Origin of the sequence: Cystobacter fuscus (assembly GCF_044360685.1) — a bacterium.
Classification (GTDB): Bacteria; Myxococcota; Myxococcia; order Myxococcales; family Myxococcaceae; genus Cystobacter; species Cystobacter fuscus_C.
In genome coordinates this window covers 10,095,887-10,210,122 of the sequence record NZ_CP043491.1, presented here as the reverse complement: position 1 = coordinate 10,210,122, position 114,236 = coordinate 10,095,887, and the positions used below count along the sequence as shown (strand labels likewise).

Below are 114,236 nucleotides of genomic sequence, written 5' to 3'. Positions count from 1 at the left end.
GCAACACGTTCTCCTGACGAGTGGTGACGCGGTAGCTGAAGACACGGCGAAGAACGAGAGCGTTGCTCGCGGGCTGGGTGACATGTCTCGTTATGTGCTCGGCCTTCACGCCTGGGTCGTCCACCGTCATCAACCCGCTGGCGATCAGCCCCGCGAGACCACCCGGTCCCTTCTCCATCCGCAGGCGTTCAAGCTCCTGGCCGAGTTGCTGGGACTTCTTGCGCTCCTCCTGGGTTTCCTTCTGGTAGTCCTCCACGGTGCGTTTGTGGCGGAACACGTTCACCTGCCGTGTCCCGAGTGCGGGGTGTCCCACCAGAATGAAGGTGGCGCTCGTCGGAGCCGACCCGTCCGCGAAGCGCACCACCACGTTGAACTGCTCCCCAGCCTGGAGAGCCGCCGGAGGGTGGAGGGTGAAGCTCCGCGTCCCAGGGGCCACGTCCTCGAAACGCTCGCGTTCTTGCAGCTCCAGCGAGCCCGGCACCAGCGGTGAATCGAAGCGGAAGGTGATGGGCAGTTCCGGGCTGATGCACACCTCCTCCACCTTCCCAGTGGGCTCCGCTGGTAGCTCCACGTGGGACGGGGACGCCTCACAGTCCGGGAGAAGAGGTTCGGCGGTGGCGCTGGCCCCCGCGAGGAGCACCAGCGCCAGGAGGGCGGCGGGGGACGAGGCGAACACGAACGGGAACCTCACGAGGCGGGACGAGACCGGAGACGTGGCCTCTACCACACCTCCCCCCCTGGTAGTGTGGGGGCCGTATCGGGCTTGCGGCCCGCCAATCGCTGTGCCGGTTCACTCGAAGCGATCCACCGCCTCCAGGTCTTCGATCCAGAAAATCAGGACATTGTCCGGCGTACTCCCTGACTCCATCTCAGTACCGGGACCGGGCTTGTAGTACCCACCACCTCGCTTGGCCATACGCTCCCCGGTGAAGATTTGCATGCAGACCTTGTAGGTGTCCCCCGTGGGGGTCTGGGCCTCGGTGAACCGGCCATAGACGCGACCTTCCCCGAAGTAGAGGCGTCCGTGGAGGCTGGTCCCCACCGGCAGTTTTCCCCGCGTTCCGCCGGTCTTCACCGAGGTGAGTCCTTCGCGCACGGAGACGAACTGGCGCTGGGGACCGTCGGGGGCGAATAGACCGTCAACCTTTGCCCCTATGTTGATGCCGAGCGTTTCGGTCATGGTCTCGACGGCACCCGCCGGGCACGCTTCGGCTTCGGGGGCGGGACGCACCTGGGCACCGGGACACGCCGTGTTGGCGGCAGCGGCGGCGCCGACACACCACCTGGCCACGGTTGAGAGGGCCCCTTTCTGCTTCTTGTCCCCCGGGGGGCTGGGGGCCTGCTGCTTCTTCAAGGCGTCGTCCTTGGGTCGCGTCACCAGCGAGGCGACGACCGCAGGGGTTTGCTTCGCCGGGGGCGGAGCTGCGGTCCGCTCAATCTCCGGCGGCGGCCACGAGGGCGCCACTTCCTGACCGGGAAGTGACTTCCACGTTGGGGAGGGGGCGGAGGATGCCACGGATGGGGACTCGGGCTTCCACCGCCGCGCGAGCCACCCCCCAGCAAGGGCCACGCCCACCAGCACCGCCATCCACACCGCCGCACGCCGAAGCGCCTGGAGCGCCATGGCCTGCACGGGCACCTGCGCCACCGAGGCCGGAGTCGGTGTCGCCGGAGTGGGCTCCACGGAGGGCTCGGCCGCCTCGGGCTTCTTCCGCGCCGCGGCCCCCCGGCGGCCCTGCCTCGGTCCACGGGGGCCGTCATGCAGGGGCACCTGCCAGGAAGCATCCGCACGGGCCTGCAGGTGCGACAGCTCCTTCACCAACTCCAGGACGCTCGGGTAGCGCTTCTCCGGCGTCTTCTCCAAGAGCTTCATGCATACGTCACTCACCACCAGCGGCACGTTGGGGTTGACGATGTGCGGCGGCAGGGGCTCCTGGTGGATGACGGCCTGCACCGAGGCCTCGTCATCCCACGCCACCTCGAAGGGAAAACGACGGGTGAGCAGCCGGTAGAGCACCACGCCCAGCGCGTATTGGTCGTCCGCCTTCCCGGGCCGATAGGTGACTCGCCGGTCGTTCCAGTGCTCCAGGCCGAAGCGCCACGCCTCCGGGCTGCGGTAGTGGGGTGTCCCCGGGGGAAACAGGCCCTCGGTGATGGTGGTCTGCCCCTCTCGCCTGGCGGCCCCGAAGTCCAACAGCACCGGCTCCCCATCCTCGTCACGCACGACGATGTTGGCCTCCTTCACGTCCCGGTGGACGACATGCTTGTCATGCGCCACGGCCAGCCCCCGTGACACCCCCACCAGCTTGCCCACCACGGCCCACGTATCGGGGTTGTCTTCCCAGGCCCACACGTCGAGCGGGCGGCCCTCGACGTAAATCATCTTCAAGCAGAAGAACTCGGGCAGCACCGGCGGCCAGTAGCTGAAGCCCATCTGTTGCACGAGGTTCTTGTGCTGGAAGGGCATGGCGAGCACGCCCTCGCGCTCGGCCCACTGTTTGGCCCGGTAGAGCGGGACGAACTTGAGGGCGAACAGGATGCCCGTCAGCTTGTCCCGTGCCCGGTACACGGTGCCGTAGCCCCCTCGCTCCACCAGCTCCTCGATGATCGCGCCGTTGACGTTCGTGCCGGGCGGCAGGTCCGGCGTGTCCCGCTCGTTCATGGCGCCACACGCTAGCAGCTCACCGGGGCGGATACCTACCTGGTGAGACTCCCTCGCGGGGCCAACTTCTCGGACAGGGTGGCGACTCGCCGGGTCAGGGCCACAGTTGGTGTTCCAGGGCCTTCTCCCGGAGTTGCTCGTACTTGCGCAGCAACTCCGGTTGGGTCAACGACTCGTCCCCGAAGAAGAACCCCTGCTCCTCACGCAGCAGGGTGAAGTGCTCCCGGAGGACGCCCAGGGCCCAGTCGGCCCGCTGGAGGGTGGTCGGCGTGCAGGACTGGCCGTGCAGGTCATCGAACAGGTCCAGCACGTGGGAGCGGAAGCCCTCGACGAGGTACAGGCGCCGCAAGTCCTCGTCGCTCCTCAAGGCCCGCTGCCAGCGCTCGTTGATGCCTCGCTGCCAGGACAACACGTGTTCTTCGGCGCCCATGGCCTCCAGCCGCGCCCGCTTGTCCTCGTAGTGCTCGAGCGCGTACGTCTTCTCCTCCCGGTAGGCGCACAGGCGTTGCCGCTCGTCCAGGCCCTGGGGATTGCGCAGGAGGTGGTCGAAGAAGTTGCGCGTCTCGAAGCGCTCGATGCCATGGAACAGGGGCGTCGCGAGCCCGTTGTTGTTGTAGTGCTGGCGCGGCTCGAACCGGTACATGTAGCCGAAGTCGAAGAGGGTCACCCGCTCACCGTCATCCAGGACGTTGCCCGGGCAGAAGTCCCACTCGAAGAAGCCATGCAGCTCCAGGTTCACGATGGCGCCGAAGAGCTGCGCGTAGACCCGGCCGTCGTAGCGCTGGAGCCGCTCCCCCTCGATCCAGGGCGAGAGGATCACCCCATCGAGCAGGGACGCATAGTGCGTCTCGACGATATGGGTGAAGCGTGGCGCGCTTGACGCATCGCGTTTGAGTTCAGTGAAGTCCCTCCGGCGCTGGACCTCGTTGAGGAACGACGTCTGCCCATCCACGTTCTTCACCCGGCTCTCGGGCCGCTTGCGTTTGAGCGTCCAATGACGTCCGCCCGCCTGGAGCCGATAGACGGAGGCGGTCAGTCCGGACTCGATGACTTGCACCACGTGCGCGTCGTGGGCCGTGGTGGCCACCAGGGTGTCCAGGGGCAAGGGCAGGGTGGAGCGATCGCCCACCTCGAGCGGCTGGCCGCTGGCGAGGAAGGAAAGCTGGGCGTGTTGTCTTTCTTCTTCCAGGGTCATTCGAGTGGGTTCCAGGGCAGAATGCCTCGCACGGACCGGCCCCATTCAGGGGAGTCCGTGGGGAGCATGCGACATGGCGGCGCAATACGACACCGTGGGCAACAAGTACGAGCAATTCAAGGACACGGCGCCCCTGCCCATCCCGGAGCGGCATACGTTCTTGAAGCTCGTGGGTGATCTGCACGGCCAGCGTGCCTTGGATCTGGCCTGCGGCGCTGGCTACTACACGCGGTTGTTGAAACAACAGGGGGCCGAGAACGTCATCGGGGTGGACGTCTCCCCGGAGATGGTGGCGATCGCCCGGCAGCGGGAGCAGGAGCATCGGCAAGGCATCCAGTACCAGGTCGCCAATGCCGCCCAGCTCCCCCACCTGGGAGACTTCCACCTGGTGACGGCCATCTACCTGCTCAACTACGCATTCACCCGGGACGAGTTGCTGGGCATGTGCCGCGGGGCCTACTCCAACCTCGTGGAGGGCGGACGCTTCATCGCCTTCACCATTGATCCGCACTTCGTGCTGGAGAAGGGGAACTGGGGGAAGTACGGCTTCGAGGTGCTCGGCGAGCGGCTCGAGGGGGAGCGCCATGTGGCCCGGGCGCGCTTCCACTCGTCTCCCCCCGCGGACGTCGACTACTGCCGGTGGTCCACGTCCACCTATGAGTGGGCCATGACGCAGGCCGGCTTCCGCCAGCTCGAGTGGCGGCACTTCGAGATTCCTCCCGAGGCGGTGGAGAAGTTCGGCGCGGAGTTCTGGAGGGAGTACCGGGAGAATCCGCTGCTCGTGGCCCTGACTGGCCGGAGGTAGACAATCCGGGACACACCCTTGCCAGAATTTTCCCCAGCCGCCTCCTCTTCCCGAGAGGCGGCGCGGGGGCCCGACTCGAAAACTTGTCGTCCCTTCCGGGACGGCGCCAGGATGCCGCTCCTTACCCCCTGAGGAGATCTTCTCCTCTGAAGAAGGACGGATGCACATGCATTCACCGACGTCTCCGATTCGCACCGCCGGAATGCTCGCCGCGCTGTTGCTCCTGGCCCCCGCCTGCAAGCGCGACAACCCCGACGCCAAGGGCGCTCCGGCCACGGCCCAGAAGGAGGGCGGAGCTCCCGCGGCGGCCTCGGGCGGGAAGATCGCCCTGCTGCTGCCCGAGTCGAAGACGGCCCGCTATGAGACCCATGACCGTCCGCACTTCGAGCGCAAGGTGCGCGAGCTGTGTCCGGACTGCGAGATCCTCTATAGCAACGCCGACCAGGACGCCGCCAAGCAGCAGAACCAGGCCGAGGCGGCCCTGACCAACGGGGCGAAGGTGCTCGTGTTGGATCCGGTGGACTCGGCCTCCTCGGCGGCCATCGTCGCACGCGCCCGTCAGTCGAAGGTGGCGGTGCTCAGCTACGAGCGCCTCATCCTCAACGCGGACGTGGACTACTACATCTCCTTCGACAACGAGCAGGTGGGCAAGCTCCAGGGTCAGGCCCTGGCGGACAAGCTGAAGGCGGATGGCAAGGGCTCGGGCACCATCGTGATGATCCACGGCTCGCCCACGGACAACAACGCGACGCTCTACAAGAAGGGCTCGCACAGCGTCATCGACGGCAGCGGCCTGAAGGTCGGCGCCGAGTACGACACCCCGGACTGGAGCCCGGACAAGGCGCAGCAGCAGATGGAGCAGGCCATCACGCGGCTGGGCAAGGAGAACATCGCGGGCGTGTACTGCGCCAACGACGGCACGGCCAGCGGCGCCATCGCGGCGATGAAGGCGGCGGGCCTCAATCCGCTGCCGCCCGTCACCGGCCAGGACGCGGAGCTGGCCGCCATCCAGCGCATCCTCACCGGCGATCAGTACATGACCGTCTACAAGGCCATCAAGACGGAGGGAGAGATCGCCGCCGAGGTCGCCGTGGCGCTGCTGCGCACGGGCCAGCCCCCGGCGGGCCGGGTCAATGGCCAGGTGAACAACGGCATGAAGGACGTGCCGTCCATCCTCCTGCCCGCCCAGGTCGTCACCAAGGACAACGTGAAGAGCACCGTCGTCGCGGACGGCTTCTGGACGCCCGCGCAGATCTGCGAGGGCGCCTACGCGACCGCGTGCGCCTCCGCGCAGCTCCAGCCGTGACTTCAGCCGCCCCGCCCCGGACGTGCCGCGTCCAGGGCGAGGGCGAGGGCGCCCAGCACCCCGGCGCGGTCTCCCAACCCCGGGGGCACGATGTACGAGTCCAGGTGCTCGAGCAGGGCGGGCGCCTGGATGTAGCCGTTGAGCAGGCGGAGCACCTCGGCGCGCACGCGCGGGAAGAGGTGCCCCTGGGCCATCACCCCGCCGCCGAGGATGAGGCGCTGGGGGGAGAGGACGCAGATGTAGTTGGCGAGGGCCTGCGCGATGTAGTGCGCCTCGAGCGCCCAGGCCGGGTGGTCCGGCGACAGGGACTCGGCGGGCTGGCCCCAGCGCTTCTCCAGGGCGGGACCGGACGCGAGCCCCTCGAAGCAGTCTCCATGGTAGGGGCAGCAGCCGGGGAAGGGATCCGCCTTCGCGTCGCGGGGCGGGCGGAAGTGGCCCATCTCCGGATGGAGCAGGCCGTGCAACAACCGGCCGTTGATGAGCGCTCCTCCGCCGATGCCCGTGCCCACCGTGAGGTAGATGAACGTGTCGAGCCCCTGGGCCGCGCCCCACTGTTTCTCGCCCAGGGCCGCGCCATTCACGTCGGTGTCGAAGCCGACGGGGATGTCCAGGGCGCGGCGGAACGGACCCGCCAGGTCGGCGTTCCTCCAGCCCGGCTTGGGCGTGGAGGTGATGAAGCCATACGCCGGCGAGTCCGGATGCAGCTCCACCGGGCCGAAGGACGCGATGCCCAGGGCGGCCAGGGGGCCGTGCTGGCGCGTCTGCTCCTGGAAGAAGGCCAGGGCCTGGCCGATGGTGGCCTCGGGGGTGGTGGTGGGGATGCGCACGAGCGCCCGGATGTCGTCCGGGCCCGTCCCCACGGCGCATACGAACTTGGTGCCTCCCGCCTCGATACCACCCAACAGTGTCTTCACGGCGACCTCCTGGTCACGCCCCCCCTCTACCGCGTGAGGGGGCGGTATTCCACAGGGAGGTGGCCCGGGGCGTTCAGCGCACGCGCGGCGCGCACTCGCCCTCGCCCCGGTAGTGACCCACCGTGCGGACCAGGGCGGTGACGAAGTCGCGCAGGTTGCGCACCTTCGAGGCGCCGCCGGTGCCGTACTGGTCCGGGGGCAGCTGCGTCAGGTCCACCCGCTCCAGCTCCTCGAGGGTGATCTGCCCATCCGCGCCGACGATGCCCGCCTGGTCGGCGGCGGCGAGCGCATCGAAGCGCATCTTCGCGTCCGGCGACTGGAGGTCATCGAAGAACAGGTGGTCCCCGTGGATGGTGAGCTGCAACATCTCCTCACCGCCGTTGGGCACGGTCACGCCCTCGCCGAGGTCCGGGTGCTCGCACTTCTCGTAGAGTGTGTTGGTCGGGAAGCCCCACTCGAAGCGCTTCGTCTCCGTGCCCTTCGTCGCCACGCCTTGCACGAACACGGACCAGCCGCTCGTCTTCATCCGCTCCACGTCCTCGGCGCTCGCGTTGCCCGCCTGTGCGCTCGCCGACGGGGCGATGGCATAGCTCACCGCGTCCCAGTCCGCCGCCGGAAGTCCGGTGAAGCTCCGCACCGTCACGGGGCCGGGCTTGTGCACGTCGAACACCTGGGCCTGCGTGGACTCCGCGGCCACCTTTCCATCGTGGGAGGCCACCTTCACCTCGCCGAGGGTGACCAGGAACTTGGAGAACTTCACCGACCAGCCATCCGCGAACGCCGTCGCGGGGATTTCCTTCTCGATGTAGTCCTCCCCATAGGTGGTGAGGGTCAGGTCCCCCGAGCCCCCACCGCACGACGCCAGCCCCAGCAAGCCCAATCCCAGCAGCAGCTTCTTCATTGCGTTGCTCCTTCCTCCCACGTCACGACGTAGGCACCCGTGTCCTCCACGCCCCGCACCAGGGCGTTCATCGCCTGGCTTCCGGTGGGGAACGTGGACACGCCCTCGGCGTCCGCGGGGGATGCCGTGGCGAAGTCGATCCGGCCCAACCACGTGTTCAAGTCGACGGCGATGCGCACCCGGCCCACCTCCTCGGCCAGCTCCCGCTCGAAGCGGATGCCCTCGATGGGCTTGGGCAGGTCCAGGACCACGTCGAAGCGCACCTGCTGTCCATTCGCGTGCGTCGCCGTGCCACGGACGCGCACCGCGTGGCCTCCCGGGGGGACCGGCAGCGTCAGCTCCATCGAGCCGTAGTCTCCCGTCACCGCGTTGGCCTCGCCGAGCACCGTGGGAGAGGCCGCCAGCAGATCCACCACCGTGGTGCTCAGGACCTCGGCCAGCGCGTCGCCGGGGAGGTAGTGCCCCGGGTGCGCCCACGCCGTGCCGCCCAGCAGCAAGAAGGGATCGAAGCGGGGGGCGCGGTGGGACAGCAGCACGTGCCCTTCGTAGAAGCGCACGGGGCCCACGGAGACATGGAGGGCCTCCGGGGTCACCGCCCAGCCCCGCTCGTTCGGGCCCGTCATCGGTTGGAGCGTCATCTCCACGGGGAAGGTGCGCCGTTGGGCTCCCGTGCCACAGCTCGTCAGGAGCACGAGCAGCAGCAGCGCATGGGAAAGGGACACGCGTTTCACAGATGGACCTCCAGGGTGAGCGAGGCCGTTCGTGGCGGTCCCGCGGTGAAATGCCGGCTGGGGACGAGGCTCGCGGGCGCCTGGGGATCGAAGCGCGAGCCGTACACGAACTCGCCGTCGCGCCACCGCGCATCCAGGACGTTCTGCACCTCGAGCCGCAGGGCCACGCCGCGCAGCCGCGCGCCCAGGAGCACGTCCGCGAGGAACACCGTGCGGCTGTACTCGTCGAAGGGCAGGGGCTTCGGCCCGAGCAGCGTCATGCCGAGCCCCGCGCTGAGCGCCAGGGGCTCTCCCCACACGGACACGGTCCGGTTCCAGCCCACGTCACCCCGGGCCACCAGGGGCGCGAAGTAGGGCAGCAGGGTGTTCGTCGCGAGCACCCGCGCGTGCGCCACCGTCGCGCTCAGCGCGGCGAGCACTCCGGGAAGGGGGCGGGCCTGAAGCGCCGCCGACAGCCCCGCGCGCACCGTCTCGCCGGTGAAGGCCGTGGTGCCCACCGTGTGGTCGAAGAAGACGTCATCCTCCACCTGCGAGCCGAACAGGCTGAGCTGCGCCGCCACCCGCTCGCCCTCCCGCCGGGCGCCCAGCTCCGCGCTGCGGACCGAGACGAAGGGAGTGCGCTCGCCCTCCGACAGGCTCCGGGCCTGCGGCGAGCGGAAGCCGTCCCCGTAGTTGGCGAACAGCCGCCAGTCGTCGGTGAGGGCGTACTCGAGCCCCGCCTTCGCGCCCAGGTGCGTGCCGAAGGCCCCGCGCGAGTAGCCCTGGCCATCGGTGTAGCGGGGATCCTGGAAGGCGAGGGCGTCGAACACCTCCACGCCCAACGCGTCCGCCCGGCCTCCGAGCATCAGGCTCCAGGCGCCCAGGACGAGCCGCGCCTCCGCGTGGCCCCACACGTTCGTCTGCACGAATTGGGCGTCCACCTCGTTGGCGAAGAAGGTGCCGTCCGTCTCCCGGTAGCGGCGCTGGGTCTGGGTGGCGCCATCCCTCCGGGCGCCCAGGCCCAGCTCCAGCGCCACGTCCTCGCCGAGCACCTGGAAGTGCCGCCGGTGCTCCGCTCGCGCGCCCAGCGTCCGCGCGTCATGCGTCTGCTCCAGCCCGTCCCCGCGCGCGTCCACCCGGAAGCCCGTGAAGTTGTTGCGCAGGCGCAGGTCCGTCAGCAGACCGAAGACCTCCAGCCGCGTGCGCTCCGTGCCCCGCCGGGGCAGCTCCATGCCGAGCAGCAGTTGATGCCGGGTCGCCGCGCCGCCCTGCCGGGCGAAGGGGGCGTCGAAGAAGCCGCTGCGCCCCGCGAGCAGGTCGTCCTCGCGCACGACGCCGGGGGAGTCGAAGCGCGTGGTGTAGCTGCCCGCGAGCGCTCGCAGCCGCAGTGTGCCCGCGCCCGTCTCCACGGCCGTCACCGCCTGGGCGAGCAGGGAGGCCCGCCCGAAGGTCCGCCCCGGTCCGAAGCCCTGGCCCTCGCCCAGCTCCACCGCGGCGAAGGTCTCCGCGTCGTCTCCCGGGCGGAAGGCGGCCACCACCCGGTGCTGCCCGTACTGGCCCAGGGTGCCCGACAGCAGGACGCCGGGCTCCTCGAGTCCCAGCTCCAGCCGCACCGTCCCCGCCACCGCGAAGTCGCCCTGGGCGGCCCGGTAGGAGCCCTCCGTCACCCGGAGCTCGCGCACCACCTCGGGGATGATGAAGTTCAGGTCCGCGTAGCCCAGCGCGTGGATGTGGCTCACCTCGTTGACGGGCAGGCCCCCCACGTTCAGCTCCACGTCCTGTCCGTGGAGCGCGTCGAAGCCGCGCAGGAAGAGCTGCTGGGCCTTGCCCTCGCCGCCATGCCGCGAGGCGACGAGCCCCGGCACCAGCCGCAGCACGTCCACCGCGCCCTTCCGGGGCGCCGCGTCCATCACCTCCCGGTCAATCGTGAGCTCGGACGCGCCATGCGCCGGCCGCGCCGCGCGCACCGTGGTGTTCGCGGCGGGCGGGGGCGGGGGCTCCTCGGGGGGAGGCTCTTCACTGGGCGGGACGGGCGCCTCTTCGCGCCGCTCCTCGGACAAGGGGGGGACGTCTTCCATTCCTCCACCGTCCCAGGGGGACAGGGAGGCACAGAGCAACAAACAGAGTGGAATCACGGGGGGCTCGGACAGACCAATGCCTGACGCTCCCGCTTTCGCGGGGCGCACGCTTTTGACTGACTTCAGAAAGGGGAGCCGGGACTAGGGGCCTTGCGGCATCGCCGTGGGGCGGGGCGGCTCACCCGGCAGCGACAAGGGCCCCCGGGAGACTTCCCACCGCAGGGGCGTCCAGCGGACCGCGGGGGCGTGTACCTCCACCCGGGCCACGGCCAGCGCGAGCAGGTGCTCCACGGAGCCGACCGGGTGCTGGTGTCCCACGGCGCCCAGGACCGGTTCCCGCTCGTGGCCGCGCGCTTCCAGGGCCACGGGGGCGTGGCGCCGGGAATGGGAGTGGCCATGGCCCACCACCGCGTGGAGCACCGGCGCCAACGCGAGCCCGTACACCAGGACCACCAGGCCCAGGCATGCCAGGTCTCGGCGGTCTCGGGGGTCCAACACGGGCGGCGGGCTCCGACGGGAAGGGGGGAGCGCCTCCCTATCCCCGTTCCCCGTCAGGTGCAAGACGCGCTTGTGTGGTGCTCAGCGCTGGGCCACGGCGCGCGGGGTATGAAAGGGAATGAGCAGGGTCGCGGTGGTGCCGTGGCCGAGCCCCTCGCTGTCCAGGGTGAGGCGGCCGCCCATGAGCTGCGCGGCGAGCGCGCTGGAGTGCAGGCCGATGCCATGGCCCTCGGCGCGGGTGGTGAAGCCCTGGGTGAAGAGGTGCTCGCGGATGTCCGGGGCGATGCCCACCCCCGTGTCCACCACCTGCAGGCGCACCCAGCCGTCCTCGAGTGTCGCGCGGACGGTGAGGTGGGGGTCGTCCTGGGGGTGGGCCTCCATGGCCTGACGCGCGTTGCTGAGCAGGTTGATCAGGATGGTGAGCACCTTGTGCTTGTCTGTCTTCACGGGCGGCAGCGCTGGCACCTCCCGGGAGACGGTGATGCCCGCCTGGAACAGGGCGCCCTGTTGCAGGCGCAGGGCCTCGTCCACCAACTCGCCCAGGTCGCACTCCTCCATCAACAGGGTGGAGGTGGCATGTGCCTGCTGGCTCTCCACGATGGAGCGCACCCGCGCCACGTTGGAGTCCAGCGCCTCCAGGTTCTTGGAGAGCGAGGTGTGCTCCTGCTCCAGCTCCTCGGACAGGCGGATGAGGTAGTCCACCATGTGGCGGCCACGGGCGTCCTGGGTGAGGAACTCCGCGAGCTGGGCGCGGTTGTCCTCCAGGAGGGAGGTGGCCTGCCGGAAGCGGTTCACGCGGGAAGTGGCCGCGGCGCCGCGCATGAGCGCGGTGTCCACGACGATGCTGGTGAGGGCGTTGCCCACGTCATGCAGGACACTGGAGGCGACTTCCGCCATGCCCACCCGGCGCGCCGTCTCCACCAGCCGGGCCTGGGCCTGCCGCAGCTCGTGGGTGCGCTGCTGGACGCGCGCCTCCAGCTCCTCGTTGGCGTGGCGCAGGGCGGTCTCTGCCTTGCGCACGTCCGCGTAGAGGCGGGCGTTCTCGATGGAGATGGCCGCCTGCGAGGCGAGGTGCTCCAGGAGCGAGAGCCGGCCGTGGGAGAAGGTCTCGGAGGAGAGGGAGTTCTCCAGGTAGAGCAGGCCCTGGAGGGTGTCCTGGCGGCGCACGGGCAGGCACAGCACGGAGCGGGCGGAGGACGAGGAGAAGTAGACGTCGGAGGAGAAGGGGTGGGGCTGGGTGGTGTCGTCGAGCAGGACGTGCTCGCCGCTGCGGCGCACGTAGGCCAACAGGGAGAGGGGCAGCTCGTGGGGCTGGAGGGGCTCGCCCTGGCGCGCGGACGGGGGCTGGAGCGCTACGAGCTGGAGCGCGTCGTCCTGGAGCAGGAGGAAGGCGCCGCGTTGTGCTCCGGCGCTCTCCAGGGCGACGCGCATGAGCGTGGCCACCAGCCGCTCGAGGACGATCTCACTGGAGATGGCCTGCTGGGCCTTGATGACGGCGAGCGCGTCGATGCGCTGCACGCCCGTCCCCGTGGTGGTGGTGTCCTGTTTGGAATCGACGACGAGGAGCTGGGGCCACTGCTCCTCCAGTTGGCGGACCTTTCCATGGGCGCCCCACTGCAGGTAGCCCTCGTGGGCCTGACGGATGTAGGCGGTCGTGAGCGAGGGCAGGCCCAGGTCCTTGCAGAAGCGGGCAGCCAACTCGCAGATGAGGCCCACGAGGTGGTTCGAACCGTGTTCGCGCGCCGCGGACAGGGAGGCTTCGTAGGAGCGCAGGGCCTGCTCGGTGTGGCCGGAGATCCGGGCCAGCTCGGCGGCCACCAGCCGCTTGGCGGCGACGAAGTTCGCCGGGCAGCCGCTGGCCCAACCCGCGAGCTGTTGGCGGTGGGCCTCGATGTCGGCGAGGAACTCCCGTTTCTCCTCGGCGGAGGCGTTGCGGTAGCAGGCGGCGAGGGTGAGCGCTCCATAGAGATGGTAGGCGAACGCCGCGGTATCTCCGGGGACCCGGCGCGCCTCCGGAGTGGCGAGGGCGCGCGCCTGGCGCGCCTGCTCGTAGTCGCCACACATGTAGCGGGACTGGAGCTTGATGAAGAGAAACATGTTGTGGTGCTGCGCCGAGCGGCCGCTGATGATCACCGCCTCGGCGCTCGCTTCATCGAACCCGTCTCCATCTGGAGAAGAGAAGGAGGGCGTGAGCCCTCGCAGTTGCTGCACGAGCCTTTCGTAATAGCGGGTGAGGAGCTCGAAGAGCCGGAAGTTGGACTTGCGCGAGTACTCGACGAACGCCTGGATCTCCTGGTGCGTCTCGGAGAGCTCACGGCCCTCGACCAGGAGGGTGCGGCTGATGGAGAAGCCGTGCACGCAGGCGGCTGGAGAGTCTCCCACCCGGAGCGCATACTCGAAGGCCGCGAGGCAGTACTTGTGGGTCTGGGAGAAGGGCTCGCGAAGGCAGGCGAGGGCGGCGTAGAAGGCGAGGACCCGGCCCCGGTAGATGGACGTGGGATGGCGCTCGCTCAGCTCGTGGGCGAGTTTGCCGAGGGCATGGGCCTTCTCGTATTGCCGGCGGACGATGCAATACCAGGTCGCGCAGAGGACATAGCCGTTCGCCGAGGCTTCCGCGTTGCCATGGTGGATGCTCAGGACCACGGCGCGCAGGGCGGCGATGGTGGCCAGGCTGGGTCTGGTGAACAGCGCCAGGGTGCACAGGCTCGCCAATGCATTCAGGGTCGCCGTCACGTCGGGATCCGTCATGGCGGGCAGATCGAGCAGGCTCTCGACGGAGTGCCGCTCCAGCAAGCCTTCCAGCTCCGCTTCCGCGGCGCTCAGCTCCTCGGCGGAAGGGTCGAGCGGCAGGAGGAGTCCAAACTTCTCCAGACACTCCACGAGGTTGCTCAGACTGGCCTGGGCGTCGCCCATGAGCAGCAGGAGGCGGCTCTTGAGGATGTACGCGGAGACGGTGTCGAGGCGCGTCCGGGCGTGGCGTGTCGCCTCGTCCACCAATTGGAGGGCCTGGGAGGAATGGCCCAGCACCATCTCGCTGGAGGCGTGGGCCAGGCGCAGGTTGAAGGCCAGCTCGGGGTGGGTCTCCCACGGATCTCCGGGCAGCAGGGAGAAGGCCAGGCCGAGATAGTTCACGGCCGATTGATGGGCCGTGGAGCTCCTGGCCCGGAAGCCCGCCCGGGCATTGAGGTGCGCCAGGCGCGTGCGCTCCTCGACGTCGTCCAGCAGCTTCACGCCCGCGTTGAGCTGGGACACCACGTCGAAGAGGCGCTCCTCGAGCTCCTCGGGGGACAGGCCCCGCAGCAGCAGGCGGCCGATGCGCAGGTGCAGGCGCGCGCGTTCCTCCTTGGGGGTGAGGCCATGGGCGGCTTGCTGGATGCGGTCATGCAGGAATCTCAGCTCCAGGGGACCGGCCTGGACCACCAGCCCCTCCATCAGGGCCGGCTCCAGACAGCGCTCCACGTCGGGGGCCTCCCGCTCGGACAGCAGGGCGAGGAGGGAGAGCGGAAAGGAGCTGCCCACGCCCGCGGCCAGTTGGAGCAGGTGCTGCGTGGCCGGGGGCAACTGGCGCAGCCGGTCCGCCATGAAGTCCACCACGTTGTCCGCGTAGCCAAACGCCTTCACGCCCGCTTCGTCCCAGCGCCAGCCGCCCTTGGGCGCGCGGGTCACCAGCTCCTGCTGGTGGAGGGTCTGCAACAACTGCAACAGGAAGAAGGGGTTGCCCGCCGTCTTCTCCCACACCAGCGCGGACAGGGGCCTCACCATGTCCTCCTGGGCCCCGGGCAGGGCATCCGCCACGAGCTGGTGCGTCTGCTCGAGCGACAAGGCTCCCAGGTGGATGTCCGCGAACCGAGTCCCCGCCTTGCGCGCCTTGGCGAGCGTCAACATGAGCGGATGCGTGGGACTCACCTCGTTGTCCCGGTAGGCCCCCACCCACAGCACGGAAGGCGTGTCCGGGTGGGCCATCAGGTATTGGATGAACGCGAGGCAGGCGGCGTCCGCCCACTGCAAGTCGTCCAGGAAGAGCACGAGGGGGTGCTCCCCCGTGGCGAAGACGCTCAGCAGGCGTTGGAAGAGGTGGTGGACGCGGTTCTGGGCCGCCTCGGGCGGCAGGTCCTCCACGGCGGGCTGTCTGCCCAGGATGAGCTCCAGCTGGGGCACCATCTCCAGCAACACCCCGCCCTGACCTTCCAGGGCTTCCAGCAGGCGTTGGCGCCAGGAGGCCAGCTCCGCGTCACTGCCGGCCAGCAGGTGTTGGATGAGGCCCCGCAGGGCCTGCACCAGGGGGGCGTAGGGCTTGTCCCGTTGGTACTGCTCGAACTTGCCCCGGAGGAAGAAGCCCCGGCTGCGCAGGACTGGCTGGTGCAGCTCCTTCACGACGGAGGACTTGCCGATGCCCGAGTAGCCGCGCACCAGCACCCACTCCGGCTGGCCCGTCTGGGCCACGCGCTCGAACGCCTCCAGCAGCGTCGCCACCTCGGCATGCCGGCCATACAACCGCTGTGGCAGCAGGAAGCGCGCGGGCACGTCCTTCTGCCCCAGGGGGAAGTCCCGCTCTCCGTTCTGGATGCGCTCCAGGTCGAAGCGCAGGCCCTCCGCTCCCTGGTAGCGATCCTCGGCGCGCTTGGACAAAAGCTTCATCACCAGCGCGGAGAGGGCCGGTGGCAGGCCAGGCATCACCTGGTGCGGGGGCACGGGGGCCTGGGCCAGGTGGGCGTGGAACCACTCCAGCAAATCCCTCCCCGTGAAAGGCAGCCGCCCCGTGATCAATTGGTAGAAGGTGATGCCCAGGGAATAGAGGTCCGTGCGGTAGTCCAGCGCCCGGTTCATCCGCCCCGTCTGCTCCGGAGACATGTAGGCCGGTGTGCCTTCCACGAGCGCGGCGGGCGCCGCCTCCACGTGCTGCGTTCGCTGGAGGGTGGAGATGCCGAAGTCGATGAGCCAGGGCTGCCCGGACGCGGACAGGAGGATGTTGGCGGGCTTGATGTCCTTGTGGATGACGCCCCGGCGGTGGACCTCGGCCAGGGTGGTGCACAGGTCCAGGGCGATGGGCAGGAAGCGCGCGAGGGGGAAGGGGTGATCCAGGTGCTCGGAGAGCGAGGCGCCGCCCTCGTTGCCGAGGACGAGCACGGGACGCTCCTGGAGCAACTCATAGGCGTGCACCTGGACGACGCCGGGTGCGTCCCGCAGCCGCTGTAGGAGCGTGTACTCGTGCTGGAGGTGGGCGCGCTCGCGGGCACCCGGGAAGTCGGAACGGGGGGTCTTCAGGATGACGGGCTGGCCATCCACCTCGCGCAGTGCACGGTACAGGAGGTTGGAAGAGGTGGACTGCAGGAGTCCAAGCAGGGAGTAGCCAGGGAACTGAAGCATGGGAACGTTCCGAGCATAGAACAACTGAGTGTCTTCTCTTGTCGGCCGAGCCCCCTTGACTCCAATGGATCGACCACCAGGGACCGAGAGCCTGTCCGCTCAAATGCTGAGAGTGTGGAAGGGGCGTGTCCCACCCCGGGGGTCCGCGCTCACTTGCGGGTGGATGCCGAGCGGTCACGGACGCTCTTGAACTCCGAGCCGGGCTTCCACTGGGGCCAGCGATTGGACGTGGCCAGCTCCCGGCCGATGTCATGGAGCAGTTGCACGTCCTGGGCGGTGCCGCGCAGATCCCATTGGGCGCTCCAGGCATCGCAGGGTTGGTGGTAGCAGCGCGCGGTGTAATCCGCGACCCATTTGTCGCCGGCCTCCCGGCCTCCTTCCACCAGATCGTGGCCGCCGCCCAGGCCCATCAGCAGGAGCACCGGCACGCCGCGCCGGGCCAGCGAGAAATGGTCCGCGCGGTAGAACAGGCCCCGCTCGGGTTTCGCATCGGGGGTGATGGTGCGGCCCTGTCTGGCGGCGGCCCGGGCGAGGTCGTCCTCGAGCTCGTTCTGCCCATGGCCGATGAGCACGACGTCGCGCGCGGGCCCGGCGGTCTGCAGCACGTCCATGGTCAGGTTCGCCGCCAGGGTGGCGAGGGGCTGGAGTGGATGCTCGGCGTAGTACTCCGAGCCGAGCAGGCCCCGCTCCTCGGCGGTCCAGGCGGCGAAGAGGATCGTGCGCGCGGGCCTCGGTTCACGCTGGAACGCGCGCGCGATCTCGATCATGCCGGCCAGCCCGATGGCGTCATCCACGGCGCCATGGCGGACCGTGTCGCCGGAGGCATCGGCCGGACCGATGCCGTAGGCGTCCCAGTGGGCGCCGTACATGATGGCCTCGCGGGGGCGCTGCTTGCCGGGCAGTTTGCCCAGCACGTTGTGGCTGTCGGCGCGCGTGTGGGTCACGCGGTAGTCGGTGCTCAGGTGGGCGCCCGCGAGCGGGATGGGCTTGAAGCCCGCGGTGCGGGCCTCGTTCTTGAGTTGCTCCAGGTCCAACCCCGCGCGCGTGAACAGCGCGACGGCGGCATCGCGGTGGAGCCACCCCTGCATCAGCACCTTCTCCCGGGAGGGTTGGGCCCGGACGATGTCGTAGGTCTCGCCGTAGCCCGCCTGGACCGTGGACCAGCCATAGCTCGCGCCCGGAGTCTCGTGGATGATCAGTGCTCCGAGCGCGCCCCGTCGGGCCGCCTCCTCGTACTTGTAGGTCCAGCGGGCGTAGTACGTGGCCGCCCGGCCGCCGAACCTGCCGCTGACGGGTTCTCCCTCGCGCGCCTCGAAGTCGGGATCGTTGATGAGGATGACGGCGATCTTCCCGCGCAAGTCGACGCCCTTGAAGTCATCCCATCCCCGCTCGGGCGCGGAGACGCCGTAGCCCACGAACACCAGCGGGGCCTTGTCGATCTTCACGCGGCTCACCGGGCGCAGCGTGTTGACCACCACCTCCTGGCCCTGGTGCAGTGGTGTGTCCTGGCCCCCGGCGAACAGGTTCACGGTGGCGTCCTGCTGCACCTGGAAGCGCACCAGGGGGACCTTCTGCGTCCAACCGCCCTTCTCGCCGGCGGGCTCCAGGCCCGCCTCCTTGAACTGGCGGATGAGGTACTCGACGGTCTTGGCCTCGCCGGGCCCTCCCGGTGCCCGGCCCGCGAACTCGTCCGAGGCGAGCGTCCTGGTGATCTCCGACAGCCGTGCCGGATCGATCGTCACCGGCTCCTCGGCACGGCCCTCCCTCGCACCCAGCAGCAGGGCGAGCGCGGCGAGGAAGGGGGAGCACGAAACGCGCCTCGGGACTCTCGGGAAGGTCATGGCCGCACTTAAAACACGACCGGGATCCTTTTGAAGCCGCGCAGAGCGGCCCCCATGCTGAGTTCGAGCTGCCCGGCGGGTTCCGCCAGCCGCAGCCGTGGCCATCGGCGGAACAGGGTCTCGAAGGCCAGCTCGGCCTCGAGCCGCGCCAGGGGGGCGCCGATGCAGACGTGGATGCCCTTGCCGAAGGCGATGTGCCGGTGGGCATCGGGCCGCGAGATGTCGAACGCGTCCGGGTGGGCGAAGCGCCGGGGGTCCCGGTTGGCCGAGGCGAGTCCCACCGCCACCTTCGCTCCGCGAGGCACGCGTGTTCCCCCCACGTCGAGGTCCTCCAGGGCGATGCGCGGGCCACCGATGAAGTCGACCGGCCCCCAGTAGCGCAGCGTCTCCTCGACCATGCCCTTGACGCAGGCGGCGGGGTCCTCGAGGAAGCGGGCGTGCTGCTCGGGGTGGCTCAGGAGCGCGACGACGCCGTTGCCGATCAGGTTGACGGTCGTCAGGTGCCCGGCGAAGAAGAGGATGAACACCATCGACAGCAGTTCCTGGGGGGTGAGGATGTCTCCGTCCTCCTGGACCTGGACCATCTGGCTGATCATGTCCTCGGCGGGCGTCCGCCGCTTCCGCTCGAACAGGGACTCGAGGTAGTTCGCGAAGGCGTTCAAGCCGGCGCGCGTCTCCGCATCCATCATGCCCTCGGGCCCCTTGGCCCGCAGGAGCCGCTCCGCCCAGGGATAGACGGTCTCGCGCTCCTCCACGGGAATGCCGAGCATGTCGCTGATGACGGTGATGGACAGGGGGTAGGCGAAGGACTCGACGAGGTCCAACCGCCGGCCGGGGGCCACCTCACCGCGCGTGGCCGCCTCACGCTCGGCCTTGTCGAGCAGGTCCTCCACGATGCGCTGGATGCGGGGCCTGAGTGCCTCCATGGCGCGCGCGGTGAAGTTGGGCTGCACGAGCTTGCGCAGCCGCGTGTGGTCCGGGGGATCCAGCACCAGGATGCTGCGCACGATGGGGCGCAGCTCCTCGGGCAGGGCGGCCTCCATGCGCGCGCGCTGCTCGGGCGGCATGGCCTTGAGGACATCGGACGACAGCCGCTCCTCCATGAGGATGGACACGGCCGCGTCGTACCGGGTGACGAAGTATTGCTCCGGGGCGGACTGCTCCGCTGACGCGCGCTCGGCCTGCGCCCGGTCCACGATGCCGCGCCCGGAGGGAACACGCACGACGGGGCCCTTGTCGCGCAGCTCGGCGTAGACGGCATGGGCCCGGGTCATGAACTCCAGACTCTCCTTGTCCAGGACCGTGGGCCCCCCGAAGGGGGCCTCCGCCGGGGTCTGGGCAGGGGTCTGTTGCTGCGGCTCGTCCAGCGGGTTCGGCGCCATGGTGTCCTCCCTCGTCAGCGGGGAGGAACGATAGCCCAGGCGCCGCCGTGCCCTGGCCTACTTGATCTCCGCCTTGCAGAGGGCGCTGCACCCGTCGCCGCTGGTGGTGTTGCCGTCGTCGCACTGCTCGCCGGCCTCGGGCTGGACGACGTTGTCGCCGCAGCGGGGACCGAACACGCACGCGCGGGTGCACTGACCGGAGCCGTTGCTCGCCCCCTCGTCACACTCCTCGCCCGGGTCCACCGTCCCATTGCCGCAGGTGGGCGTGCACTGGGTGCGGCGGGTGACGAAGTTGGTGAGCGTGAGCCTGTACGAGGAGGCCGAGGTGTGGCGCTCGGCCTGGAACACCACCGCCTCGTAGATGCCGCCCACCCGCAGGCCGAGGTCGGTGGCCTGGTTCTTCAGGGTGATGATGCCCTCCTGCGCTCCGTGGACACCGCCGAGATCCAACGCCAGCCGGCCGTTGATGAACACCCAGACGTCGTCATCCCCCAGGAAGTTGAGCACCTCGGTGCCCTTGTACTCGAACCAATAGCGGGCCTCGCTGGTGAAGCTGAAGTTGTGAGAGACCCCGCCGTTGTCCTTGCGCGTGGGCTCCGTGCCCTGGGCGACCCAGCCCAGGTTGTCGAGCGGGAAGAAGCTCGTGTCCTCGAACACGTATGAGCCGCTGGTGGCGTCCTTGCGCAGCAACTCCAGCGCGCCCACCACCGTCAGGTTCACGCCCTCGACGTCCCGGTACCATTGATCGAACGCCGCCCGGCCATGGGTGGTGGCGCTGGTCACGCCCTCCTTCGCGTACACGGGCTTGCCGTCCGCGGACAGGGGCGAATAGAGCGGCCCACAGATGCCGAGCTCCGCGCCATTGGCGTTCTCGAAGTCGACGTGGCCCTTGGGATTCGTCAGGTCATTGCCGCGGAAGTCGCGGTAGACGACGGGAATGGACACCTTCTCGGGCGTGGACGACTCGACGGCCTGACATTTGAAGCCCGGCTCAAGCGTGCACGTGGGCGAGCAGCCGTCGTTGGCGCGCGTGTTGCCGTCATCGCACTGCTCCTTCGGATCGTTGGGCAGGAAGACGCCATCCCCGCAGCTGCTCTCGCAGGTGCCGCCGGAGCAGCGGGGCTCGGTGGTGCACAGGGGCGAGCAGCCATCGCCCAGGTTGTTGTTGCCGTCGTCGCACTGCTCCGTGCCCTCGACGATGCGATCCCCGCAGACCGTGGGGATGCAGGGCTCGCCGGCCGCCGGGCACTTGTAGCCGGACTCCAGCCGGCAGGTCGCGCCGCAGCCATCGCCGGGCAGGGCGTTGCCGTCCTCGCACTCCTCGTCCCCGGCGATGATGCGATCACCACAGGCCGCGGCGAAGCAGCGATCCCCCTGCGCGGTGCAGCTCCAGCCCTCTTCCACCAGGCAGCGGGTGTCACAGCCGTCCCCCGCGGTGGTGTTGCCATCGTCACAGGCCTCGGTGTTGTCCCGGGTGCCGTTTCCACAGGTCGTGCGGACACAGGCCTGGCCCGGCGTGTCGCACGCCCAGCCCTCCTCTACCGCGCGGCAGCTCGCCGAGCAGCCATCGCCGTCCGCCGTGTTGCCGTCGTCGCAGGACTCCGCCGACTGGCGTGTCCCGTCTCCACATACGCCCTCTCCACCCCCACAGCCGGAGGCCAGCATCGACACGAGAAAAGAGACGAGCACGAGGCCCGTGAATCGCACTCCACCAGGAAGGTCACTCCGCATGGAGACGGATGCTGGAAGTGGGGGAGTGGCGTGTCAACGCATCCGTACTCCCGGCGCGGAGGGTACGCCTTCGGAGCACATGGGAGGTCAGAGCTCGATGTCGTGTTGTTTGCAGTATTTGCGGACGAGGGCCTTCTGTGCGGTGGGCACCCGGTTCCATTGGGCGCGGGCGTTGGTCAGGTCGCCTTGCTGGCAATGGGCGCGCGTGAGCAGCGAGAAGGACGCCCCGGTGATTTGCGTGCGCTGGCTGAGGCGGGCGAGCCGGATGGCCTCGGAAGGCTGGTTCGCCTTCAGCGCCTGCTCCGCCTGCTCCAGCGTCTCGCGCACACCGGCGGGAAGGACCTCGGGGGCCTCGGCCCGAGCCGTGGGACGCGCGGTGGGCTGGGGGGTGGTGGCCGAGGGGGCGGGCTCCGAGGCCTCGGGGGGAGGCGTCTCCTGGATGGGAGGTGTCTCCTGGGCGGGCGGAGGCGCGGGAGGCGGGGGGGCGGTGGTGGTGGCGGCTTGCGGAGGGGACTGCGTCACGGGAGGGGCGGCGGGAGGCGTTCCACGCGACAGGAACGCCACGACGCCCCCGGCTCCCACGAGCAACGCGAGGACGGCACCGATGAGGGCGGTCCGTGAGGACTTCGGCGGCGCCGCGCTCCCTGGGAGCGAGGGCGTGGGCCCCACCATCGAAGGGGGTGGGGCCTCCATCATCGAGGGGGGCGTCTCCATCTCCGAGGGCGCCGCCGCCTGCACCGCCCCGGGGCGGACGGTCGCGACCGCCTCCTGGGCGGAGAGCGCCTTGCGTCCGGGCACGGTCGCGGGCGCGGCGGCGACGGAGGCCGCGGACGGTCCGCCCCGGTCCGCCCCCGTGCTCACGGGCGCCGCAACGGAGTCCTGGGGCTCGGGCCGCGCCGGGGAGAGGCTGGGGGCCGCGCCGGTCAGCTCCTCGATGAAGGCCGCGATGCTCGGCTGGCGGTCGCCGGGCTGCTTCGACAGGGCCTTGTCCACCGCGGCGCAGACGGACGCGGGCAGGTGCGGACAGATGGCGGCGAGCGGGTCCACCGGCTCGTTCACGATGCGGTAGAGGATGCCCACCACGGACTCGTCGGCGAAGGGCGACTTGCCGGAGAGCATCTCGTAGACGATGACGCCGAGCGCGAAGAGGTCCGAGCGCGCGTCCACCTTGGTGTTCTGTCCCCTGGCCTGCTCGGGGGACATGTACCGGGGGGTGCCCATCAGCACGTCGTCCTGCGTGCGCACCGTCTGGGCCGAGACGAGCTTGGAGATGCCGAAGTCGAGCAGCTTCACCTGGTAGGCGGCGACGTCCCAGGACTCGGTGGGCACGAGGAACACGTTGCCGGGCTTCAGGTCCCGGTGGATGACGCCCGCCTGGTGGGCCGCGTGGAGCGCCGAGCCGATCTGCCGCGCGACGAACAGGGCCTCGGGCAGCGGCAGGGGGCCCTTCTTGAGCCGCCGGGACAGCGTCTCCCCGCTCAGGTACTCCAGCACCAGGAAGGGGGCACTGCCCTCGCCCTCGGGCCCATGGAAGTCGAGCACCCCGACGATGTTGGGGTGCCCGAGCCGCGAGGTGATCTCCGCTTCGCGGCGGAAGCGCGCGTACTGATCGGCCGTCACCTCCTCGTCACTGAGGAGGACCTTCACCGCCACCTGTTTGCCGGGCAGCCGCAGGTGCCGGGCGAGGAAGACCTTGCCCATGCCTCCGGTGCCCAGCAGGGACAGGATTTCGTAGGTGTCGCGAAGGATGCTGCCAATGCGGATGTCGTCCGAGGCGGAGGGGCTCATGGGATTCCGCGCGGACCATATCACCCGGAAGTCCCTCTTTCCGGGTGACTCATGCGCCGCTCAGCAGTTGCTGATCAGCTCCCAGACGCCCCAGTCGCTCTGGGTGGGGACCTCGTTCTGGGTCCACCACCGGGCGCGCCACAGCTTGCCGCCCGAGGTGGCCTGGTCTCCCTTGACGTAGACCTTGGCCGCTTCCCACGCGGCCACGCCGGCGCAGGAGCCGTTGCCGGTGCCGCTGGTGACGGTGATGGAGACCGGCGCCGAGGTGGTGGTCGCGCCGCCGTCGTCGGTGGCCACGGCCGTCAGCGTGTAGCTGCCCGCCGCCACGTTGAGCCAGGCGAGGCTGTAGGGCGCGGAGGTGACCGTGCCCAGCTTCTGGGTGCCCGCGTAGAAGACCACCTGGGTGACGCGGCCGTTGGAGTCCGAGGCGTTGGCGCTCACGGTGATGGTGCTGCCGGGCGTGAAGGTCGTGCCGTTGGCGGGGGAGGTGAGGTTCACGGACGGCGCCGGGTTGGTGGTGCCGCCGCCGACGACCTGGGAGATGGCGTTGAGCAGCGACGTCGTGCCCGAGGTGTCCTGGGAGATCTCCCAGATCATGATGCCGCCGCCGCGCTGCAGCGCGAGCTGGGCCTTGGCCTTGATGGTGGGGATGCCGTTGTAATAGATGCCGTTGACCACGTCCTTGTTGGGGGCCTGGGGATCCATGGCGACGAGCTGCGCGTAGGTGTAGGCCCCGTTCCCCGAGTCCTTGCCGTAGAAGGGCACGCCCAGCACCGCCTTGCTCGCGGGCAGACCGCGGCCGAGCCAGTAGTTCATCGACTGGAGGGCGACGTCATACGACGAGTGGGGATAGCCCGCGTCGTAGGCCATGATGTTCAGGAAGTCCACGTCGGCGAAGGACGAGGTGGGGATGCCGTCGCCGCCCGTGGCGAGCACCGCGGCGGTGAGGATCTTGCCCCGCGCGTGCAGCGCCGTGCCCAGCTGGTTCATCAGCGCGCCGAAGTTCTGGGACGAGGCGCCGGGGTCCGGCCACTCCCAGTCGATGTCCACGCCATCCAGTCCGGCCTGCTCCACGAAGGCCAGCACGTTGTTGACGAAGGTGGTGCGCGCCGAGGCGTTCGCGGCCAGCTGCTCGAAGGGCGCGTCATTGCCATCCATCCAGCCGCCCACCGCCACCTGCACCTTGACGCCCTTGGCGTGCGCCGCCTGCACCAGCGAGCGCAGCCGCGCATCCCCGCTGCTCAACCCCGTCAGCCCGCCCTGCGCCGTGGGCAACAGGAAGGAGTAGTTGATGTGGGTGAGCTTGTCGTACTGGATGGCGTTGACGTCCCCCTGCCATGTGGGGAAGTAGCCGACGACCCGGGTGGAGAGCGCTCGGGCCTCCTGCGAACCCAGGGACTCGTCCACGGCCTCCGTGGAATCGGGCTGACCCGTGCAGGCCAACAGGGTGGTGAGAAGGGCTCCGACCGCCAGACTTCTGAGTTCGAATGGTTTGTGCAAGACCGCTCCTTCGAGAACGTCCTGAAAGAGAGCGAATCCCTGTATTTCGGGTCAAAGAATCGGAGGTGGGGGCCTGATTTCGTGACGCCTGGGTGACACTTGTGACACGGGGCCGTGACCCTGTGACACTTTCGCGACGGGCCCCGCCCTTTGTTGTCGGGGTGCATAGGGATTGGGTAGGGGTGCGCCACTCGCGAGCCCGGGGTCCCCCCGCCCGCGTGTCGAGCCCCGCCATGCACCTCACTGCTTCTTCCCGATCCGTCCTCCTGTCGCTGCTGCCTGGTGCCACGCTGTTCCTGTCTCCGCTGGCCCAGGCCCAGCAGACCGGCAGCCCCGAGACCCCCGCGGCTCCCGCGGCGAACTCCGAGCCGGCCTCTCCCAGTGAGACGCCCGCGAATGTCGAGCCGGCCTCGCCCAGCGCGCCGCCCGCCGCCGTGACGCCGCCCGCCGAGGCTCCCAAGAAGGAGAGCCACTGGTACGAGAAGATCCGCGTCCGGGGCTACACGCAGTTCCGCTACAACCGGCTGCCGAGCTTCCGCGTCAACGAGGATCTCATCAACGACCAGGGTGACCGGTTCCTGGGCAAGAACAACGGCTTTGGCATCCGGCGCGCGCGGCTCGTCCTCTCCGGGGACGTGCACGAGCGGGTGTCCATCTACCTGCAGCCCGATTTCGCCTCGGTCATCTCGGACCAGTACAACGTGGCCATCCTGCGCGACTGGTACGCCGACATCTACCTGGACGCGGCCAAGGAGTTCCGGCTGCGCGTGGGCCAGTCGAAGGTGCCGTATGGTTTCGAGAACCTCCAGTCGAGCCAGAACCGTCTGGCCTTCGACCGCAACGACGCCATCAACAGCGCCCTCAAGGACGAGCGCGACCTGGGCATCTTCTTCTATTGGGCGCCGACCGAGATTCGCAAGCGCTTCAAGGACCTGGTCGACAACAACCTGAAGGGCTCGGGCGACTACGGCGTGGTGGGCCTGGGTGTCTACAACGGGCAGACCGCCAACCGCCCCGAGCGCAATGACAACCTTCACGTCGTGGGCCGCGTGACCTGGCCCTTCCTCTTCGGCAAGCAGTACGTCGAGGTGGGCGCGGGAGGCTATTACGGCCGCTTCAATGTCACCGCCTCGCCGAGCACGTCGGCGCCGTATGTGCTGGCCAACGGGGAGAATGATCTCGTGGATGCCCGCGCCAACCTGAGCCTGGTCATCTACCCGCAGCCGATTGGCTTCATGGCCGAGTACAACGTGGGCCGCGGGCCCTCCACGGGCGGCTTCGGGGACTACACCATCGACAGCCGCCCGCTGCGCGGCGGCTACGCGCAGCTCATGTACAAGCTGGACAACGTGGCCGGCGTGTCGATCATCCCCTACGTCCGCGGCACGCTCTACGAGGGTGGCAAGAAGTTCGAGACGAACGCCCCCCGCTACGACGTGCGCGAGCTGGAGATGGGCGTGGAGTGGCAGATCCTCAAGGCGCTCGAGGTGACGGCGGCGTACCTGGTGTCGGATCGCACCTCGTCCCGCGCGCCCTACCAGCAGCAGCGCGGCGACGTGACGCGCATCCAGCTCCAGGTCAACTACTGACCCGGGCGGTGCGCGTGCAGGGGCTCCGGAATCGTCGCAAGATGCGGTGTGCGCGCATGCCCGCCGCGGCGCGACGTCTGGAGCCCCCATGTCCTCGTCCGACCTGTGCCGTCGCTGTGGCTTGTGCTGCGACGGCAACCTCTTCAGCCACGTGCCCCTCGAGCACGCCGAGGTCGACGCGGCCCGGCACCATGGGCTCGAGGTGGTCCGGCTCGCGGGGGGCGCGCCCGCCCTTCGCCAATGCTGTCCGGCCCTCCACGCGCGCCAGTGCTCCGTCTACGGGGCCCGCCCGGAAGGCTGCCGCCGCTACGGCTGCCGGTTGCTCGACGCGCTGACCCGCCGGACGGTCTCCCTCGACGAAGCGCTCGCGGTGGTGGAGCGGGCGCACGCCCTGCTCGCGGAGGTGGAGCGGGGGTTGGAGCCCGAACCGGACCGGTTCTCGTCAGTGCTGGAGCGCGCGCGCTTCGCCTCCTGGGGGGGCGCGGACGGGTCCTCGTCCAGCACGAACGCCGCGCGGGAGCGGGCCGAGGCCTTCCTGGATGAGCACTTCCACGGGGGCCCACGGCGCTTCGAGCTCCTCTCCGGGGGGTGAGGCTCTTACACCCACTCGGCGTCATGGTACGGTGCGTCATGCACTACCGTCCCCCCCCTGGTGCCATGGAACGGAGCGTTGCTGGCGTCGAGCCGCCACCTCCGGGGACCATGGCTGGCGGGTATCACTTCCCCCGCATGGGCTCGCCGACTTCCATCCTCGTGGACGACTCGCTCTGGCCGCTGATGCGGGTGACGTTCCCGAGGGTGATCACGAACGGGCAGCAGGAGGAACTGTTCGAGCACACCTTGTCCTATCTGCGGCGGGGAGAGCGGTTCGTGTCCCTGGTGGACTTCCGCCAGCTCGACTCCCTCACCTCCGAGCAGCGCGAGCGGATGGGGAGATTCCTGCGCCAGCAGACAACCCCGATGCGCCAGTGCGCGATGGGCGTCGTGGCGCTCATCAACTCTCCGGCCCTGGCGCTGATGGCGAGAATCATCATCCACCACATCAAGCCCTCCGTGGTGCCGTACTCCATCCTGGCCTCGTGGCCGGCGGCGGTGTCGTGGGCGGCGGATCGGCTGGACGGCAACGGGTTGAGCGAGCACGCCCGGCGGGTACGGCTCTGCCTCGGCGCGTCTCCAGAGGGCAACGCGGGCTGATCCCCTCGGGGTCCAGCCCGTGCGACAGCGACTTGCCCGCGCGCCAGGTCACCCGCTGGGGCGGGGCTCAGGGCGCGGGTGATGCGCGGCCAGTCGAGTCAGTCCGCCGCGTCGATCGTGCTGTGGTTGGGCTCCGCCTGGAGGGACGGCGGGGGGCTCGCCGCGCTCGCGGCTTGCACGATGATGGACGTCACCACGTCATTCCAGCCGTCATCCACGAGCGAGGCATCATCCGCCGTCTTGGTGAGGCTGGCGCCGGTGAAGTTGTCATCGGCGTAGAGGGTGACCTTGTAGCCGCTGGCGACCTTGAGCGAGGTGATGTCGTCATTGCGCACGCCCCAGGCCTTCAAGGTGGCGAGGTTGTAGCGGCCCACGGGAAGTGCCGCCGCGTAGCCGCCGTGGTTGATGTCCTGGTACAGGGTGGTGGCGTTGGGCCCCGGGGACGCGTAGGTGAAGGGGAAGCTGCGCTGCGCCTGGACGAACTGGGTCTCCCACTCGGTGGGCCAGCCAAAGGCGGAGGTGGCCAGGGTCTTCAGATTCACACCCGCCGCGCCGCTCCAGAAGTGGATGAACTCGCCCCAGTTCAGGCCGCGCGCGTAGTCGTTTCCGTTCTTCGGGTAGTACTGGGCCAACAGGGAGAAGTAACGGTTGAGCACCGTGGCTCCGCCGTAATTCTTGTAGATGGGATAGAACCAATCCCTGAACCAGTGGGTGTTGCTCCGGGGGAAGCCGTCCGTCGTGTTCAGCATCAGGTTGTACCAGCGATTGGCATCACTGGTCCGGCCCAGCCCCACGTAGACGTCATAGACGAAGATCTCCGCCCACTTGCTGTCTCCCCACAGGCCGAAGGCGGGGGAGTTGTGGACGCCCTTGGAGGCACCTTCCACGATGTGCGCGACCTCGTGGGTGACGATGTCCAGGTCGTTGCCGGTCCCGCTCGTCCAGGCGGTGGATGACGAGGAGCCCACGTCGATGACGTTGCGGCTGTCGTGGCTGGTGTCGAAGTACGTGGACGGATGGCCTCCGCTGTACTTGGCCGTGTGGAAGATGGCGTACAGCTGCGCGTCCGTGCCGAACTGCCCGTAGGTCCTCCGGGTGTACCTCCACACGTCGCCCACGAAGCCGTTGGGCCAGGTGATGGACCGGTTCACGGCCGAGTCGAAATACACGGCCACGTCCTTGTCTTGGTAGACACGCGAGACCGTCTGGTTGTGCTCGAACCAGTGCTCCGTCCAGGTGGCGGGCGCGGTCTGCGCCCACGTCGGCGCGGAAGAGAGCAACGGCAGGGCGAAGGCAAGGGCGGGTCCGAGGGTTTTCATGGGTCGATCGCGGCTTTGGGGTTTATCTGGAAAAACCTGATATTCTCCAATCTAATGGCTGTCAAGGCAGGAGTCACGGGGAGAGCCTGCGGTTCCGCGCGGTTGTCAAGATGCCGCGCAAAGCAACAGCGTCACTGAATCCGGGCGGGGGGCGTTCGCGCTGCCCCTGAATGGGGTATCCTCACGGGACCTGATCGCGCACCCATGGTGCGGCCACTGGACAGCTTGCTCTTCGAGAGAGGCTCCGAGCGCCTCGTGTTTGAGTTTTCGGCTCGAATGGATGAAGACAAGCGCGCCTTCCGGCTCGCGGCCCCGCTGTCTTGCCTCGAAACGTGACACACCCTGTCAATTTCCCCCCTGGCTTCCGAGACGTTTGGAGACAAATGATGCGCTGGACCCTATTGGCGGCGTGGTTGACGTTGTGTCTGGTGGTTTCGCCGGGTTGCGGTGGCGGCGATGACCTCGTGCGGCAATCCGCGGGCGGTGTCGGGGACACGGGCAGTGGCAGGGAGACGGGTGTTGTCGGGGATGCCGGCACCGGGGTGGATGCCGGCACAGGGGTGGATGCCGGATCGCCGCTGCCGGTGATCACGCGCTTTGTCGTCACTCCGTCGCAAATCGAGAGGGGGCAGCGCGCGGTGTTGGAGTGGCAGGTCGCGGACGCGACGGAAGTGCGGATTGAACCGGACTTCGGCGTCGGCGCCGTGAAGAGCTCCTCGCTCTCGGTGCTGCCTTCCGTGACGACGACCTATTTCTCGGTGTGGCCTTCCGTGACGACGACCTACCGGCTGACGGCCCTGGGCGAGGGGGGACGCACCACGGCGACGGTGACGGTGGTGGTGACCGAGCCGCCCCAGGCCTGGGATTCCATGAGCTGGGGGAACGAACTGCCGGACGGCTACAACTCGGACGTCTACCGGTGGTTGGATTCCAAGGGCGAGCGGCGGACGGCGGTGCTCACCCGCAACGACGCCAAGGATCCCGGTGGAACCTACGGCGGCATGCTGCGGCAGTTCCGCTACGGCTCGGGAGCGAAGGCGCGTGTCGCCACCGGCACGGGCGCCAGCAGTGGAGTCGTGAAATACAATGGGTGGGGCTACGTGGTGAGCCATTACGGAAGCGGTAACTCCCTGGTGGCCCGTTCCGCGGACGTCACGGGCCAGTACCGTCAGGTCCTCATGGGCCGGCATCACGCCCTCCACGAGTTCTCCTGGAACCTGCTCTTCAACGATGGCACCACGCAGACGCCCAGATGGGTCCCCGTGAAGACCACGGTGCAGTGGTTCTTCGCCACGGGACACGACCATCCGGTCTACGCCATCACCTTCGACAGCAGCGCGGCGCTCCCACAGGGGTTGAGTACCCAGCCGGACTCCCGTACCCCTTACGGGGACATCGCCTGGGATGGGGATGGCACCCTGGCCACGGTGGATGGCGTGAAGTGGGGAGACAAGTATCAGTTCTACACCCGGGACGAGCCCTTCACGTCCGCGAGCCGGTGGGATTACAAGACGCCCAACGTGGTGCCCTACGCCTCGGCGTATTCCCGGAGCGCCGACGCGGAGATGGGCATCGTGCAAACCCTTTCCTGGGTGCAACACAACACGGGAGGGAGCTGGCTCAACAACAACTGGGGCAAGGACTCCGAGACCCAGATCGACGGCGATCCGGCCGACAACTGGGTGATGCCCGCCAACTGGAACTGGCCCTACCAGCTCTGCCAATACGAGATGAAGCTCAACCAGACGACCACCAGCAAGCGTGTCGCCTGGGGGTTGATGTCCGGCGCCGTGGGCCGCGCCTCCTATTGGGGGTATGGCTACGAGAAGCAGTGGTCGAGCCTGCCCTACCACAGCTACTCCGTCTTCACGGTGCTCGGACGGCCCAGTGAGGGGGCGGTCCAGGCGCAGATCTCCGAAGTGGAACGCGCGCTCAAGGCGCTGCCCTCCGCGAGCCGTGGCCAGGTGGTGGCGTATGGGCCGGGTGGCGTGGCCCGCGCCGACAGTGAGAAGTACGCCGTGCCCGGCTACAACGGCGTCTACGGCGTCCACGAGTTCAAGGCGGACACGGATGGAAGCTTCTCCGTGAGTCTGAACGCCGCGGGCGGCGCGCTGCACAACCCCATCTTCCTCATCCGCGACATGTACGCGCCGCTCTCGCGCCTCACGTTGGATGGCGTGGCCTTGAGGGCGGACGTGGACTACTTCGCGTCCTACGATGACGCCTCGAAGCGGGTGTGGATCACGCTCAACCGGGAGTGGAGCGGCGGCCACACCCTGAGCAACCTCCCCATCGGTCCGTGACGGGGTAGGGGACGCTCCGGCATGCTCGCCGGAGCATGCGTCCCCTGGAGGTCCCGTTGGTCGAGATCGAGAGCGTCGTGGCATTCGAGCAGCACCTGGCGGCTGGCAAGAGCCTCGCCAACGTCATCCTCCAGGGGATGGATCTGACGGGCCAGGGCCGCGCGCTGTTGGACGCGGACCTGACCGGCACCGTCTTCCTGGGCTGTCTGCTCGACAAGGACACCCTGGCGGCGGTGGGCGCGCGGGGTGCCATGATCTTCCCGCCCTTCTCGGGGCTGCCCTATTGCCCCTACCGGCCACAGCTCTACACCCCGGAGGAGTTGTACGCGGGGTTCGATCCGGCGCGTCCGGAGAGCTACGCGGACACGCCCGATGCGCGCATCTACGCCCACTGGAACTCGAGGGGAGGCGCCCACCCCCCGTCGATGCTGGAGGCACTGGCGCAGCGGCTCCATGATCAGGCCATCTCCGATGCGCTGGAGGAGGCGCTCGTCCACGAGGGCAAGCCCCGCCGGGTGGTGGCCATCATGGGCGGACACTCCATGCTCCGGGGACAGCCCGACTACCGCGCGGTGGTGGAGCTGGCGCGCGAGCTGGCGCGCCAGGGCTTCTTCCTGGTGAGTGGCGGCGGTCCGGGCGCCATGGAAGCCACGCATCTGGGCGCGTGGTTCTCCGGACGGAGCGACGCGGAGTTGGACGCCGCGCTCGAGGTGCTCGCCCTGGCGCCGGCCTACACCCACCGCGAGTGGCTCTCCCGGGCCTTCGAGGTGTGCGCCACCTGGCCGCTCCGGCACGAGGATCGCCTCCGGGCCGACAGCCTGGGCATTCCCACCTGGCTCTATGGCCATGAGCCCCCCAACCCCTTCGCCACGCGCATCGCCAAGTACTTCGCCAACAGCGTGCGGGAAGAGGGGCTGCTCACCATCGCGCGCTGGGGCGTCGTCTACTCGCCCGGCAGCGCGGGCACCGTCCAGGAGATCTTCCAGGACGCCTGCCAGAACCACTACAACACCGTGGGAGTCATCAGCCCGATGATCTTCCTGGGCCGTGAGTTCTGGACCCGCACCCGGCCCGTCTACCCCCTGCTGGCGCAGCTCGCCGAGGGGCATGAGTACGCGCGCTACCTGCTGCTCACCGACTCCCGGGAGGACATCGTCCGGGCGCTCGTGGACTTCGCGCGGGAGTTCGAGGCCCGCACCCCGCGGGGTTGAGTCATTTCCCAGTCATGACGAGCTTCACGGCCACGCGGGCCCGTTGCGCCTGGTGGGCGGGGCGCCGGGCTCAATTCCGGCGCGTCGCCGCTTCCTGGAGGTTGGACTCGAGCTTCCGGGCCTGCGCGACCATGGGGTCCCCCGGAGGGGCCTCGCGCTGGATGCGGCGCGCCAGCTCGAGCGCGCGCTCCGGGTGGCCGAGCTTCGTGTGGGCGAGCGCCAGGTTGTAGTGGACGAGCCACTCCCCCGGCGGCACCAGCGTGAGCGCCTTCTCCAGCAGCGGAAGGGCCTCGGCGTTCTTGTCCCGCGCGTTCATCTGCAGCAGCAGCCCCGCGAGGTTGGCCAGGGGCTTCCATTGGCTCGGGGCGAGCGCGATGGCCTCGCGATAGGCCTGCTCGGCGTCCTGCTCGAGGGGCACCGCGTCGAAGAGGTTGCCCAGGTGGAACCACGCCTGCCAGTTCTTCGGGTCGCGCCGCAACAGCTCGCGCGCCGCGGACTCGCTCTTCTCGAAGTCCCTCGCCTGGAGCGCCAGGTGGGCCAGATTGAGCCAGCCCTGCGCATGGTCCGGCACGAGCCGCAGCTCGCGCTCCACGTAGGCGATGGCGCCCGGGGTGTCCGAGAGCATCATCGCCGCCGCGAGCGCCTTCTCCAGCAGCGCCGGATGGTCGCCACAGGCGGCGAGTGCCTGATCGAGCACCTCTCGCGCCGGCTTGTACTCCCCGGCCGCGAAGCGCACGTCGGCGAGCGTGGCCCAGGCATCCAGCGAGCGCGGGGCCAGGGTGGTGGCCCGCTCGAGCGCCCGGAGCGCGTTCGCGTACTGGCCCGCCTGTTTGTAGGCGATGCCCAGCGCGGAGAAGCCGTCGGGGTTGCGCGGCTCGAGCTCGGTGGCCTGGAGGAGCGGCGCGAGCGCCTCGGCGGGACGTCCCGACGCGGCGAGCAGCCGCCCGTAGTTGTACTGGCACAGGAAGACCGAGGGCGACAGGGCCACGGCCTCGCGCAGATGGTCCAGCGCCATCTCCTCGTCGCCTTGTGCCTCGTGCACCAGTCCCAGCAGGGCCCAGGCGAGGCCCAGGTTCGGCCCCAGGCGCATGGCCGCGGTGGCGTGCACGCGCGCGCTGTCGAGCTGCCCCGTGAGCAGGCTGATGCGCGCGAGGCCCAGGTAGACATCGGTGAGGCACGGATTGCGCTCGAGCACCTGCTCGTAGCGCTCGGCCGCGTCCTTCAAGTCTCCCGCCGCCAGGCGCGCCTCCGCCTGCCGCAACTGGGTCCTCGTCCCGGCGGCGGTGCCCGCGCGCTCCTCGTGCTCGCGGAACAGCTGCTTCGCCTCCTCGTAGTTGCCCGCCCTCAGTTGCTCATACCCACGTCGCTGGAGATCACTCTGGGTCATGGGGCGGAACTTCCCTCGGGATGGGGCTGAATCAGAAGCCGAAGAAGTCGGCGACCTTGTCCTTCGCGTCGTTCACGGCGTTCTTGGCGCCGTCCACGACGGCCTTGGCGTCATCCATGCCGAGCTTGCCGTCGCCATTGGCATCCGCCACCTTGACGGCCGTGTTCTTGGCCATGTTGCCAATCTGCTTGACGTCGACCTCCACGGTGCCCGAGGCGCCCGCGCCGAGGCCCACCGCCGCGCCCAGACCGCCGCCAATCTTGAGCTTGCCGTCCTCGTAGCCGATGACGCCGGTGGCCTTGGCCTCGGCGCCCGCGCTGGCGTACGCGTCCACCTTCACGGAGAAGGGACCCGCGGAGGCCTTGATCTCCGCCTCGGCCTTGGCGACGGCGGAGGCGCCCGCGCTGCCCTCGGCGATGGCCGTGGGCGGGTTGCGCGTGACCTTGACCGTGCCCTGGGCCTCGGCGGACAGCTCGGCGGAGGCGCGCACCTTGCCCTCGACGGCGGCGTTCACGTCCACGCCCGCCACCTTCACGCTCTTCGTCGCCACCTTGCCGGTGGCGGACGCCTCGACCGAGGCGCTCGCGCCGACGCGCCCCGTGGCCTCCAGGCCATTGAGGTTGAGCTTGGCGTTGCCGTCCACGCCCGCCTTGGCCTCCGCCTTGGCGCCGGCGGTGTAGGACGCCTCGCCGTACTTGCCCTTCGTCTCGCCCTTCGTCTCGGCGTAGACGCCCGCCTTGGCCTCGCGCTTGTAGGAGGCGTTCAGGCCATCGGTGCCGACGCTGAAGCTCTGCGAGCCCGAGGTGCCCACGCGCGAGCCCACGAAGGAGTTGGGATCCTTCGAGGTGTTGTGCTCGGTGACGTTGTTGAACTCGCTCTTCCACTCCTTCTTGGCGCCCGCCTGGGCCAGCAGATCCCCTCCCTGCTGCACCGTGCCCAGCCGGTCCTTCTTGGTGAAGCTGTCGTCCGCGGTGCTCGGCCGGATCTGCCGCTCGCGGGTGACGTTGTGCTGGGTGTTGAAGGGGGTGTTCTTGCGCTCCGTCGTCCGGCCCAGGGAGAACGCATCGGCCGTGAACGACTGGTTGTCGCGCACCGTGCGCTCGGTGCCACCGGAGCGCGTGGTGGACTGGGTGGTGGTCGTATTGCCGGACGTGGTGGCCGTCGAGGTGCCCTGGGTCCAGGCGCGGTTGCCGCGCGAGTCGGTGGTGGTCGAGCGGGACGTCGTCTCGGAGCGCTCGCCCTGGGTCACCTGGCGGCTCTCGGCGCGGGTGTCCTTCTGGTTGCCGCGGGAGTCGACGGTCGTCGTGCGCGACCGGGTCTGCTTCACGTCGCCGCGCTCGAAGGACGACTCGCGCTGGTGGGAGGACTGCGTGCGGCCGAACGCGTCGGTGCGCGCCGAGTACGTGTTCGTGGTCTGCCGGCCGCCCGTCGTCGAGTTCGTGGTGAACTTGAGCTGTGAGCCGCTGAACCGGCCCTGGGCGGTGGTGAGCTCCTGGCTCCGCGTGGTCTGCCCGCGCGTGTTCGACTGCGAGCGCGTCACCGAGCCGTCCCGGTTGGTGGCGATCGTCGCCCGGGGCGAGCGGGCCAGGCGCCGCATGTCGTTGCGCGCCCCCGAGCTGAAGCGGGAGGTGTTCTGCGCCTGCGACTCGAAGCTGTCCCGGCGCTGCGCGGGGGCCTGGGCCGGCCGCGGCTCGGTCCTGGGCGCCGCCGGGGGCGCGGTGTGGGTCGTCGACGGGGAGCGGGAGGACCGGGTGGACCGGGTATTTCCGTTGTCGATGCGCACCGCGGTACTCTCCTTGAGAAGCGTTTTCTAAGTTATCGGGAACTCTCACGCGGTGTTGCGTGGGGGGTGCGTTTTTTCCCGAAACCTGGGAGGACCGGCTCGCTCAGGCGCGGATGTAGCCGAGCGCCAGATCGAAGATCATCATCTCCAGCCGCTCGCGATCCTCCTCGCTCACGTCCTCGAAGGAGAAGGAGACGCGCCGGGGATCCTTCTCGCCGGGCGCCCGGGCGACGATCCGCGCACGCCCCACCACGGGCGCCTCGTTCTCTCCTGGCAGCCACAGCACGAATCCCCCCTGGCCTCCCGCGTCCGGCGGCTGGGTGAGCGTGCAGGAGAAGCCCCCCGAGGAGAGGTCCAGGGTGCGGCTGCGCAGGGGCGCCTCGCGGAAGCACACGTCCACGGGCAGGCCCTTGGGGACCCGGAAGGTGCGCCGGGCGCTGCTCCCCTTCACCGCCGTCTGTCCCTGCGCCTTGAGGAGCGTGCGCGCCAGTTGCTCCCGGTCTTCCAGGTAGCGCGTGTACTCCTCGCTGGTGAGGAGCTTGCGGCGCGCGCGCTCGTGCAGGTTGCGGAAGTTCGCCAGCCAGGCGGAAAAGTCCATGAACCCATTGTACCCGGCTCTTTCCGTCGCGCCTCTCCAGGTCCCGGTTTTCCCGTGAAACGCCCGTCACCGGGAGGCGAACAGATAGCGCTTTTCCGGGATTTATGGGTTGATAGGATAGTCAATCAAAAGTTCTGGGGCTCCCCGTCCCTCTTCCGGGGAGCACGAGGAGACGTGCATGAAGATCGTGGTGGATTGGGATCGCTGTGAGGCCAACGGGGTGTGCGTGCGCGCGGCGCCGACGTCTTTCTCATTGGATGAGAAGGATCAGCTGCACGTGCTCGCGGAGACGGTGACCCCCGAGCGGCGAGCCCAGGTGGAGCAGGCGGTGCGCGAGTGCCCGAAGCAGGCGCTGTCGCTGCTCGAGGACTGAGCCCGGAGCCCCGTCCGCAACCCGCTTTCCGTACCCCAGTGTTTCAGGAGGCAGTTCATGTCGCTCGAGGCAACGAAGCAGAATTCTCAGGCCGTGTCGTTCAATCCCCAGACCCCCGGCTACGACGTCAATCCCTACCCCATGCTCGAGGAGCTGCGCACGAAGACGCCGCTCGTCTATTGGGAGCAGGGCCGCGGCTGGCTGCTGTCGCGGTATGAGGACGCCATCGCCGTGCTGCGCGACGCCAAGCGCTTCACCCCCAACAGGGACCTGTGGGAGTTCGCCTCGGCGCTGGGCAACGCGGCGATGATTCCCGAGCTGGCGGAGCTGAACCGCACGGGGCTGTTCGCGCTCTCCGGCACGGACCATGCCCGGGTTCGCAAGCTCGTCAGCCCGGCGCTCACCCCGCGCGCCATCGAGCGGCTGAAGCCGGAAGTCCAGGCGCTCATCGACGAGGTGATCAACGAGGCGGCGGTCAAGGGCACCATCAACGTGGTCAGCGATATCGCGGACCGCATCCCCGCGCGGGTGATCGGCTCCATGCTGAAGATTCCCAAGGGGCGCGAGACGCTGTTCCAGCGCTTCACGGAGGCGTCGATCAAGAACTTCCTGCCCGGCATGCTGCGCGCGGAGGAGATCGAGGGCCTGCGCACCGACATCCGCGAGGGCATCGACCTGGTGCGCGAGACGATCGAGGACCGGCGCAAGAATCCCCTGCCGGACGACATCCTCACCACGCTCATCCAGACGGAGGAGCAGGGGGACCGGCTGAGCACCAATGAGCTACTGTCGCTGGTGGCCGCGCTCATCGTGGGTGGCTTCGAGACGACGGTGCACCTGATCGGCTTCACGACGTACAACGTGCTCAACCGGCCCGAGCTGCGTGCCCAGCTCAAGACCGAGCCGGAGCTGCTCAAGAACGTCATCGAGGAGGTGCTGCGCTTCGACAACTTCGGCAAGCTCGGTGTCGCGCGCTACGCGCTCGAGGACGTGGAGCTGAGCGGGCAGACCATCAAGAAGGGGCAGATGGTGCTCATCCTGCTCAACAGCGCGCTGCGCGACGAGGCCGTCTTCCCCAAGGCCGACACCTTCGACGTGCGCCGCAACACGAACGCGAGCATCGCCTTCGGCCACGGTGTGCACTACTGCCTCGGCGCGAACCTGGCGCGGCTGGAGGTGCAGCTCGCCGTGGACACGCTCCTGCGGCGCTATCCGGACATGCAGCTCGTGAGCCCTCCCACGTTCGCTCCCCATCCGGTCATCCGCCGGATGGAGAAGCTCGAGGTCGCGCTGCGCGCGCAGTAACGGGGCCTCCTGCCCGCGCCTCCTGGTGACTGTTGTCATCAGGGGGTGGTGACTGTTGTCATCAGGGGGCATGTGTGCTCGGGGTTCGCGCGCTCGGGTGAGCGTGTGAGGTGGGGGTGGGGGTCGTTGGCACGCCAGGCGCAACGGGAGATACTTGGAAGTATTCGTCTCCCGGTTGAAGAGGCAGGCCCCCATGTCGATGAACGTCAGAACGCCTCCGTCGCCCAACTACCCCACGACGCCCAACGCCTCGTCGTCGCCGACGGCGGCCCCCCTGTCCTCGGCCAGTGCCCAGTTGACCGCGCTGGCGGTGGCGATGGAGACGCTCAAGACGGCGCTGGGCGCCCTGCCCCCGGCCGGTGGACAGGGCGCGCCGGTGCCGCAAGGGCCGGCGGGAGAGGCCCAGGCCGGCGTGTCGAGCTTCGCGCCCACGTCCGCTCCGGGCACCGTGTCGGCCGCCCAGGGCGTGCGGGGTGCTTCGGCTCCGGGTGGAGCGGATGCCGCGCTCGCGGCGACTCCGATGGGCCAGGCCCAGGGGGCCCTCGCCCAGGAGCAGCAGCGGCTGCAGAGCGAGAAGTACAACTTCCCTCCCCATATCAAGGAGGGGGCCGCTGAACACAACCAGAAGCTGGGCGAGAAGAACGCCAAGGTCCAGGAGAAGCTGGCCAAGCTGGACGCGGACATCGCCGCGGAGCGCGCGGGCGGAGGCGACAGCAAGAAGCTCAAGAAGATGGAGGAGGAGCGCACGAAGGTCGCGGGCGAGCTCAAGCCCCCGTTGAACCCGGCGAAGATCACCTCCGAGATCGACGCGGTGATGAACGATCCCCAGATTCCCGAGAAGGAGCGCAAGGGAAAGCTGGACGACATCCGCAAGAAGTACGACCTGCCGGAGCACGGCGGCTCGATGTCCATGGACACGATGACCCGCCACGTGTCCAGGAAGACCAGCGAGAGCAAGGATCGTGTGGGGGAGCTCCAGAAGTCCCACATGAAGCAGCTCGATGGGCAGATCAAGCAGGCCAAGGAGGTCTACGGAAAGGACAGTCCCCAGGTCAAGGCGCTGGAGGCGCAGAAGAAGGGCGCCGATGGCCTCTACAACCAGCAGAAGGACATGTTGGGTGCCCAGAGCGACATGCTCTGGAACTCCTTCCGCAAGGTCGGCTTCTTCGAGAAGGTCGGCAACTTCTTCAAGGGCATCGGCAATGCGATCGCGGCGCCCTTCAAGGCCATCGGCAACGTGGTCAAGGGCGTCGCCGAGGGCGTCGGCAAGCTGTTCAAGGGCGACATCGGCGGGGCCTTCAGTTCCGCGTTCGGGGGCGTCAAGAAGGGCATCGGCAACCTGGTGGATGGGGCCAAGGCGACCGTGTCCAACCTCGGCAACCTGGTCTCCTTCGTGAGTCCCAAGCTGGGGGAGAAGATCAACGGGTTCACCACCGGTCTGGTCGATGGCGTGGGCAACCTGGCCAAGGGCGCCTTCGACACCGTGACGTCCATTCCCCAGGGGCTCGCCAACGGCGCCGGGAAGCTGCTCAAGGGCGACGTGGCCGGGGCCTTCGGCGAGGTGGGCAAGGGCGTGAAGAACGCCGCGGAGACGGGCCTCAAGACGGTCAATGACGGTCTGCCCCTCATCGCCACCGCGGCGGCCTTCGTGCCGGGCCTCCAGCCCATCGCCATCCCCCTCGCCGTCGCCTCCTCGGTGAAGGGCGCGGTGGAGGCGGGTCAGCGCGGGGATGCCTTCGGCGTCGTGGCCTCGCTGGCGGGCGGTGTGGCGGGTGGCGCGGGTGCCATGGCGGCCCGAGGCGCCTCGGGCGCGGCCACGGCGGGAAGCGCGGCGGCCCGAAGCGCTCCGGCGGCGGGTGGTGGGGCGGCGGCGGCGGGAGGCGCGGCGGCCCGGACCGCGCCGGCGGCGGGTGGGGCGGCGGCGGGAGGCGCGGCGGCCCGGACCGCGCCGGCGGCGGGTGGCACGGCGGCGGCGGGTAACACGGCGGCGGGTGGTGCCGCGGCCTCGCGCTGGGAGAACGTGGCGCTTGGCGCGGGGCTCGTGGAGGCGGGTGCCAACACGGCCAAGGGCATCCAGGAGGGCGACTATTTCGGAGCCTTGGGCTCGGCGGCGGGAGGCGTGTCCAAGGGCGCGTCGGCCATGGGGGAGCGGCGCACGGCCCGGGCGAACGCGGCTCCGCAGGGCAGCGTCGCGCAGAACCAGGCCAATGCCTCGGCTGGCCGCTACAACAACGTGGCGCTCGGCGCGGACCTCGTGGGGGCCGGTGCCAACACGGCCAAGAGCCTCCAGGAGGGTGACTACTTCGGGGCGGCGGGCGCGGCGGCGGGAGGCGTGTCCAAGGGCGCGTCGGCCATGGGAGAGCGGCGCACGGCCCGGGCGAACGCGGCTCCGCAGGGCAGCGTCGCGCAGAACCAGGCCAACGCCTCGGCCGGCCGCTGGAACAACGTGGCGCTCGGCGCGGACCTCGTGGGGGCCGGTGCCAACACGGCCAAGGGCCTCCAGGACGGGGACTACTTCGGGGCGGCGAGCGCGGCGGCGGGAGGCGTGTCCAAGGGCGTCTCGGCCTTCAACAAGAAGGAGGCCACCACGCCTCCGGCCACCACCACGCCGACTCCGACGAAGCCGTAGCCCGCGGACTCCCGTCAGCCCTCGCCGGTGCGCTTGCCGGTGGGGCTCGACAGCACCCCTCCCGACAGATCTCCCGACAGCACCGCCGTGGGCTCCTCGCTCCTCGCGAAGAGGGTGCCCTCCCGCTCGGTGCCGCGTTCCGAGGGCTCCGCCGGAATCAGCTCCCGCCTGCGCGCCATCGCCTCCTGGACCAGCCGGGCCAGCGCTTCCTGGCCTTGCGGATAGGGGGCGGAGGGCCCGGTCAGCTCACACAGCTGCTCGCGCAATCTCAGCCCCCGGGACGTGCGCCGCGCCACCTTCCAATCGAGCAGCCCCATGATGGCGGCGTCCAACGCGGGGGGGATGTCCGGGCGGAAGCCCGAGGGCGGCAGGAGGAAGATGGGCGGCTCGCTGCGCATCGTGTCGGAGGCATCCTCCCCCGCGAAGACGCGCCGGCCCGTGAGGGCCTCGTGCAGCGTGAGGCCGAGCGCGAAGAGATCCGCGCGCCCATCGAAGGACTCCCCGCGGGCCTGCTCCGGGGCCAGGTAGCCCAGCTTGCCGCGGACGCGATCCGCCCGGGTGAGGCGCACATGGATGGCCGCGCGGGCCACGCCGAAGTCCCCCAGCTTCACCTCGCCGATGCGCGACAGCAGGATGTTGGGCGGATTCACGTCCCGGTGCACGAGGTTGAGCGGGGTGCCGTCGCTCGCGGTGCGCCGGTGCACGTAGTCGAGCGCCTGGCCCATCTCCGCCCCGATGAGGGCCACCGCGGCGGGTGGCAGGGGGCCGCACAGCTTGAGCAACTCGCGCAGGGACACCCCCTCGATGTGCTCCATGGCCATGAAGTAGGTGTCCTCGAAGCGGCCCACGTCGAGCACCTGGACGATGTTGGGGTGGTTGAGCAGCGACACCAGCTCCGCCTCGCGCCGGAACAGCGTCACGAAGTCCTTGTCCTCGGCATAGGCCGGGAGGATGCGCTTGATGGCCACCACCTTCTCGAAGCCGCCCTCGGGGCTGTAGGTGGCGCGGAACACCTCCGCCATGCCGCCCACGCCGATGCGCTCGTGCAGGAAGTACTTGCCCAGCAAGTCCTTGGCGCGGATGGCGCGCAGGGCCTCCTCGGCCTTGCGCATGAGGTGGCTGGCCACGAGCGCCGCCATCCACCCGGTGATGAAGTAGTAGGCGGCGCGCTGCCCCATGAGCGCTGGCGTGAACATCAGCGGAATGGGCTCGCTCAGCCGGGGCAGGGCGACGAAGTAGTAGAGCGCCAGCATCTCCGCGGCCACCAGCCCGCCCGCGAAGAGCGCCAGCTTGAGGTTGGAGCGCAACGCTGCGAGCACGATGATGGCGCTCCACAGCACCGCCGACGGGTTGGACAGGGCCTGCTCGGCGTCCGCGAAGACGATGTCGAAGACGAAGAGCGCCCCGACGGCGGTGTTCTCCAGGCAGACGTTGAACCAGCAGATGGCCGGATGGAACCAGCCTCGCCTGAGCACCCGGTAGAGCAGCGCGTAGTAGCCGGAGTAGCCCGCGCACATGACCACGACGCACATGGCCCGCGGCCAGCCGAGCAGGTTCCCGAGTCCCAGCCCCGAGAGCAGGAAGACCAGGGTCACCACGCTGTTGAACTTCGCCACGGAGGTTTCCCGGGCGGCGGCATCCGTCCGGAAATGCTCGGCGAGCAGCTTGCTGCCGAGGGGCGCGACGTGTCCTGAGCGGTTGGAGGAGAGCATGGACCGCCCCATTGTCTTGCAGCACGCCCGCCAAGGCGAATCCCCGGCCCCACTTCTCCAGTCAGGGACGGCCGCCTACCCTGGACACGAGGGGGTCGGATGACTCGCCCCCACCGCCACGAGCCGGTGGAGGGCCTTCAGTGCGCCGTGGATCACGCTCCGGGTGAAATGTGATGGGCAGCGCGGCGGTACTCCATCGGGTTTTCGCATGTTTTGATAAAAAGCGGTGAGAGCGTTCCCGAACAGAGAGGCGATAGCGGGGTGAAAGTGAGCCTTGGCGCGCCCTTCATGAACGACAGACAGTTGGGAGTGACTCGCCTGCGTGTCTGAACGACATTCACCGCGAGAGCGGTAGGCTTGGCGAACCCTGACGGTATGGCTGTTTTCTTCCTCTGTGCATGGAAGGTCACCAGCCGTCAGCAGACGAGGTACAATTGGTTTGTTGAACTTCCCTCTTCATGCTCGGTCTACCCCATGGTGAATACTCCAATCCGGTCGCGATTCGTGGGTCTTGCCCTCGTCTCGCTTGTGTTGTCTCTCGCGGCCTGTACTCCTCCGATTGACGTGGATCCCCAGGATCCGGACTCTGGCACGCCGCCCACGAACTGTGACGGTGGCACCTGCCCCGTCGACCCGGGCCCTGGTGGCCGGTGTGGAGATGGGCAGAAGACGGGCAACGAGGCCTGTGACGATGGCAATACGGTGAGCGGAGACGGTTGCGTCGCCAACTGCGCGAACATCGAGTCGGGCTACGTGTGCGAGACCCCGGGCGCTCCCTGTGTCCGGGCGGTGGCCTGCGGCGATGGCAGGGTCGAGGGCGGTGAGACGTGCGACGATCGCAATACCGCGAGCGGCGATGGCTGTACTGCCAATTGCACGGTGGAGCCTGGCTGGAACTGCCCGCAGAGCGGCGGGCGCTGCCAGGCGGCCAAGTGCGGTGATGGCATCGTCGCCGGTGACGAGGAGTGCGAGGACGGCAACGCCAAGGCGGGGGATGGATGCAATACCGTCTGCCGCCTGGAGGCTGGGTACAAGTGCGACACCGTCGGTAAGCCTTGCACGAAGACCGTCTGTGGCGACAAGGTTCGCGAGGGCACCGAGCAGTGTGACGATGGCAACAACGACATGGGCGATGGGTGCTCGCCCCTGTGCGTGCGCGAGCCCAATTGCAATCGCGACGGCATCTGCCAGGCGGTGTGTGGCGATGGCGTGATCCTCCCCGGGACGAACGAGAAGTGCGATGACGGCAATACCCGCTCCAACGATGGTTGCTCGGCGGATTGCTCGCATGAGGAGGATGGCTTCGTGTGCGATGTCATCAAGAGCTCGCCCCCGGACAAGGTTGAAATCCCCTTCGTCTTCCGTGACTTCCGCGGCTGGGATCTGGCGGCCAACGCCACCCTCGGTCTGCCGAGGGGCCATGAAGACTTCGAGAACGCCAACGGCGGCGAGACGGGAATCCTGGGCGCCCTGTACACCAGCCAGTTGGGCAGCGATGGCAAGCCCGTGCTCGTCAAGAAGACGGGCAGTTCCACCACGCATGGTGAGACGGCGTTCAATCAGTGGTACCGGGACACGCCGAACGTCAACATCACGGTGGTCAAGACGCTCCCCCTGCCCAAGAAGACGGACGGCTCTGGCGCCTACGAACTCGACGACACGACCTTCTTCGAGCTCGACGGTCTGGGGTGGGTGGCGAAGGGGACCCAGTACGAGCCCGCGCGCAGTGGCGGCCACAACTTCAACTTCACGAGCGAGGCACGCTACTGGTTCGAGTACAAGGGCGGCGAGAAGCTGACCTTCCGTGGTGACGACGACGTGTGGGTGTTCATCAATGGCCGTCTGGCGCTCGACATCGGCGGCGTGCATGGGCCCGAGGAGCAGTCCATCACCCTGGACACCACCATGGCCAACAACCTCAAGCTGGTGAAGGGCCGCATCTACGAGGTCGTGGTGTTCCAGGCCGAGCGCCACACCACGGGCTCCAACTACCGGCTCACGCTCAACGGCTTCACCACGACGCGCACCGAGTGCCGCGCCACCTGTGGCAACAAGGTCGTCGACGCGGGCGAGGAGTGCGACGACGGTATCAACGCCGGTGGCTACAACCAGTGCGCCCGTGGGTGCGTCTGGGGTCCGCGCTGTGGTGACAAGGTCATCCAGAGGGACATGGGCGAGACGTGCGACGATGGCAACAACAAGAGCGGCGACGGCTGCAGCAGCACCTGCAAGTTCGAGAACAATTAGTCCACTGAGTCCGTGAGCGAGGCCGCTCGGGAGCGCTGACTCCCGGGCGGCCTTCGTCTAACCCGCCGCCTCGCTCGTGCGCCGGGAGAGGACCAGGAGGGCCGCGAGCACCAGGGCCGCCGCGACACTCGCCTGGAGTCCCGAGGACAGGCCGGGGTCCGTGAATTCGAAGTCGACCTGGTGGGGGCCCTCGGGCACCTCGATGCCCATGAGCGCGCCATTGACGGTCAGCACGGGCGCCTCGTCCCCATCCACCGTGGCGGTCCACCCCGGGTAGCTCGTGGTCGCGAGGACGAGGAAGGTGCCACCCACGCCCGCCACCACCCGCGCCCGCGCGCTCCGGGGACCGAGCTCCACCGCGTCCACCTGGGCGGGCCCGTACGTCCTCGACGTCCCTCCCTCCACGGCGACGTTCTGGAGTCCGTCGACGCTTCCCGTGCTCAGCGCCCGGAGGGCCTCGCTCTGGTCGGGCACCGCGGTGGTGCGCGAGGCCGTGCGCAGGCGCGGGGGACACCCGCTCAGCCGCTTCACGTCGAGCCGGTCCGGCCCCTGGAGGACGCTCACCAGGCCCTCGCTGGGGTTGGACTGGGGCGCGGACGAGGTCATCCACAAGCACGCCCCATACAGCCGCCCCACCAGCTCGGGGCGCGCGGCGAGCACGTCCATGAAGGCCCGATAGCGCCACAGCTCCACCGCGCCGTAGCTCGTCACCTCCTCCAGGCCGAACACACCGGCCAGGTTGCTCTTGAGCGTCGCCAGCTCGTAGTGGCGCAGGTGGATGAGTCCCTCGAGCGTGCGGCTCGGCGGGGCGTTGGCCTTGAGCGGCTTGTCCTGGCGGAACAGCCGCGTGGGCGGCGAGCCCACCTCCTCGCGCAGCCGTCCGACAATCTCCGGCTCGCGGTAGAGCGAGGTGGGGCCCACGAACACCGTCACCCGCGCCGTCCAGAGCAGATCCCCCGCCACCAGCAGGAGCAGGGCCGCGGGGAGCGCGCGGTGGGTGGGGTGGCGCGCCGCCAGCGCCGCGAGCGCGAGCATGCCGAGCAGGAAGCACAGCGAGGTGCCCAGGGCGCGGGCCGCGAGCCCGGCGATGACCTCATGGTGCGAGCCGTCCCCGGTGGCCAGCCCCATCAGGCCGGTGGCCCAGGACACGGCGGTGGAGGGCAGGGCCCCGGTGAACCCGAGCAGGGCCACGAGCAGCAGGGCCCCCACGCTGAGCCCGGCCAGCCGGCGCCGCGAGACTCCGGTGAGCACGGCCCTCGCCCCGGACGCGGCGAGCCCCGCGCACCCGAGCGCCACCAGGACGACGTACTTCTCCGGGTAGCGGAAGAAGCTCAGCGGGGGCGCGGCGAGCAGGAAGGACAGCGGGGACTTCTGGCCCAGGGCGAGCAGCACGCCCACGGCGCACAGGGTGAGCGCGAAGCCGGAGAAGCGCTCGCGCCGCGTGCCCAGCACGGCGAGCACGAGCACGGTGATGCCCAGGTAGACGCTCAGCGCGAAGGGCACGGAGCTGGGTCCGCGGATCATGCTCCAGGCCCAGAACTGGGGCTGCCCCAGGTACTCCCCGAAAGGGTAGGGGAAGGCGAACTCGAGCAGCCGGGGCGGAGGCAGGTTCCAGCTTCCCAGATAGGTGGGGGCGTCGGTGCCCCGCGTCGACTCCGTGAGCAGCCAGAGCGTGGGGAACACCTGGACGCCAGCGAGCATCAGGCCGAGCGCGCCGGCTCCCGAGAGCGCCACCAGTTGAGGCCGGCGCTCGGCGAACCAGGCGACGTGCGCCGCGGACGCGAGGGCCGAGTAGAGCGCGGACTGGGGATCTCCCGAGAGCAGCTGGAGGGCGATGAGCACCGCGAGCACCGCGAGCTTGCGCAGGGGCACGAGCCCGGACTGGAGCGTGACGAGCACCCACGGCATCCAGGCCAGTCCGAGCATCAGCGGGCCGGCGTTGCACAGGCCGGCGACGTAGCCGGACAGGCCGAAGGCGAGCGCGCCAGTGAGCGCGGCGGGGCGCTCGAAGCCCTTGCCCCGGAGGAAGGTGTACAGCCCGAGCTGACCCACGAAGTGGTGGAGCACGAGCAGCAGCGCGTAGGCGGTGGGGAAGGAGAGGAGGGCGAAGAGGAGGTTGGGCGGGTAGAGCACGCCCGAGTGGATGTCCGCGAGGAAGGGCAGTCCGCCCTGGTGGAAGGGGTTCCACTGGGGCACCACCCCGAGCCGCCAGTGCGTGGCCTGCATGGGCCAGTAGTAGTGCAGCACGTCGCGGAAGAAGAACGCGCGGCCTGGCAGCAGCCCCTCGCCGAAGAGGGTCAGGGAGGCGAGCAGCAACACGCCGGAAGCGGGGACGCGGGCGGAGGCCCGGGGCGGAAGGACGGCCATTGCCGACCGGGTATAGCACCCGAATCAGGGCGGGGTGCCGGGGAGGATCTCCCGGAGGCAGCGCGAGATGTCGCCGCGCCACGTCCACTGCTGCGGGTAGCCGAGCGACACCTCCTCGAAGCGCACGCCATCGCGCCACAGGGTGGCGGGCATGTGCAGGTGGCCGGTGACGACTACCTCGGCGCGGAAGCGCGTGTGCCAGTCCTCCGTCTTCTTCGTGCCGCACCACAGGGAGAAGCGGGGGATGCGCGGCAGGCGCACGTGCTCGTAGCGCAGCGGGAAGTGGTTGATGAGCACCGTGGCGCAGTCTCCCGGCAGTGCCTCCAGGCGGGCGCGGGTGTGCTCCACGCGCGCGGCGCACCAGGCGGCGCGCGACGGGTAGGGATCCGGGTGGAGCAGGGCCTCGTCGGTGCACAGCACGTTGGAGTCCATGGCCCACTGCACGGCGCCCTCCTCGGAGACGTCGTCCGGCCGGAACGAGTAGTCGTAGAGCAGGAAGAGCGGCGCCAGGATGCGGGGAGGCCCCTCTCCTGGCCAGCGCGGGTAGGGGTCCTCCGGGGTGAGCACGCCGTGGGCGCGGCACAGCGCCACCAGTTGCTGGTAGCGCGCCTCGCCCCGGAGGGCGGACGGCTCGCGTGACACCGTCCACAGCTCGTGGTTGCCGGGCACCCACAACACCTGGCGGAAGCGCGCCGTCAGCGTGCGCCAGGCGAAGTCGAGCTCCTCCAGCCGCTCCCCCACGTCACCCGCGACGATGAGCCAGTCCTCGGGATGAGGGGCGAGCGACTCGAGCGCCCGCCGGTTGTGCTCATGGCGAAGATGGAGATCACTGAGGGCGTAGAGCTTCATGGGGGCCGTACCATCCACTGTAACGGACGCTCCGGCCCGGGGTCCGTTTCTCGTGGGGGGTGGAAGCAACCAGCCATGCGCCGGGAAGGACGGGCGAGGTGGCTTTTCCTTCGCGTCTGCTCCAGGCAGCATGAGGCCCCTTCGCGTCTGGCCCGAATGATGGGGAAAGAGTCCGCACAGACCTCGCCGGCCCGCGCTCCGGCGGCCGCTTCCGAATCCGGCGATCTCGTCGTGCGCTCGGTGTTGCCCGAGGAGCTGCTGTCCGCCCTGGAGAGCGAGCGCGCGCAGTACCGGTGGGTGATGCTCAAGGGGGCCGTGGACGTGCGGCTGGAGGACGAGTCGATGCTCGGCCTGACGCCCCTGCCCGCGGCGGACCCGAGCTGGAGCGGTGGTCAGCTCATCGGCTTCCTCCCGGACGAGCGCCGCTTCGTGGGGGAGATCGTCCACCTGGATCCGACCACGGGGCGCGTCTTCCTCTCCACGCGCTCGCTGGGCCACATCAAGCCCGAGGTGCTCTCCGCGGAGCGCTGGGCCTTCCAGCCCTATGACTTCTCCGAGGCGCTGCTGGCCGCCTCGAAGGCCTACGACGCGCGAGGCCCCCGGGTGCGCGAGGCCCTGGAGCGGGTGCGTGGCCTCGTTCCGGATGATGGGACGGGCCCCAGCCAGGGTCCCGAGCACCTGTGGGACAAGCCCTGGGCCCTGCTCTGGGGGCCTCCGGGGACGGGCAAGACGGAGACGATAGCGCGGCTGCTCGCCCAGGCCGTCCAGAAGAACCCCGGCGAGCGCATTCTCGCGGTGGCGCCCACCAACCGCGCCGCCGACACGCTCGCGCTGCGCGTGGCGCGCATGCTGTCCAAGGCCGGGGCCCTGCACGCGCCGGACACCACCTGCCGCGTCTTCCGCGGGGGCCTGGGCGTGGGCCAGGAGCTGACCCGGGCCTTTCCCGCCGTGCTCCATGACTCGAGCTACCAGAAGCACGCGGCGCGCATCGCACACATGGAGGAGCGCGTGCGCGAGGAGTACCTCCAGGGGGCCTCGTCCTCGCGCCTGGCGGTGGTGAAGGCGGAGCTGCGCAAGGTGCGCGACGGGCTCACCGACGAGACGCTCTTCGTCGCGCGCGAGGGCTATGCCACCCTCATGGTGCTCACCGTGCACCGGGCGCTGCGGCTCGTCTCCGAGCTGGAGGGCGCCGAGCGCTTCGACAGGCTGGTGGTGGACGAGGCGGGCATGGTGTCGCGCGCGGCGGTGGGGCTGCTCGCGCCGCTGGCGCGCAAGGTGCTGCTGGGAGGAGACCCGAAGCAGATTGGCCCGGTGAGCCGGGCGCTGGAGGGGGTGGAGCGGCCGGTACAGACGTGGATGCGCAGCTCGCCCCTGTCGCACCTGGAGGACGCGCGCGCGGCGGCGGAGCTGCCCCACGTGCTGCTGCTGCGCACGCAGCACCGCATGCACCCACAGATCGGCGCGGTGGTGAGCCACTTCAGCTACGCGGGGATGCTGGAGGATGGCGAGGGGCCGCGCACCCGGGAGCCCAAGAAGGTGGAGGCCTTTCCGGCGGCGCGCGCGTGCTGGGTGGTGCTGGACGAGGCCACGCGGGACGCGCGCCGGGTGTGCCACGAGCGTGGGGACTCGGGGCATGGCTACCGGCGGCCCTTCTCGGCGGAGCTGGTGATGGCCATCGCCTCGCCGGCGCTCAAGGCGGGCCTCAAGGTGCTGGCGGTGACGCCCTACCGGGCCCAGGCGGCGCTCCTGCGTGCCCTCGCCGAGGAGAAGGGGTGGCACGAGTCGCGCTTCCAGGCGTCCACCATCCACCGGCAGCAGGGCACCGAGTACGACGTGGTGGTGGTGGACACGGTGGCGGCCGGGCGTCCCTTCGCCCCGAGCGAGCTCACGCCCATGCTCAACGTGGCGGCGAGCCGCGCGCGCGAGTACCTCTTCGTCCTGTCCTCGCGCGCCGAGTCCGAGGCGGCCATTCCCGCGCAGCTGCTCGAGCTGCTCACCCCGGTGGCGCCGCGTCTGGAGCCGCGCTTCGCGCTGCAGCCCCTGCTGGTGATGCCGGGCGTGCGCGCGCGCGAGGCGCGGCGGCCCGAGGCGCTGGGCCAGGAGATCGACTCGCTCAAGGAGATGGGCCCCCTGTTCACCCAGGAGCAGGTGTCGCTCTTCGAGCGCCGCTTCGACGAGGGGCACCACCTGGTGCGGGGCGTGGCGGGCAGCGGCAAGACGTACGTGTTGGCGCACTGGGTGGCGCGCTACCTCGCCGAGCACCCCGAGGCGCGCGTGCTGGTGTCCTTCTTCAACAAGGCGCTCACCACGTTGCTCACGCGGCTGGTGGACGCGGCGCTGCGGCGGCGGCTCGGACGGCGCGCCTCGTTCATGCTCCACCGTGTGACGCTCATGCACATGACGGGCACGGGCGGCTATGCCCCGGAGAGCTTCGACGCCGTCTTCGTGGACGAGGCGCAGGACCTGAGCGCCAAGGAGCTCGCCCACCTCTACGGGCTCGCCCGTCCCTTCTCCCGCGAGGGAGGGCCCCCGCTCAAGGCCTTCCTGCTCTTCGCGGACGACTCGCAGAACGTCTACGGCCACAGCCCCGTGGAGGCCCTGCGCCAGGAGCTGCCGGACGGGCTCGACTTCACCGGCCGGGTGCGCGTGCTGCGCGAGACGTTCCGCTCCACGCGCCAGGTGTCCGAGCTGGCCTTCAACGTGGTGTTGGATCCGCTCGGGCTGCACCGGGTGGGCAATCCCGGCATGCGCGAGTTCATGCGCGCCAGCGAGCTGCGCGAGGAGGGCCTGTTGGAGGAGCCGGTGGCGGGGGTGGATGGGCTGTACCGGCTGCGCAGCAGCGAGCGCGAGGGGCTGGTGCCGGTGGTGCGCGCCTTCGACTCGCCCCAGGCGGAGGAGGCGTGGCTGGTGCGCGAGGTGAAGCGGCTGCAAGCCCACGAGGGCGTGCGGCCCGCGGACGTGCTGGTGGTGGCGCCGGTGCGGCCCGCGCGGCTGGCCGAGGCGCTCGAGCGCGAGGGCCTCAAGGCGGTGGCCTTCGGTGGCCGGGGCGGCGAGGACGTGGCGGGCTTCAGCGTGGGAAAGGTGGACTACCTCCGGGTGACGACGGCCTTCTCGTGCAAGGGGCACGAGAGCCCCGTGGTGTTCTTCTGTGGCGTGGACGCGCTGGACGACATGGCGTGGATGGAGGGCCGGCCGGGACGCCAGGAGCGGGAGCTGGAGCGCACGCGCCGTGCCCTCTTCTACGTGGGCGCCACGCGCGCCATGGTGCGCCAGTACGTGACGGGCCTCGGCGGTGCGCGCTTCACCCGCGTGGCCCTGGCGTACTCGCGGGCGCTTTCCCGCGAGTCCCGCCTTCCGACTCCAGAGGTTGTGCCCACCACCTCACGGCGGAGCCCACGTGGCCATTGACCCCCACCGGTCCGGCGGGGTGGAATACGCCGCATGAGCGACACCGAAGACACCACCGTCTACAAGGTCGTGGTCAACCACGAGGAGCAGTACTCCATCTGGCCCGCCGACCGCGAGCTTCCCCTGGGCTGGAAGGAAGGCGGCAAGCAGGGGCAGAAGGCCGAGTGCCTCGAGTACATCAAGGAGGTGTGGACGGACATGCGCCCCTTGAGCCTGCGCAAGAAGATGGAAGAGGCGGCCAAGAAGTCCTGAGGCGGCTCTCCGGGGCCCTTCACTTCGGCGCGTTTCCCGAGCCCGACAACAGGAAGGCCCGCAGGCGCTCCGGAGGACAGGGCTTGAGCAGGACGGTGATGCCGGGCGGGATGATGTCGCGTCCCGGCAGTTGCGTGGTGTGCAGACCGCAGAGCACCCCAGGCGTGCGGCTCCTCAGGGCCGCGATCAATGACAACCCATCCATACCGGGCAGGATGTACGCGGCGATGACGACCGAGGGCGGCTCCTCCTCCGCCATGCGCAGCGCCTCCTCCGCGCTCGTCGCCGAGCGCTTGGTGCCGGGCACGTCCCGCAGGAGCCGGCGCAGCGCGGAGAGCTGGAGCGGATCCTCGTCGACGAAGAGATAGGAGGGCGTGGCGTCCGCGGTCATCCAGGACCTCCCGGGCTGGGTATGTAACGTGATGGGTCCTCGGACGGACATACTACCCCAGTCGTCCTGGGAAACCAACCTCCCGAGTCATATTGCCACCGGTGAACCACTCGGGTCCCGGGACAATGGCAAAAAAGCTGGCAACCAGGCTGGGAGAGTGCGCGCGCGCAGCCCGGCAGCGCCTCAACCTCACACAGGAAGACGTGGCGGAGCGAGTCGGCATCGCCACGGAGGTGTACGGGCGCCTGGAGCGGGGAAACATGCTTCCGAGCGTCCCCACCTTCCGCAAGCTGTGTGCCGTGCTGTCCCTGTCCGCGGACGAGGCCCTGGGATTGTCCACCGCCGAGGGTTCCTCCTCCTGGACACCACCCGCGCCGCCCCCCGAGGCCAGTGAGCCCGCGGAGCTGCGCCGCCTGATGCGGCGTGCCCGCCAGTTGGATCGCAACTCGCTGCGCGTGCTGAGCCTGGTGGCCGCGCACCTGGGGCAGAAGAACGGGTAGGCAGCAGCGTCGTCTCACGGGGAGAGCCTCGCGCGCAGTCTCTTCGCCGATGGAAAACCATGGAAGAGCACCACCTGTGGGTGTGCCTCCAGTGTCTCGCGCTCCTGGGTGCCCTTGGCGAGCGCTCGGTCTACTCCCAGCAACAATCCCTCATCTGGCCGCGAGCGCAACTCCTCCAACCTGCGCGCCAGCGGGCCCGCGTGCCAGGCATGGAAGAGCTCCAGCGCCACCTCGCGCCGCGTCTGGCGGTGGCGGAAGGTGACGTCCGGCACGCACAGGCCCGTGGCCCCCACGTTGCGCGGCAGGGGCAGCAGGTCCAACTCCCACTCCGCGTCCTCGAAGCCCTCGGCGAGCGACGCCACCTCCGGGGGGATGTGTCCGAGCGCGGACCCATGAGGTGACACGAGGGGGTCCTTCTCGTCGAGCACGAGCGTCACCCGGCGCCGGGGCGTCTCGAGGGCGGCGGTGAGCTGCCAGCGGGCGAGCACCGGCACCACCGACAGGAAGCTCGCCAGCTGCAGCCCATACTTCTTCTGCAGCGACAGCATGGCGCCCGGGCCCTCCACCTCCAGCACCCAGTCCTCGCCCTCGCGCCGCACCTCGGCCACGAGCCGGCAGAACTTGAGCCAGCGCAGCACCTTGCGCACCCGCAGCAACTCCGGCGCCCGCGCCCGCAGCGTCAGCCGCCGCGCGTCGAACAGCGGGCCCTGGGCGAGCGCGAGGTTGTAGCGATCCAACAGCTCCGCGGGGCCGAGCGCCTCCCAGTCCAGCAGGGCGCGGTGACCTGGGAGGTCGGCATAGAGGGCCTCGCGCAGCTCGGGCAGGGGTTGGGGCAGCCGCGCGGCGAGCTGCTCCTCGTAGTGCTCCACGGAGGCGCCAGCGGGCAGGGCGAGCCGCACCCGGGCCGCTTCCCGGAAGGCCGCCGCGCGCGCCTCCACGGCCCCTGGCGCGGGCTCGTCGAAGCGCATCCGGTCCACCAGCAGCTTCACGAGCCCCCGCGCCACCTTGGGGCGCGCATGGGCGCCGGCCTGCAGCGCCAGGGCCTCCTCCACCTCGTCGCGCGAGTGGCCCCGCCCCGCCTCCACGCTGGCGATGAGTTCGCCCGCGAGCGCGAGCAGCGCCGGCTCGTCGCGCCGGACGAAGGAGGGCCGCAGCTTCGCGTCGCGCGTGCGGAAGAGGAGCAGCTCGCGCGTCAGCATGCCTCGCCCCCTTCCTCCTGGTAGGCACGGTGCTGGCGCCGCCGCTCGCTGATGGAGGACTCGGCCGTCTGCGCCGAGCAGACTTCGTAGAGGAGGGCGCGCTTGCCGGGGCGCTGGCGCAGGATGCGGCCCAGGCGCTGCACGTGCTCGCGCACGCTGCCACTGCCGCTGAGCACCACCCCCACGCGCGCCTCCGGCACGTCCACGCCCTCGTTGAGCACGCGCGAGGTGAGCAGCACGGGCAGCTCTCCGCTGGAGAACGCGGCGAGCAGCGCCTTGCGCTCGGGCACGGGCGTGTGGTGCGTGAGCGCGGGCAGCAGCAGCCGCCGCGCCAGCGTGTACACGGTCTCGTTGTCGTCGGTGAAGACGAGCGTGCGATCCTCGCGGTGCTCGAGCAGCACGCGCCAGAGCACGTCCAGCTTGGCGCTGGAGGTGAGCGCGATGCGGCGCTGCTCGCGGTAGGCCCGGTAGGCGGCGCGGCCCTCCTCGGTGCGCTGGCTCTCCGCGAGGAAGCGCGCCCAGCCCTCGGGCACGTCGAAGCGGATGCCGCGCTGGCGGATGAAGCCGAGGTAGAGCTTGCGCGCCTCGTCGTGCCGCGTCTGCTCCTCGGGCGTGAGGGGCACTTCAATCCGGCGCACCTCGTAGGGGGCGAGGAAGCGCCCCTGCAACTCGCGGATGTCCGTGCGGTGCACCAGTGGCCCGAGCAGCTCCTCGCACACGCGCTCGCCCCCGTCGGTGCGCTCCAGGGTGGCGGTGAGGCCCAGCCGGTAGGGCGCGAGCGAGCCCTCGGCGATGAAGCGGTAGCTCGGCGCGGGCAGGTGGTGGCACTCGTCGCACACGAGCAGCCCGAAGCGGTTGCCGTGGAACTCCGTCTGCATCGCCGCGGAATCGTACGTCGTCACCGTGAGGGGCTGCCGATCACTCACCCCGCCACCCAGCATGCCCACCGCCTGGCCCAGGTGCCGCGACAGCACTCCCTGCCACTGCGTCATCAAATCCAACGTGGGAACGACCACCAGCGTGGGCCGCTTCACCTGGACGATGGCGAGCACCGCCAGCAGCGTCTTGCCCGCCCCGGTGGGCAGCTCCACGAGTCCGCGCCCTCCGGCCTTGAGCCACGCTTCCAGCGCGGCCTTCTGGTGGGGAAACGGCTCTACCGGGGCCGTCAGGTCCACCTCCAGCGGCTCGAAGCGCCGCGCCCGGTCCTCGTACGCCTCGCCCAGCTCGCGCAGCCGCAACACCACCTGCCGGTAGTGCCGCGCCTCGCTCCGGTACACACCCGTGCGCGCATCCCGCTGGAAGAGGGCGCGCAGGGCGCCATCCTCGGGCAGGGAGGGCGCCACCAGGGTGCCGCAGTCGAAGTGGAGTTCGGTCGCCATCGGCAGAGGGGGGGAAGTTCGGAGTAACCCGATTCACGAACCCACGCCAGCATAGGACCTTCCAAGTCGCCCTGGCCCGCGGGTGCTGGCTGCTCGGAAAGCGCGGACGCTCGCTCCCCTGGCGGATCGGTGTAGGGTGGGGTAGCTCCAGGGCCCACGCGGGCTCGCCCGCTGGACGAGGAGGGGAGTGTACACCGGAGGTCCACGGGAGAACGAAGGCGTCGAGAGTCTCCTCTTCATGCCCGGAAGCCTCTAGCCTGCGCGCCTTCATGCGCCGCCTCGTCATCCTCAGCCCCCATCGGCCTTCCCGGGAGTTGCTGTCCCGCCTCCTGGCGGAGCCCGACCTGCGGGTGACTGCCCTGTCGGACGCGGACGAGGTGCTGGACACCCTCGCCGAGGAGGAGCCGGCCCTGGTGGTGGTGGACGCGCGCCGGCCGGACGAGGACCATCCGCTGATGCTGGGCCTGCTCAAGCGGCGCTACCCGCGTCAGCCTCTCATCACCCTGGTGCCCGGGCGCCTGCGGGTCTTCGACGGCCACGAGGAGCGCGTGCGCGACGTGCAGGACGGCTCGGCCGAGGGACTCCATGTCCTGCTCGGGGAGCTGCAACGCGCCACGCGCGACCTGCTCGCCCAGCACCTGTTGCGTGTCCTCCGCCCTCCCACCGGCGAGGCCTGAGCCCGCCGCCTGGCGCGAGACGGGGAGAAGGCCGCGCTCCGAAGAGGGAAGAAGTTTTCCCTCTCGTGGGCCAACGCGTTCCCTCGTCCTCGAGGCCGTGGCGCCAACCCCTCGAAAAGTCGAGGGTGGGCCCGCCTCGTGGGGCTCGGCACGGCGGCTGCTATGGCTTCCTGCCGCGAGCGGGGGGACGGGGCCGCATGGCAGGGGGACGCGGCCCCGGGAGGGGAGCTCGTGACGGGACGGCCTGGAGGGGGACCAGTCCGTCACGGGGGGAAACGGGGGGTCGGGAGGGGGGGCCCGAGGGGGAGCTCGACCGGTGGGGGCCGGTCGGGCTGCCTCATTTTCGCGCGGACAGGAAGGCCAGCACCTGGGCTTCACCCCAGAAGCGGGGGGTGAGGGCGCCGCCGGCGACGAAGCCGACGTGGCCGCCCTGGGCGGTCACCACGCGGTGCAGGTGGGGGTTGCCGGACACGTCCCTGGGAATCGTCGAGGCGGGGATGATGGGATCATCCTCGGCGCTCAAGAGCAGGGTGGGGCGGCGGATGGCGTGGAGCAGGGGGCCGGAGGATGACACCTCGTAGTAGTGGGCCGCGTCGCGGAAGCCATGCAGCGGCGCGGTGACGGCGTCGTCGAAGGCGCGCAGGGTGCGGGCGCGCTCCAGGGCCTCGCCGTCGAAGGCGCCGGGGAACAGGCGCAGCTTCTCGCGGGCCTTCTGCTTGAGGGTGCGCAGGAAGCGGTCGCGGTAGAGCTTCTGGAAGGGCCCGGGCCCGTCGATGGCCTTCGAGCAGATGCTCAAGTCATAGGGCGCGCTCACGGCGGCGGCGGCATCCACGGGCGCGTCGTCGCCCGTGTCCTCGAGCAGCCGCAGGAGCACGTTGGCGCCGAGCGAGAAGCCCACCGCGTAGAGCGGGCCGGTGTGGCGCTGGCGCAGGTGGCGCATCACCGACAGCGCGTCCTCGATGTCACCTGAGTGGTAGGAGCGCGCGAGCCGGTTGGTCTCCCCGCCGCAGGAGCGGAAGTTGAGGGCGGTGGCGCCCCAGCCGAGCTGCTGGGCGCCGGTGAGGGTGACGTTCATGTAGCCCGAGCGCGAGGAGCCCTCGAGCCCATGCAGGGCCACGAGGTGGGGGGCGCCCGGGGGCCCGTCGAAGGAGTCGAGGTTGACGAAGTCCCCGTCGGGCAGCTCCCAGCGCTCGCGCTTGAGGGGCGGGGCGTGCGTGGGGCGCACGAGCGAGGCGTAGATGGTCTGCGCGTGGGGGGACGCGAGGAAGCGTGCGGGAGCGAAGGGCTCGGTGGGTTGGAAGGACACGGACGGGCAGATATCACCCGCGGCGGGCTTGACGCATCGAGTAACAACCGCGCTGACGCACGTCGTCGGCCTCGGCCGTCAGCTCGAAGAGGGCGAGGTATTTGTGCACGCGCTCCTCGAGCGTGGGGGCCTCGATGAGGCGGCACACCGCGTCGGGCTGGTAGTCGCGGCACACCTGGGGGCGCCGCTCGTAGACGGTGCACAGGTTGTCGGCGCCGAGGTGCGGGCAGCGCAGGCCCAGGGGCTTGTCGAGCGCGGCGATGTCGGGCGCCACGCAGCAGGCGCCACAGCGGGTGCAATCCATGAAGGGGGGAGGATACCCCGGACAAAGAAAAACGCGGCGCCGGGGACAGGGTCCACGGCGCCGCGTTCGGGGAAGACGGTGGGCGGGCGGCTACTCGTGCGAGCGCCGCTCGGGGGCCTCGTTCGTGCCCTTGGTGTTGTAGGGCATGGACTGGCCCGTCTCCACCGGCCAGGCCACCGGCGTGCCGCTGGCGGCCAGCGTGGGCCGGAAGCGCGTGCCGATGTCGAACAGGGTGAAGAGCAGCATCAGCACCACGAACACCATGGACGTGATGAACACGACCCGGTTGGCGCCCTGGTGATCCGCCAGGTGCATGAAGTACAGCGCCACGAGCGCGCCCTTCACCGAGGCGATGATGAGCGCGAGTGCCAGACCCCAGTTGGGCAGGTGGATCTTGCCGGTGACGACGGTGACGACGGTGAGCACCATCAGAGCCACCCAGATGATGGCGTACTTCGCCGCGCCACCGTGGTGCTCCTCATGCATGTTCTGCGCTTCCTTGGATGATTCATTGGCCATCGCGGACATGAGCGGAGGCCTCCCTTAGATGAGGTACAGCATGGGGAAGAGGAAGATCCACACCAGGTCGACGAGGTGCCAGTACATGCTGCCCAGCTCGACGGCGGTGTAGTTCCGGGCGCTGAACTCGTTGCGGTTCGCCTTGAAGCCCACCCACGTCAGCACGATCATGCCGATGATGACGTGGAAGCCGTGCAGACCCGTCGAGAGGAAGTAGATGGTGAAGTACATCGGCACGCCGGGAAGCTGCAGCGACGGCTCCGTGTCCGTGAAGTACGGCCCGGGCAGCTGCCCCACGTGGATCTTGTGCGAGTACTCGAAGTACTTGATGACGAGGAAGCCGAGCGCCATGAGGATGGTGAGGATGAACATCACCACCACCTGCTTGTTCTTCGCCTCCTTGGCGTAGTGCACCGCCATGGCGGCGGTGAACGACGAGGTGATGAGCACCAGGGTGTTGACGGTGCCCAGCGTGAGGTTCAGGTGACGGCTGGCCGCCGCGAACCCGTCGGGGAACATGAAGCGGTAGTTCGCGTAGCACACGAACAGACCGGCGAAGAGCAGGATTTCCGTGGCGAGGAACAGCCACATGCCCAGCCGCGCCGCGTGCTGCTGCACGTCGAGCGAGGCGAAGTGGGCGGCGACGGTCGGCACGGGGGGCACCCCGGGCGCGTGGTGCGCCGGGGTGGCGGAGCTAGACTGCATCGGGCACCTCGGCCTTCTCAGGGTCCACGTAGAAGTGGGGCTCGTCCTTGTAGACGGGCTGCGGACCGATGAAGTTGTGGGTGGGGGGAGGGGACTCGGTCAGCCACTCGTAGCCGCGGCTGTTCCACGGGTTGGCGGAGGACTTCTCACCGTACACCAGAGAGTAGGTGAGGTAGATGGCGGTGATGAGGAAGCCCATCGCCAGCAGCGTGGCGCCCATGGTGGAGGCCACGTTGAGCGTCTGGAAGCGCTCCGGGTACTCGTAGTAGCGCCGCGGCATGCCCGCGTTGCCCAGCAGGAACTGGGGGATGAACGTGGCGTTGAAGCCCAGGATGATGAGCGCCGCGGACACCAGGCCCCACCCCTCGTGGTACGACTTCCCGAACATCTTCGGGAACCAGTAGTGGAGCGCCGCCATGAAGGCCATGATGGTCGCGCCCACCATGATGAAGTGGAAGTGCGCCACCACGAAGTAGGTGTCGTGCCAGGGCACGTCCAGCGACGCCGTGGCGAACGCCACGCCCGTCATGCCGCCGAACACGGTGAAGTAGAGGAAGCCGCAGAAGTAGGCGAAGGGCGTCTTGAAGTCGACCGCGCCCTTGTAGACGGTGCCCACCCAGTTGAAGACCTTGATGGCGGTGAACACGCCCACCAGCATCGTCAGCACCGCGAACACGCCCGCGTTGAACGTGGACTGGCCCGACACGAACATGTGGTGGCCCCAGGCGAAGAAGCCCACGAAGGCGATGCCCAGCGAGGAGAACGCCACCGCGCGGTAGCCGAAGATGTTCTTGCGGCTGAAGGCGGCGACAATCTCGCTCATCACGCCGAAGGCCGGCAGCACCATGATGTACACGGCCGGGTGCGAGTAGAACCAGAACAGGTGCTGGAAGAGCACCGGGTCTCCGCCGCGCGCCGGATCGAAGATGCCGAACTGGAAGAGCTGCTCACCCACCACCAGGAGCAGCACGAGGCCGAGCACCGGCGTCGCCAGCACCTGGATGCACGCGGTGGCGTACATGGCCCACACGAACAGCGGCATGCGGAACCAGGTGATGCCCGGGGCGCGCATGGTGTGCGTGGTGACGATGAAGTTGAGGCCCGTGGCGATGGAGCTGAAGCCGATGATGAACGCGCCGAACAGGATGGGCGCCACCGTCGTCGTCGTGTGCGTGCTGTAGGGCGTGTAGAACGTCCAGCCCGTGTCCATGCCGCCGTTGAGCATGCCCCAGATGGCGATCGCCGCGCCGGAGAGCAGCAGGTAGAGCGACAGCAGGTTGAGCCGCGGGAAGGCCACGTCCTTGGCGCCCAGCATCAAGGGCAGCATGAAGTTGCCGAAGGCGCCGGGGATGGCCGGAATCATGAACAGGAAGATCATCACCACGCCGTGCATGGTGAAGGCGCGGTTGTACGTCATCGCGTCGACGATGGTCGGCCCCGGCGTCAACAGCTCGAAGCGGACCACCAGCGCGTAGATGCCGCCCACGAGGAAGAAGAGCAGGACCCAGATGAGGTACATCACCCCGATGCGCTTGTGGTCGAGCGTCAGCAGCCACGACTTCACCGTGGTGCCATCGACGAGGTAGCTCGGGTGGTGATCGTGATGCTCACCACCCGGCGCGGGCACGGCGCCCGGTTCGGCTGCGATGCTACTGCTGGATGGGCTCATAGACAGGTCCTTGAGAAGCGCCGGTGGTGCGGATGTCCGGAGTGCGCAAAGTCTTGATGTATTCGACGATCGCCGCGGTCTGCGGCCCCGTCAGCTTGCCCTGGAAGGTGGGCATGGCGTTGGCGTAGCCCGTCACCAGGTGGGCTCCCGGGTCCATCATGGACTGGGTGATGTACGCCTCGTCCGCGCGGATGGCGCTGCCGTCCTGCAGCGTCTCCTGCCGCCCGTACAGCCCCAGGAACGTCGGTCCGATGTGCGGCTCGCCATTGACGGTGTGGCACTTGAAGCACCCCACCTCGGCGGCCACCTTCTGGCCCTGCTCGGCCATGCGCGCCGGCTGCGGCGCCAAGCTCAGGTCCGCCAGCGCGTCCTGGCGGTTGGCCAGGTCGCCGCGGCGCTGCTCCTTCAGCCACGCGTCCCACTCCTCGGGCGAGAGAACAACCACCTCGCCGAGCATCTTCGAGTGCGACAGGCCGCAGTACTCGGTGCAGAGGATCTGGTACGTGCCGGGCTTGGTGGCCTCGAACCAGGTCTGCGTGTAGCGCCCCGGCACCGCGTCCATCTTGATGCGGAAGGCCGGCACGAAGAAGGAGTGGAGCACGTCACGCGAGGTGATGAGCAGCCGCACCGGACGGTTGGCCGGCACGTGCAGCACGTTCACCCCGTTGGGGCCCTCCGGGTAGGCGAACTTCCACATCCACTGCTTGCCCATGACGTAGACGTCCATCGCGTCCTTGGGCGGCGTGGTGACGAAGACGAAGTCCCGGAAGCCGATGACGAACCAGGTGAGGAAGAAGATGAGCGGCAGCGAGACGAAGAGGAACTCCGTCTTCACCGACGGGATGACGTACTCCGTCAGCTGCTCCGGTGCGCGGCGCCGGTAGCGGAAGAAGAAGTAGAGCGCCGCCGTGCCCACCGCGAACGAACTGAGCATCGTCACGGTGACGACGAAGATGTGGAGATTGTCCACACGCTCCGCGAAGGTCGAGGCCTGCTCCGGCAGGAACAGGATGTTGTTCAGCAACTCGTTCATGCTGCTGTGCCTTTCTTCAGCTCACGCCTCCAGTAGTAGGCGAGCATGCTCGCGAGCGCGCCGAACACCATGAGCGCGCCTATCCGGAGGAATCCAAAGATGTAGAAGCCGTACCGCCGTGTGGCGGTGTCATACTTGAAGCAGGTCAGGACGATGCGATCAAAACTGGTGCCGACCCGGCCACCCGCGGCCTCGAGCAGGGCGAGCTTCATGTCCTTGGGCTGGAAGGACGTGCCGTAGAGGTAGCGCGAGATGGCTCCCTCGGGGGTGAGCACCATCACCACGGCCGGGTGCACATACTGCCGCGTCGACGCGTCATAGGTGTACTTGAATCCCACCGCGTCCGCGAGCTGCTGGATGTTCTCCTGGGTGCCCGTGAGGAAGTGCCACGGGGCCGTCTCCGGCAGGCCCATGGACTGCAGGTGGCGTCGGCGCCGCTCGAGGCTCTGCGCGGGCGTGTCCTGCGGATCGATGCTCACCGTCACCGCCTCGTAGTCCTTGCCCAGCACCAGGCCCAGCTCGCGCATGGTGCGGATCTGCTCGTTGATGACGAGGTTACAGAGCAGCGGGCAGTTGTAATACACGAGCGTGAGCAGCACCGGGCGCGTGCGCGGCAACACGTCGCGCAGTTGCACCGGCCTGCCCGACGAGTCGGTGAAGGCCGTCTCCAGCGCCGCCAGCTCGCCCAGGTGCTCCTGCACGTCCACGCCTTTGAGTTGCGGCGGGGCGTCGGACTGCGCATCAATGATGCTCTGGGGCGTGCGGCCGCCGCCCGGCAGCGCGGACGCGGGGGCCGCGACGCCGAGCGCCAGGACGAGCGCCGCCATGGCGGCGCTCAAGGGCATGGACGAAGAGGGGGTGTACATCGTGCTTCTTCCTCTACTGCCGCGACACTACGGCTGGGGAGCCGGCGTGGGCTGCGACTCGGGGGTGGGCGCGGGCGCCGCGGGCTGCTGCTGGCGCGCGGCCGCCTGCTGGGCGATGACCTGGTCCATCGCCTGGTTCAACGGGGTGCGGGACACCACGTTACGATCTTCCGCGTAGCCCTTGTCCAGCGCCTCCTGCTGGGAGCGGATCTTCTCCTCGGCGTGCGTGTCCTGCTGGAACAGGCGCTGGTTGACGATGCCGATCTCGTACGCCGTGCGGTGATCCTTGTCCGGGGTGATCAGCGCCGGGATGGGCGCGGGACCCTCGGGGGCGAACTCGTGCGTGGTCGCCACCTGCAGGCGCCAGGCCCAGATTCCGCCCACGATGAAGATGATGATGGAACCCACACCCACCTGCATCACCTTACCGGTGAGGATGTGATCCTCCTCGGACGACACGCCATGCGCACCGTGGATGACGCGCGACTCGACCTCCACCTGGCTCTTGTTGCTCATGGCTGCACGTACCTCAGCGACTCGGAGATGTAGGGGTCCTTCACGGGCACCGTATACCGGCCGCGGGTCTGCCACAGGGCTCCCGCCACCGCGATTCCACCCACGCCGACGAAGGCGGTGATGAGCGTCCAGTGGAACGAGGGGCCCTGGGGCGAGAGGGCCGGCCAGATGAGCCAGTACATGTCCACGGCGTGCATGACCAGGATGTAGACGGCGATGACGGCCAGGCGGCGGGGCTGCAGCTTCAGCTTGCGCGATAGCAGCGTGAAGAAGGGCAGCAGGAACTGGCCGATGAGCAGCGAAAGCGACACGGGCAGCCACGGCCCCGTGATGCGCAGCCGGTACCAGCCCGCCTCTTCCGGCAGGTTGGCGGCCCAGATGAGGAAGAACTGGGAGAAGGCGATGTAGGCCCAGAACGCCGTGAAGGCGAACATGAGCTTGCCCAGGTTGTGGTAGTGCGCCGTCGTCACCAGCGACCCGTATCCGTCCTTGCCCTGCGCGTTCACCGTGGCGATCGTCACCACGCAGAACGCGCTCAGGAAGCTGCCGCAGAAGTAATAGACGCCGAAGATGGTGGACTGCCAGAGCGGCGTGAGCGTCATCAGCCAGTCGAAAGCAGCGAAAGTAATCGTCAGCGCAAGGAAGGGGAGCGAGCCCGGGGCGAACCGGCGCTGCTTGGCCGTCAACTCGAGCTCACCCGACGTGTCCTGCTGCACGCTCCAGCCGCGCAGCCGCGAGGACACGAAGATCCACGTGAAGAAGTAGATGGCCTGGCGGATGTAGAAGAAGGTGAGGTTGAGGTAGGGGTGCTTGTGGTGCAGGTGGTGCAGCTCCACCTCGGTGAACTTCACCCCACCGGTGCCGGGGAACTCCCAGTTGGGCGCGTCCACCCAGGGGAAGAGGTACTTGACCCCGGCGAGGATGGGCAGCACGAGCACGGCGAAGAAGATCACGCTCGAGCCCATGGTCTCCATGGTGCGGCGCAGCACGGTGATCCACTTGACCTTGGCGGTGTGGAAGATGGCCACCATGATGATGGAGGCCACCGCGATGCCCAGCCAGTAGCTGAAGCCGAACAGGTAGCTGAACATCGCCTTCTGGGGCTCGAGCACGAAGCCGACGATGGTCAGCACGAGGCCGAGCACGCCCAGCGCTCCGGCCACCGTCATCGCCTTCGAGCCGCCCGTGAAACGATCCACGGCAATCATCGGTTCTCCTGCGGAAGAGGCTGCTGGCCGCCAGCCTTGGGGGCGCGGGCCGTCTGCAGCGCACGAACGTAGGCCACCACGGCCCAACGCTCCTGGATGTTGAGTTCGCCCGAGAACGACGGCATCACGCCGTAGCCCTCGGTGATGGCGGCGTAGAAGTGGCCGTCAGGCTTGTTGGCGATCTCCTGGAGGGACGGGGGCAGGCGCAGCGCCATGTTCTCGGCGACCACGCTGTTGCCGTCGCCGAGCCGGCCGTGGCACTGGGCGCAGACGATGTTGTACTTCTTGTGGCCCTCTTCCAGCACGGCCCGGTCGAGCTTGAGCGGGTTGGCGCTGACGAACTCGCCATTGACCCGGCCCGTGGTCAGGCCGGGGTCACCCACCAGGCGCTCGCGCGGGATGGTGCCCTCGGGGGGCGTGCGCATGGCCTTGCCATCCGCCCAGAACTCGTTCGTCTCGTAGTACTCGTACTTGGCCTGCGCCTCCATGCGCTGGAGGAACTCGGAGGGCACGTTGCAGGCGGCCAGGGCGAGCCCGGCCAGGGGGATGAGCCGCCTCATTCCTTCTCTCCCGTCACCACGGTCACCTGGGTGGCGCCCAGGGACTTGAGCTGATCCATGATCGCATCCGCCTGGAGCGTCGCGAACTGCGGCACGCTCAGCCAGTAGCCGTGCGTGGTGGCGCTGCGGAACGCTTCGTGCTCGTAGGCCGGGTGATACGGCTGCGGCAGCCGGGCGAGCCCCAGGACTCCGAAGAAGATGCCAAAGGCCGCCAGGAGCACCGTCAACTCGAAGGTGATGGGCACGTAGGCGGGCAGGCTGAAGATGGGACGACCACCCACGTTGAGCGGGTAGTCGAAGCCGTTCATGTACGCCATGAAGGCGATGGCGGTGGCGGTGCCGGTGAGGCCCGCGCACAGGGCGATGAAGGGCACGCGCGAGGGCGGCAGACCCAGCGCCTCGGAGCCGCCATGCAGCGGGTAGGGCGAGTAGGTGTCCATTCCCTCATAGCCCTTCTCCCGCATCTGCCGGGTGGCATCCACCAGGGCCTCGGGAGTGGCGAACTCGGCGAGGACCAGGGTTTCCAGGACCTTGGTTTCGGCGGACATGGTCAGTGCGCTCCGTGGGTGAGAGTCCCGGCGGCGCCCGTGTCGGCACCATGCGCGGCGTGGTGGGCGGCGTGCTTGAGCTCGAGCTGGAGCTCCTTCACCTCGCTGATGGCCACCGCGGGGACGAACTTGAGGAAGAGCAGGAAGAGCGTGCTGAACAGACCCAGCGTGCCGATGTAGAGGCACCAGTCCACCCACGTCGGGCTGTACAGGTCCCACGACGAGGGCAGGAAGTCCTGCGTCAGCGACGTCACGATGATGATGAAGCGCTCGCACCACATGCCGATGTTCACGACGATGGAGGCCACCCACATGATGGGGATGCTCGTGCGGCACTTCTTGAACCAGAAGATGTTCGGCGTGATGACGTTGCAGGCGATCATCAGCCAGTACACCCCGGCGTAGGGACCCCGCGCGCGGTTCACGTAGAAGGTCCAGATCTCGTACTCGTTGCCGGAGTACCAGGCGATGAAGTGCTCCATCATGTACCCGTAGGACACGATGAGGCCCGTCGCGAGGATGACCTTGTTCATGTTCTCCAGGTGGCGATCGGTGATGACGTCCCGGAGCTTGAGGTACTTGCGCGCCGGAACGATGAGGGTGATCACCATCGCGAAGCCGCTGAACACGGCGCCGGCGACGAAGTAGGGCGGGAAGATGGTGGCGTGCCAGCCGGGGATGAGGCCCGTGGCGAAGTCGAAGGACACGATCGTGTGCACGCTGAGCACGAGCGGGGTGGAGAGACCCGCGAGCAGCAGGTAGCCGATCTTGTAGTTGTGCCAGTGACGGCCGGAGCCGCGCCAGCCGAGCGAGAACAGGCCGTAGAGGATGCGCTGCAGCTTGCCCTTGGACGAGTCACGCAGCGCCGCCAGGTCCGGAATCAGACCGATGTACCAGAACAGCAGCGACACGGTGAAGTACGTGGAGATGGCGAACACGTCCCAGTCCAGCGGGGAGCGGAACTGGGGCCAGGCGCCCAGCGTGCTGGGGTAGGGCAGGAGCCAGAAGGCGAACCAGGGACGGCCCGTGTGAAGCAGCGGGAACTGGCCCGCGCAGATGACCGCGAAGATGGTCATCGCCTCGGCGAAGCGGTTGATGCTCGTGCGCCACTTCTGCTGGAAGAGCAGGAGGATGGCGGAGATGAGGGTACCGGCGTGGCCGATACCGACCCACCACACGAAGTTGACGATGTCGAACGCCCAGCCGTTGGGCTGGTTGTTACCCCACACGCCGATGCCGCGCGCGAGCGTCAGCGTCACGGCGACCAGGAACATGCCCAGGCCGACCAGGGCGATTCCGAACAGCAGGAACCAGCCCTTGCCCGGCTTGGCCCAGACGTGGTCGAGGAGGGTCTCGTTGAGCGAGGCGTCGTCGTGGTGCGGCGGGACGAGCATCCGCGGCTCGAGCGGATCGACGCCAGGTGGGTGATGGATTGCGGTCTCGGCCATGACTCAGTGGCCTCCTTCGTGCTTCGCAGCGGCGGGCTTGGCGGACGCGAGGGCGGGATTGGGGTTGCGCAGGCGGATGAGGTGGGCGGTACGCGGCGAGGTGCCCAGTTCCTTGAGCAGCTTGTACGCGCGCTCGTCCTGGTGGTGCTTGGTCACCTGGGCGTTCGGATCGTTCAGGCTTCCGAAGGTGATGGCCTCGGTGGGGCACGTCTGCTGGCAGGCGGTCTGCAGCTCCTTCTCGAAGATGGGCCGCTTCTCCACGCGCGCCTTGATGCGCACGCGCTCGATGCGCTGCACGCAGTAGGTGCACTTCTCCATGACGCCGCGGTTGCGCACCGTGACGTCCGGGTTCATCAGCATCTTCTGCGTGGGCGTCTTGTCCGCGGTGTAGTGCAGGTAGTTGAAGCGGCGGACCTTGTAGGGGCAGTTGTTCGAGCAGTAACGCGTGCCGACGCAGCGGTTGTACACCATGTCGTTGAGGCCCTCGTCCGAGTGGACGGTGGCGTTCACCGGGCACACGTACTCGCACGGCGCCTTCTCGCAGTGCACGCACGCGATGGGCTGCATCACCATCTCCGGGTCGTGCAGGTCATCGCCCGTGAAGTACCGGTCGATGCGCAGCCACTGCATCTCGCGGCTGCGGGCCACCTGCTCCTTGCCCACGACGGGGATGTTGTTCTCCGACTGGCAGGCCACCACGCACGCGGAGCAACCCGTGCACCGCGCCAGGTCGATGGCCATCGCCCACTTGTAGTCCTTGTACTCGTACTCCCCGAGCATGCTGGCCTGCTCGCCACGGACGCGGGCGAACACGGAGCTCTTCTGGTGCTTCTCGTCCTCCTGCTCCTTGCGGAACTGCTCGACGGACATGTCGAGCGCGAGCGGGCGGCCCTCCATGCTCCAGTGCTGCTGGGTGAGGGAGAACTTGTGCGTCCGGGGCGTCTTGTCCAGCCTGGCCCCGCCGTCGAACCAGGGGGCGTTCACGCTGCGCACCCGGTTGGCGTTGAAGCCCACTTCCTTGGCCACCGTCTCGAACAGACCCGTGCGGCCGTAGCCCAGGGGCAGCACCACCACGCCGTCCGCGATGCCCGGGAGGATCCACACCGGCACGTCCAGCGTCTTGCCACCGTAGGTGAGCGTGGCCACGTCGCCCGGCTGGAGATCGTTCTGCTGCTTGGCCGTCTCGGGGCTGATGTAGGCCGCGTTGTCCCACGTCATCTTCGAGATGGGATCCGGCAGCTCCTGCAGCCAGGAGATGTTGGCGAACTGGCCGTCGTAGACCTTGTAGTCCGGGACGAAGTTCACCTCGAGGCCGTCCGCGGAGGGCGGCTGCCAGGCGTCCACCAGCGCGCGGGCCGCGCCCGTGTTGGGGGCCACCGTCAGCTCCTGCGCGGCGGTGCCGGGCACGATGCCCACGGACACCCACGTCTCCCACGCCGTCTCGAAGTCCGCGCCCGCCAGGTTGCTGCGGCTCCAGAAGTCCCGGAGGATCTGGTAGCTGCCGCGGTACGGCTCACCGAGGAACAGCGCGAGCAGCTCCGAGGTGGGCACGCCGTTGAAGAGCGGCTGGATGAGCGGCTGCACGATGGAGACCGTTCCATCGGCCGAGCGGCCATCGCCCCACGCCTCGAGCTCGTGAGCGGCCGGGATGAACCAGTCGCTGAACGCGCTCGTCTCGTCCTCGAAGAGCGAGGTGTAGATGACGGTGAGCTTGGAGCGGTTGGGGTTCTTGGCCGGATCCAGCACCTCCTGGAGGCCCAGGTCCGCCGCCGCGCGGTAGACGGGGTTCCAGGCGGTGATGACCAGCACGTCCACCGCGCCGTTCTTCAGCTCCTCCACGAGCGGACGCAGGCCGGCGTCGCTGGTGGTCTCGTTCACCGCGGAGGCCGCGTAGCGCACCGTCTGGCCCACGTTGCCCAGCGCCGCGTTGATGGCGGCGGCCAGGGCGTGCACCGCGGCGGGCTGACGCTCACCGGCCACCACCAGCGAACGGCCCTTGTGGGCGTTCAGGTCGGCGGCGACGGCGTCCACCCACGTCTGGTGCTTGGCGTCGAGCTGCGCCTTCTGGCTGCCACCGGCGCCCAGCGCCGCCGCGTCACCGCCCACGCGCATGGCGAGCGCGGCGGCGATGCCGAAGATGTCGCGCGACTTCACGCGCAGGCGGTGGTCCGCCATGCCACCGGTGATGGTGTAGCGCGGCTCGGCGACATAGAGGCGGTTGAGCTCGCCCTCGGCCAGATCGCGCCGGCGCGCGAAGGCGCGGGCGTAGGCCAGGTTGGAGGGACGGCTCTCCAGGAAGTCCGCGTCCAGCGACAGGATGACGTCCGCGCGGGAGAAGTCGTACTTCGGGTGGGCCGCCTGGCCGAACACCGCGTTGGTGCCCTCGGCGACCGGATCCTGCGAGATCGCGGTGTAGCTCTGGAAGCGGGCCTTGGGCAGGCGCTCCTGGATGCGCGAGCGCAGGTGGCCGAGCACCGGCGAGGTGTTCGGCTCGGTGAGGAAGCGCACGCGCGCGCCGCCATCCGCCTGGATGGAGCGGGTGAGCGTGTTGCTGATCTCCTCGCCGAAGGTGCGCAGCGAGCGCGGCTCCTTGCGGTAGCGCAGCACGCGGGCGCGCTGCGGGTCATACAAGGACATCAGGAAGGCCTGCTCGAAGACACCGGCGGCGCCCAGGTTCACCGGGTGCTGCGGGTTGCCCTCGATCTTCACCGGGCGGCCCTCGCGCGCGGTGACGAGGATGCCGGAGGTGTGGCCCCCGAACGTCATGCCCGAGGCGTAGTGCAGCGGGTTGCCCGGAACCATCTCGGGCGGCGTGCGGGTGTAGGGCACCATGCGCTCGTCCACCGGACGGGTGGAGCAGGCGGTGGCGCCGGCCATCGCGAGCGACGCGCCGAGCAGCTGCATGAACTGGCGGCGGGCGACGCCCGTGGGGGGCAGGTCCGCGCCCTCGGGGAACTCGGGGCGCACGGACTCGAGGTACTCGGGCTGGCCGAGCTTCTCCTCGAGGCTGCGCCAATACGTCTTGCCGTAGGCGCCCTCGGCGGTCTTGGTGTGGGCGCTCTGCGCGGCGGCGTGCTCGAGAGCCTCGCCGACGGCGTCGTGGTCATGCTCATGCGCCGGGGCGGCCGCGTCCGAGACGACCGGCAGGGCGAAGGAGGCGGGGGTGTCCTTCATAGAATCTCCGTCGAGCTTGGGCTTCAGCGATGGCATGTCGAGCAGCTCGTGCGACCGTGAACGTCGTTCTCTTTCATCAGCGATTCCGCGAGCTTTTCCGCCTCGGCGTGATCCGCGGGCGGCTTCCACGTCATGCTGGTGATGAATTCCTGCGGACGCAGGTTCGGCCCGGGGTTGCGGTGGCAGTCCAGGCACCACTCCATGGTGAGCGGAGCCACCTGCTCGATGGCGCCCATCTCGTCCACCCGCCCGTGGCAGGTCACGCAGCCGACGCCCTTGGAGACGTGGATGGCGTGGTTGAAGTAGACGAAGTCCGGCAGGTTGTGGACGCGGATCCAGGGGATCGGCTGGTCCGTGAAGTACGCCTGACGCACGAGCGCCAGATACGGACTCTGGTTCCACACCTGCGCGTGGCAGGACATGCAGACCGTCGTGGAGGGGATACCGGCCGACGGCGACTTCTCCACGGAGAAGTGGCAGTAGCGGCAGTCGATCTGCTCGTCACCGGCGTGGTGCCGGTGGTCGAATTCAATCGGCTGCTCGATCGGACGGTTCTGATTGGTGACGAACGGAGACCGTACGTACGCCATCAGTCCGCCGAGCGCGAGCGCGGGGAATGCGAGGAGCGCCGCGACCGAAGCGCGCGACACCGTGTTCGTCCAACGTGGGAAGAGAGGACCGCTCATACCAGGACCGAGGGGCTGATCAGTGGATGGCTCCGGAGGTCGCAACCGGGAGCACAGTGCGACCGGACCGGAGACGGGTATGGGGAGATTGGGACAAGAAGCGCATTCACGGCGTTGCTATGGCTACGGCGGCTCCTGCCCAGACAGGAGACTCGCGAAGAAACCCGACCCCGACCGAATGAAGAGATGCCGTGGACGGGGTCGCTCCTCCTCGTCCCAGTCCAACGCGGCGCGTGACCATCGGGCATCATTATCAGACTGTCAACCTTTCTCGTTCCGCACCGGGAATAGGGCTGGCGCGCGGGATAGCACGACTCCGGCGCCGTGGCGCGATCAGAAAGCGCGGGCGATGATGATCTCTTCTGGAAGTTGGTAGGGAGGTTGAAACCGTGCGAGGGTCAGGCATCGTCCGGGTCGCGCCAGCGCTCCCGGCGCCGCGCCAACAGCCGATCCACGATGTCACGCACCCGGGCGTCCCGGCGGAAGTGACGGTCGTGGCGGGTGCCTTTTCCCTGATTGCAGCGCGCGCACGCCAGGCCCAGGTTGCCCAGGTCATCCGTGCCCCCGTGAACCTGGGGGACGATGTGCTCGATGGTGGCGCGGCTGATGGGTTCGCCGTCCAGGCCGATGACGAGGTAGGCGTTGCAGTGCAGGCACTTGCCCAGCCACACCTCCTGGCCCCGGTGCTCGGTCCGCTCGAAGGTGGCGTCCGTGGCCACGATGTCGAGGATGCGGCGGCGCCTGGCGAAGCTCACCCTCCTCTCTATAGAAGTATGTAGCGCTACGTGCCAGCGGGCCCGGGGCGCCCGGTGGCCGGTCGGTTAGAGTGGCGACCCATGAAGGACAAAACGGTGGTCGTCACGGGGGCCTCCTCGGGCATCGGCGAAGAGCTGGCAGTACTTCTGGCGGAAAAAGGAGCACGGGTAGTGCTCGCGGCGCGGGACGAGGTGGCGCTCGCCCGGGTGAAGCAGCGCTGTGAGAAGGCCGGGGGCCAGGCGCTCGCCGTGCCCACCGACGTGAGCGACCCCGAGTCCTGCCGCCGCCTCATGGCGCGCGCCGTGGAGGCCTTCGGCGGAATCGACGCCCTGGTCAACAACGCCGGGCTCACCATGCGCGGGCGCTTCGAGGAGGTGACGGACCTGTCCGTCTTCGAGCGGCTCCTGCGGGTGAACTACCTGGGCGCCGTCTATTGCACCCACCACGCGCTCGCCTCCCTCAAGGAGCGACGGGGCCTCATCGTCGCCGTGTCCTCCCTCACGGGCAAGAGCGGCGTGCCCGGCCGCACCGGCTATGCCGGGAGCAAGCACGCCATGCAGGGCTTCTTCGACTCCCTGCGCATCGAACTGCTCGGCACCGGCGTGGACGTGCTCGTCGCCTCCCCCGGCTTCGTCGCCACCCCCATCCGGGCCCGGGCGCTCGGCCCGGATGGCAAGACGGGGCACCCGGACGCGGCGGAGGAGAAGGGCGCGCGGGTGATGGACGCCCGCACGTGCGCTCGCTTCATCCTGCGCGCCATGGAGCGCCGGGAGCGCGAGTGGGTGATGATGCCCGCCGCGCGGGTGATGCTGGCCCTCAAGGCGCTCGCGCCGGGACTGATCGACCGGCTGGCCGCGTGGAAGATCAAGAACGCCCCGCCCTGAGCCCCGGCCGCGTCTCCCTCAGGCCGCGGCGAGCAGGTCCTCCCGGAGGCGCGTGAGGACCTTGCCCAGCAGGTTCAGGCCCCTCCACTTCGCTGGATCCTGGATGCGGGGATCCTCCGCCGACAGCCCCACGCCCCAGATGCGGTCCAACGGGCTGGCCTCCACCAGCACCGTTCCCCGGGTGGCCAGCAGCGCCGAGCGCAACCCGTCGTTCTGGGTGAACTTGGCGTGGTTGCCCTCATACACGATGCGCTCGCGCTCCCGTTCCCACACCGCGCCCTCGAAGCCACGCACCTCGCGTCCAAGCGCCTTGTGCTCCTTGGGCGTGCGCGCCACGAGGATTCGCGCGGCCGTCTCCCCATCGCCGAAGAGCCGCGCCTTGCCGTACATCATGTACTGCTCGGCGCAGAGGAACCGCTCTCCCTCCACCACGAACTCCGAGGCATGCCACTGCGAGAACGGAGACTCCGACCGCCAGAAGAACGTGAAACCACCGCGCACGGTATCCATCGGCTGCACTCCCAGGTTGGTGTTCATTGAACACCAAGAGGGACGCCGCGGACAACAACACCTGACGGCGTCCGGTGCGTTCAGGAGGTGGGGGGCCGGTAGGATACCTGCGTCACGGTGTACTCGATGGCGCCGCGGGGGCGCTCCACCCGGACGGACTCTCCCTCCTCCTTGCCGAGCAGCGCCCGCGCGAGGGGCGATTCGACGCTGAGCCGCCCCGCCTTCACGTCCGCCTCGTCGGGACCCACGATGCGATACGCCGTCTCCTCCCCCTCCTCGTCCTCGAGCGTCACCCAGGCTCCGAAGAAGACCCGTGCCTCGTCGGGCACCTCGGTCACCACCCGCACCTCCTCCAGGATGGCGGCGAGCTGCCGCGCCCGGCGCGCCCGCTCCCGCGCCTGTCCTTCTCCCGCGAACGCCAGGGCTTCCTTCTCCTCCCGGGGAAGGGGAATCGAGAGCGCCGCCAGCTCCTCCTGCATCGCCCGGTAGCCCTCGGCGGTGATGTAGCGCTCCTCTCCCGCTGCCGCGCGGGGGCGGGGAGGCAGGACGACGTCTTCTCCGCCCGCGTCCTCCTTGGTGAAAGCCTTCGACATGTGCTCCCTCCGGGGTTGGCCGCCTGTCCGGCTCGCCGCTCTGGCTCCCAGGCCGCGGGTGTTCTCCTCCTTACGATAACGACTCGCCCCCTCTCCGAGGACCGGCGTTCCCAACAAGGAGCAACCGGCCGGGCGGGCCCCTCCTTCGAAGGGAGGGCGTGCTCCCCTGCCTCCCCCACGCTCCGGGAAGCATGGGGTGGCGGAGCGGGGAAGGGCGCCGATCTTCCCCGGAGGGAAAAAGACCCGGGAGATACGACATGGCAAGAAAGGTACTGAAGGGCATCCGCGTGGGGGTGCTGGCAACCGACGGCTTCGAGCAGGTGGAGCTCACGATCCCCGTGAAGGCCCTGCGCAAGCGCGGCGCCCAGGTGGACATCGTCTCGCTCCACAAGGGGAAGATTCGCGGCATCAACCTGATGTGGCCGGGCAAGAAGGTCCCCGTGGACGAGACGGTGGACAACGTGCGGCCCAGGGACTTCGACGCCCTGCTCATCCCCGGAGGCTTCCAGAATCCGGACTCGCTCCGCCAGAGCGAGGAGGCGCTCGACTTCGTCCGGGAGATCGATCGGCTCGGCCGGCCCATCGCCACGCTGTGCCATGGCCCCTGGGTGCTCGTGTCGGCGGGCCTCGCCAACGGGCGCAGGCTGTCGTCCTGGCCGGGCATCAAGGATGACATCCGCAACGCGGGCGCCGAGTGGCGCGATGAGTCCGGGGTGCTCGACGGGCGGTGGTTCACCAGCCGTGGACCTCAAGACATGCGCCACTTCATCAAGGGCATGGTGTCGCTCTTCGCCGAGTACGCGCCCCGCAACCACCTGGCGCAGGAGCGCTCGCACTGGGGCCGCTGGGCCATTGCCGCCTTGCTGGGTCTCATCGCCATCCGTCCCGTGCGCGAGGCGCTCGCGCGCTGAGGGGCGGGCTCCCTTCCGGGAAGGGTGATCAACCCCCCCTTTCGCGGATTTCCAGGACGGGAGATAAACTGGGCGGACCCTCGTCATGAGCGGGGGCTCCCTACCCAGAGGCATGTGATGAACGCTCAGGAGCGCAAGGCGGCCTACCGCCAGCGCGCGGAGAAGGGCGAGGCGGTCCCCGTCTCCGTCGTGCTCCCCGCCGACCTCGACACGCCGCTCTCCGCCTACCTCAAGCTCGGTGGCGCACGCGGTTTCATCCTCGAGTCCTGCCAAGGTGGCGAGCGCTTCGGCCGCTACAGCCACGTCGCCACCGCGCCCAGCGGCCGGTTGAGGCTCGACTCCCGCGGCGGCACCCTCTGGCGCGGCGAACAGTCGCAGCGCCTCGAGGGCAAGCCGCTCGACGTCCTGCGCTCCGTCTGGCGCGAGAACGCCGTGGCCAAGCTCCCCGGTGAGCCCCCCTTCGTCGGCGGCCTCGTGGGCTACCTCGGCTACAACTGCATGTCCTGGTTCGAGCGCCATGTGCCCGACCGCCACCCCTCGGACGTCTCCTTCCCCGACTCCGAGTGGCTCGTGTGTGATGACTTCGTCACCCTCGACTCGCGCTCCCAGACGATCCAGGCCACCGCCATCGCCCGGCCCTCGCGCCATGGCAGCGTCTCCCAGTCCCTCCAGGACGCCGAGGCCCGTGCCGAGGCCATTGCCCAGCGCCTGCTGCGGCCCATCTCCGCGGATGCCTACGCCCCCTCTCCTCCCATGCGCGGCGAGCTGGACGTGAAGGTCGGCTGGGATCGCGCCGGCTACGAGGCCGCCGTCGAGCGCGTGAAGGAATACATCCGCGCGGGTGACTGCATGCAGGTGGTGCTCGCCCGCCGCTTCGAGGCCCGCGGCGCCCCGCCGCCCCTCTCCCTCTACCGCGCCCTGCGCCGCATCAACCCCTCGCCCTATCTCTTCCACATCGAGATGGGCGAGGCACGGGCCCTCGTGGGCGCCTCGCCGGAGCTGCTCGTGCAGGTGCGCGACGGGGACGTCGTCGTGCGCCCCATCGCCGGCACCCGCCGCCGCGGCGCCACCGAGGCCGAGGACCTGGCGCTCGAGAAGGAATTGCTCGCCGACGAGAAGGAGCGCGCCGAGCACATGATGCTCGTGGACCTGGGCCGCAACGACGTGGGCCGCGTGGCCGCTCCGGGCTCGGTGCGCGTCGAGGACCTCATGGTCATCGAGCGCTACAGCCACGTCATGCACATCGTCTCGCAGGTGCGCGGCCGGCTCGACGCGAAGTACGACGCGCTCGACGCGCTCGCGTGGACGTTCCCCGCGGGCACCGTGTCCGGTGCGCCGAAGATCCGCGCCATGCAGATCATCGACGAGCTGGAGCCCATGCGCCGCGGCCCCTACGCGGGCGCCGTGGGCTACCTGTCCTTCTGCGGCGCGCTGGACCTGGCCATCGCCCTGCGCACCTTCTACATCGATGGCGATCGCACCATGTGGCAGGCCGGCGCCGGGCTCGTGGCTGACTCGGTGCCCTCGAAGGAAGCGGATGAGACCGAGGCCAAGGCGCGGGTGCTCGCCACGGCCCTGAAGCAGGCCCGTGAGGGAGGTGTGCGGTGATCCTCGTCATCGACAATTACGACTCGTTCACCTTCAACCTCGTGCAGCTGCTCTACACGCTGGGCGCCGAGGTGACGGTGGCTCGCAATGACGAAATCGACGCCGAGGGCGTGGCGGCCTCGGGCGCGTCGCACCTGGTGGTGTCGCCCGGGCCGTGCACGCCCAACGAGGCCGGGGTGAGCATGGCGGCCATCCGCGGCGCCAAGGTGCCCGTGCTCGGCGTCTGTCTGGGACACCAGTCCATCGGGGCCGTCTTCGGCGGCCAGGTGGTGCGCGCCCCCGAGCCCGTGCACGGCAAGACAGTGTCCGTGCGCCACTCGGGCCAGAGCATCTTCACGGGCATGCCCGTGGGCTTCCAGGCGGCGCGCTACCACTCGCTCGTGGTGGATGCGCCGAGCCTGCCCGCGGAGCTGGAGGCCACGGCGTGGTCTCCCGAGGGCCTCATCATGGGGCTGCGCCACCGCGAGCGGCCCGTGGTGGGCGTGCAGTTCCACCCCGAGAGCGTGCTCACGCCCGAGGGGCCCAAGCTCGTGCGCAACTTCCTCGACGGCCGCTTCTAACGGGCTCAGGGGCTCGCGGGGACCGCCACCGGAGCGGGTGGCTCCGCGGGCTCCTCGAAGATGCCTTCCTCGCTCCCGCCGAGCACCCGGAGCACGGGCAGCACACTGCTCCGCTCGTCCGTCCACCGCGTGGGCGGCGGCTTGTCATAGGCGAGCCGCTCCACCCGCTCGCCCGCGCGCAGGAAGGTGTCTCCCCGGGAGAAGTGGGCGTCCGCGCTCAAGAGCATCCAACTGCTGTTGCGCGCCTCGCCCTTCGTCTCGGTACTCACCAGGGTGGCGTGCAGGCCGGTGACCCAGGCGTGCGCCACGGCGATGGGCAACAGGTTCAGGTGCAGGTTGCTGATGTGCATCGCCAGCACGCCTCCCGGCGCCAGGTGCCGCTGGTAGACGGCCACCGCCTCCTCGGTGAGCAGGTGGACCGGGATGGAGTCCGAGCTGAACACGTCCAGCGCGAGCACGTCGAAGCCCTGCGCCTCTCCCCGCGCCAGCTCCTGCTCCAGCATGATGCGCGCGTCCCCCTCCACCACCTCCACCCGGGCCGGTGAGTCGCCCAGGTACGAGAAGTAGCCGCCCAGGCCCCGCGCGAGGGCGATGACCTGGGGATCGATTTCATAGAAGCGCAGCGTGTCCCCGGCCCGCCCCAGCGCGGCCGTCGTTCCCACGCCCAGCCCCAGCACCCCCACGCGCAGCGAGGTGGGCTGGCCCGCGGCTTCCCGCAGCCGCCGCTGCTCGGCGAGCGCCAGTCCCAGCCCGCTGTCGGCGGTGTAGTACGCCGTGGGGCTCCCGCGCCGCTCGGGCCGGGTGTACTGGAAGCCATGGAGGATGCCGCCGTGGTGCAGCATGAAGGCATGGTCCACGTCGCCACGGCTCCTCGCCTCCGACACCTGCACCACCCCGAAGAAGCCCCGCCAGTACTGGAGCGCCTGACGCTCGTCGAGGAATGACCGGGTGACCACGAACGACATGAGCAGCAGGAGCAGGGCCGGGACGTAGCGCGGAGCGGCCCGCGCGAGCGTCTCCTCGGGAGCGCGGCGCAGCAGCAGCATCGCCGCGAGCAGGCAGCACACGCTCAGGGTGAGCGGGTACTCCAGATAGAAGTGGAAGAGGCGGGGCGCCACCAGGTGGACGAAGACCGCGCCGAGCACACCGCCCACGGAGACCCAGAGATAGAAGGCACCCAGGTGGCGCGGACCCGGCCGCAGCCGGTAGAGCTCGCCGTGGCACAGCAGGGCACCGGCCAGCAGCGCCAGACCGCGGAAGAACAGCAGCGAGGACAGCGAGGCGAGCGAGCCCTGATAGGTGACGTAGCCCACCCCCGCCGCGGCGACCAGGAGCGCGATCGCGGTGAGGGGGCGTGAGTAGAGCGCCTCGCGCTCGAAGGCGATGATGAAGGTCAGCAGGTAGAGCGCCAGCGGCAGCACCCAGACGAAGGGGCCCGCCGACACGTCGTGCGACAACTGGTTCGTGGTGGCCAGCAACAACACCGAGGCGCATGCGCTCAACCCCAGCCACGCCAGGGTGCGCGCCACGCCCGGAGCGGCCTCGGGGGCGCTCTCCTCGCGCGGCCGGGCGGGGACGTCCTCGAGGCGCAGCACGCTCCAAGCACACGCCGCGCCACCCGCGCAGAACACCAGGAAGCCTCCGGCCCAGACCCAGGCCTGGACGCCCCGGCCCAGCCAGGGCTCGACGAGCACGGGATAGGCGAGCAGGGCCAGCAGCGAGCCGGTGTTGGACAGGGCGTAGAGCCGGTAGGGCGAGGCCCCCGGACGCACGCGGCTGAACCAGCTCTGCAACAGGGGCGCGGACGTGGACAGGGTGAAGAAGGGCAGGCCCAGTGTGGAGGCGAGCATGGCCAGCAGCCGCGTGCTGGAGATGCCCTCCGCCGTGGGGCGCCACTCGGGCCCGGGGGCCACCGGCGAGCCCCACACCACCGCCCGCACACCCAGCACCGCCACCGTCACACCCAGCAGCGCCAGGTGCACCTGCGCCTGCCGCCGCGACGAGAGCCACCGGGCGCTCGCGTGGGAATAGGCATAGCCGCCCAGCAGCATGACCTGGAAGAACAGCATGCAGGTCGTCCACGCCGCCGGAGTGCCACCAAACCAGGGCAGGGAGTACTTGCCCGCCAGCGGTTGCACGCCAAACAGCAGGAACGAGCTGAGGAAGAGGGTCGCGGCGTAACGGAGCATAGGCGGGAGGGGCGAGCCCCTCGCCGGATGATACCCCTGGTGCGAGCAAACCAACGAATCCGGGGCTCGCTCGTCCGCCCGCTCAGCGCTTCGTGTCGCGCCGCTTCTGCTGACGGGCCTGCTCCGCCCGGAGCGCCCCGCCGATGCGGCGTCCCGCCACCAGCGTCATCTTCGAGACGGGGTTGCCCTGCTTCTTGGGCTTGGCGGGCTGCCAGCCGGCCAGGGAACTCGAACCGTATTTGTTCTTCATCCGTTGCCCTCCTCGTTCTCGCGACACGCCGTGCCTGCCCGGAGAGCCCCCTCGGGGAACTCCCCACCCGTCAGGCTGCTACCAGCGCCCGCGGACTTCAACCCCGGGCCGCTCGGGCCTCGAGCTTCGCCCGGAAGCGCTCGGTGAAGAGGTAGGCGTCCCCGGGCCAGCGCGCGGAGACGTAGTCGCCATCCTCCACCACGAAGGCCGGCCCATGGTCCGTGGCCGTGCCGCGCCGGGAGTACTCGCGCGGTCCCCGCTCGAACCGGCCCGAGGGCGCCAGGGCCTCGCGGACCTCCTCCTCCACGTAGGCGGGGTACGTGCGGTAGTAGCGCCCCAGCTTCCACGCGGTGAGGAAGTACGCCGCGCGCTCCATGTACTTGGGCAGGCACGTGGTGCGCCGGCCCTCCAGCAGGCTCTTGCCGGTGGATGCGTCCTTCGTCCGCGCGAGCACCAGCACCCCGTGGCAGATGGCTCCCACCGGCCGCCCGAGCTTCCAGAACGCCGCCACCTTCGCCTGGAGCGCCTCGCTGCCCAGGTACTGCCGCATGCCGGGCGCGTGTCCCCCGGGCAGCACCAGCCCGTCATATGCCTCGGGCTCGATTGCCTCCCAGGTGATGGGCTTCTGGTAGGCGGGGCTCTGGATCATCTGCTCGTAGAAGCGCTTGGGCTCGGGCTCCGCGCCGAGCTTTCCGAAGATCACTCCCGTGAGCAGCAGCGGATCCGCGGCGGGCGTCTGTCCCCGCTCGGTGGCGAACACCACCTCGTGGCCCGCGTCCACCAGCAGGCGCCAGGGCACGGCCACCTCGGTCACATCGAAGTCTCGATCGGGCAGGGGGATGATGACGCGGCGCGTAGAAGTCATGTCCGGCCCCTTCGCATGAGTTCCCCCGCGTCGGCAATACCCTTGGTGACGCGGCGGGTCATCCGCTCAGGGCGGCTCCACGTCCTGGAAGGGCAGCACCCACGCGCTCACGCTATCCCAGGAGCCCACCCGGGCCAGGTCCACCGTGGGGTCCACGAGCCGCTGCCGGGGCCTGCCATTGAGGCTCGCGAAGGCGTTGACCCGCACCTCCACGCCCGGGTGGCCCCGCTCGGCGAAGTCGCGCGCCAGGTAGTGCGCGAACGTCAGCAGCATGTCCGGCTGCGTGGCCATCATCTTCACCTGGTAGGGCGCGAGGTACTTGCCCGGAGACACCACCCACCACTGGCCCGTGGCGGGCTCGCTGACGCGGAACTCCGCCATGCCGTCCTTCTCCATCAGCATCACGTTCCACGAGAAGCGGAAGCCCTCCTCCGTCCACATCACGTCGCCCGGGTAGAGCAGGTGGCGCAGGGGCAGCAGCACCTGCACGCCGAGGAACGCCGCGGCCAGCACGGGGCCCGTCCATGACGCGCGGAAGGAGGAGCGTGCCGCGGGGGGCGAGAGCGACGCGGGCAGCCTCCGCAGCCAGGCCGCGAGCCGCCGGGGCCAGTCCGGAGGGAAGAAGAGCAGCGCGCCGGAGATCATCACCCACGGGAACATGCCGATGGGGAAGAGCAGCCGGGTGATGACATGGAATGCCACCACCGCCGCGAAGGCGAGCCCGCGCGTGCGCCGCCACAGCAGCGCGGGCACCACGCCCAGGTCGAACACCGCGCCGGCGATGCTGAAGGCATGCGGGGCCCAGGGCAGCTCGAACAACCGCCCGAGCACGGGCAGGTCCGTGCTCGCCGCGAGCCAGATCTTCAACGGCTGGGCATGCACGAGCCAGTCCCGCTTGAGCTTGGCCACCCCGCCAAAGACATACACGAGGCCCACCTGCGCCCGTAGCAGCCACAGCCACCACGCGGGCACGGGGCCCTTCTGGTCCAGGGGCAGCACCACCATCACCAGCCCCACCAGCGAGATGAAATAGTAGTGGTTGAGGTAGTACGTCCGGTCGATGAGGTGCGCGTACGTGAAGGTGAGCACGAACGTGAGCGCGCTCAGCCGGTAGGCGACGCCGAAGGCAATTCCCAGCGCTCCCAGGCCCATCAGCACGAAGTGGACGTACATGCCCACGCCCGGCCAGGGGCGGATCCACTCCAGCCCCGCGAAGGGGAAGAGCACCCGGGGCGCGAGGTAGTGCTCCTCAATCCACCCGTACGCGAAGAAGCGCGCGACGGCGACGGTCATCAACAGCCCGAAGAGGACACGCCACGCCACGAGCGAGGCGCGATCCACGGGCGCGAAGAGCGCCGCGCCGAGCCGCTCTCGCACGCGGGGCGCGGCCTCAATCCCCATCGTTGTCGTTGAACTTGAGCGTCACGCCCAGGTTGGCCACCACCTCGGAGGCGAGCGTGGCGCGCAGGTTGGAGAGGGCGGCGCGGGCGGCCTCCACCGACTCGCGGTTCTGCAGCAGGGCCGTGCGCAGCGGGGGCGGAATGGACTCGAGCGCCGAGCGCACCGCCGCGAGCTCCCCTCGCACCGTCGTGTCCAGGTTCTTGTTGGTGGCGGCCACCACGCGCGCGAGCCCTCCATTGCCCTCCGGTCCAGTCCACAGCCGCTCCATGCCCACGAGCGCGTGCGTCAGGTCCGCGAGCGAGTTGTCGCTGCGCCGTGCCTCCTCCTCCTCGGGCCGCACGGTGCCACCGGTCTCGAACCCGAGCGGCTTGGACAGCTTGAGCTCCGCCACCTCCACCGAGCCGATGAGGCGATTGACGATCTCGTCCACCGCCTCCTTCTGGGTGGCGTACTTGCTGCCGCTGGTGCCCGCGCTCGCGAGCTGCGCGACGTAGTTGCCCTGATCCGGCTCCCACGCGTTGTGCACCTCCACCGCGTTGGTGTGCAGCACGGCCCCGAGCGCCCGCAGGTAGGCCCGGCGGCGCGCTCCGGCGTCTCCCTCGGTGAGCCGCGTGAGCACCGCCGCGTTGCCCGCCTGCGAGTCGAAGAGCACGTACTCCATGGCCATCATGCCCTTGCGGTTGGCACCCAGCTCCCCGACGCTCTGCTCGGTCAGCGGCGTCGTGCCCGCGAGCAGGCTGTCGATGCCGCTCGTCGAGGGCACCTGATCCACCGCGGCGCCCGTGTGCAGCTCCTCCGAGGGGCCGATGTGGAGCGCCTCCTGGATGCCCCAGGGCTCGCGCACGGCGCGCCACGCGGACTGGGCCGTGGCGAGCGTGGCCTCGGTGGGCGTGCGCTCCAGCTCCGTGAGCGCGGTGGCGAGCGTACCCGTGCGCGTGTCGAAGTCCCGGTAGGTGGGCAGGATGCTCTTCTCGCCCAGCTCCCCGAGGAAGGCCGAGCGCAAGGTGGTGCCCTGCGAGTCCCCACACCCCGCGAGGGCGAGCGACAGCAGGAGCGGGACGGACAACAGACGGCGCGAGAGGGGGTTCACAGGGACTCCAGGAAGCGCAGCAGTTGGGCGCGCTCGGTGGCGGAGAGGTTGCGGAAGCGCTCCCGGGCCTTTTCGCCCTCGCCTCCGTGCCAGAGGATGGCCTCCTCCAGCGAGCGGGCGCGGCCATCGTGCAGGAAGCGCGTGTGGCGGTTGACCGTCTTCACGAGCCCGATGCCCCACAGCGGCGGCGTGCGCCACTCGCTGCCCGTGGCCTCGAAGTCGGGACGGTGATCGGAGAGCTGCTCGCCCATGTCGTGCAGCAGCAGGTCCGTGTACGGGAAGATGATCTGCCCGGACAGCTCGGGAGCGTCCTCCACCGTGCCCGTCTCGTGGCGCGGCACGTGGCAGGTCGCGCAGCCCACCTCGCGGAAGAGGCTCCGGCCGCGCAGCACGTCGGGCACGTCCGCGTCCCGGCGCGCGGGCACCGCCAGCATCCGCGAGTAGAACGTCACCTGGTTCAGCTTCTGCTCGTCCACCTCGGGCGTGCCCCCCTTGGGCGCCTGCTGACAGGCCGTCTGCACCGAGGGGCAATCCTCGTCGGGGAACAGCGCCGAGGTGATGCCGATGTCGCCCCGGAAGGCGCTCGTGTTCTGCTGGCTCAGGGAGGGCTGGTTGGCCTTCCAGCCGAAGCGCCCCACGCGCACTGCCCCGGCCCGCACATCCCAGACATGGTTGATCCGGCCCGAGATGCCATCTCCATCCCGGTCCTCGGGATCCGCGAGCTTCTCCAACGCCGCGTCCGGAATGGCCTCGAGCAGGCCCAGGCCGATCATCACCGGCGCCACGCGCGGGCTCACCATGAGCTCGGGGTGGGGCGCGCCGAAGGCCAGGTTCTCCAGCGTGTAGTGGGGCTCCTCCAGCGACCACGGCGTGCCGTCCGCGTACTGGCCCTCGTGGGTGCTGTACGAGAGCGCCATCTGCCCCTCGGCGGGGACACCGAGGATGGAGAGCGGCTGGAGCTGCCCGCCATAGACGGGATCCGCCAGGGGTCCCCCATGCTCGTCCACGCCGGGAATGCTCAGCCGGAAGAGCAGTGACAGGGGCTTCTCCCCCGGCTCGGTCGGGGGCTTGCCCCGGCCATCCTTGAAATGACATGCGGCGCACGACGAGGCGTTGAACGTCGGCCCCAGCCCGTCCAGGCCCTCGGCGGAGGCGGGCGCCGTCACCCAGTTGCGGTTGAACAGGGCGTTGCCCACGAAGAAGGCGTCACGCCGCTCGCCCTGGAGGTTGCGCGCCGCCAGGGCGAAGGCGTTGCGTGTGGTGTCGTGGACCGTTGTCTCTCCGCCCGGCAACGCCTCCTCCGGCGTGGGAGCGTCGTCGTCACCACAGCCGCTGGCGAGCAGGCACAGGAGGGGGATGAGCGCGCGCCGCATGTCGGGTTACTCCAGGTTGAGTTGGATGCCGAGCGCGGTGGCCACGTCGACGAGCGTCTCCGTCTGCGCCCGCAGCGCGTCGATGGCGGCCTTCACCTTCTGCCGCCCCGGGCTGCTGTCATTGCCCATGATAGCCTGATCGAACGGGGCGGGGATCGCCTGGATGGCGTCGATGCTGGCTTGCAGCCGCTGCTTCATCTCGTCGTTCAGCTTCGGGTCCACCGCGGCCACCAGCTCGTCCAGGCCCGCGCCGTCCGTGCCGCCATAGCGCCCGAGGTACACGTTCTGGATGCCCACCGCGTTGGCGTGCAGGTCCGCGAGCGTGTTGTCGCTGAAGCAGGAGTGCTCGTCCTCCTGGTCCTTGTTGTCGTAGGCCACCGTCATGCGCTCGCCCGCCAGCTCGGCGCCGCTCAGGCTGCCCAGGCCGGTGAGGATCTTCAGCACGGCCTCCTTGGGGGCCTCGGCCACGAACGTCTTGCGGTAGTTGTCCTGGCCAGGCGCCCACGCCGCGCGCACGGACTCCAGGTCCTCCACCAACTGCTTCGTCACGAGGCTCAGGTACTGCCGGCGCCGCTCGGCGTTGGTCGGCGTGATCCCGTCGACGAAGTCCGTGTAGGGCCGGTTGCCCGGGCCCGTGTCGCTCTCGTCCTTGCCCCACAGCAGGAACTCGATGGCGTGATAGCCCGAGGAGATGTTCGTCTCTCCATCGCGCTCGTTCATCGAGGTGATCAGCTCCTGGGTCAGCGGCTCCTGGCCGTCGATGATGCCGTCGATGTACGCCTCGTCCAGCGGCCAGGCGTTGATCTGCCCCTCGGGGCCGGTGTCCTCATCGTCGATGGGGCCGCCGTAGAAGCGGAAGGCCTCGCTCTGGCCATAGGAGGCGCGCGCGTCGAGCCACGCATTGCGCGCCCCCGCCAGCTTCGTCTCGGTCGGATCAGCCACGAAGACCTCCACCGCCGTGTGCAGTGCCTCGGTCTTCTTCACCACATCCGTGTAGTTCTCGTACGTCAGCGCCGCGTAGCGCTCCACCACCGGCCGCGCGCGCGACTCCTCCAGCGCATTCGTGCCACAGCCCGCGGTGAACAGCGTGCCCGCCGCCATCAATGCCAGCCAACCCTGCTTCGTCATGACCAATCCCCTCGTCGAGTGTGCTTTCGTAATGAATTTGCTAATCATTGTCAAAATGTGGGTCCCCAAGGATTCCGGGACGCGCGGTGGCAGAGCCATTCAGAGCGAGTCGAGGAAGGCGAGGAGGGCGTCGCGCTCGGCGCGGGACAGGCGGAGCACCGTGTCGCGGGCGGCCTGGGCCTCGCCACCGTGCCAGAGGATGGCCTCAAGCACCGTGCGGGCCCGGCCATCGTGGAGCAGGCGCGTGTGGCCGCTGACGGTGCGCGTCAGGCCGAGGCCCCACAGCGGGGGCGTGCGCCATTCGTTGCCGGTGGCGAGGAAGTCGTCGTAGCCGTCGGCGAGCGCCTCCCCCAGGTCATGCAGGAGCAGGTCCGAGTAGGGCCACACCCGCTGGTGGGACAGCTCGGGGCGGCCCTCCACCTCTCCCGTCTCGAGCGAGGGCCGGTGGCAGCGGGCGCAGCCCACGCGGTGGAAGACGTCCTTGCCCTGGAGCACCTGGGGTTGGTCATGCCCGCGGCGGGCGGGGACGGCGAGCGCGGCGGTGTAGGCGGTGAGAGCGGCCAGCTTGCCCTCGTCCAACTCGGGGGCTCCTCCAGAGGAGGCCGAGAGGCAGGTGGCCTGCGCGGCGGTGCAGGCCTCGGTGGGGAAGAGCGGCGAGGTGATGCCGAGGTCCCCCCTCATGGCCGCGGCGTTCTGCTGCTCCAGGTCGGGCTGGTTGGCCTTCCAGCCGAAGCGGCCCAGCTCCCACCGCCCCCGGCGCACGCTCCACACCCGGTTGGGCCGCCCGGAGATGCCGTCTCCATCCGCGTCCTCGGGATCCGCCCATTCGAGGAGGCTCTCCTCGGGCACCGCCGCGAGCAGCCCCGGCCCCACCAGCGGCTGCGCCACCCGCGGAGACAGGCGCACGTCCGGCGACAACGGCCCGTGGGCGAGCCGCGAGAGGACATACACGGGCGCGCGCAGCGTCCAGGGCTCTCCATCCGCGAAGGTCCCCGAGCTCTCCTCCCAGGTGAGCGTGGTGCGTCCCTCGGTGGGCACTCCGGAGATCGACCGCGTCTGGAGTTGATCTCCATAGGTGGGCTCGGGCCGGGGTCCCCCGTGCTCACCCTCGCCGGGCACGCTCAGGCGCAAGAGCAGCGAGACCGTGGGCTGCTCGGAGCCCTGGGGTGGAGCGCCGCGTCCGTTCTGGAAGTGGCACGCCTCGCAGGACACGGAATTGAAGAGCGGGCCGAGGCCATCGCGATCTTCTCGTGAGTCGGGCGCCGCGAACCAGTCCGCCTCGAACAGGGCCTCCCCCGCGCCGAACGCGGACAGCCGCGACGGGGAGAGCGAGGGCGCGGGACGCGAGAAGGCCTGCGCGCTCGTGTCCCGCACCGTGGCTCCGCCTCCGGGGCGCTCCTCCCCGGCTTCCACCACCGCATGGCTCGGGTGGGGGCCATCATCCGGTGCCCGCGAGGTCGGGCCACATGCGACGAGCAGGCCCCAGCCGACGGTGACGAGCGTGTGCGCGGGCTTCATGGGAACACCACCGGGAGGGGAGTCGGAGAGCGGGGAGAGCCCTCGGAGGGCGTGCTCGCGCCGAGCTGCCCGTCATGGTTGGCGCCCCAGGCGAGGCAGTCCCCGTCCCGGGTGCGGGCGAGCGTGTGCAGGGAGCCCGCAGCCACGGCGCGCACGGGCCCGAGCCCCTGGACCTGGATGGGCCTCGGCCGCTCCGCGAGGCTGCCGTCCCCGAGCTGCGCGTTGGAGTTCTGCCCCCACGCCCAGAGCGTCCCCGAGGCCGAGAGCGCGAAGCCGACGTTGTTGAGGGCGGACACGGCCACCGCGTCCTTCACGTCCAGCACGTCCACGGGTTGGGCCCGGCTTCCGAGCATCCCACTCTTGCCATGGCCGAGCTGTCCCGACATGCCCAGGCCCCACGCCCGCACGCGGCCGTCCGCGCCGAGCGCCAGCACATGGCCTCGTCCCGTCGCGATGTCCACCACCCGGCCGAGGTGCGCCACTTCCAGGGGCTCGGGGTGGGGCGTGGCATCCAGCTCTCCGTTGCCGAGCTGTCCATCGCCGTTGTCGCCCCAGGTGAAGACGGTGCCATCGCGGCGCAGCGCCACGGAGTGCGCTGTGCCCACGGCCACGCGGACGATGTCCGACAGGCCGGGCACACGCGTGGGCGCCTCCACGGGCGCGGTCGAGCCGAGCCCCAGTTGTCCCTTCGTGTTGCTTCCCACCGCGAGCACCGTGCCGTCGGCGAGCAGCAGCAGGGCATGGTTCGCGCCAAGCGCCGCGTCCACCACCGGGCCGGGAGTCTCCACCCGGGTGGGCGTGGAGGGCTCCTTTCGCGCCGGGACGAGTCCCCGGGGCAGCGTGCCCCAGGCCCACGCGCCGCCGTCCTCCAGGAGGACGAGGGTCGAGGAGGGTCCAGCCATCACCGCGCGCACCGGGGCGAGCCCCGGGACGGGAAGGGGGAGGGGCGTGTTGCCGGCGTCCGGGCGTCCCAGTTGCCCCGCGTCGTTGCCGCCCCAGGTGAAGAGCTGGCCGTCGCGCAGGGCCGCCGAGTGCGACAGCCCCGCGGCGAGCGAGGTGCCCCACTTGAAGCGCACCTCGGCCACGCCCGTGTTGCCCGCCGCGTCCACGGCCTCCACGCGCAGGTGGTTGGTGCCCGGGAGGGGGCGGCCCTCGAGGGTGAAGGCCGCCGAGGGTGTGAAGTCCACGGGCGGCGCGCCATTGAGGGACCAGGAGGCGCGCACCACGCCCTGGTCGTCCTCGAGCGCTCCCCGGACATGCACCTGGAAGGCGGCGACGTCCTGCCCCTCGGCGGGGGAGAGGAGGCGCACATGGGGCGCCTGGGTGTCGGGCGCGGGCGGAGCCGGGGGCGGGGGCTCGTGGCCACAGGCGAGGGCGCACAGCGCGAGCAGCGGGCTCGCGGCGCGGAGGGCGGTTCCCGGGCTCATGGCAACACCACCTGCTGGGGCAGGGGATAGGCCCACTGCTCCAACTGGTTCGAGCCACCGCCCAGCGAACCTCCCACGCTCCAGCCCCAGGCGAACAGCGGCCCGTCCCGATGGTGGGCGATGACATGGGTGGCGCCGGGGCTCACGTCGTCCAGGCCGGTGAGGGGCTCCGGGGGCTCCACGCGCAGCAGCACCGGGGTGGTGGGCACGGAGGCCCGGGTGGTGTCTCCCGTGCCGAGCTGTCCATTGACGTTCTCGCCCCAGCCCCACAGCGTGCCGTCGCGCCGGAGGGCGAAGCTCATGGTGCCCTGGGCGAAGACGGCGGTGGCCTCCGTGAGGCCCTGGACCTGGACGGGGCTGTCGCGCTGGTCCTCCGCGCCCATCTGCCCATCACCGAGCTGGCCGCTGGCGTTGAGGCCCCAGGCGGACACCGTGCCGTCCTCGTGCAGGGCGAGCAGGTGGTCGCGCCCGTTGGCGAGGTCCACCACGCCGGTGAGGCCGGGCACGCGCGTGGGCGTGGCGTGGGGCTCGTCGTCGTGGGTGCCGAAGCCGAGGTTGCCATAGCCATTGTTGCCCCACACCCAGACGGTGCCGTCGCGGCGCAGCGCGGCCGAGTGCTGCGAGCCGCCGATGACCCGGACGACGTCGGTGAGCCCGGAGACGGGCACGGGGAAGTGCCGATCCGTGGTGGTGCCGTCGCCGAGCTGGCCGTTGCCGTTCTCGCCGAACGCGGACACGTGCCCGTCCCGGTGCAGCACCAGCATGTGTCTGTAGCCCACCGCGGCGGCCACCGCGTCGGAGATGCCGGGCACGCGCGTGGGCACCAGGCGCACCGTCGTGTCGGACGCGCCGGGCACCGCCAGGCCGAGCTGCCCGCTCGCGTTGTCTCCCCACGTCCACACCGAGCCGTCCCGCTGAATCGCCAGGGAGTTGTTCTGGGCGAAGGCGATGGCGGCCACGTCCGCGAGCCCCTCCACCTTCACCGGGCTCTTGCTGTTCGTGGTGCTCCCGAGCCCGAGCTGCCCCCGGTTGTTGCGTCCCCAGGTGTAGAGGACGCCGTCGCGCACCGCGCCGCCGTGTAGCGCTCCCGCGCCCGTCTGGTTGCCGAAGGTGAAGCTCACCGAGGACGTCGCCTCGTTGCCCCGCGTGTCGCGTGCGTGCACCACCAGGACGTTGCGGCCCGGACGCGGCTGGAGCTCGAAGTCCAGCGCCCGCCGCTGCCCGCCCTCCGCGCCGAGCACCATCGGCTCGCTCTCGTTGAGCCGCCAGCTCAGCTCCGCGAGTCCCGAGTCATCCTCCACCGTGCCCGCCACCTGGAAGCGCGCGAGCGCCACGCGTGACGCGTCCAGCGGCGCGGTGAGCGTGATGCGAGGCGCTTGCGTGTCTGTCTCTGGCGGGTCCTCCTCCCTCGTTCCACACGCCCCCAGCAGCGCCAGCAGCAAAAGGGGGACGGACCGGGAGTTGAAATTGACTCGCAATATCGACATGTGGGCGCGCTTGTAACAGGGCGCGTCTTCGAGGCGCAAGGGGACGGGGGGGCCGCCCCGGAGGTCACTTGTTGAGGTGGTGCGTGTCGTTCCAGCGCTGGATGACGGGCTGGTTGGCATCATCCTGGTGGACGGTGAGCACGCTGATGGAGCCGGTGCCCAGCACGAAGAGGCGTCCGTCGGTGGGTGCCAGGCCCAGCCAGCGCGCGGTGAGCACGCGCAGCAGGTGGCCGTGGGAGAAGAGGAGCACGGGGCCCTTGGCCTTGTAGATGCCGGCGATGATGCGGTCGGCGCGCAGGCCCACGTCCTTGATCTTCTCTCCGCCCGGCACGCCCTTCTTCCAGATGCTCCAGTCCGGCTCCAGGGCGCGGATCTCCGCCTTGGTCTTGCCCTCGAAGGTGCCGTAGTCCCACTCCGTCAGGTCCGCGCGCTGCTCGGCGCCGTGGCCCTGGTTGGCCAGCTCGCACGTGTCGATCGCCCGGCGCAGGGGGCTGGTCCACACGGCGGCGAAGTCCCACTGGCGCAGGGGCTCGCGCAGCTTGAACGCCATCTGCCGCCCTTCTTCCAGCAGGGGCAGGTCCGTGCGGCCCGTGTGGTGGCCGGTGCGGCTCCACGCGGTTTCTCCGTGGCGGACGAGAACGACGAGCGGCAGGGACTGATTCATCGCGGACCTCTGGGGGAGATGCTCCGGGGGGAGGAGCGAGCAGGCGGGCCTGGGGTTTTAAGAAGTATTAACGGAAGACCAGGACTCTTGGGGGGCGGAGTCATTCATGACACAACGCGGTAGCGGCCGTGTGCCGGGCGCGGCGCCCATCAATCATCTGTGAGGATTCGTGCGCTTTCGAGTGGATGTCGGCAAGGGGCTGGAGCACTTCACCCGGTTCTCCTACCGCCACCCCGGGCGGGTATTGGCGGGAGTCCTGGCCGTGGCGCTGATGGCGGGGCTGCTGGCCGCGCGCCTGGGCTTCCATGGCTCGTTCGTGGAGCTGCTCCCGGCGAACACCGTGGAGGTGCGCGACCTGGAGACCGTGTCCCGGAAGGCCGGAGGGGATGGGTACCTCGTGCTGCGCGCCCAGGGCGCCGCCCCCGAGGAGCTGCGCCGCTTCGCCCAGGCGCTGGCGCCCCGGCTCGAGGCGCTGGAGGAGGTGCGCTACGTCGAGTACCGCTATGACACGCGATTCTTCTCGGACCGGGCCCTGCTGTTGCTCTCCGCGCCGAAGCTCCAGGCGCTGCGCAAGGATCTGGAGGAGGCGGTGCGGCAGCAGAAGCGCGCCGCCAACCCGCTCTACGTGGACCTGGGCGCGGAGCACGCGCCGCCCCTGACGTTCGAGGAGGTCGCCCGCCGGCACGCGCCGAAGCTCGGGGTGAGCGAGTACCTGAGCTCTCCGGATGGGCGGGAGCTGTACCTGTTCGTGAAGCCGGCGGGGCTGGCGGGAGACCTGGTCTTCGCCCAGCGGCTGGTGTCGCGCGTGCGGGAGACGAGCGCCGAGGTGGCGCGTGGCTTTCCCGGCGTGAAGACGGACGCGACGGGCGCGCACGTGTTGCGGCTGGAGGAGGACCGGCGGATGCGCGAGGACCTCACGCGCGCCTCGCTCTTGTCGGGCATCATCGCGGCGCTCATCGTGGCCGTGTCGTGCCGGCGCCTCACGGCGCTGCTGGTGGTGGGCGCGCCCGTGGGCGTGGGCCTGCTCGTCACGTTCGCGATGGTGCAGGTGACGATCGGCTACCTCAACATCATCACCGGCTTCCTCGTGGCCATCCTCATCGGCCTGGGCATCGAGTACGGCCTGCACCTGGCGATGCGCTACGCCGAGGAGCGCCGGGGCCTGCCCGCCGAGGCGGCCCTGCGCGAGGCGGTGCAGGGCACGTGGGCGGGCGCGCTGACGTCGGCCAGCACCAACGCCGCCGCCTTCGCCGCGCTCACGCTCGCCGAGTTCCAGGCCTTCGCCCAGTTCGGGTGGATCGCCGCCGCGGGCGTGCTGTCCACGGTGCTGGCCACGTACCTGGTGGGCCCCTCGCTCATCGCCCTGGCCGAGCGGCTGCGGCCCCTGCGCGCCGCCCAGCCCCTGCCGGCCCGGCCTCCGCGTCCGCCTCGAGGGCCCGTGCCCCGCTCCCTGCTGGTGGCCGTGGTGGTGGGCGTGTGCGCGCTCGTGGCCTACTCGGCGACGGTGGCGGGGTCCATCGGCTTCGAGCCCGACATGCGCAAGCTGCGCGGGGAGTTCGCCGCCACCCGGCTGGACGATCACATCATCGCCCAGCTCGGACGGCGCCACGCGCCCACGGTGTTCCTCACGCCGGACGTGGCGCGGGCCGAGCGGCTCGCGAGCGCGCTGCGCGAGCTGGAGGCCCGTCACGGCGAGGACCGCATCTTCTCGGAGGTGGCGTCGCTCAGCGACTTCCTGCCGCGCACGGGCGCGGACGTGGAGGCCGAGCGCGCCGCCCTGCGCGCCTTCGTGGACGGCCTGCCCGAGATCGCCCGTGAATCGGAGAAGGTGCGTCCCGCGCTCGAGCGGCTGGAGGCGCTGCTCGCGGCGAAGCCTTATGGGGTGGAGGCGTTGCCCGCGGAGGTGCGCCGCCGCTTCACCGCGCTGGATGGCGAGGGCAGCTTCGTGATGGCCTTCAAGAACGAGTCCCTCTCCGACACGGACGCGCTGCACCGCTTCGGCGCGCAGATGGAGGAGCTGCGCGAGGTGGCGCGGGCGAAGGGCCTGGAGGTCCAGGTGCTCGACTCGAACCTCATCGCCTACCGCATCTTCGATCTGGTGGAGAAGGATGGCCCCTGGCTGCTGCTCGCGGCGAGCCTGGCGGTGTTCGCGATGATCACCCTGAGCCTGCGCAGCCTGCGCCGGGCGGGGCTGGTGGCGGGGCCGTTGTACCTGGGGCTCGCGTGCCTGCCGGCGGCGATGCACCTGTACGGACTCAAGCTCAACTTCATCAACGCCGTGGTGCTGCCCAACCTGCTGGCCATCGCCGTGGACAACGCGGTGCACCTCTACCACCGCTACCGCGAGGAGGGGCCGGGCTCGCTGTCCCACGTGGTGCGCACCACGGGCGTGGCGGCGGTGGTGGCCACGCTCTCCAACGCGGCGGGCTACGGCGCGTTGCTCACGGCGCGTCACCCGGGGCTGCACTCCATCGGAGAGCTGGCGCTGCTGGGCGTGGGCTGCTCGTTCCTGGGGACGACGGTGCTCTTCCCCGCGCTGCTCGCGCTGCTGGAGCGCCGTGTGCCGGCCGCCGTGGCGGAGGACGAGGGCGTGCTCTCGTCCCTGCCGCTGCCCGAGGGGGTGGAGCCGGAGGAAGACGTCGGATCCACCACCTGAGCGCGCTCAGCGCTTGAGGCCGCGCTTGATGTCGGCGCACACCTGACGGGCCGCGGAGGGCCCATCCGCCTGGGCGGCGCGCACGATGGCGCTGCCCACCACGACGCCATCCGCGTGGGCGCCCACCACCCGGGCCTGCTCGGCCGAGGAGATGCCGAAGCCCGCCACCACCGGCACAGGGGACACGCGGCGCACCAGCTCCAGGCGCTCGGACAGGTCCGCCGGGAGCTGCGAGCGCATGCCCGTCACTCCCGCCACCGACACGCAGTAGACGAAGCCCCGCGCGTCCTTGGCGATGCTCTCCGCGCGCTTGGGCGACGTGGTGGGCGCGCACAGGGGGATGAGCTCCACGCCCTCGCGGTCGAACGCCTGGCGGAGGTCGATGCTCTCCTCGGGGGGCAGGTCCGGCAGGATGGTGCCCGACACGCCGCGCTCCCGGGCGAGCTTCGCGTAGCGCTCCTCGCCCAGGGCCATGATGACGTTGACGTAGGTCATCACCACGAGCGGCGTCTGGGGGCAGCGCTCGCGCACGGCGGGCACCACCTCGTCCAGCACGCGCCGCAGCGTGGAGCCGGCCTTGAGCGCCCGTTCGGAGGCGCCCTGGATGACGGGGCCGTCGGCGATGGGATCGCTGAACGCCACGCCAATCTCCAGGATGTCCGCGCCGCCCTCCACGCACGCGGCGAACACGTCCACCGAGCGGGGAAGGTCCGGGTCTCCCGCCATGGCGTACGCCACCAGCGCGCCCTCTCCACGGGCCTTGGCCCGGGCGAATGCGTCCGCGATTGCCCCGCTCATGCTCCCTCCAGACGGATGGCCGGAGGCACGCCCCGCGCCGCGATGGTGGCCACGTCCTTGTCTCCGCGGCCCGAACAATTGATGACCAGGTACTTGCCCTTGCCCAGCTCGCGCGCCAGCTCCCCCGCGCGCGCGAAGGCGTGCGAGGACTCGAGCGCGGGGAGGATGCCCTCGTTGCGGCACACCTCGTAGAAGGCCTTGAGCGCCTCGTCGTCCGTGGCGGTGCGCACCTCCACCCGCCCCGTCTTCGCCAGGTACGCCAGCTCCGGCCCCACGCCCGGGTAGTCCAGGCCCGCGGAGATGGAGTGCGCCTCGATGATCTGCCCGTGCTCGTCCTGGAGCACCAGCGAGCGCGAGCCATGCAGCACGCCCTCGGTGCCCAGCGTCAGTGACGCGCCATGCTGGCCCGAGTCGAGCCCGTGGCCACCGGCCTCCACGCCGACGAGCCGCACGTTCTTGTCGCCGATGAAGGGGTGCAGGATGCCGATGGCGTTCGAGCCGCCGCCGATGCACGCGATGATGGCGTCGGGCAGTTGGCCGAAGGCCACGATCGACTGGGTGCGCACTTCCTTGCCGATGACGGATTGGAAGTCGCGGACGATGGTGGGGTAGGGGTGGGGCCCGGCCGCGCTGCCGATGACGTAGTGGGTGTCATGAATCTGCGCCACCCAGACGCGCATGGCCTCGTTCATCGCGTCCTTGAGGGTGCGCGAGCCCGACTCCACCGGGTGCACCGTGGCGCCCAGGGCCTTCATGCGGAAGACGTTGAGCGACTGGCGCTCCACGTCCAGCGCGCCCATGTAAACCTCGCAGGGCAGGCCGAAGAGGGCACACGCGGTGGCGGTGGCGACTCCGTGCTGACCCGCGCCCGTCTCCGCGATGATGCGCTTCTTGCCCATGCGCTTGGCCAGCAGCACCTGGCCGATGGTGTTGTTGATCTTGTGCGCGCCCGTGTGCGCCAGGTCCTCGCGCTTGAGCCACACCTCGGCGCCACCCCACAGCGCGGTGAGCCGGCGCGCGGGCGTCAGCGGCGTCTCGCGCCCGACGAACTCGCGCAGCACCTGCGCCACCTGCTCGCCGAAGGACGGATCCTTCTGGGCCTCGGCGTAGGCGAGCTCCAACTCCTGATGCGCCGGCACCAACGTCTCCGGCACGTAACGGCCGCCATAACGGCCAAAGCGGCCCGGGGCGGTTTTCGTGTCCATGGTCGTCTTCCTCACTCCGAAAAGGTGCTCTTCACGGCGCGCACGAAGGCGCGCACCGCGTCCGCGTCCTTGATACCGGGGCTCGTCTCCACTCCGCTCGCCACATCCACTCCGTAGGCCCGCGTGGCGAGCACGGCGTCGCGCACGTTGCCCGGATTCAGCCCGCCGGCCACCAGCACCGGCACGCCCGCGTCCGTCAGCCGCGCCACCAGCGACCAGTCGAAGCCCACGCCGCCTCCGCCGTAGCCCGGCGCCGCTCCGTCCAGGAGCAGCGTCGCCACGTCACCCACGCCCACGTAGGCACGCGCCCGCTCCACGTCCTCGGGGCCCCGGATGCGCAGGGCCTTGATGACGGGCACGCCGTAGCCCGAGCAGGCCTCGGGCGGCTCGTCTCCGTGCAGCTGCACCGACGTGAGCCCGCAGTCGCGTACCCGGGCCCGGATGACGTCGGGGGACTCGTTGACGAAGACGCCCACCACCGCGCCCAACGCGGGCCGGGTGCGCGCCAGGGCCGCCGCCACCTCGGGCGTCACGTACCGGGGCGAGCGCGCATAGAAGTTGAGCCCCAGTGCGTCCGCGCCCGCGGCCCACGCCATGCGCGCGTCCTCCACGCGGGTGAGCCCGCAGATCTTCACCCGCGTGCTCATGGCGCCTTCCCAGGCGCGAGCAGCCGCGCCAGTGCCTCACCCGGATGTGGCGCGCGCAGGAGGGACTCGCCCACGAGCACCGCGTCCGCGCCCGCTGACCGGGCCGCCACGAAGTCCTCGTGCGTCTTGAGGCCACTCTCGGCCACGAACGCCTGGGCCCGGCCGCGCAAGAGTGGGATGACCCGCAGGGCGGTGGCGATGTCCGTGCGCAGCGTGGCGAGGTTGCGGTTGTTGATGCCCACCAGCTCCGCCCCCGCCTGGAGCGCCCGCTCGGCGTGCTCCTGGGTATGGGCCTCGACGAGCGCCGCCACCCGGCACGCCCTGGCCGTGGCCACCATCTCCGCGAGCTGGCCATCCTCCAGCGCGTCCGCGATGAGCAGTATCGCGTCCGCGCCGAGCGCCGCGCTCTCCTCGATCTCCTGGGGCGCCACGAGGAAGTCCTTGCGCAGCACGGGCACGGACACGGCCGCGCGCACCTGGAGCAGGTCCTCGAGGCTCCCACCGAAGTCCACGTCATCGGTGAGCACGCTGATGGCGCAGGCGCCCGCGGCCTCGTAGCCCCGCGCCACGGAGACCAGGTCCGTGTGCGGGAAGTCACCGCCCGAGGGGCTGCGGCGCTTCACCTCGGCGATGACGTTGATGGGCAGGCCCGGACGGTGCCGGGTGAGGGCGGCGGCGAAGTCCCGCCCGGGGGGACGGGGCTGCTTGGCCACCCGGGGCCCGCGCGCGGCGAGCTCCCGGCGCTTGCGCGCGAAGATGGCCTCGAGCTTGTCGGTGGGAGGGAGGGGCGCGCTCATGCCGCACCTCCCTTGACGAGCGCGGCCAGCTTGGAGGCCGCGGCGCCGGAGTCGAGCGACTCCACCGCCCGCATGGCGCCTTCCTTCAGGTTGGCCGCCTTGCCCACCACCACGAGCGCCGCCGCGGTGTTGAGCACCACGGCGGTGCGCACCCCGGAGCGCTCTCCCTCGAGCAGCGCCCGGAAGCGACGGGCGTTGTCCTCCACGTCCCCGCCGACGATGGACTCAGGCGGCACGCGCTCGAGCCCCGCGTCCTCGGGGTGGATGGTGAACAGGCGCACCGAGCCGTCCTCGTGCAGCTCCGCCACGTCCGAGGCCGTGCACGGCGACAGCTCGTCCAGCCCGTCGCGCCCGTGCACCACCCAGGCGCGCTTGCTGCCCAGCCGCGCGAGCACGCGCGCCGTCTGCTCCAGCCGCTCCCCGGCGAAGGTGCCGAGGACCTGGTAGCGCGCGCCGGCGGGGTTTGTCAGCGGGCCCAGCAGGTTGAAGATGGTGTGCAGGCCGAGCTCACGCCGGCTCGGCGCCACGTGGCGCAGGGCGCTGTGGTGCGAGGGCGCGAAGAGAAAGCCCACCCCGTGCGCGTCGATGTCATGCGTCACCTGCTCGTGCGAGCGGTCCATGGGGACGCCCAGGGCCGCGAGCACGTCCGAGCTGCCACAGCGTGAGGACACCGCGCGGTTGCCGTGTTTGGCCACCGTCACCCCCGCCCCCGCGGCCACGAGGGCCACGGCGGTGGAGATGTTGAAGGTGTTGGCGCCATCGCCACCCGTGCCGCAGGTGTCGAGCACCACCTCGGAGCGCGGATGGATGCGCGTGGCGCACGCGCGCATGGCCTCGGCCGCCCCGAGCAGCTCGTCTTCCGTCTCACCCTTCATGCGCAACGCGACCGCCAGGCCGCCCACCTGGGCGGGCGTTGCTTCTCCCGCGAGCATCTGACCCATCACCGAGGCCATTTCCTCTCGCGTCAGGTCGCGTCGGTTGGCGACCCGGCTCAGCGCTTCCTTGAGCGTCATGTCTGGTTACTCCAGTCGCGTCACGTCACGGCCCAGAGCGCCCGCCGTGCGGGTCTCACCGGAGCTCGCGTGCGGTCGCCAGCCATGACGGCGGATCTCGTCGTTTACACGCTCGATGTCCTGGGCCGTCACGTCTGGTCGCATCACGATCAACATGGCTGGTGATTCTCCGATGTGCCGCCACCTGGGAAAGAGGTGCCGGTGATTGGGGACCGCGGGTCATCTGGATGGACGCGGGGTGCCTCGGATGTGAGGAACGTATCCGCTGGTCTCCAGATTTCCGGCGAGTCTGACTGGGACGAATCAGGGAATCAATGTAGGACGGGAAATAGGGTCTTCGTCGGAGGGTGCGCCGTGGGCAAGCCGGACGTCATCGTGGTGGGGGCGGGGCTGGCGGGGTTGACGTGTGCGCGGCTGCTTCACCAGGCGAAGGTGAAGGTGCGCGTGCTGGAGGCGGGCGACGGGGTGGGCGGGAGGGTGCGCACGGACACGGTGGACGGCTTCCTGCTGGACCGAGGCTTCCAGGTGTTCCTCACCGCCTACCCGGAGCCCCCTCGGTGGTTGGACTACCGGGCGCTCGACCTGCGGCGCTTCTTTCCCGGGGCGCGGGTCTGGCGCGCGGGAGGAATGCACCTGGTGGCGGATCCCTTCCGCCGGCCGCTGCACGCCGCGCTGCATGCCTTCAACCCCGTGGGCTCGTTCACCGACAAGTTGCACGTTCTCGACTTGTGGAAGCAGGCGCAGGCCGGCCCGGTGGAGGAGGTGTTCCAGCGTCCGCAGAAGACGTCGCGGGAGTACCTGCGCGACGTGGGCTTCTCCGACGCGATGCTGGAGGGTTTCCTCCAGCCCTTCTTCGGCGGCATCTTCCTGGAGAAGGCGCTGAGCACTTCGAGCCGGATGCTGGAGTTCGTCTTCCGGATGTTCGCCACCGGGGCCACGGCGGTGCCCGCGCGGGGCATGGGGGCGCTCTCCGCGCAGCTCGCCGCGAAGTTGCCCGAGGGGACGTTGAAGCTGAACACGCCGGTGGAGGAGGTCTTCGGGCACCGGGTGCGGCTGGCGTCGGGGGCGCGCGAGGACTGTGACGCGGTGGTGGTGGCCACGGACGCGCCCGCGGCGGCGGAGCTCCTGCCCGGCATGCCCTCGCGGCGGATGAACACGGTGACGTGCCTGTACTTCGCCGCCCCCGAGCCGCCCGTGCGCGGGCCCTATCTGGTGCTCAATGGGGATGGGCGGGGGCCGGTGAACAACCTCGCGGTGATGAGCGAGGTGGCACCCGAGTACGCCCCCGCCGGGCAGGCGCTCGTCTCGGTGTCGGTGCTGGAACCCGCGGACGAGTCCCTGGAGGCGCGCGTGCACGAGCAGCTCACGGAGTGGTTTGGCGCGGGGGTGAAGGGGTGGCGGCACCTGCGCACGTACGCGCTTCCCCAGGCCCTGCCGGAGCAGTCGCCCGAGTCCTGGGAGACAGCCCCTCGGCGGGTGCGGCTGTCGCCCGGGCTGTATGCCTGTGGGGACTACCGGGAGAATGGCTCCATCGACGGGGCGATGACGTCGGGACGGCGCGCGGCCGAGGCCCTGCTGCGTGACTTGGAGCTGCCGCTGCCATGACGATGAATGAACCGGCGCGGGGGGTGCATCCGGCCTGGCTCGTGGCCTCGGCGGTGGGCGGGGTGGGGTGGACCGCCCTGGTGCGCTGGAACCCTCCCCACTTCTTCGCGTGGGCCGCGCTCTATTGCGCGCTCTGGATGGCCGTGTCGGTGCTGGCGCTCGGCCGGGAGGGGCGGGCGCGGCTGGTGCCCCGGGGCGAGGACGTGCTGTGGGGCGTGACGTTCGCGGGCGTGCTGTACGTGGGCTCGCGCGGCGTGTTGTGGGCGCTGTGCGGAGGCTTCTCGCGGGTGCTCTGCGAGCCCCTGCTGGAGGTCTACACGGGCTTTGGCCGGGGCGGGTGGGTGTCCGCGGTGGTGCTGGTGCTGCTCATCGCCCCCGCCGAGGAGGTGTTCTGGCGCGGGGTGGTGCAGGGCGCCCTGCGGCCGAGGGTGGGCGTCCGGGGCTGCGTCGTGGTGGCCGCCGCCCTGTCGAGTCTCCTGCTGCTCTTCTTCAGGGAGCCCCTGCTGGCGCTCGCGGCGTTTCCCACCTCGCTCGCCTGGGGGCTGCTCGCCGAGTGGCGCCGCGGTCTGCTGGCCCCGTGGGTGAGCCACGCGCTCTGGGATGTGCTCATCATCGTCCTGGCACCGGTCATCTGACGCAAGCCCAAGTCCTCGAGAGGGAATCACCATGAGCCAGCCCACACCCAACGCCGCCGCCCCGACCTTCTACCCCATGCTGCGCTACAAGAACGCGCCCGCGGCCATCAAGTGGCTGGCGGCTGCATTCGGCTTCGAGGAGCACCTGGTGGTCCCGGGGCCCGACGGCACCGTGGCCCACGCGGAGCTGCGCTTCGGCACGGGCATCTTCATGCTGGGCAGTCAGAAGGACGACATCTACGGCAACGCCGGCATGGCTCCGTACGTCTACGTGCGTGACCTCGACGCCCACTGTGTCCGGGCCCGGGCGGCGGGGGCCGTCATCGTGAGGGAGCCCTTCGACACCGACTATGGCTCGCGGGATTACGCGGCGCGTGACTGCGAGGGCCATGTCTGGAGCTTCGGGACCTATCGTCCCGCACCGTGAAGTTCGCCTCGCGGCGGTGGGCGCTTCGCTGTGCACCCTGGCGCGCGGAGGGTAAAAGGGCGGCCATGAAACGTACCCTCCGCACCCTCGCCACCACGGCGCTGCTCCTGTCGGGAGTCGCCGGTGCCGCCGAGCCCACCTCGGCTCCCGCCCGCCTGCCCACGGCCGCCGAGCTCAAGCGCATGACGGCGCGCTTCGCCCCCGTCGACATCCAGGTGGATGTCTCCAAGCTTCCGGAGAGCGAGCGGCGTGCGCTCGCGAAGATCCTCCAGGCCGCCCGCATCATGGATCCGCTCTTCATGCGCCAGGCCTGGGCGGGCAACGAGACGCTGCTGCTGTCCCTGCTCCAGGACACCTCGCCGCTGGGCAAGGAGCGGCTGCACGCCTTCCTGCTCAACAAGGGTCCCTGGTCGCGGCTGGACCACAACGCGCCCTTCGTGCCCGGGGTGCCCGCCAAGCCGCTCGAGGGCAACTTCTACCCGGCCGGCGCCACCCAGGCGGAGGTGGAGACGTGGGTGAAGTCCCTGCCCGAGGCCCAGCAGCGGCAGGCCACGGGTTTCTTCACCACCGTGCGCCGGGGCCCAGATGGCAACTTCATCTCCGTGCCCTACAGCGTCGAGTACCAGGGGGAGCTCTCCCAGGCCGCGCGCCTGCTGCTCGAGGCCGCCGAGCTCACCACCCAGCCCACGCTGCGCGCGTTCCTCACCCAGCGCGCCGCCAGCTTCCTGAGCAACGACTACTACCCGAGCGAAGTGGCGTGGATGGAGCTGGACGCGAGCATCGAGCCGACCATCGGGCCCTACGAGGTCTACGAGGACGAGTGGTTCAACTACAAGGCCGCCTTCGAGGCCTTCATCGCCGTGCGCGATGACGCCGAGACGCAGAAGCTCGCGAAGTTCAGCGGCGAGTTGCAGGGGCTGGAGAACACGCTCCCCATCGATCCGAAGATGCGCAATCCGCAACTGGGCGCGCTCGCGCCCATCCGGGTCGTCAACAGCCTGTTCTCCTCGGGGGACGGCAACCGGGGCGTGCAGACGGCGGCCTACAACCTGCCCAACGACGAGCGCGTGGCGGCGGAGAAGGGCACCAAGCGCGTGATGCTCAAGAACATCCAGGAGGCGAAGTTCCAGCGCGTGCTCCTGCCCATCGCCCAGGTGGCGCTCGCGCCGAAGGATCGCAAGGACGTGTCCTTCGACGCCTTCTTCACCCACATCCTCATGCACGAGCTGATGCACGGCCTGGGTCCCCACAACATCACGGTGGAGGGCAAGCAGACCACGGTGCGTCAGGCGTTGCAGGCGGCCTCAAGCGCCCTCGAGGAGGCCAAGGCGGACATCTCCGGCCTGTGGGCGTTGCAGTCGCTCGTGGACAAGGGGGTCATCGGCAAGGAGCTGGAGCGCACCATGTACACGACGTTCCTGGCGTCGGCGTTCCGCTCCATCCGCTTCGGCATCAACGAGGCGCACGGCAAGGGCATTGCGTTGCAGCTCAACCACTTCCTGGACACGGGGGCGGTGGTGGTGGCCAAGGACGGCACTTTCTCCGTGGTGCCGGGCAAGGTGCGCGAGTCCGTCACCGCGCTGACGAAGCAGCTCATGGAGTTGCAGGCCCACGGGGATCGCGCCGGCGCCGAGGCCCTGCTGGCGAAGATGGGCGTGGTGCGTCCCGAGGTGAAGCGGGTGCTGGACAAGCTGGAGAACGTCCCGGTGGACATCGAGCCGCGCTACGTCACCGCGGACAAGCTCACCGCCGAGTTCGGCAATGCGCCCGTGGTAGGCCGGTAGTCGTGCTCATATGACTGCACTGGGGACATTCTGGAATTGACTCAGAATCGTCCCCAGTACATCGCGAGGGCGAGAGAGGGAGCCTGTCCCTGGGTGAAGTATCGAGACGCCTCGTCCCTGGCGTACTCCAGGAAGCAGCGGACCGCGTGCTTTTGAGCCGATGAGAGGCCATCGAAGCGTTCGAGCTGCCAGTGACGAAGTTTCTCGTCCTGGGGGGATGTGCCCTCTTCCAGGGTGAGCCCGTACACGGTATGTGGCATCAGGTTGCCGTAGTCCGCCAATGCACCCATCAGGTAGGCGGGAAGGTAATAGCGGAACCCTTCCGAACTCGTGAACGAGGTGCTGTGGTATTGCAACTCGGCCAGGGACAAATCCTTCCAGTGCCGTCCCTTGAAGGCTTGAGACAACTCGGCACTCTCCCAATCATCGGGGTTGTAGCCAATGCGATCCTCCGTCGGAGGGGGCGCATGGTTGAACGCGGATTCGATCTGGCTCCGAAGAGCGTCAAGCCTGTCTGTTGTCATCTCGACTCACCTATCGAGACCATGAGGTTCGCATAGCGCTGGTACCAGGTGGTTGAACCCGCAGCCAACCCATTGAGTCGTTCCAACCTTGGCCAACTCGGTGGCTTGACGGGTGCACTCGTATTTCCGTGTAGTTCTGGAGCGAAGGCTCTTGGTCGCGTTTCTTCTGGAGGTGCGCCGTGTCCACCCGTCTTGTTGGCCCGCACAAGCCAGGCGCTCGGCTGAGCCTCCTGCTGCGCGGCTGGTTGCTCATCGTCCTCTTCCTCAATGCAGCATGCGCCACGGGTGTTCCTCGGGGTGGCCTGTACAGGCCACCGACACCCCATTTCCATGAGGCCGCCCAGTCTCCCACGGCTGAAGCGGAGGCAGAAGAGGTGGAGGAGAGCGAGGTCTCGGACGAGCTGGTTCGTCTCTCCCTGCCCACCCGATTCGGGGCCGTGCAGGTGAGCGATTTCGAACTCAACGAAGCCCTCACCACCCTGGTGCTGAACATGCCGCTGCGGGTGGCCGGCTCCCACGTCCCGCTCTACCTCCACCGGAAGTTGGCGCTGGCCTCCGTTCCTCTCACAGGCGAGGAGTGGCGCACCCCATTGGCGCGGTCCTACGGGGGGTTCTGCGAGCGGCGAGGCACGTCGGGCGACTGCCTGGAGTTGTTCAAGGACGGTCCGGGCCTGGACGGTGAGGACAAGCGTGACATCGCCCTGGCGCTTTCCTTGGATGCGGCGCTGGAGGCCCGGGACGCGCAGCTGCGCGGCATGTTCTCCACGACGCAGCTCTGGACGACGCTGAGCCTCACCATCATTGGATACATGGCTTTGGTTGCGGCACCCGAGCCCGTTTCTAAAGGTGTCGCCGCCGCGCTGGCCCTGCTCATGTGGGGCTACCTCGGGTGGGAACTCTTCGACCTGGTGCGGGCCTGGTTCCAGCTCTGGGAGGAGGCGGCGGAGGCCAGCACGTTCGCGGAGCTGCGCGAGGCGGGAGACCGATTCGGCAAGGTCATCGGGCCCAACAGCGTGCGGATTCTCCTCCTGCTGGGCACGGCAGCGGTGGGGGAGACGGCGGCGCTCGTGTCCAAGGCCCCAACGCTGCCGGGCTTCGCGAAAGCCGCCGGTGCGCTCAAATCCCATGCCGGCATCCGAGACGTGCTCACGGCCGTGCAGGAAGCGGACAAGGTGAAGGTCGCCGTGGCCGAGGGCACCTTCAGTGTCGTCCTACCCGCCAACGTCTTGAGCATGGCCGCGAGGGGCGCTCCGGCTCGCGCGGACCCGCCGAAGAAGAAGCCGGACGTGCATCACATCGCCACCGTCGAGAACGAGAAGTCCACCTTGCGCGGCGGTCCCTGGACGCAGCGGTTCAGGAAGATTTTCGACAAAGCCGGCATGTCGATGGAAGACCCGGCCAACAAGAGCCCCGTTGTTGGCCACAAGGGGCCACATCCGGAGCAGTACCATCAAATCGTTCATGACGAGTTGTATAGGGCGACGGAAAGCTGCCCCGACAAACAGGCGTGTGCGAGAGCGTTGAGACAGGCGCTCCAGAAGTTGGCGGAGGAGATTCTCACTGCGGGCAGCAGGCTCAACAGGCTGCTCACCAAAGGGGCAGCACCCTAGGAGCCCTTCATGGCGAAGCGGTATTTCAGGCTGTTGGACGATCTCCAGCTCCCGGGCCGCTGGGAATTGGATGATCCCGTGGATCAGCGGGGACAGGCGCTCCGCACCTGGCTGCTCGCACGAGGCGAGTCTGCTCACGTCGAAGGGCGGCTTCGGATCCCCATCTACGTCCCCGGTCGGTCGCTCGACTTTTCCCTGTTGGCCGGTGCTCCCATCCCCGTGGTCCGAGCCAGGGTGGCAGCCGTCTTCTCCGAGCTGGCTCCTGACGATGTGCAGCTCATTCCGGTGGACGTGGACGGGCAGACCGAGCCCTATGTCCTCCTGAACATCACACGCGTCGTGAAGTGCATCGACGACGAGGCTTCCGACGAAGTGCGCTACTGGAAGCTGGAGGATGGGCAACCCGAAAAGCTTGGACAGTACCGGTCCGTCATCGGAATGCGCATCGACCCCTCGAAAGTGGGCAATGCCGGGGTATTCCGCACTTGGGGCTGGGAGTTGGCCATCGTTGTGTCCGAGGCCATTAAGGATGCGCTGGAGCGCATGGGGGCCACGGGGACGAAGTTCCAAGAGGTGACCGGTCAGAGCACCGCCAGTGCGGAGGAGCGAGCGCGGGACCGGAAGAGCCGCGAGCTGCTGGAGATGGCGGACACCGCGCGTGAAACGGCCTGGCGCACCTTCGGGTCGCTGGACAAAGAGGTCTTCATGCCCATCGCCATGAGCGGCTCGTGGCCGGGCCACCGACAGCTCTGGCGCGTCATCCGTCGCGAGGAAGGGCGTACGCTGCTCGTTACACACGGGCTCTCGGACCCCTTCATCGAGCGCCTGGAGCCCTCCGTGGGCTTCGGTCTGGAACTCGCCCTGGAAGTGGACGCGGCTGTGAAGGACATCTCCAAGGGCTGGCCCCTGCTGCTGTTGGACCGTGTGGCGGATGAAATCGCCGAGCACGAGCAGGTGCGCGAGAGCGTGAAGGCGGGCCTCTTCTCCATGGAGGTGTCCGGCAAGGGCCTGCCCAAGTCGCTCGTCACCGAGGAGGGCCGGGTGGCCGTGCTGCTGGGCGTGGAGTCACGCACGCTGCCGAGTCACTTCTCCACACCGTATGGGGAGGTGAAGCTCGTCACCGTCAAGGTGCTGCTGCCCTCGGAACTGGGGTACGTGCTGGAGCACGGCGCGGAGGGGCAGGCCGAGCTGGCGCGGCGCTTCGTGGAGAGTGGCGAGGGGCACCTGTGCCGTCTCAAAAGGAAGCCCGTGGCGTAGCACGGAGTGGTGGGTAGCTCCGGGCTGTGGTGATGCCGCGCCGCTTGGCTTGAGGGCGAGCGAAGCTTGCCCCGTGGCCTGGCTCTCCAGCATTCGTTGGGCCTGGTCGTGTTGGCTGCCCACCCTCCGTGTGCACTTTCCCGTGCACGGAGGGCGGGGCCATGATGAGACATGAGCCTCATGCGCAGCCACGTTCCTCGCGGTCCCTGGGGTGTCCTCATCGCGCTCACCGTCATCGGCGCGTGGCTGGGGCACCTCGTCTGGTTGCTCGTGGGGACACGGCTGTCGCTCGCCTCGCCGCTCGCCTGGCTGCACATCGCGCTGCAGGCCTACCTGTGCACGGGCCTGTTCATCACCGGCCATGACGCCATGCACGGCACCGTGAGTCGCCGCCGGTGGGTGAACGAGACCGTGGGCACGCTCGCCTGCTTCCTCTTCGCGGGGTTGTCCTACCGGCGCCTAGTGGTCAACCACCGCGCCCACCACGCCGACCCCACCGGCCCGGACGATCCGGACTTCTCCACCCGCACCCAGTCCTTCTGGCCCTGGTTCACCACCTTCATGGTGCGCTACATGACGTGGCCGCAGTTCCTCGTCATGGCGGCCAAGTTCAACGTGCTGCTGTGGGTGGGCGTGGAGCCGTGGCGCATCTGGGCCTTCTGGGTGGCGCCCGCCGTCATGGGCACGGTGCAGCTCTTCTACTTCGGCACCTACCTGCCCCACCGGCGCCCGGACACCCCGGAGATGCGCCCCCACCACGCGCGCTCCCTGCCGCGCAACCACCTGTGGGCCATGCTCTCCTGCTACTTCTTCGGCTACCACTGGGAGCACCATGAATCCCCCTCCACCCCCTGGTGGGCGTTGTGGAGGATGCGGGATGCCCGGGCTCGCGCCGCGGCGGCGCCCCCCGAGCGGGCCGTGGGCTTGTAACCGGATGGGGGGTTGAGGCGTTATGGAAGGCACCATGCGCCACCTGCCCCCCGAGCCCCCTGGTTCCGAGATCACCTCCGAGTCGCTGTATCTGCGCCGTCGCGAGCTCATCAAGGGCGCCGCGCTCTTCGCGGGCACGGCCGCCGCCGTGGGCACGGGTCTCCAACTGCTCAGCCGCCGGCCTTCCGGGGGCGGAGGAGGCGGGGGCGGACTCGAGGGCTCGACTCCCACCGTCGCCGGCGAGGTGCCCAAGGCGAAGCGGCCCCGCGGTCCCTACGACACCGACGAGACGCCCACGTCCTACGAGGACGCCACCACCTACAACAACTTCTACGAGTTCGGCCTCGACAAGGGCGACCCGGCCGAGAACGCGCACACGCTCAAGCCGCGCCCGTGGACGGTCGTCGTCGACGGCGAGGTGGCCAAGCCGCAGCGGGTGGACCTGGACACGATGCAGTCCTGGTTCCCCCTGGAGGATCGCGTCTACCGGATGCGCTGCGTGGAGGCCTGGTCCATGGTGATTCCCTGGCTGGGCTTTCCGCTGGCGGGGCTGTTGCGGCGCGTGGAGCCCACGAGCAAGGCGAAGTACGTGGCCTTCACCACCTTGAAGGATCCCGCGCAGATGCCCGGCCAGCGCGCGGACACGCTCGACTGGCCCTACGTCGAGGGGCTGCGTCTGGACGAGGCCCTGCACCCGCTCACGATGCTGGCGGTGGGCATGTACGGCAAGGTGCTGCCCAACCAGAACGGCGCGCCGTTGCGGCTCGTGGTGCCGTGGAAGTATGGCTTCAAGGGCATCAAATCCATCGTCCGCATCTCGCTCACGGAGAAGGAGCCGCCCACCACGTGGAACCTGGCCAATGGGCGCGAGTACGGCTTCTACGCGAACGTGAATCCCGAGGTGGCCCACCCCCGCTGGAGCCAGGCCACCGAGCGCCGCATCGGCGAGCTGCGCCGCCGTCCCACGCTGCCCTTCAATGGCTACGCCGAGCAGGTGGCGAGCCTCTACACGGGCATGGATCTGCGGAAGTCCTACTGACGCCCATGGCCTCCTCGCCCCCGCTGCCCTGGCTCAAGCCGGCCTTCCTCGTGGGAGGCCTGTCCCCCCTGGCCCTGTTGCTGCTCGACTTCGCGCGCGGCACCCTGGGCGCCAATCCCATCGAGCGCGTGCTCAACCAGACGGGGATGCTCGCCCTCATCGTCCTGGTGGCCTCGCTCGCGTGCACGCCGCTCAAGCTCGTCACCGGGTGGACGTGGCCCATGCGCGTGCGCAAGCTGCTGGGCCTGCTCGGCTTTGGCTACGCGCTGCTGCACTTCCTCATCTACGTGGGCTTGGATCAGGGCCTGCGCCTGGGTGCCCTCCTCGAGGACATCACCCAGCGCCCCTTCATCACCGTGGGCTTCCTGGCGCTGGTGCTGCTCGTGCCCCTGGCCGTCACCAGCACCCAGGGCATGGTGCGCCGCCTGGGCTTTCCCCGCTGGCAGCGGCTGCACCGGCTCGCCTACGTGGCGGTGTCGCTCGGGGTGGTGCACTTCGTGTGGCGGGTGAAGCAGGACGTGACCGAGCCGCTCGTCTATGGCGGGGTGCTCGCGCTGCTCTTCGCCCTCCGCCTGGCCGAGGCCGTCCGCAAGCGCAGGGCTCGCGCGGCTCTGTCGGCCACCTGAGCAACTCCGGCGACTGAACCCCGGCTACTCCTTCTTCGGCGCCGGGAGGATGGTGTCCACCAGCGTCATGAGCTGGGCGCAGCTCACCGGCTTGCGCACGAAGGCGTTGATGCCCGCCCGCTGGCCCTTGTTGCGCACCTCGGCCGCGTTCGCGTCGCCCGTCATCATCAGGATGGGGATGCGCGTCACCTTCGCGTCCTTGTGCGCGCGCACCGCGGCGGCGAAGTCCGCCCCGTTCATCCCGTCCATGTGGAAGTCGGTGAGGATGAGGTCCACCGGCTGCTTCTCCAGCTCCGCCAGCGCCGCCTCGGCCGACTCCGCCTCGATGTACTCGAAGGCGCGCGCCATCAGGTAGATCTTGAGCAGCGTGCGGATGGAGCGGCTGTCGTCCACCAGCAGCACGCGCTGGGGCTTCACTCCCGGCTCGGGACGGGCGAAGGGGCGGGTCTCGTGAGCCGCCACGGCGAAGGCGCGCGCCGTCTCGGCGTTGAGCGTGCCAAAGGGCCGCGGCGTCTCGGGCAGCAGGCCGGGACGGGTTATCGCCGGCCCGGGCGCACCCGTGGCGCGCGCCGGCTCGGAAGAGATCGACGTGGAACGTGACGTGGACGTCGCCAGCACTTCAGGAACAACGGTGGCCGACTTCATTGAGCATCTCCGTGCAATGTCCCCCCCCCACACACACCACCAGACCGGGTGGTTCATGTTCGCCCACGGACCCCCCGAAGTCAAAGTCCTGTGAGGTGGGAGGGGCGAGGATTCCGGGTTCTCAGGGAACTTCGAGAACGAAGGATTGATTCTTCACCTCGGGCAGGCCGTCCGCGGCGGCCACGGAGGGGGACAGCTCGTTGGGCACGCGCCACGTCTGGCCGGTGAAGTGGATGAGGGTGAGGGCGTAGCGGCCGGAGGGCACGGCGCGCAGGGGCTGGGGCTGCTGGGGGTTGCGTGCGTCGAACGCCCGGGCCTGGACGACGACGCGCAGGGAGTCCACGAACACGAGCCCCATGTTCCAGGTGCCATCGGGCTTGCGCATGGAGTTGAGCACCGTGGTGTCCAGTCCCGCGGCGAGCACCACCAGGTCCGGCTGACCATCGCCCGGGCCCTCCATCCGCGGGTACTCCGCGCCCTCGGCGTCGAGGACGCCGTTGCGGTCCAGGTCGTTCTCGTCGGCGAGCCGCTGCGCGTCGGTGAGCGACTCGCCCTCGGCGAGCTTGCGCACCACGACGCGGGGCCAGAGGTCGGGCACGCTGTCACCGTTGGCGTCGTCGGGCACGCCATCCGTGTTGTCGTCCACGAAGCGCACGAGCATGCCGGTGGGCCGCTGGTCCACCGCGCCCTGGTGGATTTGCAGCGGCTTGAGCTCCAGCAGCTTGATGCTCGTGGTGCGCTCGAAGCGCGGGGGACTGTCCACCCAGAAGGCGGGGCGATCCACGGGCACGGTGCTCGTCTCGCCGAAGAGCACGTTGACGCCGGTGAGGGCGGGGAGGGTGCCGTCCGCGTTCTCGGCGAGCTCCAGTAGGCGGGGAGCGCGCGTGACGGGGTCCACCGCGGCGCCGCCCATGTCCCCGGCGTTGGGCTCGCCGGTGACGGTGTACCAGGGGATGAAGTCCGGGGTGTGGCAGGGCTGGGGGAGGGTGCGGCACGTGTCCGCGTCGATGAAGCCGCGCACGAGGTAGCGCCCCGGGGCCACGAGGCTGAAGGTGTAGGGCGCGGTGAAGGGGCCCGCGGAGGTGTCGTCCGCCGGTCCGAAGAGCCGCTCCTGGGGGATGACGGTGAAGCTCAGCGGGCGGCCCGTGCCCTGGGGCGGCGGCGGCCGGGCGGCGTCATAGAGCAGGACGATGGCGTTGCCGCGCACGCGGCCCTGCACCACCACCTGGCCCTCGATGCGCGACAGGTTCTGGCGCTGGCGGTGATCCGCGGTGGCCTCCACGGGCGGGGGATCGCAGTGGAGGGACAGCAGGCCCGCGAGGACGAGCCCAAAGCGGAGGGTCGGGCGAAGGGCGCTCATGGAGTCACCGTCAGGAGGGCGAGCACGCGGCGCTGGATGCGGTTGCCGAAGGGGTGCTCGGAATGGGGGGGTCCCAGGTTGGTGCCCACGAGGGCCACCGACACCTTGTCCTTCACCGGCGTGTAGCCCACGCGGGCGCTGATGACGGCGTAGGCGGGCAGGGTGTTGGCGATGGCGTCGAGGCGGGTGGGCTCATCCGCCGCGGGCTCGCGCTCCACCCACTGGGTGGAGGACGACCAGGCCACGTCCAGGCCCAGCTCCAGGTTCTGCCGCGTGCGGTAGGTGACGCCGCCGTAGAGCTTCACCACGGGCGCCTGGGTGCAGGGGCCGCACAGGCCGTCCTCGCCCTCGGCCGACAGGTTCTGGAAGGCGGCGGTGACCTTGATGCCCAGGCCGTCCACCGGCGCGAGCGTCACGCCGGCCTCGGCGCCCCGCGCGGTGTAGACGGCCGCCTCGTTCTGGAAGTACGAGCGGCCCAAGAGGTAGGATCCCGTGGCTGGATCCCACGAGTCGGTCGCCGTCGCCGACTGCACGGCGGACAGCTGGATGAGGTCGTACACGGTGTTCTGGTAGAGGGCCACGTCCCAGTCGATGCCGAGCTGGGGCGCCTCGCCGCGGTAGCCCAGCTCGAAGGCCTGCAGCCGCTCGGGCTTGAGCGTGCGGCTGCCCTGGGTGAGCAGGTTGGCGCCGTTGACTCCGGGCACCGGGAAGGCGAGCGAGGCGTAGCTCTCCAGGAAGGTGGGCTCGCGGAAGGCGGAGGCGAAGCTGGCGCGCAGCGCATGGCCCTCGCGCAGCATGTAGAGCGCGGACACGCGGGGCGAGTGCGCCAGGCCCGGGTTGCCGTTGTCCAGCAGCGGGTGCCGGTCCGCGCGGTAGGAGGCCACCACCCGGAAGGGCTGGGCGATCCGCCACTCGTCCTGGATGAAGGCGGCGGCGTGCAGCTCCTCGCGCAGCGTCACGAGGTAGTCCCACGCCACGCGCTTGAGCCGTCCCTCCACGCCCACGTTCACCTGGTGCTCGCCCAGCAGCGAGAAGTTGTGGCTGTAGAGCAGCTCGGCGTTGAAGATGTTGGAGTCGATGCGCGTGGCGAGCGGGCGCTGGCCGTGGGCCTGGTACTGCGGCCCCGCGTCGGCCGACAGCGTGTTCCAGAAGGCCTTCACCTTCAGCGGGCCCAGGTTCGCGTCCGCCTTGACGAAGCCCGTCACCCCGTCCACGTAGAAGTTGCGCAGGGCGCCCGGCGGGTAGGCCTCCGTGTACAGGCGGTTGACGCCGCCGGACAGGCCCAGCCCGGTGCCCGGGTTGAACTGGTAGACGGTGGCCAGGGTGGCACGCGCGCTGCGCACGCCCAGGTCCTTCTCAGGGTCCTGGATGACCATGTCGGGACGATCCTCGGCGAAGTCCCGGCTCCACTTGTCCGCCTGCGAGTAGCCCGCCGAGGCGCGGTAGTGCAGCTCGCCCGCGTTGCCATGGGTGACGAAGTGGCCGCCGGCCATGTTGCCGGTGCCGGTGTAGCCCTGGAAGCGCGCGCGGGGACCGGTGCCCGGCGCGCGGGTGATGATGTTGACCACGCCGAGCATGGCGTTGGCGCCGTACAGCGCGCTGCCCGGGCCGCGGATGACCTCGATGCGCTCGATGTCGTCCAGCTCCACCGGGAGCGAGGACCAGAGCGTCATGCCGAGGAAGTCCTGGTACTCGGTGCGTCCGTCCACCAGCACGAGCACCTTGTTGGCCAGGCGCTGGTTGAAGCCGCGCAGCGACACGTTGGCGCTGCCCGCCCCCATCGTCATCACCTCGGCCCCCGGCACGCGGCGCAGCAGATCCTGCACGGTGGTGGCGCCCGACAGGCGGATGTCGTCGGCGGTGATGACGGTGGTGGCGTTGGGCGCCTCGAGCGAGGACTGGGCGCGGCGGCTGGCCGTCACCACGCGCTCCTCGTAGGGCACCGCGCCCTCGTCCTCGGAGGAGGCGATGGCCGTGTCACCCGCGGAGGGCGTCTCCGAGGCGGGCCGCGCGGAAGGGGCGGCCCCGGAGGACTCAGGCAGGGCCTCGGCGCGGGCGATGGCCTTCTCCAGGCGCTCCACCAGCGCGGCGAGGGACCGGGCCGCCTCGGGGCCGGGAGCGATGGGCATGGGAGGCAGCCCGGGCTTCCCCGTGGGGGGGACCGCCGTGCCGGCCTGGGCGCTGGCCTCGGGGTTCTCCTGGAGCGTCTGCTCGAGCTTGGCGAGCGTGGTGCGCACGCGGGCGGCGTCCGGGGGCGCGGCGTCGAGATAGCGCCGGTAGTACTCCACGGCCTCGGGCACCCGGCCCGCGTCCTGGTAGGCGCGGGCGATGTTGTAGAGGACGTTGGCGTGCGGCTTGATGGCGTAGGCTTCCAGCAACTCGGCGATGCCCGGGTCGTACTTGCCCTGGGCGATGAGGTTCATTCCGTTGCGGAAGTGGCGGCGGGCCTCCAGGCGGGAGTCGCCGAAGGCCGTGCCCGCGCACAACAACAGCGCCAGCGTGCCGGCTCGCTTCAGGGCGGTCGGGTTCTTCACCATTTTCAGTAGGGGTCGTCCTTGTACCCGGAGGAGTCCTTGCCCGCCGACGAACGGGAGCCGCTCCTCTTCTTCTGCTGTTGCTTCTGCAGCTTCTGGTTGAAACGGACCACCGGCCCTTCACCCCCGATGACGGCGGTGGCGCGCTGGTAGCCCTCGAGCGAGAACGTGACTTGGGCGCTCACGTGGCCCTGGGCATCGGACGGCACGGACAGCTCCAGCGGCGTGCGTCCCATCACCTCTCCCTCGTAGGTCACCGTCGCGCCCTCCGGCACGCTGCCTAGCTGCAACTGGATGGAAGCGCGGGCGGGGGTGTCGCTCGTGGGCACGAGCGGGGCGAGCTCGTCCTCTTCCACGGCCTGTTGCGGGACGACGGCGGCGGGCGTGGGCTCGGGGGCGCGGGCCACGGCGGCGGGGGCCTGGCTCGGCTCGGGCGAGCGCAGACTCATCGCCGCCACCACGCCCAGGCCCAGCAGCAGGGAGATGGCGAAGAGGGCCAGGGGAAGGGTGCGCCGGGGGCCCGCCGCGGCCGTGGGCGCGGAGACGCCCAGCGACAGGGTGTTGGCGCCCGAGGTGCTCGGCACGGGCAGGGGCCCGGTGCGCGGTCCGCTGAAGGGCCCACTGCCCGGGTTGGGCACGGCGCTCATGCCGTTGCCGGTGAGCAGGGAGGGCGAGGAGGAGGAGAAGGCGCCGCTGAAGCCCGCGGCCGCGGCGGCGCGGCGGATGCCCTCGAGCACCTCGTCCATGGACTGGAAGCGATCGTCGGGGCGCTTGTTGAGGCAGCGCATCACCAGCGCCTCCACCTCCGGCGGCACGTCGTGCATGGGCCAGACGGAGGAGAAGGCGGGCGGGGCCTCGTTGAGGTGCTTGAAGATGACGTCGATGCTCTGCGGGGCGTGGAAGGGGGGCCGCCCGACGAGCAGTTGGAACATCACCACGCCCAGCGAGTACACGTCGCTGCGCGGATCCGACACGTTGCGCGCCTGCTCGGGCGCCATGTACAGCGGCGAGCCGAGGATGACGCCCGCCTGGGTGATCTCCGCGTTGGGCGGACGCTCGCGCTCGGGCAGGAAGGACTTCACCAGGCCGAAGTCGAGCACCTTCACCACGTCATGATCGTCCTCCTGGTTGAGGACCATGATGTTGGCGGGCTTGAGATCGCGGTGGATGAGGCCGACGCGGTGGGCCTCGCGCAGCGAGCGCGCCACCTGCTGGGCGATGTTGAGCACGCGCATCCACGGCAGCGCGCCCACCTGGGCGGACAGGTGCGCGAGCGTCTGTCCCTCCAGGTACTCCATGGCGATGTACAGCACCCCGTCGTCCGTCTTGCCGTAGTCGAAGATGGTGACGGTGTTGGGGTGGCGCAGCTTGGAGGTGACGGCCGCCTCCATGAAGAAGCGCTTCTGGAAGCCGGGATCCTTGGCCTCGCTGTACTGGGGGTTGAGCACCTTGAGCGCGACCAGGCGCTCGAGCGGGGACTGCATGGCCTTGTACACCCGGCCCATGCCGCCCGAGCCGAGCACTTCCAGGATGCGGAACTTGTCGTTGAGCACCCGCCCGAGCAGGGGGTCTCCGGGGTCGGACGGTGCGCTCTGCGCCTGGGTGCCACTGTGGATCATGCGCGATGCCCTCCGCCGGTGGGGGTACGGGGCGGGTGTAAAACAGAAAACGTGTGTTGTACCGGATGCTAGCACTAGAAGCGAAGCACTCGAAAACCCGACGCTTCGGGAGATTATCGGCTCCACCCCCTTGCTTGTTGCGGCGCGTCATCAGCCGCGCTTGGGGGATTCATGCACGGGAGAATGGACTTGCGCGCTGCGTCACGGCACGCTGTCCCTCCATGGCGAATGCTTCAGGAGTGAGAGGAATCCGGCCGCTCGTGCCGGTGGTAGGTGTGCTGGCGTCCGGGCTGGCGCATGCCCAGGCGGCCGAGCCCGTGGCCAACTCGGGAGACACGGCGTGGATGCTGGTGGCCTCGGCGCTGGTGCTGCTCATGACGCCCGGGCTGGCGCTCTTCTACGGCGGCATGGTGCGGCGCAAGAACGTGCTGGCCACGTTCATGTACTCGTTCTTCGCGCTGGCGCTGGTGACGGTGCAGTGGGTGCTGTTCGGCTACTCGCTGGCCTTCGGCAAGTCGCACGGGGGCTTCATCGGCGGCTTCGACTACCTGCTGCTCAACAACGTGTCGCTCGAGCCCAAGGGCAGCATTCCGCACCTGGTCTTCATGGCCTTCCAGCTCAAGTTCGCCATCATCACCCCGGCGCTCATCTCCGGCGCGTTCGTGGAGCGCATGCGCTTCAGCGCCTACGTGCTCTTCACGCTGTTGTGGACCACGCTCGTGTACGATCCGGTGGCGCACTGGACGTGGGCCGAGGGCGGCTGGCTCTTCAAGCTGGGCGTGCTCGACTTCGCGGGCGGCACGGTGGTGCACTGGACGGCGGGCCTGAGCGCGCTCATCTGCGCCATCTACGTGGGCAAGCGCCTGGGCTACGGGCGCGAGCGCTTCATCCCGCATGACCTGCCGATGACGGTCATGGGCGCGGGGCTGTTGTGGTTCGGCTGGTTCGGCTTCAACGCGGGCAGCTCGCTGTCGGCGGGGCCGCTGGCGGCGCTGGCGTTCGTCACCACGCACGTGGCGGCGGGCGCGGCGGCGCTCTCGTGGACGGCGGCCGAGTGGTTCTTCCGCAAGCGCCCCACGCTCCTGGGCTTCGTGTCGGGCCTCGTCGCGGGGCTCGTGGCCATCACCCCGGCGGCGGGCTTCGTGTCGCCGGGCGGCTCGCTCGCCATCGGCATCATCGCGGGCGTGGTGTGCTACGGCGCGGTGCTCGTCAAGGAGAAGCTGCACTACGACGACTCGCTGGATGCGTGGGGCGTGCACGGCGTGGGCGGTCTGCTCGGCGCGCTGCTGGTGGGCGTGTTCTCCCAGGCCTCGCTCAACCCCGCGGGCGCCGACGGGCTCCTCCAGGGCAACCCCGCGCTGCTCGGCAAGCAGGCGCTGGCGGTGCTGGCGGTGGGCGCCTACACGGCCGTGGTGACGC

Annotated in this window: 93 protein-coding genes (2 of these 93 running past the window's edge); 30 read left to right on the top strand and 63 right to left on the bottom strand. The window is 69.7% G+C overall.

Going from position 1 to position 114,236, the window contains the following annotated elements; genetic code table 11:
• From F0U63_RS41875 to F0U63_RS41865, 3 genes are all read right to left on the bottom strand, one after another.
• Positions 1-676: the 5' portion of a DUF2381 family protein gene (locus tag F0U63_RS41875; RefSeq protein WP_395839527.1), read on the bottom strand. It extends 266 nt beyond the left edge of the window; 676 of the gene's 942 nt are visible here — the first part of the coding sequence; its start codon is at positions 674-676; its stop codon lies beyond the left edge, outside the window.
• Between the two features lie 114 nt (positions 677-790).
• Positions 791-2,662 carry a serine/threonine protein kinase gene (locus F0U63_RS41870; protein WP_395839525.1) on the bottom strand — a complete coding sequence of 624 codons (1,872 nt, stop codon included), beginning with the start codon at positions 2,660-2,662 and terminating at the stop codon, positions 791-793.
• Between the two features lie 94 nt (positions 2,663-2,756).
• Positions 2,757-3,857, bottom strand: a complete 1,101-nt coding sequence (locus F0U63_RS41865; RefSeq protein ID WP_395839523.1) for a hypothetical protein — start codon at positions 3,855-3,857, stop codon at positions 2,757-2,759.
• 73 nt (positions 3,858-3,930) lie between these two features.
• Here F0U63_RS41865 and F0U63_RS41860 point away from each other — a divergent pair, with 73 nt between their 5' ends.
• Complete coding sequence (locus F0U63_RS41860; RefSeq protein ID WP_395839521.1) at positions 3,931-4,662, top strand: class I SAM-dependent methyltransferase; 732 nt, start codon at positions 3,931-3,933, stop codon at positions 4,660-4,662.
• 166 nt (positions 4,663-4,828) lie between these two features.
• On the top strand, positions 4,829-5,968 hold the full coding sequence (locus F0U63_RS41855; RefSeq protein WP_395839519.1) for a sugar ABC transporter substrate-binding protein: 1,140 nt from the start codon (positions 4,829-4,831) through the stop codon (positions 5,966-5,968).
• Positions 5,969-5,970: 2 nt separating this feature from the next.
• Here F0U63_RS41855 and F0U63_RS41850 read toward each other — a convergent pair whose 3' ends face one another.
• From F0U63_RS41850 to F0U63_RS41800, 11 genes are all read right to left on the bottom strand, one after another.
• Positions 5,971-6,882 carry an ROK family protein gene (locus F0U63_RS41850; RefSeq protein WP_395839517.1) on the bottom strand — a complete coding sequence of 304 codons (912 nt, stop codon included), beginning with the start codon at positions 6,880-6,882 and terminating at the stop codon, positions 5,971-5,973.
• A 73-nt stretch (positions 6,883-6,955) separates the two neighbouring features.
• Entirely contained in the window at positions 6,956-7,783 is an 828-nt protein-coding gene (locus F0U63_RS41845; RefSeq protein ID WP_395839515.1) for a hypothetical protein, read from the bottom strand.
• Positions 7,780-8,514: a hypothetical protein gene (locus tag F0U63_RS41840; RefSeq protein ID WP_395839513.1), complete on the bottom strand. Its 735-nt coding sequence runs from the start codon at positions 8,512-8,514 to the stop codon at positions 7,780-7,782. Before F0U63_RS41840 ends, F0U63_RS41845 begins: the two co-directional genes overlap by 4 nt.
• Positions 8,511-10,571 carry a TonB-dependent receptor gene (locus tag F0U63_RS41835; protein ID WP_395839511.1) on the bottom strand — a complete coding sequence of 687 codons (2,061 nt, stop codon included), beginning with the start codon at positions 10,569-10,571 and terminating at the stop codon, positions 8,511-8,513. Before F0U63_RS41835 ends, F0U63_RS41840 begins: the two co-directional genes overlap by 4 nt.
• Positions 10,572-10,712: 141 nt before the next feature.
• The gene (locus tag F0U63_RS41830) at positions 10,713-11,069 is read right to left on the bottom strand and encodes a hypothetical protein (RefSeq protein ID WP_395839509.1); all 357 of its coding nucleotides are present in this window, start codon (positions 11,067-11,069) and stop codon (positions 10,713-10,715) included.
• Positions 11,070-11,150: 81 nt separating this feature from the next.
• Entirely contained in the window at positions 11,151-16,436 is a 5,286-nt protein-coding gene (locus F0U63_RS41825; RefSeq protein ID WP_395839507.1) for an AAA family ATPase, read from the bottom strand.
• A gap of 149 nt (positions 16,437-16,585) precedes the next feature.
• On the bottom strand, positions 16,586-18,277 hold the full coding sequence (locus F0U63_RS41820) for a M28 family metallopeptidase (protein ID WP_395839505.1): 1,692 nt from the start codon (positions 18,275-18,277) through the stop codon (positions 16,586-16,588).
• A gap of 8 nt (positions 18,278-18,285) precedes the next feature.
• The gene (locus F0U63_RS41815) at positions 18,286-19,659 is read right to left on the bottom strand and encodes a cytochrome P450 (protein ID WP_395839503.1); all 1,374 of its coding nucleotides are present in this window, start codon (positions 19,657-19,659) and stop codon (positions 18,286-18,288) included.
• A 57-nt stretch (positions 19,660-19,716) separates the two neighbouring features.
• Positions 19,717-21,390 (bottom strand): DUF4215 domain-containing protein, encoded by a 1,674-nt coding sequence (locus tag F0U63_RS41810; RefSeq protein ID WP_395839501.1) that lies wholly within the window; start codon positions 21,388-21,390, stop codon positions 19,717-19,719.
• A gap of 87 nt (positions 21,391-21,477) precedes the next feature.
• Entirely contained in the window at positions 21,478-23,178 is a 1,701-nt protein-coding gene (locus tag F0U63_RS41805) for a protein kinase (RefSeq protein ID WP_395839499.1), read from the bottom strand.
• 60 nt (positions 23,179-23,238) lie between these two features.
• Positions 23,239-24,678, bottom strand: coding sequence for a glycosyl hydrolase family 18 protein (locus F0U63_RS41800; RefSeq protein WP_395839497.1), 1,440 nt, complete (start codon positions 24,676-24,678; stop codon positions 23,239-23,241).
• A gap of 233 nt (positions 24,679-24,911) precedes the next feature.
• Here F0U63_RS41800 and F0U63_RS41795 point away from each other — a divergent pair, with 233 nt between their 5' ends.
• The 3 genes from F0U63_RS41795 to F0U63_RS41785 all read left to right on the top strand — a co-directional run bounded on the left by F0U63_RS41795 (position 24,912) and on the right by F0U63_RS41785 (position 27,461).
• Positions 24,912-26,267: a porin gene (locus F0U63_RS41795; protein ID WP_395839495.1), complete on the top strand. Its 1,356-nt coding sequence runs from the start codon at positions 24,912-24,914 to the stop codon at positions 26,265-26,267.
• A gap of 88 nt (positions 26,268-26,355) precedes the next feature.
• Positions 26,356-26,859, top strand: a complete 504-nt coding sequence (locus F0U63_RS41790) for a YkgJ family cysteine cluster protein (protein WP_395839493.1) — start codon at positions 26,356-26,358, stop codon at positions 26,857-26,859.
• Between the two features lie 137 nt (positions 26,860-26,996).
• A complete protein-coding gene (locus F0U63_RS41785; protein ID WP_395839491.1) occupies positions 26,997-27,461 on the top strand; it encodes a hypothetical protein in 465 nt (154 codons plus the stop codon).
• A gap of 98 nt (positions 27,462-27,559) precedes the next feature.
• Here the strand turns inward: F0U63_RS41785 and F0U63_RS41780 are convergent, their stop codons facing one another.
• Positions 27,560-28,780: a hypothetical protein gene (locus F0U63_RS41780; RefSeq protein WP_395839489.1), complete on the bottom strand. Its 1,221-nt coding sequence runs from the start codon at positions 28,778-28,780 to the stop codon at positions 27,560-27,562.
• A 383-nt stretch (positions 28,781-29,163) separates the two neighbouring features.
• Here F0U63_RS41780 and F0U63_RS41775 point away from each other — a divergent pair, with 383 nt between their 5' ends.
• The gene (locus F0U63_RS41775) at positions 29,164-31,083 is read left to right on the top strand and encodes a hypothetical protein (protein WP_395839487.1); all 1,920 of its coding nucleotides are present in this window, start codon (positions 29,164-29,166) and stop codon (positions 31,081-31,083) included.
• Between the two features lie 56 nt (positions 31,084-31,139).
• The gene (locus F0U63_RS41770; RefSeq protein ID WP_395839485.1) at positions 31,140-32,294 is read left to right on the top strand and encodes an LOG family protein; all 1,155 of its coding nucleotides are present in this window, start codon (positions 31,140-31,142) and stop codon (positions 32,292-32,294) included.
• A 70-nt stretch (positions 32,295-32,364) separates the two neighbouring features.
• Here F0U63_RS41770 and F0U63_RS41765 read toward each other — a convergent pair whose 3' ends face one another.
• The 3 genes from F0U63_RS41765 to F0U63_RS41755 all read right to left on the bottom strand — a co-directional run bounded on the left by F0U63_RS41765 (position 32,365) and on the right by F0U63_RS41755 (position 36,062).
• A complete protein-coding gene (locus tag F0U63_RS41765) occupies positions 32,365-33,681 on the bottom strand; it encodes a tetratricopeptide repeat protein (protein ID WP_395839483.1) in 1,317 nt (438 codons plus the stop codon).
• Positions 33,682-33,712: 31 nt separating this feature from the next.
• Positions 33,713-35,464 carry a hypothetical protein gene (locus F0U63_RS41760; RefSeq protein WP_395839481.1) on the bottom strand — a complete coding sequence of 584 codons (1,752 nt, stop codon included), beginning with the start codon at positions 35,462-35,464 and terminating at the stop codon, positions 33,713-33,715.
• A gap of 103 nt (positions 35,465-35,567) precedes the next feature.
• A complete protein-coding gene (locus tag F0U63_RS41755) occupies positions 35,568-36,062 on the bottom strand; it encodes a PilZ domain-containing protein (RefSeq protein ID WP_395839479.1) in 495 nt (164 codons plus the stop codon).
• 178 nt (positions 36,063-36,240) lie between these two features.
• On the opposite strand from F0U63_RS41755, the gene F0U63_RS41750 reads away from it, so the two are divergent.
• The 3 genes from F0U63_RS41750 (at position 36,241) to F0U63_RS41740 (ending at position 40,369) form a co-directional block, all read left to right on the top strand.
• Complete coding sequence (locus F0U63_RS41750) at positions 36,241-36,435, top strand: ferredoxin (protein WP_395839477.1); 195 nt, start codon at positions 36,241-36,243, stop codon at positions 36,433-36,435.
• Between the two features lie 57 nt (positions 36,436-36,492).
• A complete protein-coding gene (locus F0U63_RS41745) occupies positions 36,493-37,740 on the top strand; it encodes a cytochrome P450 (RefSeq protein ID WP_395839475.1) in 1,248 nt (415 codons plus the stop codon).
• Positions 37,741-37,933: 193 nt separating this feature from the next.
• Positions 37,934-40,369, top strand: coding sequence for a hypothetical protein (locus tag F0U63_RS41740; RefSeq protein ID WP_395839473.1), 2,436 nt, complete (start codon positions 37,934-37,936; stop codon positions 40,367-40,369).
• A 14-nt stretch (positions 40,370-40,383) separates the two neighbouring features.
• Here the strand turns inward: F0U63_RS41740 and F0U63_RS41735 are convergent, their stop codons facing one another.
• Positions 40,384-42,081 (bottom strand): serine/threonine-protein kinase, encoded by a 1,698-nt coding sequence (locus tag F0U63_RS41735; RefSeq protein ID WP_395839471.1) that lies wholly within the window; start codon positions 42,079-42,081, stop codon positions 40,384-40,386.
• 474 nt (positions 42,082-42,555) lie between these two features.
• On the opposite strand from F0U63_RS41735, the gene F0U63_RS41730 reads away from it, so the two are divergent.
• Complete coding sequence (locus tag F0U63_RS41730; protein ID WP_395839469.1) at positions 42,556-44,328, top strand: DUF4215 domain-containing protein; 1,773 nt, start codon at positions 42,556-42,558, stop codon at positions 44,326-44,328.
• Positions 44,329-44,385: 57 nt separating this feature from the next.
• On the opposite strand, the gene F0U63_RS41725 is transcribed toward F0U63_RS41730, so the two are convergent.
• On the bottom strand, positions 44,386-46,695 hold the full coding sequence (locus tag F0U63_RS41725) for a YfhO family protein (RefSeq protein WP_395839467.1): 2,310 nt from the start codon (positions 46,693-46,695) through the stop codon (positions 44,386-44,388).
• 24 nt (positions 46,696-46,719) lie between these two features.
• The gene (locus F0U63_RS41720) at positions 46,720-47,544 is read right to left on the bottom strand and encodes a metallophosphoesterase family protein (RefSeq protein ID WP_395839465.1); all 825 of its coding nucleotides are present in this window, start codon (positions 47,542-47,544) and stop codon (positions 46,720-46,722) included.
• A gap of 156 nt (positions 47,545-47,700) precedes the next feature.
• On the opposite strand from F0U63_RS41720, the gene F0U63_RS41715 reads away from it, so the two are divergent.
• Together F0U63_RS41715 and F0U63_RS41710 are read left to right on the top strand one after the other, a co-directional pair.
• The gene (locus F0U63_RS41715) at positions 47,701-50,952 is read left to right on the top strand and encodes an AAA domain-containing protein (protein WP_395839463.1); all 3,252 of its coding nucleotides are present in this window, start codon (positions 47,701-47,703) and stop codon (positions 50,950-50,952) included.
• A gap of 33 nt (positions 50,953-50,985) precedes the next feature.
• Entirely contained in the window at positions 50,986-51,204 is a 219-nt protein-coding gene (locus F0U63_RS41710) for an MbtH family protein (protein WP_395839461.1), read from the top strand.
• A 19-nt stretch (positions 51,205-51,223) separates the two neighbouring features.
• On the opposite strand, the gene F0U63_RS41705 is transcribed toward F0U63_RS41710, so the two are convergent.
• Positions 51,224-51,595 (bottom strand): two-component system response regulator, encoded by a 372-nt coding sequence (locus tag F0U63_RS41705; RefSeq protein ID WP_395839459.1) that lies wholly within the window; start codon positions 51,593-51,595, stop codon positions 51,224-51,226.
• Positions 51,596-51,720: 125 nt separating this feature from the next.
• Here F0U63_RS41705 and F0U63_RS41700 point away from each other — a divergent pair, with 125 nt between their 5' ends.
• A complete protein-coding gene (locus tag F0U63_RS41700; RefSeq protein ID WP_395839457.1) occupies positions 51,721-52,095 on the top strand; it encodes a helix-turn-helix transcriptional regulator in 375 nt (124 codons plus the stop codon).
• Positions 52,096-52,109: 14 nt separating this feature from the next.
• Here the strand turns inward: F0U63_RS41700 and F0U63_RS41695 are convergent, their stop codons facing one another.
• The gene (locus tag F0U63_RS41695) at positions 52,110-53,294 is read right to left on the bottom strand and encodes a DUF790 family protein (protein ID WP_395839455.1); all 1,185 of its coding nucleotides are present in this window, start codon (positions 53,292-53,294) and stop codon (positions 52,110-52,112) included.
• On the bottom strand, positions 53,288-54,673 hold the full coding sequence (locus F0U63_RS41690) for a DEAD/DEAH box helicase (RefSeq protein ID WP_395839453.1): 1,386 nt from the start codon (positions 54,671-54,673) through the stop codon (positions 53,288-53,290). The genes F0U63_RS41695 and F0U63_RS41690 overlap by 7 nt, the downstream gene beginning before the upstream one ends.
• 269 nt (positions 54,674-54,942) lie before the next feature.
• Here F0U63_RS41690 and F0U63_RS41685 point away from each other — a divergent pair, with 269 nt between their 5' ends.
• The gene (locus tag F0U63_RS41685) at positions 54,943-55,350 is read left to right on the top strand and encodes a DNA-binding response regulator (RefSeq protein WP_395839451.1); all 408 of its coding nucleotides are present in this window, start codon (positions 54,943-54,945) and stop codon (positions 55,348-55,350) included.
• Positions 55,351-55,687: 337 nt separating this feature from the next.
• Here the strand turns inward: F0U63_RS41685 and F0U63_RS41680 are convergent, their stop codons facing one another.
• The 15 genes from F0U63_RS41680 to F0U63_RS41610 all read right to left on the bottom strand — a co-directional run bounded on the left by F0U63_RS41680 (position 55,688) and on the right by F0U63_RS41610 (position 70,647).
• A complete protein-coding gene (locus F0U63_RS41680) occupies positions 55,688-56,656 on the bottom strand; it encodes a YheT family hydrolase (RefSeq protein ID WP_395839448.1) in 969 nt (322 codons plus the stop codon).
• Between the two features lie 13 nt (positions 56,657-56,669).
• Entirely contained in the window at positions 56,670-56,960 is a 291-nt protein-coding gene (locus F0U63_RS41675) for a YkgJ family cysteine cluster protein (RefSeq protein WP_395839446.1), read from the bottom strand.
• A gap of 90 nt (positions 56,961-57,050) precedes the next feature.
• Positions 57,051-57,488 (bottom strand): cytochrome C oxidase subunit IV family protein, encoded by a 438-nt coding sequence (locus tag F0U63_RS41670; protein WP_395839443.1) that lies wholly within the window; start codon positions 57,486-57,488, stop codon positions 57,051-57,053.
• 15 nt (positions 57,489-57,503) lie between these two features.
• Positions 57,504-58,184, bottom strand: coding sequence for a cytochrome c oxidase subunit 3 family protein (locus F0U63_RS41665; protein WP_395839440.1), 681 nt, complete (start codon positions 58,182-58,184; stop codon positions 57,504-57,506).
• On the bottom strand, positions 58,174-59,853 hold the full coding sequence (locus F0U63_RS41660) for a cbb3-type cytochrome c oxidase subunit I (RefSeq protein WP_395839437.1): 1,680 nt from the start codon (positions 59,851-59,853) through the stop codon (positions 58,174-58,176). The genes F0U63_RS41665 and F0U63_RS41660 overlap by 11 nt, the downstream gene beginning before the upstream one ends.
• Positions 59,834-60,886 (bottom strand): cytochrome c oxidase subunit II, encoded by a 1,053-nt coding sequence (gene coxB / locus F0U63_RS41655; protein WP_395839434.1) that lies wholly within the window; start codon positions 60,884-60,886, stop codon positions 59,834-59,836. Before coxB ends, F0U63_RS41660 begins: the two co-directional genes overlap by 20 nt.
• Complete coding sequence (locus tag F0U63_RS41650; protein WP_395839431.1) at positions 60,883-61,752, bottom strand: SCO family protein; 870 nt, start codon at positions 61,750-61,752, stop codon at positions 60,883-60,885. Before F0U63_RS41650 ends, coxB begins: the two co-directional genes overlap by 4 nt.
• A 27-nt stretch (positions 61,753-61,779) precedes the next feature.
• Entirely contained in the window at positions 61,780-62,268 is a 489-nt protein-coding gene (locus tag F0U63_RS41645) for a hypothetical protein (protein ID WP_395839428.1), read from the bottom strand.
• Complete coding sequence (locus tag F0U63_RS41640) at positions 62,265-63,476, bottom strand: hypothetical protein (RefSeq protein WP_395839426.1); 1,212 nt, start codon at positions 63,474-63,476, stop codon at positions 62,265-62,267. Before F0U63_RS41640 ends, F0U63_RS41645 begins: the two co-directional genes overlap by 4 nt.
• The gene (locus F0U63_RS41635) at positions 63,473-64,036 is read right to left on the bottom strand and encodes a cytochrome c (protein ID WP_095990502.1); all 564 of its coding nucleotides are present in this window, start codon (positions 64,034-64,036) and stop codon (positions 63,473-63,475) included. Before F0U63_RS41635 ends, F0U63_RS41640 begins: the two co-directional genes overlap by 4 nt.
• The gene (locus F0U63_RS41630) at positions 64,033-64,584 is read right to left on the bottom strand and encodes a DUF3341 domain-containing protein (protein ID WP_395839423.1); all 552 of its coding nucleotides are present in this window, start codon (positions 64,582-64,584) and stop codon (positions 64,033-64,035) included. Before F0U63_RS41630 ends, F0U63_RS41635 begins: the two co-directional genes overlap by 4 nt.
• 2 nt (positions 64,585-64,586) lie before the next feature.
• Positions 64,587-66,032 carry an NrfD/PsrC family molybdoenzyme membrane anchor subunit gene (gene nrfD, locus F0U63_RS41625; protein ID WP_395839421.1) on the bottom strand — a complete coding sequence of 482 codons (1,446 nt, stop codon included), beginning with the start codon at positions 66,030-66,032 and terminating at the stop codon, positions 64,587-64,589.
• A gap of 3 nt (positions 66,033-66,035) precedes the next feature.
• On the bottom strand, positions 66,036-69,206 hold the full coding sequence (locus F0U63_RS41620; protein WP_395839418.1) for a TAT-variant-translocated molybdopterin oxidoreductase: 3,171 nt from the start codon (positions 69,204-69,206) through the stop codon (positions 66,036-66,038).
• A 23-nt stretch (positions 69,207-69,229) separates the two neighbouring features.
• On the bottom strand, positions 69,230-69,892 hold the full coding sequence (locus tag F0U63_RS41615; protein ID WP_395839416.1) for a cytochrome c3 family protein: 663 nt from the start codon (positions 69,890-69,892) through the stop codon (positions 69,230-69,232).
• Between the two features lie 398 nt (positions 69,893-70,290).
• Positions 70,291-70,647 (bottom strand): HNH endonuclease, encoded by a 357-nt coding sequence (locus F0U63_RS41610; protein ID WP_395839413.1) that lies wholly within the window; start codon positions 70,645-70,647, stop codon positions 70,291-70,293.
• Between the two features lie 81 nt (positions 70,648-70,728).
• Between F0U63_RS41610 and F0U63_RS41605 the strand changes: the two genes are divergently transcribed.
• Positions 70,729-71,532, top strand: a complete 804-nt coding sequence (locus F0U63_RS41605) for an SDR family oxidoreductase (protein WP_395839411.1) — start codon at positions 70,729-70,731, stop codon at positions 71,530-71,532.
• 18 nt (positions 71,533-71,550) lie between these two features.
• On the opposite strand, the gene F0U63_RS41600 is transcribed toward F0U63_RS41605, so the two are convergent.
• Positions 71,551-72,069 carry an NADAR family protein gene (locus F0U63_RS41600; protein ID WP_395839408.1) on the bottom strand — a complete coding sequence of 173 codons (519 nt, stop codon included), beginning with the start codon at positions 72,067-72,069 and terminating at the stop codon, positions 71,551-71,553.
• Between the two features lie 53 nt (positions 72,070-72,122).
• On the bottom strand, positions 72,123-72,635 hold the full coding sequence (locus F0U63_RS41595; protein ID WP_395839406.1) for a GreA/GreB family elongation factor: 513 nt from the start codon (positions 72,633-72,635) through the stop codon (positions 72,123-72,125).
• A 257-nt stretch (positions 72,636-72,892) separates the two neighbouring features.
• On the opposite strand from F0U63_RS41595, the gene F0U63_RS41590 reads away from it, so the two are divergent.
• From F0U63_RS41590 to F0U63_RS41580, 3 genes are all read left to right on the top strand, one after another.
• On the top strand, positions 72,893-73,546 hold the full coding sequence (locus F0U63_RS41590) for a type 1 glutamine amidotransferase domain-containing protein (protein ID WP_395839403.1): 654 nt from the start codon (positions 72,893-72,895) through the stop codon (positions 73,544-73,546).
• Between the two features lie 117 nt (positions 73,547-73,663).
• Positions 73,664-75,154 (top strand): anthranilate synthase component I family protein, encoded by a 1,491-nt coding sequence (locus F0U63_RS41585; RefSeq protein WP_395839401.1) that lies wholly within the window; start codon positions 73,664-73,666, stop codon positions 75,152-75,154.
• Positions 75,151-75,714, top strand: coding sequence for an anthranilate synthase component II (locus F0U63_RS41580; protein ID WP_395839398.1), 564 nt, complete (start codon positions 75,151-75,153; stop codon positions 75,712-75,714). Before F0U63_RS41585 ends, F0U63_RS41580 begins: the two co-directional genes overlap by 4 nt.
• 5 nt (positions 75,715-75,719) lie before the next feature.
• Here F0U63_RS41580 and F0U63_RS41575 read toward each other — a convergent pair whose 3' ends face one another.
• The 11 genes from F0U63_RS41575 to F0U63_RS41525 form a co-directional block, all read right to left on the bottom strand.
• A complete protein-coding gene (locus F0U63_RS41575; protein WP_395839395.1) occupies positions 75,720-77,903 on the bottom strand; it encodes a spermidine synthase in 2,184 nt (727 codons plus the stop codon).
• 82 nt (positions 77,904-77,985) lie between these two features.
• Positions 77,986-78,153, bottom strand: coding sequence for a hypothetical protein (locus tag F0U63_RS41570; protein WP_002622900.1), 168 nt, complete (start codon positions 78,151-78,153; stop codon positions 77,986-77,988).
• A 97-nt stretch (positions 78,154-78,250) separates the two neighbouring features.
• Positions 78,251-79,018 carry a type 1 glutamine amidotransferase domain-containing protein gene (locus F0U63_RS41565; RefSeq protein ID WP_395839393.1) on the bottom strand — a complete coding sequence of 256 codons (768 nt, stop codon included), beginning with the start codon at positions 79,016-79,018 and terminating at the stop codon, positions 78,251-78,253.
• 66 nt (positions 79,019-79,084) lie between these two features.
• On the bottom strand, positions 79,085-80,395 hold the full coding sequence (locus F0U63_RS41560; protein WP_395839390.1) for an HTTM domain-containing protein: 1,311 nt from the start codon (positions 80,393-80,395) through the stop codon (positions 79,085-79,087).
• A 13-nt stretch (positions 80,396-80,408) separates the two neighbouring features.
• Positions 80,409-81,509, bottom strand: a complete 1,101-nt coding sequence (locus F0U63_RS41555) for an imelysin family protein (RefSeq protein WP_395839387.1) — start codon at positions 81,507-81,509, stop codon at positions 80,409-80,411.
• The gene (locus tag F0U63_RS41550; RefSeq protein ID WP_395839385.1) at positions 81,506-82,882 is read right to left on the bottom strand and encodes a di-heme oxidoredictase family protein; all 1,377 of its coding nucleotides are present in this window, start codon (positions 82,880-82,882) and stop codon (positions 81,506-81,508) included. Before F0U63_RS41550 ends, F0U63_RS41555 begins: the two co-directional genes overlap by 4 nt.
• A 6-nt stretch (positions 82,883-82,888) precedes the next feature.
• Positions 82,889-84,010 (bottom strand): imelysin family protein, encoded by a 1,122-nt coding sequence (locus F0U63_RS41545; RefSeq protein ID WP_395839383.1) that lies wholly within the window; start codon positions 84,008-84,010, stop codon positions 82,889-82,891.
• Between the two features lie 99 nt (positions 84,011-84,109).
• Entirely contained in the window at positions 84,110-85,528 is a 1,419-nt protein-coding gene (locus F0U63_RS41540) for a di-heme oxidoredictase family protein (RefSeq protein WP_395839380.1), read from the bottom strand.
• Positions 85,525-86,955, bottom strand: coding sequence for an RCC1 domain-containing protein (locus tag F0U63_RS41535; RefSeq protein WP_395839378.1), 1,431 nt, complete (start codon positions 86,953-86,955; stop codon positions 85,525-85,527). Before F0U63_RS41535 ends, F0U63_RS41540 begins: the two co-directional genes overlap by 4 nt.
• Positions 86,952-88,442, bottom strand: a complete 1,491-nt coding sequence (locus tag F0U63_RS41530) for an RCC1 domain-containing protein (protein WP_395839376.1) — start codon at positions 88,440-88,442, stop codon at positions 86,952-86,954. Before F0U63_RS41530 ends, F0U63_RS41535 begins: the two co-directional genes overlap by 4 nt.
• Before the next feature lie 64 nt (positions 88,443-88,506).
• Positions 88,507-89,106 (bottom strand): histidine phosphatase family protein, encoded by a 600-nt coding sequence (locus F0U63_RS41525; RefSeq protein ID WP_395839373.1) that lies wholly within the window; start codon positions 89,104-89,106, stop codon positions 88,507-88,509.
• 169 nt (positions 89,107-89,275) lie between these two features.
• Between F0U63_RS41525 and F0U63_RS41520 the strand changes: the two genes are divergently transcribed.
• A complete protein-coding gene (locus F0U63_RS41520) occupies positions 89,276-91,762 on the top strand; it encodes an RND family transporter (protein ID WP_395839371.1) in 2,487 nt (828 codons plus the stop codon).
• Between the two features lie 6 nt (positions 91,763-91,768).
• Here the strand turns inward: F0U63_RS41520 and trpA are convergent, their stop codons facing one another.
• From trpA to F0U63_RS41490, 6 genes are read right to left on the bottom strand one after another with little or no spacing between them, the layout of a single operon-like run.
• Positions 91,769-92,560 (bottom strand): tryptophan synthase subunit alpha, encoded by a 792-nt coding sequence (gene trpA, locus F0U63_RS41515; RefSeq protein WP_395839369.1) that lies wholly within the window; start codon positions 92,558-92,560, stop codon positions 91,769-91,771.
• Positions 92,557-93,765 (bottom strand): tryptophan synthase subunit beta, encoded by a 1,209-nt coding sequence (trpB, locus tag F0U63_RS41510; protein ID WP_002622919.1) that lies wholly within the window; start codon positions 93,763-93,765, stop codon positions 92,557-92,559. The genes trpA and trpB overlap by 4 nt, the downstream gene beginning before the upstream one ends.
• An 11-nt stretch (positions 93,766-93,776) precedes the next feature.
• The gene (locus F0U63_RS41505; protein WP_395839367.1) at positions 93,777-94,412 is read right to left on the bottom strand and encodes a phosphoribosylanthranilate isomerase; all 636 of its coding nucleotides are present in this window, start codon (positions 94,410-94,412) and stop codon (positions 93,777-93,779) included.
• Positions 94,409-95,209: an indole-3-glycerol phosphate synthase TrpC gene (locus F0U63_RS41500; RefSeq protein ID WP_395839364.1), complete on the bottom strand. Its 801-nt coding sequence runs from the start codon at positions 95,207-95,209 to the stop codon at positions 94,409-94,411. Before F0U63_RS41500 ends, F0U63_RS41505 begins: the two co-directional genes overlap by 4 nt.
• On the bottom strand, positions 95,206-96,222 hold the full coding sequence (trpD, locus tag F0U63_RS41495) for an anthranilate phosphoribosyltransferase (RefSeq protein ID WP_395839362.1): 1,017 nt from the start codon (positions 96,220-96,222) through the stop codon (positions 95,206-95,208). Before trpD ends, F0U63_RS41500 begins: the two co-directional genes overlap by 4 nt.
• A 6-nt stretch (positions 96,223-96,228) precedes the next feature.
• A complete protein-coding gene (locus F0U63_RS41490; RefSeq protein WP_395839360.1) occupies positions 96,229-96,378 on the bottom strand; it encodes a hypothetical protein in 150 nt (49 codons plus the stop codon).
• Between the two features lie 198 nt (positions 96,379-96,576).
• Between F0U63_RS41490 and F0U63_RS41485 the strand changes: the two genes are divergently transcribed.
• The 4 genes from F0U63_RS41485 to F0U63_RS41470 all read left to right on the top strand — a co-directional run bounded on the left by F0U63_RS41485 (position 96,577) and on the right by F0U63_RS41470 (position 100,673).
• Complete coding sequence (locus tag F0U63_RS41485; RefSeq protein WP_395839357.1) at positions 96,577-97,827, top strand: NAD(P)/FAD-dependent oxidoreductase; 1,251 nt, start codon at positions 96,577-96,579, stop codon at positions 97,825-97,827.
• Complete coding sequence (locus tag F0U63_RS41480) at positions 97,824-98,462, top strand: type II CAAX prenyl endopeptidase Rce1 family protein (protein WP_395839355.1); 639 nt, start codon at positions 97,824-97,826, stop codon at positions 98,460-98,462. Before F0U63_RS41485 ends, F0U63_RS41480 begins: the two co-directional genes overlap by 4 nt.
• Before the next feature lie 31 nt (positions 98,463-98,493).
• Positions 98,494-98,889: a VOC family protein gene (locus F0U63_RS41475; protein WP_395839353.1), complete on the top strand. Its 396-nt coding sequence runs from the start codon at positions 98,494-98,496 to the stop codon at positions 98,887-98,889.
• 65 nt (positions 98,890-98,954) lie between these two features.
• A complete protein-coding gene (locus F0U63_RS41470; RefSeq protein ID WP_395839351.1) occupies positions 98,955-100,673 on the top strand; it encodes a hypothetical protein in 1,719 nt (572 codons plus the stop codon).
• 41 nt (positions 100,674-100,714) lie between these two features.
• Here the strand turns inward: F0U63_RS41470 and F0U63_RS41465 are convergent, their stop codons facing one another.
• Positions 100,715-101,197: a DUF6714 family protein gene (locus tag F0U63_RS41465; protein ID WP_395839349.1), complete on the bottom strand. Its 483-nt coding sequence runs from the start codon at positions 101,195-101,197 to the stop codon at positions 100,715-100,717.
• A gap of 179 nt (positions 101,198-101,376) precedes the next feature.
• Here F0U63_RS41465 and F0U63_RS41460 point away from each other — a divergent pair, with 179 nt between their 5' ends.
• The 5 genes from F0U63_RS41460 (at position 101,377) to F0U63_RS41440 (ending at position 106,659) form a co-directional block, all read left to right on the top strand.
• Positions 101,377-102,807 carry an AHH domain-containing protein gene (locus F0U63_RS41460; RefSeq protein WP_395839346.1) on the top strand — a complete coding sequence of 477 codons (1,431 nt, stop codon included), beginning with the start codon at positions 101,377-101,379 and terminating at the stop codon, positions 102,805-102,807.
• A 9-nt stretch (positions 102,808-102,816) separates the two neighbouring features.
• Positions 102,817-104,064: an imm11 family protein gene (locus F0U63_RS41455; RefSeq protein ID WP_395839344.1), complete on the top strand. Its 1,248-nt coding sequence runs from the start codon at positions 102,817-102,819 to the stop codon at positions 104,062-104,064.
• 180 nt (positions 104,065-104,244) lie between these two features.
• Positions 104,245-104,994, top strand: coding sequence for a fatty acid desaturase (locus F0U63_RS41450; protein WP_395848508.1), 750 nt, complete (start codon positions 104,245-104,247; stop codon positions 104,992-104,994).
• A 34-nt stretch (positions 104,995-105,028) separates the two neighbouring features.
• Positions 105,029-106,033: a protein-methionine-sulfoxide reductase catalytic subunit MsrP gene (gene msrP / locus F0U63_RS41445; protein ID WP_395839341.1), complete on the top strand. Its 1,005-nt coding sequence runs from the start codon at positions 105,029-105,031 to the stop codon at positions 106,031-106,033.
• Between the two features lie 5 nt (positions 106,034-106,038).
• Positions 106,039-106,659 (top strand): sulfite oxidase heme-binding subunit YedZ, encoded by a 621-nt coding sequence (locus tag F0U63_RS41440; RefSeq protein ID WP_395839338.1) that lies wholly within the window; start codon positions 106,039-106,041, stop codon positions 106,657-106,659.
• Between the two features lie 24 nt (positions 106,660-106,683).
• Here the strand turns inward: F0U63_RS41440 and F0U63_RS41435 are convergent, their stop codons facing one another.
• The 4 genes from F0U63_RS41435 to F0U63_RS41420 all read right to left on the bottom strand — a co-directional run bounded on the left by F0U63_RS41435 (position 106,684) and on the right by F0U63_RS41420 (position 112,817).
• The gene (locus F0U63_RS41435; RefSeq protein ID WP_395839336.1) at positions 106,684-107,304 is read right to left on the bottom strand and encodes a response regulator; all 621 of its coding nucleotides are present in this window, start codon (positions 107,302-107,304) and stop codon (positions 106,684-106,686) included.
• A gap of 121 nt (positions 107,305-107,425) precedes the next feature.
• Positions 107,426-108,664, bottom strand: a complete 1,239-nt coding sequence (locus F0U63_RS41430) for a hypothetical protein (protein WP_395839334.1) — start codon at positions 108,662-108,664, stop codon at positions 107,426-107,428.
• Positions 108,661-111,201 (bottom strand): TonB-dependent receptor domain-containing protein, encoded by a 2,541-nt coding sequence (locus tag F0U63_RS41425; protein WP_395839331.1) that lies wholly within the window; start codon positions 111,199-111,201, stop codon positions 108,661-108,663. The genes F0U63_RS41430 and F0U63_RS41425 overlap by 4 nt, the downstream gene beginning before the upstream one ends.
• Positions 111,202-111,203: 2 nt before the next feature.
• On the bottom strand, positions 111,204-112,817 hold the full coding sequence (locus tag F0U63_RS41420) for a serine/threonine protein kinase (RefSeq protein WP_395839329.1): 1,614 nt from the start codon (positions 112,815-112,817) through the stop codon (positions 111,204-111,206).
• Between the two features lie 260 nt (positions 112,818-113,077).
• On the opposite strand from F0U63_RS41420, the gene F0U63_RS41415 reads away from it, so the two are divergent.
• On the top strand, positions 113,078-114,236 hold the 5' portion of the coding sequence (locus tag F0U63_RS41415; protein ID WP_395839326.1) for an ammonium transporter. Its footprint extends 110 nt past the window's final position; 1,159 of the gene's 1,269 nt are visible here — the first part of the coding sequence; its start codon is at positions 113,078-113,080; the stop codon falls past the right edge of the window.

Bases quoted from the DNA above. Each gene is read 5' to 3' on its own strand.
- F0U63_RS41810 (WP_395839501.1), bottom strand. From the start codon at position 21,390: ATGCGGAGTGACCTTCCTGGTGGAGTGCGATTCACGGGCCTCGTGCTC.
- F0U63_RS41605 (WP_395839411.1), top strand. From the start codon at position 70,729: ATGAAGGACAAAACGGTGGTCGTCACGGGGGCCTCCTCGGGCATCGGC.
- F0U63_RS41600 (WP_395839408.1), bottom strand. From the start codon at position 72,069: ATGAACACCAACCTGGGAGTGCAGCCGATGGATACCGTGCGCGGTGGT.
- F0U63_RS41440 (WP_395839338.1), top strand. From the start codon at position 106,039: ATGGCCTCCTCGCCCCCGCTGCCCTGGCTCAAGCCGGCCTTCCTCGTG.
- F0U63_RS41735 (WP_395839471.1), bottom strand. From the start codon at position 42,081: ATGCTCTCCTCCAACCGCTCAGGACACGTCGCGCCCCTCGGCAGCAAG.
- F0U63_RS41825 (WP_395839507.1), bottom strand. From the start codon at position 16,436: ATGCTTCAGTTCCCTGGCTACTCCCTGCTTGGACTCCTGCAGTCCACC.
- F0U63_RS41765 (WP_395839483.1), bottom strand. From the start codon at position 33,681: ATGACCCAGAGTGATCTCCAGCGACGTGGGTATGAGCAACTGAGGGCG.
- F0U63_RS41550 (WP_395839385.1), bottom strand. From the start codon at position 82,882: ATGCGGCGCGCGCTCATCCCCCTCCTGTGCCTGCTCGCCAGCGGCTGT.
- F0U63_RS41705 (WP_395839459.1), bottom strand. From the start codon at position 51,595: ATGACCGCGGACGCCACGCCCTCCTATCTCTTCGTCGACGAGGATCCG.
- F0U63_RS41660 (WP_395839437.1), bottom strand. From the start codon at position 59,853: ATGAGCCCATCCAGCAGTAGCATCGCAGCCGAACCGGGCGCCGTGCCC.
- F0U63_RS41785 (WP_395839491.1), top strand. From the start codon at position 26,997: ATGGGCTCGCCGACTTCCATCCTCGTGGACGACTCGCTCTGGCCGCTG.
- F0U63_RS41645 (WP_395839428.1), bottom strand. From the start codon at position 62,268: ATGAGCAACAAGAGCCAGGTGGAGGTCGAGTCGCGCGTCATCCACGGT.
- F0U63_RS41465 (WP_395839349.1), bottom strand. From the start codon at position 101,197: ATGACAACAGACAGGCTTGACGCTCTTCGGAGCCAGATCGAATCCGCG.
- F0U63_RS41665 (WP_395839440.1), bottom strand. From the start codon at position 58,184: ATGCAGTCTAGCTCCGCCACCCCGGCGCACCACGCGCCCGGGGTGCCC.
- F0U63_RS41590 (WP_395839403.1), top strand. From the start codon at position 72,893: ATGGCAAGAAAGGTACTGAAGGGCATCCGCGTGGGGGTGCTGGCAACC.
- F0U63_RS41750 (WP_395839477.1), top strand. From the start codon at position 36,241: ATGAAGATCGTGGTGGATTGGGATCGCTGTGAGGCCAACGGGGTGTGC.
- F0U63_RS41730 (WP_395839469.1), top strand. From the start codon at position 42,556: ATGGTGAATACTCCAATCCGGTCGCGATTCGTGGGTCTTGCCCTCGTC.
- F0U63_RS41565 (WP_395839393.1), bottom strand. From the start codon at position 79,018: ATGACTTCTACGCGCCGCGTCATCATCCCCCTGCCCGATCGAGACTTC.
- F0U63_RS41675 (WP_395839446.1), bottom strand. From the start codon at position 56,960: ATGGATTGCACCCGCTGTGGCGCCTGCTGCGTGGCGCCCGACATCGCC.
- F0U63_RS41615 (WP_395839416.1), bottom strand. From the start codon at position 69,892: ATGAGCGGTCCTCTCTTCCCACGTTGGACGAACACGGTGTCGCGCGCT.
- F0U63_RS41620 (WP_395839418.1), bottom strand. From the start codon at position 69,206: ATGAAGGACACCCCCGCCTCCTTCGCCCTGCCGGTCGTCTCGGACGCG.
- F0U63_RS41725 (WP_395839467.1), bottom strand. From the start codon at position 46,695: ATGGCCGTCCTTCCGCCCCGGGCCTCCGCCCGCGTCCCCGCTTCCGGC.
- F0U63_RS41870 (WP_395839525.1), bottom strand. From the start codon at position 2,662: ATGAACGAGCGGGACACGCCGGACCTGCCGCCCGGCACGAACGTCAAC.
- F0U63_RS41715 (WP_395839463.1), top strand. From the start codon at position 47,701: ATGATGGGGAAAGAGTCCGCACAGACCTCGCCGGCCCGCGCTCCGGCG.
- F0U63_RS41505 (WP_395839367.1), bottom strand. From the start codon at position 94,412: ATGAGCACGCGGGTGAAGATCTGCGGGCTCACCCGCGTGGAGGACGCG.
- F0U63_RS41525 (WP_395839373.1), bottom strand. From the start codon at position 89,106: ATGAATCAGTCCCTGCCGCTCGTCGTTCTCGTCCGCCACGGAGAAACC.
- F0U63_RS41640 (WP_395839426.1), bottom strand. From the start codon at position 63,476: ATGATTGCCGTGGATCGTTTCACGGGCGGCTCGAAGGCGATGACGGTG.
- F0U63_RS41570 (WP_002622900.1), bottom strand. From the start codon at position 78,153: ATGAAGAACAAATACGGTTCGAGTTCCCTGGCCGGCTGGCAGCCCGCC.
- F0U63_RS41420 (WP_395839329.1), bottom strand. From the start codon at position 112,817: ATGATCCACAGTGGCACCCAGGCGCAGAGCGCACCGTCCGACCCCGGA.
- trpD (WP_395839362.1), bottom strand. From the start codon at position 96,222: ATGACGCTCAAGGAAGCGCTGAGCCGGGTCGCCAACCGACGCGACCTG.
- F0U63_RS41835 (WP_395839511.1), bottom strand. From the start codon at position 10,571: ATGGAAGACGTCCCCCCCTTGTCCGAGGAGCGGCGCGAAGAGGCGCCC.
- F0U63_RS41670 (WP_395839443.1), bottom strand. From the start codon at position 57,488: ATGTCCGCGATGGCCAATGAATCATCCAAGGAAGCGCAGAACATGCAT.
- F0U63_RS41860 (WP_395839521.1), top strand. From the start codon at position 3,931: ATGGCGGCGCAATACGACACCGTGGGCAACAAGTACGAGCAATTCAAG.
- F0U63_RS41690 (WP_395839453.1), bottom strand. From the start codon at position 54,673: ATGGCGACCGAACTCCACTTCGACTGCGGCACCCTGGTGGCGCCCTCC.
- F0U63_RS41500 (WP_395839364.1), bottom strand. From the start codon at position 95,209: ATGAGCGCGCCCCTCCCTCCCACCGACAAGCTCGAGGCCATCTTCGCG.
- F0U63_RS41545 (WP_395839383.1), bottom strand. From the start codon at position 84,010: ATGACGAAGCAGGGTTGGCTGGCATTGATGGCGGCGGGCACGCTGTTC.
- F0U63_RS41635 (WP_095990502.1), bottom strand. From the start codon at position 64,036: ATGAGGCGGCTCATCCCCCTGGCCGGGCTCGCCCTGGCCGCCTGCAAC.
- F0U63_RS41790 (WP_395839493.1), top strand. From the start codon at position 26,356: ATGTCCTCGTCCGACCTGTGCCGTCGCTGTGGCTTGTGCTGCGACGGC.
- F0U63_RS41430 (WP_395839334.1), bottom strand. From the start codon at position 108,664: ATGAGCGCCCTTCGCCCGACCCTCCGCTTTGGGCTCGTCCTCGCGGGC.
- F0U63_RS41480 (WP_395839355.1), top strand. From the start codon at position 97,824: ATGACGATGAATGAACCGGCGCGGGGGGTGCATCCGGCCTGGCTCGTG.
- F0U63_RS41630 (WP_395839423.1), bottom strand. From the start codon at position 64,584: ATGTCCGCCGAAACCAAGGTCCTGGAAACCCTGGTCCTCGCCGAGTTC.
- F0U63_RS41710 (WP_395839461.1), top strand. From the start codon at position 50,986: ATGAGCGACACCGAAGACACCACCGTCTACAAGGTCGTGGTCAACCAC.
- F0U63_RS41435 (WP_395839336.1), bottom strand. From the start codon at position 107,304: ATGAAGTCGGCCACCGTTGTTCCTGAAGTGCTGGCGACGTCCACGTCA.
- msrP (WP_395839341.1), top strand. From the start codon at position 105,029: ATGCGCCACCTGCCCCCCGAGCCCCCTGGTTCCGAGATCACCTCCGAG.
- F0U63_RS41865 (WP_395839523.1), bottom strand. From the start codon at position 3,857: ATGACCCTGGAAGAAGAAAGACAACACGCCCAGCTTTCCTTCCTCGCC.
- F0U63_RS41530 (WP_395839376.1), bottom strand. From the start codon at position 88,442: ATGTCGATATTGCGAGTCAATTTCAACTCCCGGTCCGTCCCCCTTTTG.
- F0U63_RS41855 (WP_395839519.1), top strand. From the start codon at position 4,829: ATGCATTCACCGACGTCTCCGATTCGCACCGCCGGAATGCTCGCCGCG.
- nrfD (WP_395839421.1), bottom strand. From the start codon at position 66,032: ATGGCCGAGACCGCAATCCATCACCCACCTGGCGTCGATCCGCTCGAG.
- trpB (WP_002622919.1), bottom strand. From the start codon at position 93,765: ATGGACACGAAAACCGCCCCGGGCCGCTTTGGCCGTTATGGCGGCCGT.
- F0U63_RS41490 (WP_395839360.1), bottom strand. From the start codon at position 96,378: ATGTTGATCGTGATGCGACCAGACGTGACGGCCCAGGACATCGAGCGT.
- F0U63_RS41815 (WP_395839503.1), bottom strand. From the start codon at position 19,659: ATGGCGCCGAACCCGCTGGACGAGCCGCAGCAACAGACCCCTGCCCAG.
- F0U63_RS41455 (WP_395839344.1), top strand. From the start codon at position 102,817: ATGGCGAAGCGGTATTTCAGGCTGTTGGACGATCTCCAGCTCCCGGGC.
- coxB (WP_395839434.1), bottom strand. From the start codon at position 60,886: ATGAACGAGTTGCTGAACAACATCCTGTTCCTGCCGGAGCAGGCCTCG.
- F0U63_RS41650 (WP_395839431.1), bottom strand. From the start codon at position 61,752: ATGTACACCCCCTCTTCGTCCATGCCCTTGAGCGCCGCCATGGCGGCG.
- F0U63_RS41535 (WP_395839378.1), bottom strand. From the start codon at position 86,955: ATGAGCCCGGGAACCGCCCTCCGCGCCGCGAGCCCGCTGCTCGCGCTG.
- F0U63_RS41425 (WP_395839331.1), bottom strand. From the start codon at position 111,201: ATGGTGAAGAACCCGACCGCCCTGAAGCGAGCCGGCACGCTGGCGCTG.
- F0U63_RS41475 (WP_395839353.1), top strand. From the start codon at position 98,494: ATGAGCCAGCCCACACCCAACGCCGCCGCCCCGACCTTCTACCCCATG.
- F0U63_RS41700 (WP_395839457.1), top strand. From the start codon at position 51,721: ATGGCAAAAAAGCTGGCAACCAGGCTGGGAGAGTGCGCGCGCGCAGCC.
- F0U63_RS41575 (WP_395839395.1), bottom strand. From the start codon at position 77,903: ATGCTCCGTTACGCCGCGACCCTCTTCCTCAGCTCGTTCCTGCTGTTT.
- F0U63_RS41805 (WP_395839499.1), bottom strand. From the start codon at position 23,178: ATGAGCCCCTCCGCCTCGGACGACATCCGCATTGGCAGCATCCTTCGC.
- F0U63_RS41540 (WP_395839380.1), bottom strand. From the start codon at position 85,528: ATGAAGCCCGCGCACACGCTCGTCACCGTCGGCTGGGGCCTGCTCGTC.
- F0U63_RS41450 (WP_395848508.1), top strand. From the start codon at position 104,245: ATGCGCAGCCACGTTCCTCGCGGTCCCTGGGGTGTCCTCATCGCGCTC.
- F0U63_RS41845 (WP_395839515.1), bottom strand. From the start codon at position 7,783: ATGAAGAAGCTGCTGCTGGGATTGGGCTTGCTGGGGCTGGCGTCGTGC.
- F0U63_RS41780 (WP_395839489.1), bottom strand. From the start codon at position 28,780: ATGAAAACCCTCGGACCCGCCCTTGCCTTCGCCCTGCCGTTGCTCTCT.
- F0U63_RS41585 (WP_395839401.1), top strand. From the start codon at position 73,664: ATGAACGCTCAGGAGCGCAAGGCGGCCTACCGCCAGCGCGCGGAGAAG.
- F0U63_RS41595 (WP_395839406.1), bottom strand. From the start codon at position 72,635: ATGTCGAAGGCTTTCACCAAGGAGGACGCGGGCGGAGAAGACGTCGTC.
- F0U63_RS41745 (WP_395839475.1), top strand. From the start codon at position 36,493: ATGTCGCTCGAGGCAACGAAGCAGAATTCTCAGGCCGTGTCGTTCAAT.
- trpA (WP_395839369.1), bottom strand. From the start codon at position 92,560: ATGAGCGGGGCAATCGCGGACGCATTCGCCCGGGCCAAGGCCCGTGGA.
- F0U63_RS41775 (WP_395839487.1), top strand. From the start codon at position 29,164: ATGATGCGCTGGACCCTATTGGCGGCGTGGTTGACGTTGTGTCTGGTG.
- F0U63_RS41795 (WP_395839495.1), top strand. From the start codon at position 24,912: ATGCACCTCACTGCTTCTTCCCGATCCGTCCTCCTGTCGCTGCTGCCT.
- F0U63_RS41755 (WP_395839479.1), bottom strand. From the start codon at position 36,062: ATGGACTTTTCCGCCTGGCTGGCGAACTTCCGCAACCTGCACGAGCGC.
- F0U63_RS41720 (WP_395839465.1), bottom strand. From the start codon at position 47,544: ATGAAGCTCTACGCCCTCAGTGATCTCCATCTTCGCCATGAGCACAAC.
- F0U63_RS41820 (WP_395839505.1), bottom strand. From the start codon at position 18,277: ATGACCTTCCCGAGAGTCCCGAGGCGCGTTTCGTGCTCCCCCTTCCTC.
- F0U63_RS41470 (WP_395839351.1), top strand. From the start codon at position 98,955: ATGAAACGTACCCTCCGCACCCTCGCCACCACGGCGCTGCTCCTGTCG.
- F0U63_RS41695 (WP_395839455.1), bottom strand. From the start codon at position 53,294: ATGCTGACGCGCGAGCTGCTCCTCTTCCGCACGCGCGACGCGAAGCTG.
- F0U63_RS41740 (WP_395839473.1), top strand. From the start codon at position 37,934: ATGTCGATGAACGTCAGAACGCCTCCGTCGCCCAACTACCCCACGACG.
- F0U63_RS41685 (WP_395839451.1), top strand. From the start codon at position 54,943: ATGCGCCGCCTCGTCATCCTCAGCCCCCATCGGCCTTCCCGGGAGTTG.